Genomic DNA, 92,263 nt, shown 5'->3' on the forward strand with positions numbered 1-92,263 from the left:
AACCACCACGAGTCGTTCACGAAGAGGTCGTCGCCCCGCGGTGTACACCAACTCGGCCTACGTCGCGTGCTGCTCCAGCCCGGTCCGGCGCAGCACCAGAAGGAGTGATCCGCGGGGCGCGGACATGGCGCCGGTTCTCAGCGGGCCCCGGCCGCCTCGGTGGCGGCCGGGGTGTCGCGCAGGCCGAGACGCAGGTGCTCGACGTGGTGGAGGGCCTGTTCCAGCAACTCGGCGACGTGGTTGTCGTAGAGGGCGTAGATGACCGAGCGGCCCCGGCGCTCCCCGGTGACCAGGCCGAGGTTGCGCAGCAGACGCAACTGGTGGGAGCAGGCGGACTGTTCCATACCGACAGCGTCCGCGAGTTCGGTCGCCGCGCACGGGCCCTCCCGGAGGCGGGCCAGGATGCGCAGGCGGGAGGGGGTGGCCAGGGCCTGGAGTGTGGCGGCCACATCGGTGGCGCCCACGGACTCCAGGCGTTCGCGCGCGGTGGCGGTGGTCTTGGCGTCAGCTCCGTGGCCCATGGCACTCATCTTACGGAGCACCTTCCATGAATAAATGAATGCCTCTTCATGTGGTCCTGTACGGTGGTGGGAGTGGTGCCGGACGCCCGGCTGACCGCTGTTTCGTCTTGCCTCCGTCCGTGAAGGACCCGCGCTCCGATGACCTCCACCCTCACCCAGCCGTCGACCGACAGGCCCGTACCACCGCGCGACGGCGGTGCGCCCCGCCGCCGCACCCGTGTCCTCGCCCTGCCCGAGGTGCGCTGGGCGATCGCGGCCACCGTCTTCTTCCTGCTCGCTCTCCCGTTGCAGCTGACCGGCGCTCCGGTATGGACCTGGGCTCCGCTGTACACGCTGTCGTACGCGACCGGCGGCTGGGAACCCGGCTGGGAAGGGCTGAAGGCACTACGGGAGAAGTCCCTCGACGTCGATCTGCTGATGGTCGTCGCCGCGCTCGGTGCTGCGGCGATCGGGCAGGTCATGGACGGGGCGCTGCTCATCGTCATCTTCGCGACGTCCGGTGCGCTGGAGGCGCTGGCCACGGCACGCACGGCCGACTCCGTACGCGGACTGCTGGATCTCGCGCCGGCCACGGCGGCCCGTGTCGACGCCGACGGCGGAGAGCAGACCGTCGCAGTCGAGGAGCTGGCCGTCGGTGACGTGATCCTCGTACGCCCCGGCGAGCGCGTCGGCGCCGACGGCCGGGTGCTGGACGGTGCGAGCGATGTCGACCAGGCGACCATCACCGGTGAACCCCTGCCCGTCGCCAAGGAGAAGGGCGACGAGGTCTTCGCGGGCACCCTCAACGGCACCGGGGCGCTGCGCGTCCGTGTGGAACGGGACGCATCCGACACGGTGATCGCCCGGATCGTCCGCATGGTGGAGGAGGCGTCCGAGACCAAGGCACCGACCCAGCTGTTCATCGAGAAGGTCGAAAAGCGCTACTCCCTGGGCATGGTGGCGGCGACGCTGGCGGTGTTCCTGGTCCCGCTGGGCTTCGGCGCGCAGCTCACCGACTCGCTGCTGCGGGCGATGACCTTCATGATCGTGGCCTCGCCGTGCGCGGTGGTGCTGGCGACGATGCCGCCTCTGCTGTCGGCCATCGCGAACGCCGGACGGCACGGTGTGCTGGTCAAGTCGGCCGTGGTCATGGAACGGCTCGGGCAGGTCGACGCGGTGGCGCTCGACAAGACGGGCACACTGACCGAGGGCACGCCACGGGTCACCGACATCAGCCCGCTGCCCGGCCGGGACCCGGACGAGCTTCTGGTCCTCGCAGCGGCGGCGGAGCACCCGAGCGAGCATCCGCTGGCACGCGCCATCGTGGACGCGGCACGTCAGCGGGGGCTTCCGCTGCCCGTGGCGGAGGACTTCGACTCCACGCCCGGCGTCGGCGTGAGCGTCACCCTGGGCGGGCGAGTCGTCGCCGCCGGGGCGCCGGCCCGGTTGCTGAACGGCGCCACGGACGAGGACTCCGCCCGGGCAGCGGTCCTCGCGGCCGAGCTGGAGGACGGCGGGCGGACCGCCGTGCTGGTCAGTCTGGACGGTACGCCGGTGGGTGTGCTCGGCATCGCCGACCGGCTGCGCCCCGATGCCACCGCCACCGTCGCCGCGCTGACGTCCCTGACCGGGACCGCGCCCCTGCTGCTGACCGGCGACAACCCGCGCGCCGCCGCTCGCCTCGCCGCCGAGGTCGGCATCGAGGACGTACGTGCCGGGCTGCTGCCGCAGCACAAGGTCAGCGCCGTCCGGGAAGCGGAGAACGCGGGCCACAAGGTGATGGTGGTCGGCGACGGTGTCAACGACGCCCCGGCACTCGCCGCCGCCCACACCGGTGTCGCCATGGGACGCGCGGGCTCCGACCTCGCCCTGGAGACCGCCGACGCGGTGATCGTGCGCGACGAACTCGCCACCGTTCCCGCCGTCGTCTCCCTGTCCCGCCGCGCCCGCGCGCTGGTCGTGCAGAACCTGGTCATCGCCGGTGTCTTCATCGCGGGCCTGGTGGTGTGGGACCTGGCCGGAAACCTGCCGCTGCCGCTCGGGGTCGCGGGCCATGAGGGTTCCACCGTCCTCGTCGGCCTCAACGGGCTGCGGCTGCTGCGCGAGGCGGCCTGGCAGCGGGCCGCCCAGTGAGCCGGCGCAAAGAGCCCACGGCTCAGGCGGCGTCCCCGTGCACGGTGACCGTCTGCCGGGGCTGCTGCTGCGGCACCGACAAGGTTCCGGGCGTCGACCACCGCGCTCAGCTCGCCACGCTGAAGGCCGAGCTGGGGCCGGTCGCCCGGGTCCGCGCGGTGAACTGCCTCGACGCCTGCGAGCAGGCCAACGTCGTCGTCGTTCAGCCATCCTCCGCCGGGAGGGCCGCCGGCGGCCGCCCCGTCTGGCTCGGGCTTGTCAACGACCCGGACGCCACAGACGACATCGCGGCGTGGGTGCGCGCCGGCGGGCCGGGGCTGGCCGATCAGCCAGAGATCCTTGACCTGTACCAGTTCGCTCCGTCCCGGCGCGTACGGCGGGGCCTGGAGGGCTGACCCTTTCTCAGAGGTGTGCGTGGAGACCGTGGGGAAGGCTGTGGTTGTGCCGCCAGCCGTTCCCCGCCTTCACGGCATCCACAAGATGGGGGTGGCCGTCGTGGAGGTCGGTGTGCTCGTGCTCGACGGGTGCCCGCTCCTCCGACGGCCACAGGCGCACCGCGAGGAGCCCGGCGACCAGTGTGGTCACGCCCAGCGCGACCACGGCCGACTGAAGACCCGCCGCCGCGCCGAGCCAGCCGCCCAGCGGGTACGTCAACAGCCAGCAACTGTGGGACAGCGAGAACTGCGCGGCGAACGCGGAGGCGCGCTGCTCCGGCGGGGCCGAGCGGCGGATGAGCCGGCCGGTCGGGGTGAGCACCATGGAGCAGGCCGCGCCGAAGGAGGCCCAGGTGAGGAGCAGCCCGGGCCAGCGCCAGCCGCCGCTGCCGGCTGCGGTGAGGGCGCCGAGCGCGGCGAAGACGGCGGAGAGCGACAGCGCGCCGCGCAGCATCACCGCCCGGTCGGGGACGCGCTCCAGCACCCGGGGGAGCGACAGGGCGACGAGCATCGAGCCCCCGCCGTAAGCCCCCAGCGCCAGCGACACGTCCGCCGCACCGCGCCCCAGCTGATCGCGGACGTACACGACGCTGTTGACGGTGACCATCGCGCTCGCCGCGGCCACCGCCAGGTTGAGCAGGAGCAAGGCGCGAAGCTGCGGTGCGGCGAAGAAGAGGCGGGCGCCGGCGGTGGCCCTGGCGTACGCGTTGCCGGTGCGGGGCTCGGCCGGGGCGATCTGCTTCGGCAGGACCGCGGAGACCACCAGAGCCGCCGAGCCGAGGAAGCCGGTGACGGTGCCGAGGAACAGCCAGTTGTAGGTCGTCAGCGACAGCAGCGCGGCGGCGAGAGCCGGGCTGAACAGGCTCTCCAGGTCGTAGGCGAGGCGGGACAGCGACAGGGCCCGCGTGTAGTCGCGCTCGGCGGGCAGCACATCGGGGATGACCGCCTGGAAGGTCGGGGTGAACGCGGCCGACGCGGACTGGAGCAGGAAGACCAGGACGTAGACCTGCCAGACCTGGTCCACGAAGGGCAGCGTCAGCGCGACCCCGGCCCGGGTCAGGTCCGCGCCGACCATCAGTGCCCGGCGGGGCAGCCGGTCGGCGACCGCGCCGATCGCCGGGGCGATCACCACGTACGCCACCATCTTGATCGCGAGGGCCGTGCCGAGGACCGAACCGGCGCCGGCGCCCGCCATGTCGTACGCGAGCAGGCCCAGCGCGACCGTGGCCAGGCCGGTGCCGACCAGGGCGATGACCTGGGCGGTGAAGAGGTGCCGGTAGGTGCGGTTGCGCAGGACGGAGAGCATGCGGCAGTCCCTGGGCAGGCGGGAGACGGGCACGGCTGGTCCTCACTGTACCCATAGGTGCGCACCTGCGCACATGTCTGGGACGGCTCGGCCCACGGACGGCCGCTCTGACCCGATCCGGCCTCTACGCTGTCTGCATGACTGCTCGCGAGACCTTGCCAACTGCACCCGGTGCGCATCTGCGCCCCCCGGACAGCGCGCGTCTCGCAGAGGCGACCGAGGTGTTCGCGCTGCTGTCCGACGTGACCCGGCTGCACCTGCTGTGGCTGATCGCGCAGGGAGAATCGGACGTCGGCTCGCTGACCGAGCGATGCGAGGCGTCCAGGACGGCGGTGAGCCAGCACCTGGCCAAGCTGCGACTCGCGGGCCTGGTCGAGACGCGGCGCGAGGGGCGGCACATCTACTACAGCCTGCGGGACGGGCATCTGCGGCGGCTGGTTCTGGAGGCGCTCAGCCACGCCGACCACCGGGTCAGCGGTCAGGCCCCGCACGACTGACAGACACTCGGCGAACCGCCGCAAGGGCCCGGCCGGCCCATGAACAGGCGCTGATGGGCCGGCCGGTCGGGGCGATGACACAAGCTCACCACCGGATACGTCCGCCGCGTCCGCTGAACGCAGCGGTGTCCGGTTCTCGCTAGTCCGCGGTAAATGCCTGGACTGAGAAACTCTGTGGACGGGAGACTGCCGACTTCCGAACCTCCGGGAGTGTGATGGGGACCACAGATACGCGAGAGCCGACGCCGGGCAGGAGCGCGGTCGTTCTGGCGCTACGCAGCTACTGCCGGGAAGTGCTGCGACTACGACTGCTGGCCCTGCCCGCGCTGCTGTTGCCGGCCGTGGGCAATATCGGCATCCGCTACGTCGCCCCCTTGCTGATCGCCAAACTGGCAGGACATGCCGCCGACGACGGCGCTCTCACCCTCGGCTCGGCGCTGCCGTACGTGCTGGGCTTCGGCGTGACGCTGCTGCTCGCCGAGGCCGTGTGGCGGATCGGGCAGCACTGCCTGAACCGCGTGGGCGCCCTCGGCATGGAGCACCTGTACGTGAGCGGTATGGACGAACTCCTGGCCAAGGACGCGGCGTTCTTCCACGACAACTTCGCCGGCTCCCTGACCAAACGGGTGCTCAGCTTCGGCAAGCGCTTCGAGGACTTCGTCGACACGGTGACGTACCGGATCGTGGGCAGCCTCGTCCCGCTGGTGTTCGGCGCCGTGGTGCTGTGGAGCTACGAGCCGATGCTCGTCGCCGGTCTCCTGGTGATGATCGCGCTGACCGTGGTGGCCGCGACGCCTCTGATCCGTCGTCGGCAGAGGCTCGTCAACGACCGTGAGGCGGCGATCGCCCGGGTCTCCGGCCACGTCGCCGACAGCCTCATGAACATGGAGACCATCCGTGCGTTCGCGGCGGAGCGGCGGGAGGCCGACGAACACCGCAGCCGGGTCGCGGACTCCCGGCGCCTGACGCTGAGGTCGTGGGACTACGGCAATCTGCGTGTCGACACCCTGGTCGCCCCCATGTCCGTGCTGACCAATGTGCTGGGTCTGTTGGTCGCCGTCGCCCTCGGCGGATCGGGCCAGGGGGTCGAGGAGATCGTCGTGACTTTCACCTACTACTCCAACGCCACCCAGATCATGTTCGAGTTCAACCAGATCTACCGGCGTCTGGAAAGCTCGATGACCGAGGCCGCGCAGTTCACGGAGCTGCTGCTGGACCCGCCCACCGTGCTCGACCCGGCGGAACCCGAACCGCTCGCAGCGCGGGACACGGGCATCCGCTTCGAGGCGGTGACCTTCGCCCACGCCGGTGCGAAGCCGATTTTCCAGGGACTCGACCTGGACGTGCCCGCAGGCGCACGGATCGGTCTGGTCGGCAGGTCCGGCGGTGGCAAGACCACGCTCACCCGGCTCCTGCTGCGGATGTCGGACATTGACGACGGACGCATCCTGATCGGTGGTCAGGACATCAGCCGACTGCGCCAGACCGACCTGCGCTCACTGATCGCCTACGTCCCGCAGGAACCCGCCATGTTCCACCGCAGCCTGCGGGACAACATCGCCTTCGCCCGCCCGGGCGCCACCGACGAGGAGATCCACGCGGCGGCCGCGGCCGCGCACGTCACGGAGTTCGCCGACCAACTCCCCGACGGCTTCGCCACTCTGGTGGGGGAGCGGGGAGTCAAACTCTCGGGCGGCCAGCGCCAGCGCGTCGCCCTCGCCAGGGCCATCCTGCGCGACGCCCCGATCCTGCTGCTCGACGAGGCGACCAGCGCGCTGGACTCGGAGAGCGAACTCCTCGTCCAGGACGCACTGTGGCGGTTGATGGACGGACGTACGGCCCTCGTGGTCGCCCACCGCCTGAGCACCGTCGCCGGCATGGACCGTCTCGTCGTCCTCGACCGCGGAAGGGTCGTCGAGCAGGGCACCCACGAGGAACTGCTCGCGGCGGACGGTGCCTACGCCAAGCTGTGGCAGCACCAGTCGGGCGGCTTCCTCGGCGAGAGCACCGAGTCGGCCCTCGGCCGCCCGGTCCCAGAAGACGGCTTCAGCGGGCTGCCCGGACCGGCCGACCCGGCGCCGGACGGGGTCCGCATGACGTCGCCGCACGCCCGTACGAGCACCGGGCCCACGTGATCGAGTCGGTTTCCGGACATTCTCGACTACTGGCGGCGACGGCCCGGGGATGACACATCGTCACCCGGGCACCTGTCAAATGTCGGCCCCGACGGCGTTTGGCCGGGGACCCGAGGCGGATCAGTGCCCTTTGTGCCGTATCGCCTGCGCGCGGAGCGCGTGGATGAGCGTCGTGACGTGGGGCCGGTCACCGCGGCTGATCGCGGCGACGCCGATGTGCCGGATCGGCCCCGGCGGCTTGGTCGGGACGGTGCATAGGCCAGGGATCTTTGGGGCGAGCGCGATAGAGGGGATCAGGGAGACTCCCATACCCGCGGCGACCAGTGAGCGGGCGAAGAAGTAGTCGGTCGTGGTTCCGCGCACATCCGGATCGAAGCCGGCGCGCTCGGCGTAGCGGCGCAGGTATGCCTCGGTCTTCAGACAGCCGAGCACCCAGGGCTCGGCCGCCAGTTCGGCGAGGTCGAGCGCGTCGCGGTGGGCGAGCCGGTGCCCTTGCGGCAGGACGACGTGCAGGGGGTCTTCCAGGAGCGGCGTCCACTCCAGGCTGGAGCTGGGGCCCGGCCCAACGGGCAGCGGGCCGTCGAAGTGGTAGGCGAGGGCGAGGTCCACGGCGCCCTGACGGACGAGCGGCAGGGTGTCCTCGGGTTCGCCCTCCCTGATGTGGACCACGGTGCGGGGATGGTCCGCCGTGAGCCGGGCGAGAGCGGCGGGCAGCAGCAGCCTGCCGCCGCTGGTGAAGGTGGCGACGGTGAGTTGGGTGCGGCCCGTACTGAGCTGCGCGACCCGTTGCTGTGCGTGTGCCAGTTCTGCCGCGACGGATTCGGCGGCGCCGACCATGATGTGGCCGGCCTGCGTGAGGGTGACGCCGCGGGTGCTGCGGGCCACGACCCGGGTGCCGAGGCTGCGCTCCAGAGCGGCCACCTGCTGGGAGACGGCCGAGGGGGTGAGGCGGAGAGCCGTGGCCGCCTGGTTGAAACTGCCGTGCTCCGCCACCGCCCGCAGCACGCGGAGCCGCTGCACATCGATCAACAGTTTTCCTTAACACCTGGTCAGTAGATCGGTACTTCTGCTGATGACGATAGGTCTCCAGGATGGAGGCATGCAAAGGATCTGCGTCATCGGCGGAAGCCGGTACTTCGGAAAGCTCCTGGTGGAGCGCCTGCACGCCGCTGGCCACCAGGTCACTGTGCTCAATCGCGGGTCCGCCGCGCCCCCCGCCGGCGTCGAGCACCTCAGCGCCGACCGGAACGACGAGGCCGCCCTGACGGCCGCGCTCGGCTCTCGTACCTTCGACGTCGTCGTGGACCAGGTCTGCTACACCCCGGTGCAGGCCGCGATCGCCGTCCGTGCCTTTGCCGGCCGCGCCCGGCGCTACGTCATGACCTCCACGATCGAGGTCTACGACCCGGCGACCGCCGCCCTGCCGGCCGTACCCTCGGGCACCCCGGTACCGGAGGAGATCGTGGACCCGGCCACCTGGCTGGTGGCCATGGACCTTCCCTGGCACGACGACGCCTACCTGGAGGCGCACTACGCCGAGGGAAAGCGTCAGGCGGAGGCCGTCCTCGCCCGCGCCGGCGGCTTGGAGTTCGCCGGCGTACGCAGCGCCCATGTACTCGGCGGTGGCGCGCAGGAGTTCACCGGCAGGCTGGCGCACTACGCCGGACGCATCGCCCGGGGTGAAGAGATCACTGTGCACGCGAAGGCGCTGCCCACGGTCTTCATCCACTACGAGGAGCTGGCCGAGCTGCTGTCGTGGGCGACCACAGCCGACTTCACCGGCCCGGTCAACGCCTGCTCCGACGGCCCGCTCGATGTGCACGACCTCGCCGCGATCATCGCCACGCAGGCAGGCCGGGAGGCCGTTTACCGGACCGTCCCGGCGGGGGCGCAGGCGTCGGCGTTCTCCTTCGACCGTCACTACGCCATGAGCAACGCCCGCGCCAAGGATCTGGGCTTCTCCTTCTCCCACACCGCCGACTGGCTGCCCGGCGCCGTCGTCGAAGCCCTCGCCACCGAACCGTCACCCACCGCCTGAGGAACTCAAGTCACCATGCAGTACCGCACCATCGCCCACACCGCCGTCAGCGCCGTCGGCCTCGGCGCCATGCCGCTGTCCATCGAGCACCGTCCGGACGAGAAGCGGGCGATCGCCACCATCCACGCCGCCCTCGACGCCGGTGTCACGCTCATCGACACCGCCGACAGCTACCACTGGCACGCCGGCGAGGCGGGCCACAACGAACTGCTGATCGCCCGCGCCCTGGCCGGCTACGGCGGTGACACCTCCGGCGTCCTGGTGGCCACCAAAGGCGGCCGTGGCCGCCCCGGAGACGGCAGCTGGACCGTCACCGCCACCCCCGCACACCTCAAGCGAGCCGCCGAAGCCTCCGCCAAGCGCCTCGGCGTCGACGCCATCGGCCTGTACCAACTGCACAAGCCGGACCCGAACGTGCCCTGGGCGGAGTCCGTCGGCGCGCTGCGCGAGCTGCTCGACGCCGGCACGATCCGCGCCGCGGGAATCTCCAACGTCACCACGGCCCAGATCCGCCAGGCGCATCAGATCCTGGGCGACGGACTCGCCTCCGTGCAGAATCGGTACTCGCCCGCCGTCCGCGACAGCGAGCCCGAGCTGCGGCTGAGCACACAGCTGGGTCTGGCCTTCCTGCCCTGGAGCCCACTCGGCGGCATCTCGCGCAGCTCCCTCGACGGCCCCTCCGGCCCCTCCGGCACCGCCTCCACCGGCACCGCCTTCCACCGCATCGCCGCCGAGCGCGGCGTCAGCCCGCAGCAGATCGCCCTGGCCTGGCTGCTCGCCCGCTCCCCGGCAGTGATACCGGTACCAGGAGCCAGCCGTCCGGCCTCCATCACCGACTCGGCCGGGGCCGTGGAACTCACGCTGAGCCCGGAGGAGCTGGCGCAACTCGAGGACGTTCTGCCGGGCTGAGGCGGGTCACAGCTCGCTTGCCGACCTTGTCCGAGGACGGCTGGGAGCTGCCGCACGGGCTGATGCCCATGACGATGCCGGGACCGCCATGACCGCAGCCCTGCCGGCGGCGCCCGCAGTCCACGCCGCGCCTTCGACTGCCGGCCCGGATGTCGCCCGCGACCGCAAACCCTGCGACTACACCGTGACCACCACGGTTCGCCAGCGACCCACGGCGTCGGACCGGCTCTGCAGGTACCCCGAGGGACCCCACGGCCGGCGCGGCAGAAGCGACTCAACAGTCGAACACCGACCAGCAGATGTCGTTGCGCAACCTCTGATCATCAAGCACCAGCTCACGGATCGCCTCCGGGAGCTGGTCGCGCTGCCACTGGCACTCGAGTCGCCCCGCGGTCTCACCCTCGCCTGCCGGTGCCGCCGCACGCGCGGCCTTGATCGCGTAGGCGGCCGCGCCGAGCTCGTGCGCGGCGACGTGGGCGACCGCCCCGGCCTGGCCGGCGGCGTACGCGGCATGCCGTGCTGCCCCACGCAGGTCTCTGGCTGCCCCCATCGCATGACCGCCCGCCGCACGAGCCTGCATCATCTTGACCTCGCCACGCGCCCAGGCCCGGGCATGCTCGATAGCCTGGCGCGGTCGAGGGTCCCCAGGCTGGACCGACTCGAAGAGGCCGAGGACGTGCTCGGCACACGAGGCAGCCCAGAGAGCGAGGAGACGGTGATCCGTATCCGTGAGAGTTCCTCCACGGCGGATCGTCACGAACCGAGGGTCCCGCACCTTCGGAAGGATCATGACTTCTACTGCCTCCTGCGCGCATCGGCGCCGCTCGCTGCGGTGTGCCCGGTGGCTGGTCAGCGCCTGGCGGGGAATGATCGCCGCAGAGTGCTCGCCAGGACACCTGCCAAGTACAGCAGATTCCGACAACCAGTCCGCGTCGTCGGCGAAGGCGAAGGGGAAGGCGAGGGCGAGGGCGAAGGCGCCCTGACGGTGCCCGGACGCTCACCGTGCTGATGATCTCGGACGGCCTCGTTCCGTCTCGCCCTCGCCCAGGGCTCGAAAAAAATCGGACGGCGATGTCGAGAACCCGCGTCCGGCTCCGTCCCCGGGGTGAAGCGACCACAATGGGTCGCACCAGCGAGGAGAATCACGATGGCCAAGTACCTGCTGCTCAAGCACTACCGCGGAGCCCCGGCCGCGGTCAACGACGTGCCGATGGACCAGTGGACGCCGGAGGAGATCTCGGCGCACATGCAGTACATGCACGACTTCGCGGCCCGGCTGGAGAAGACGGGGGAGTTCGTCGACGGTCAGGCGCTGGCCCCCGAGGGGGCGTGGGTGCGGTACGACGGTGAGGGGCGCCCGCCGGTCACCGACGGGCCGTTCGCGGAGACCAAGGACCTCATCGCGGGCTGGATGGTGATCGACGTCGACAGTTACGAGCGGGCCGTCGAGTTGGCCGGCGAGCTGTCGGCCGCCCCTGGGGCGGGTGGGAAGCCGATCCACGAGTGGCTCGAAGTACGCCCGTTCCTGGCCGCGCCGCCCACCATCACGGAGTGACCCCTGCCATGGACGAGGCCCTGCTGAGGAGCCTCACACCGAGCGTGATCGCAGTCCTCGTCCGCCGCGGAGCCGACTTCGCGGCGGCCGAGGACGCCGTGCAGGACGCGCTGGTCGAGGCGGTGCGGGTCTGGCCGGCCGATCCACCGCGGGATGCGAAGGGCTGGCTGGTCACGGTGGCCTGGCGTAAGTTCCTCGACGCGACCCGGGCGGACGCGGCCCGCCGCCGGCGTGAGGACCGCGTCGAGGAGGAGCCGGCGCCCGGCGCCGCACCCGCCGTGGACGACACGCTCCAGCTCTACTTCCTGTGCGCCCACCCGTCGCTGACCCCGGCATCGGCGGTCGCGCTCACGCTGCGCGCGGTCGGCGGGCTGACCACCCGCCAGATCGCCGAGGCCTACCTGGTGCCCGAGGCGACGATGGCGCAGCGCATCAGCCGTGCCAAGCGCACCGTCTCCGGCGTGCGCTTCGACCGGCCCGGTGACGTCGCCACCGTACTGCGCGTCCTCTACCTCGTCTTCAACGAGGGCTACTCCGGCGACGTCGACCTCGCCGCCGAGGCCATCCGGCTCACCCGGCAGCTCGCGGCCCGGATCGACCACCCCGAGGTGGCGGGGCTGCTCGCCCTCATGCTGCTCCACCACGCCCGGCGCGCCGCACGGACCGCGCCTGACGGCAGCCTGGTGCCCCTCGCCGAGCAGGACCGCGGCCGGTGGGACAGGAAGTTGATCGCCGAGGGCATCGACATCCTGCAGGCGGCCCTGGCCCGCGACCGGTTGGGCGAGTTCCAGGCCCAGGCCGCCATCGCCGCACTGCACGCCGACGCGCCCACCGCCGAAGAGACCGACTGGGTCCAGATCGTCGAGTGGTACGACGAGCTCACGCGCCTGACCGACAGCCCCGTCGTCCGGCTCAACCGCGCAGTCGCCGTCGGCGAGGCCGACGGACCGCGCGCCGGCCTGGCCGCGCTCGCCGAGCTGGACGCCTCACTGCCCCGCCACACCGCGGTCGCCGCATACCTCCACGAGCGCGACGGCGACCTGAAAACGGCGGCACGGCTCTACGCCGAGGCGGCCCACAAGGCACCCAACCTCGCCGAACGCGACCACCTGACCTGCCAGGCCGCCCGGCTCAACTCCCTCCGGAGCCAGTGACAGACCAAGCCCGGACTCACGACTCACCGACGATGCGAACGGACTTGATGACCGGACCCCAAAACGACCGCATCTACCAAACCGACCGTGCCGAAGTTGCCTTGCGCGGCTTCGTTTTCTACGCCGCTGCAGCCGGGCGGCTCGGTCGGCGTCTTCCCCGACTCGCTGGGCGCCCCGGACACGGCTGCGGGGCGATGATGGCGGGCGAGGAGGCCGGTGAGCCCCGCTGCCGCGAACGTGTTCCCGACGTGCCCGCGGCACCGGCCTGGGCGGGCCGGGCGGGGGCGGGTGCGCAGCCTTCGGCTCGGGAGCGGCAGGCGATCGACGTGCGGAACAGCACCACCTGACGGGCCGTGGGCCCGGCCGTACGGCGATGAGCGCACGCAGGCGTCCACACCTGGAGCGGCGACAGCGCACCCGGCGGCACAGGACCCACTCCGCCCCCGACGCCCACGCCACCTGGGAACGGGGCTCGTCGCCGTACCCGAGCGGTGACAGTTCGGGTGAAGGCCTGGAACGTCCTGGGTGACGCCTCCAGCGTCATGGGCACCGGAGACGGATCGGGCCTCCGACTGCCCTCCGCCTCAACCGACGACGTCAGCGACGAGCGAGCGGCCATCAGCGCACCTGCCCCGCTCGCGTCCGCGCCGGCACCGAGGCCCATCGTGAGGGTCCGAGCGCCGGACCGAAACCGTTCGTGAGGCCACCGTCGTCCCCAGAGCCCGGCTCCGGGGACGTCGACCGGGACCAGCCGCGGAGGTTCGGAGCGATCCGTGCTGCTCTCAGGACGATGGTCCCGCTGTCCTGTGAGAACTGCAGGTCTGTGATGCTCATGTAAGGGCCGAGACACTCGTTTATGTCGGTGGTGGCCAGGGGCCGGGTACGGTGCCGGGGCAGTCTTCGATTTCGTGCGGACATGACAGGCAGGATGACAGAAGGTCACCGTCGTCTTTGGCAGGTTTGTTTCGGCGCCCCGCTCCAGCGAGGACGGTCCGGACAGTGGCAGTACAACAGGATCTCCGTCCTCGAGGATTTCAAGCCCTGCCCGTGACGCCGTCGGCGTGGCCACTGACCGAGTGACGGCGTCGGTGCCCGCAACGCACAAGGCTGTTGTGCCGTGGGTGGAGGTGTTTGAGCATTCAACTCGCCGGAGCCGAAGCCCCGTTGGTTTTCTGCCCTGCCGCATTCGACCTGCCTCACGCTCTGGTCGAGTGGGTCGCCGTGCTCCTCGTTACGCGTGAGGGGGAGCGCCGCTGCAAGCTCCCCCCCGCACCAGCGTGCCCTGGTCGGTGCTGGTGTACCTGTGCCGGCACGACACCCTCGCGCAGCTCGCGGTCGGCTTCGGCATCGCCGTCGGCACCGCCCACAACGCGAGGGCCGTCAATGAGGTGAACTGTCGCTGACCCAGCGCACCGTCAACCGCGCGCTGTCCATGCGCGGACACCCGTCGAGCGCGGCGTGGCCCGGCCGAAGTCCTGGCGCATCTTCCGTAAAGGCCGGTGCAGCCCGAACCCAATGTCGTCAATGACCGCGGCCGTCTTCCCCCTGGACCGGCAAGGGTGAGTGCGTGTTTCTGATCCTCGTCTGCCTGCTTGTGGCGGGCCCGTACGGCATCCGCCGGTCAGGGCTGATGTTCTGCGAGGTGCCGTTGGAGGTCAAGGTGGCGGAACTGGTACACCGCGCCAGCTTGCCGCAGTACGCCTCGCTGCTCATGCGCGTCAGTGAGGAAACCCATGAGTCGCCAGGGCACACGCCGACGCATCGCCAGGCTGATGCGCGCCACCAGATACACCGCCCATACGGCCTTTGAGAGCCCGCTCCAGCTCCCGATCGCCAGCCCCGCGAAGAATCCTCCGAAGAAGCCGACCCAGAAGGGGTAAGCAATCTCCATCAAGAACCCGAACGTGATCCCGAATACGATCCCCGCCCCTACTCCGCCCACCAGCGTGATGATCCAGAAAGTGTTGCGGTCCCGAGCCAGAACCGCGCGTGGTCCCACTGCCTTGGCCAGGTCCGGCTGTGCCGATGTGAGCCCGGTCAAGAGCCCGAACACAGGCCCGAGCGTGAGCCCGACGAAGAGCCCGAGGCGGATCGCCGCTTGGTGGCCGATCGTAAGACCGGCTGCGAACCAGGCTGCGAGCCCGAGCAGAAGTCCGGCCGCGAGCCAGGCGTATCCTCGTCGGCTCCAGCAGATCCCCGAGCGCGGGCTCTTGTGTTGTGCGGTTGAGGCCAGCCAGGTGGTCACCGATCCAAGTCCGACCGTGAACAGAAGTTGAGCCACAAGCCCGGTCGAAGGACTGATCGAGAGGTCGGCCAGGGAAAGGGACGGAAAGATCAGCGATACCGCGAGCTGAAACAAGCCCAGAAGCCAGTACAGCAGCATGCTCACAAGCCCGATCACAAGTGCTGGCACGCGTTTTGGGAGGGCTTTGTGTAGTTGCCACCAGGCAAGGTCGGGCGTGCCGTCGAGGTTGTGCTGGAGGTGGTAGGCGAGGAAAGCGAGGATGTGCTGGGCCTTTCCGGGGCTCCACGGCGAGGGATGGTTGGGGTGGGGGCGGTAGGCGGCGGGGATGAAGGCCGAGAACAGGTAGGCGTCGACGGCCTCGCGGGTGGGGAAGCGGGACGGGTCGAGGAGTTCGTCGGGGTCGGAGAGGTGGGTGGGGTCCTCGGCGGGGCGGGGGTTGTAGATGGTGCGAGCCAGGAATAGCCCGAGTGGGGTGCTCAGTGCCTGGGAGGCGGGAACGTGAGTGCCTAGCGATGCGGCGACCCGGTTCCAGCGGGCTGCAGCCTTGGTGCCGGGGCCGCCGGCGTCGCGCTCCAGGTAAGCCGCTGCTTTCGCCGGTTCCAGAGGGAGGAGGCGGATGCCTGCGGCTCCGTTCAGGAGCACGGTGGTCCCGGCTGGTGGGGTCAGGGCGCTTCGGTACTCGGCGGTGCGGCTGGAGAGTACCAGTGGCTGCCCAGCTGGTAGGACCTCGTTGATGGCATGCAGCGCCCGGGCGCGCAGGGCTTCGGGGAGTTCGTCCAGGCCGTCGAGGATGGGCAGGATCAGTCGTTGCTCAAGCAGAGCGCGTGCCTGCGTGCTGGGGCGGGGCTGTGGAAGATTGGCGGGGGCGTGTAGGGCGGGGTGGTCTCGGGCGAGTTGGTCGGCCATCCATGTGTACAGGTCCTGCCGCGCTGGGTCCCACGAGGCCAGGGCGAAGAGGACCGGGACGGGGCCGCCGGGCGGGCGGCGTTCGAGCAGGGCCAGGAGGAGGCGGATGAGAAGCATCGTCTTGCCGGTGCCGGGCTCACCCAGGACCACCAGGCGGCGGGTAGGGACACGCTCGAAGACCTGGGCGATGGCGCCTCCCTTGCCGGCCAGTCCCTTCGGGCTGTCAGTCCACGTGGAGTCGGCTGGGGAGTGGCCTGGCCAGTCTCCAGCCAACTCCCTCAAGTGCGGCCATGACTCGACCAGGTCCGTGTCGGCCGCATCCCATTCGACCGGCAGCGGGAAAGGGTCGTTGAGGCGGCGTACCTGCGCCTCGGCCTCCCACTGATGGCGCATACTCTGCGCGAGTTGGTCGGCCATGTCCTCCAGCCGGGCGGGCGCCGGTCCGGTCTTACCGGGGCGAAGTACGGCGATCACTGTGCCGGGTAGCACCAGTAGGCCGGTGATCGTGGTGACAAAGGTGTCCAGATGGCCGACTGGGTGGCCGCCTTTGATGTACCAGGCCAGGAATGTCATGACCACGGCTGCCCACAGCAGTCCAACCCACTTCGGTACATGTCTCACACGGTGATCATGCGGGAGCTTGGACGACACCCCAGGATCCGACATCGCTGACAGCGCCAGATCGGTGACGACAACCTGTGTATCGAGGGCGGCTTAACCTCGATCTTTCGTGACGGTCCATCGGTTTCTTCGGCGGGCCGTCTCGTCTGTCTGGCGTGATCGTGGACATGGTGGTGGCCCGGCTGTCGCGTCGGGTGGGCGCCGGGTTCCACGGCTCCGGTCGGGTGGTGCTGCTCGCAGGGGCGGGAACGTGCTGTCAGCCTGGGTTCGGGAGGGCTTCGAGCCGTGCCAGGGCGTCTGTGATCACGTCGGTCCAGGGCCAGTGGCGTGCGAACCTGAGGTGCCGGCGGCGGGCGGTGGTGACGATCTGCGCGGCGGCGGAAAAGAGGCGAAGCCGGAGACGGCGGGGCTCCCACCTACGGATGTCGCCGGTCAGAGCGAGCATGGGCATCCATGCGAGGAGGTCGAGCGCGATCTGGATGATCTCCAGCCAGATCCGGTTCTGCGCGGTGTCGTGCAGAGGCAGGTTGCGCAGGCCGGTGGCGCGGGTGGCCCGGATACGGTCCTCGGCCCTCGCCCGCTGACGGTGCCGCAGTTCGAGTGCCGCGATCGGGACGCCGGTGGTGTTGGTGGCGAAGGCTGTGAGCCGCAGGCCGTCGGCGTCGGTGAAGCGCAACTGGGCGCCCCGATGAGGTCGTTCCTTGCGGACGACCAGCCGCATCCCCTTCGGCCAGCCCTTCAGACAGTCGCCGGACAGTTCGGCGGCCCAGGCGCCGTCACGTATCTCGCCGCCCGGCTCCACGGCCACCGTCCACGCGGCGGGCGGGACCTTGAGCACGGCCTCGTGGATGGCGTCGGTGATGGTCATGCCGACCGAGTACGACAGCCACCTTCCCCACTGAGCGAGCCAGGCGACGAACTCATGAGTGCCGCCTCCGGAGTCGGTACGGATCAGCGTCCGGCGTCTGCGCCGGTGCGTCTTCGGCAGCTGCCAGGGCGAGTCGGGCTGCGGTGATGTGGTCGGCGGCGGTGTTGCTGCCCTCGTTGCCCGGCCTGAGCAGGCCGGCCACCGGCTCCCCACTGCCACCGCTTCCGTGGTCGACGAACCCCATCAGAGGATGGTGTCCGAAGGTCTTCTTCCAGGTCGCGGTGGCGTCCTGCTTCTCGGGGTGGGCCAGCACGAGCACCCCGTCCAGGTCCACGATCACCTGCCCTGAGGCGTCCGGGGCCGCCGTCTTGGCCACGTTCCAGACACGCTCACGCGATTCGGCCCGCGCGGCCCTGATCGCGGACAGGGCCTTCGGCCCGGCCGCGGCGAGGGTGTCGACGAGACGGGAGACCGTCGGGTCGGAGGCCACCGGCCCGAACACGGCCCGCTCGGCCCGCAGCATCCCGACATCCGCGAGGCCGTCCCCGCCCAGTGCGACCGCGAGCGCCACATCCAGCAGGATCTTGCCCGGATCGTGCACCGCCCGAGCCTTCCGCCACGGCGCCAGCGCCGCCGATATCGCCTGGTCCAGCCCGACCTTGCCGACGGTCTCGACCAGCAGCACGCCCCCGGCCTGGGACACCACCGCCCGGCCGCCTCCCTCGATGCGGACACGCGGGTACGACCCGATACGCTTCTTCACCTGGGAAGTACCTCCGACGGGGGCGGGAACAAGGACCTCGACAATCCTCATTCTCGCTGGTCAGAGGGGCTTTCGCTTGCCTGACCAGCCGTCGGACAGCACGTTTCACGATCGCGCGCGGTTAGGAGTTCCAAGGCTTCACGGGCTCGAGCCGCAGCCGCTGGGTCGGCCAGGGCGCCGGTTCGGCCGGGCCGAACCAGATCCGGACATCCTCCCCGGTCCGGACGGGCAGGCGGGGAAAATCGTTCTCGGCGTGCTCGGTGCGGTGCAGTGCATGCTTCGGGCCCAGGTGCCGGGCGGCGTACGCGTCGAAGCCGGCCGCGTCGGTGGGATGGCAGACGGTCGCGAGCACCTCACTCGTGCCCGGCTCCGGTGTGAAGCCCGGGCCGCGCAGCAGCAGGACATCGTCGCTGTCGATCATGGTGGCGTTCGCGGTGTTGCGGTGCTCCAGCCAGACCGGGCCGGTGTAGAACGCCTCCAGCGCGCGCCGGCGGTGCGCCATGTCGGGGAACGCGCGCAGCCAGACGAAGCGGTCCGGGTCGTCCAGATCGCGGAACCGGCCGCCGAGGGTGATACCGACCGCCTGCTGACCGGTCACGAACTCGCGCTCGAACAGCTCGATCAGCGTCTCTCTGGTGCCGGGGTACAGGGTGTACTGCCGGAGTTCGACGATGCTCATGTGGTGACCTGCCCGGTGGGCGTGAGGTCCATGGTCCAGTTGTCGTCCATGCGGGGCAGGTTAGGGCCGGTCTGCTGACATCTACCGTCAGTGGATACTGGGCGGCATGCGTGCGAGCCGGCTGGTCACCCTGCTTCTGCTGCTCCAGGACCGGGGCCGGATGACGGCCCGGCAGCTGGCCGACGAACTGGAGGTCTCCGTCCGGACGGTCTACCGGGACGTCGAGGCGCTCGGAGCCGCCGGTATCCCGCTGTACGGCGCCGCCGGCCACGCCGGCGGCTACCGGCTGGTCGACGGCTACCGGACCCGGCTCACCGGACTGACCGTGGACGAGGCGCGGGCCGCGTTCCTCGTCGCACTCCCCGGCGCCGCCGCCGAACTCGGCCTCGGCGAGGCGCTCGCCACCGCCCGGCTCAAGCTGCAAGCCGCCCTTCCGGCGGAGCTGCGCGAGCACGCCGAACGGATCCAGGAACACTTCCTGCTCGACGCCCCCGGCTGGTACGGCGACGTCGACCACGTGCCTCACCTGGCCGCGGTCGCCGCCGCGGTGTGGGCACGCCGGGCGGTGGTACTGCGGTACCGGCGCTGGCGGGCGCCGGAGGAGATCGAGCGACGGGTGGAGCCGTACGGGCTCGTCCTCAAGGCCGGCCGCTGGTACCTGGTCGCCGGTGGGCCGTCTGGGATCCGCACCTACCGAGTCGACCAGATCCTCGGAATCCGGTCGCTGGAAGATGACTTCGTCATCCCGGACGGGTTCGACCTGGCCGGATACTGGAACGTCTATCTGGCCGACTTCCGAGCGCGACTGCACACCGCGGACGCCTTGGTGCGGCTCACCCCGGAGGGCGCCCGCCGCCTCGGCGTGACACCCACGGGTGACGGATGGACGGAGATCCGCGTACCCATCGAGTCGATCGACCAGGCCCACCGGGACTTCCTGCGGCTGGGCGCCGATGTCGAGGTCCTGGCACCGGCCGAACTACGCAGCCGCATCGCCGAGACGGCACGAACCCTAGCCGCCCGCTACGAAGGGTGACCCCTGGGCAGAAGGTTCTCCGGACCCGGGCACCGGCCACCCGCACACGCGTGGAGGACCCGACATGCCTCTTCATCTGAGGAGTGCAGCGTTCCTGACCGCGCCAGGACTCTGAACAAGTCCCATCGCGCAGGTCAGCGGCACTCCTCACTTCGTTGATCACGCGTCAGTCAGCCACGCTCGTGAAAGCGCGAGGAAGTACTTGCTGGAGCATCTGCCCGACGAGGATGCGGTGCTGGTGGTTGACGAGACCGGGGACGTGCAGAAGTGCACGCACACCGTCGGTGGTCACCGCCAGTACACCGGCACTGCCGGTAGCACCGAAAACGCGCAGGTCGCGGTCTACCTCGTCTACGCGGGCGGCTGCGGGCACACAGCGGTAAACCGCGAACTGGAGATCGCGCGCTCGTGGACGTGCGACCGGACCGCTGCCTACTGCGGGCCTGGGCGAGGACACCATCTTCGCGCCCAAGCCGGAGTTGGCCGCCAAGTCGCTCGCTGGGAGCCCACGCGGCCGACACCGCGCTGGCAGGGATCGGCGGCGGGCAGCCCGCGGCGATGGGGTTACCTCGGCCAGTGCATCACCCTGGGCCGGCGCGCCGCCAAGGACGACACCGCGAACAAGTACTCCATCGGCGGGCGTCTCGCGGCGGGATCAAGGAGCGCGCGTGCCTGGGTGTCGTTGAGGAAATGGCGGAAGACGCGCGCACGTCCGGTTCGTTCCGCTGGCACATCAAGGACGATGCGCATCCAGCTGCTGCGCGCTGAGTACCGTGCGACTCCGGCGGCTCGCTGAACACCGAGGGGCGAGGACCTTCGCCGTCGGACCCGTACAGAAGCCCAGCTTGTGCTCACTGCTGCCGTCGTCCGTTTTCGCGAAGGGGAAACAATACTCTCCGAAAAGGGGCGCCCCGAAAGGCGCCCCATGCCGTGCTTAGACCTCAGTAAATCCTGATCGATATGATCTCGTGGATGTGGCCCGGGTTCCAGGAGCTCCACTTCTGGAGGGTGACGGTTTCGAGCCTCGGATCGCTCAGGTTCCGCTGGAACTGGAGGGTCACGACATTGTTTCCGGATTCGACCCAGTTCACGCCGTAGATGGCGACGGGCATGGTTCCGGCATTGGCGAAACAGAGGGTGTCGCGACCGTCGTTGTTGTGGATTTCGAGGTAGCTGTTCTCGTTGCAGTCCGTACGGTTGATGGTCGGCCCGATGGCGGAAGCCGTGTTGGGCGAGGCCGCCGCAGCCGTTGCGGGCACGATCGTGGCGGTCAGTGCGGCCGCGGAGACTGCTGCGACGCCGAGGAAACGGCGCACGGAAAGCTTCATTCTCTTCCTCTCACACGGGGAACTGGAGCCTTCACCGTCTCACATGCACCCGCCCTCCAGAAAGCACTTACTGGCCATGTGCACATACTCTTGGCGCCCATGTAGAACAGGGTGAGCGACACCACGTTTAACTTGACTGGAGCCGGTATTGCCAGTCCGGCAGGGCATTGGGATAACCGAGTCTCACAGGGAAGGGAGCCGCGCGATGGAAGGGCAGCCCAGGAGCGCCGTGAGTGTCACGCAGATGATCAGCGGCGAAACAGGGATGGAACGTTGCCGGAAGTAGCCGAAAATCGCGGAAGAAGAGGTCTTCTTGTGTGCTCGCAGGAACCTGTGCAAGGTGATCGCGCCGCAAGGGGCCCCTTCTCAGGTGCCGGGTCCGGTGAGCGAGGAGCATGCTCGTCGCGCCAAACGACCGCGACAGGGCCGTGCGTCGTCGCCCGCCTGCCTACAGCCTCGACCGCGGGGAAAACTCCCTGCACTGTCGGCGGTTTGCCGCAGGCACCGCGGATGCGTGCGAGAACGGTAACGGGGGAGTGGTCAGGGAGGGCGGGGGGCGGAGAGCAGGTCTTGATCACCTGTGGGTAGCCTCGGGCCATGACCGGTGACTGGCGGATGGACCGGATCGGGGCTGCTCTGCGGGGCGAGAACCCGACCGTGCTGCGGCGGCTCGACTCGGGCTTCGCGGTGATCGGCGACGTTCAGTTCCTGCCCGGATACTCGGTTCTCCTCTCGGACGAGCCGGGTGTTCAACGGCTGTCTGACCTGCCGAGGGCCAAACGGCTGTCCTTCCTGTCCGACATGGACCAGCTCGGAGAAGCGGTTGAGCGGGCCTGCCGGCGGCTGGACCCCGATTTCCGCCGGGTCAACCTGGAGATCCTCGGCAACACGGACCCCTTCTTGCATGCCCACGTGTGGCCGCGGTTCGCGTGGGAGCCGGCCGAACTGGTGGGCAAGCCGGTGTGGCTGTATCCGCGTGACCGGTGGAGTGATGAGCGGTTCAGGCTCGGTCCGCAGCACGACGTGTTGCGGGATGCGATCGGCAGCGAACTGGACCGGCTGCGTTCGATGGCCCGGCGGGCCCGAAGCGCGACTGTGGTGTGACCGGATCCTGGCAGTGCGGACAGTTCCTGGTCGCGGTCGGCTCCAACGGGCCCTGTTGTGGAGCCTGTGGCGTGACGATGCTCGGCTGATCCGCGGCAGGTTGTCGAACGGTAGATCCGGCGGACAGTCGTGAGGGCGTCGAAGGGCTCTCGCAGAGGGGACAGGTGGCGTTTGTCCCGGGCGTCCTCGCTGGTGCGGGAGGTGATCCGGCACTCGTCCGAGCAGTAGATCCGGCGTTGACCGACCGAGGTGGTGAATGCGGTCTGGCAGGCCGGGCAGGCCGGGCAGGTCCGCTGGACGGGCTGCTCCCTGCCGGCACGGACCGCACCGAGCTGCACCGCCAGGTCGGCCGGCTGTCCGGGCTGGGGCAACCTCGTCTTCCTCCTGGACGATCCGATCGGCGCGCGCACCCACCTCGGCGCCGCCGTGTCGTACGCGATCGCGTCGCAGCCTGACCGGATGCCCCGCCGCAGCAGGCCGAAGGCGCGGGCAACGTCGGCTCCGAAGCAGCGCCAGCTGCCGGTGCGGTCGGCCTGCTCCGCCTGGAAGCCAGAGGGACGGGAGCCGAGGTACGCCGCCCGCCGCCACATGGCGCTGGACACAACGTGGCGTAGCCCGTCCGGTGGAGGTGTGCGGTCGGTGGGGCGCTGCGGGGGAAGCCTGCCGACAGAGGCAGCGGGTGGCCGGTGGGAGGCGAACGAATATGCGGCGGGTGCGACGGAATGCCCGGGCCGCCGCGGTCGGGGAGTATCTGCGCGGTGCCCTGTGGGTGCTGCCAGGGGCGGCCGCGGTGCTGGCTCTTGTCGCGGGCAGCCTGTTGTCGCAAGCACGGATCCCGCCCGGCTCGGTGTGGCACCCGATCGCGTTCGGCGGCACCGCGGACGACGCCCGCCAGGCGCTGATCACGATCGCCTCGACCATGGTGACCGTGATCGCGCTCGTCCTCGGCCTGACGATCGTCACGCTCCAGCTGGCCTCGACCCAGTTCTCCCCCCGGCTGCTGCGCAACTTCCTGCGCGACCGCCCCAACCAGGTGGTGCTCGCCACCTTCGTCGCCACGTTCGCCTACAGCACCGCCGGGCTCTACACCGTCCGCGCCACCGGCGGCGCCGACTTTCCCCGGCTCGCCGTCTCCGGGGCGATCGCGCTGGTCTTCCTCAGCCTCGGGATGCTGGTGTTCTTCGTGCACCACATCGTGCACTCGATCAAGATCGACACGATCATGAACTCGGTCGCGCAGGCCGCCGCCCACACCGCACGGACCTGGACCCCGAAGGCGCCCGGCGTCGACCGCACCGGTCCCGTCCCGCCGCCGGAAGCGCTCAGCCTGGTTGCCGCGCGTTCCGGCTATGTGCAGACCGTCCATCCCGGCCCGCTGCTGGAGGCCGCGGCAGTCCAGGACGCTGTGGTGGTGATCGTGCCCAAGGCGGGGGACCACGTCGTGGCGGGGACGGCGACGCTGGCCCTGGCCTGGTCGCGGACGGGCGGGCCGCCGAGGAACGCGCCCGCGCTGATCCGCGCACTGCACTGCGCCGTGCAGATCGGCCCGGAGCGCACCCTGCAGCAGGACGTGCTGTTCGGCATGCGGCAACTCGTCGACATCGGGCTGAAGGCCCTGTCTCCCGCGATCAACGACCCGTACACCGGTGTCCAGGTACTCGACCGGCTCTCCGCGGTCATCGCCCTGCTGGGCGGGCGGGCCCTGGGCGACGACATCAGAACGGACCGGGTCGGCGTGGTCAGGGTGGCGGTCACCGGTCCGTCTTTCGCCGACTGCCTCGACCTCGCCTGCGGCCAGATCCGTCGCTACGGCGCCGGGGAACCCGCCGTGTGCCTGGCGCTGTTGCGGCTGCTGGACACGGCCGCAGCCTCGGTCACGGACGCGCGTCGACTGGCCGCGATCACCGACCAGGCCCGACTCGTCCTGGCCGACGCGGAGTCCCGAATCGCCCAGCCCGCCGACCGTACGGCAGTGCGCGAACTCGGCGCCCGGCTCGTCCGGCCGTAGCCCCCGAAAGGGCCCGTGCATGCCGCTCGGGCCAGGCTCGTGCGCCCGGGGTGAGGCCCCGGACCATCGCCGTATCCCTCTCCGGTCCCGGGTCGAGCGGGACGGCGCTGCCCGTGGCGGCGCCGGCGTCCTGGGCAACGGCTTTGACAGGGTGCCTGTGGATCCTTCAGGCGCGGGTGCTCCTGGCACAGGAACTGCTGGAGACCGAGGCCGACCCTGGCTGTGCCAGTCGTTCACGGTCCTCCGGTTCCGCCCTGGGCCGGCGCGGCCACCGTCTGGGCGGCGTCCCGCACGTTCCGTCGGCACGGCGTACACGTGCAGGTGGTGACCGACCCGGCCGGACAGCTGCTGTGGGTCTCACCGACGATGCCCGCCGCGCACGCGGTCCCACTGCGGCCCGCGCCACCGGATCCTCCGGATCTGCGAACGCCGGGGTGTACCCGTCCTCGCCGACCGCGCCCATCTGGGAGCCGGCCCGTGGGTGACGACACCCCTCAGGCTCCCGCCCGGCCGCGACCGTACGCCGCCCCGGCGAACCGTCAACCGAGCGCTGTCCACAGCACGGGCGCCGGTCGAGCGCGGCGTCGCACGACTGAAGTCGTGGCGGATCTTCCGCAGGTCCCGCCGCAGCCCGTCTGATGTCGTGCGTCTCCGTTGCCGTCCTCACTCTGGCGTCGGCGCTGGCGCCGCCGTGCCGTCGCCGGGTCGAGCGGTCAATTCGATGTGCCTGGGCGATCAGCGTCCGTGGGTTCCTGCATGACGGATGGGAGTGAGCGGGCCGTGCAACCGGCCGTCGACGGGGATGCTCGGCTTCTTGATCCAGGGGCGTGTTGCGGAAGTGGTGCCGCCGCGAAATCGATTGACGCTCGCCGGTGTCCGGCGGTCGGATGACGTGTCATGAACACAGGACAGATGCATCCGGGAACACATCCCATCGACGTCGACCTCGTGCGGCGGCTGATCGCTGGGCAGTTCCCGCAGTGGGCGGGGCTGGCGGTCGAGCGGGTTCCGTCCGGCGGGACTGTCAACGCCATGTTCCGGCTGGGCGATGACATGGTCGTACGGTTGCCGCTCGTGCAGGGCGGGGCCAACGACGTGATGACGGAGCGGATGTGGCTGCCCAGGCTCGCGCCCCACCTGCCTACGACCCTCCCCGAGTCGCTCGGGGAGGGGGAGCCTGCGGAGGGTTACCCGTGGCCGTGGTCGGTGTACCGGTGGCTGGCGGGGGAGAATCCCGAGGCGGGAGCCCTGAGCGAGCCGGTGCTTCTGGCTGAGGATCTGGCCGAGTTCGTGGTGGCGATGCGGAGCATCACCCTGCCGGGTGCGCCGCAGGCCCATCGCGGGGGCCCGGTCGCCTCGCTCGACGCGCAGACCCGGGCGGCGATCGAGGAGTTGCGGGGGATCCCGCAGGAGGGCGTCGACTGCGATGCCGCCACAGCCGTATGGGAGGAGACGCTGCGGACCCCCGGCTGGGAGGGGCCGCCGATGTGGCTGCACGCCGATCTCATGCCGGGCAACCTGCTCGTGGACGGTGGCAGGCTGACCTCGGTAATCGACTTCGGGTGCCTGGGGGCGGGCGATCCGGCCTGCGATCTGTTCCCGGCGTGGAATCTGCTGCCGGCCAAGGCGAGGGAAGTCTTCCGTGAGGCGCTGCGCGTGGACGACGCGACCTGGATCCGAGGCCGGGGACGGACACTCTCGCAGGCACTGATCGCGCTGCCGTACTACCGGAAGACGAACCCGGCGATGGCGCACAATGCCCGGCACGTGATCCGGGCAGTGCTGCAAGAGGGCCGAGGCTAGCGTATGGGGACTGTGCTGGTGTACGGGGACTGTGCTGGCGTATGGGGACTGTGCTGGTCACAGCCACTCGTCGAGCGCTGCGACCAGCGCAGCGGCCCTGGAAGCGGACCGCGAGTTCGTCGTGTCGCGTGGCCACCGCCCAGCGGCGCTCCAGTCAGTCTGTTGATCCCGCACTCGACAGCGTGGTGCTTTTTGTGGTCCTCCTCGTGAACAGGGACCCGGTGCGCGGGCGTTGACAGGGCGTCACACCGCTCTCATGATGGGAGCGCTCCCATAAGCGGCGTCCGGCCGCCGCCCCGCGCGGGCACGATCGCACCGCACCCACGCTTCGCTCTCCGTGTCACCGGCGGAACGGTCTGCCGTCGCGTCGGCACTTCGCTTGTGCGGCGGCACGATCGGGCACCCGCCGGCCCGCCCGTGCCGCCGGACTTTGAGGGAGGACCCCCATGCCACCACTGCACAGACCCGGCCGGTCGGCCGGTGCCGGCCCTCGCCCCCTCGCACGCGGCGCCACCGTCCTGGCCGCCGCGCTGGCCCTGCTGTCCCCGCTGGCCGGTGTCGCACCCGCCGCACCGCAGGTGGCTGCCGCCGCGGACGTCGGTGTCCGGGTCAACGCCCAGGCGTCGTCGGGCCGGCTGTCCGGCACCGCCCGTGGCGTCAACGCCGCCGTCTGGGACTCGCATATGAACGATCCCGAGGTGGCCGGCCTGATGAAGGCAGCCGACGTCGGTGCGATGCGCTACCCCGGCGGTTCGTACGCGGACATCTACCACTGGGAGACGCACACGGCGCCCGGAGGCTATGTCGCCCCAGGCACCGGCTTCGACTCCTTCATGGGCACCGTCCGAGCCACCGGGGCGCAGCCGATCCTGATCGCCAACTACGGCTCGGGCACGCCCGAGGAGGCGGCCGGCTGGGTCAGGTATGCGAACGTCACCAAGGACTACGACGCGAAATACTGGGAGATCGGCAACGAGATCTACGGCAACGGTCATTACGGCAGTGGCTGGGAGCACGACGAGCACCAGGACAAGAGCCCCCGGGAGTACGCCCGCCAGGTCCGCGCCTACGCCTCGGCCATGAAGGCCGTCGACCCCACGATCAAGATCGGCGCGGTCCTCACCGCTCCCGGCGAGTGGCCGGACGGCGTGGTCGGCGAGGGCGATGCCGGCGACTGGAACAACACCGTGCTCTCCGAAGTGACCGGCGTCATCGACTTCGTGAGCGTCCACTGGTACGCGGGCGGATCCGACACCACCGCCCAGGACGCCATGGCCAGGCTGGCCAGGCTGCCCGGCGAACTGCGGGAAGTACGCAGCCAGATCGACCGGTACGCGGGCGCGGACTCCCCGCGCATCGGCATCGCCCTCACCGAGATCAACACCAACACCGGTGGCGCTCGGCTCACCGCCCGCCCCAACGGCCTGTTCGCCGCCGACGCGTTGATGACGGCTCTGGAGAACGGCGTGTTCTCCGTCGACTGGTGGAACACCCACAACGGCGCGGACCGGATCACCACCGTCGACGGCGAGACGGACTACGGCGACATGGGGATGCTCTCCAGCGGCGCCTGCACCGGTGACGTCTGCGAGCCGGCGCCGAACACGCCGTTCCACCCCTACTTCGGCATGAAGATGACCAGCGAACTCGGCACCGCGGGCGACATCATGGTCGCCGCCGAGTCTTCCACGCAGGACGTCTCGGCACACGCCGTACTCGGTCGCGACGGGCGCCTGCGCGTCCTGCTCATCAACAAGGACCCGGACGCCGCACGGACCGTGGATCTCGAGTACGCCGGCTTCACTCCGTCCGCCGCCGCACCCGAGGTCAGCCGCTACGCACGCGGCGACAGTGACATCACCAAGGTCACGGACGGGGAGGTGTCCGCCTCCCAGGTCACCGTGCCGCCCTATGCGCTGCTCACCGTCACGCTCGAACCGCGGGCCGGGACCGGACCCGGGGCCTCGGCCGCCGGAACCCCGGGCACCCCGAGGCTCGAGACGGTGACCGACACCACCGCGCGCCTGTCCTGGGAGAGCGCTGCGGGCGCCACCCGCTACCTGGTTCAGGAGCGCGACGGCGCGCACACCCGCCTGGTCGGCGAAACCACCACCGGCACGTCCGTGACCCTGCGGAACCTGCCACCGGGCAGCACGCACACGGTCAACGTGCTGGCGGCCGATGCCTCGGGACGGCTCTCCGCCCCCTCCTCTCCGCTGACCTTCACCACCGGCGCACCCTCGGACGCCACTTGCGCGGTGACCTACCACCGCGACACGAGCTGGGGCAACGGCTTCGTGTCCACGGTCACCGTACGCAACCTCTCCGACACCCCGATCACCGGCTGGACCGTGGACTGGGACTGGCCGACCGACGGTCAATCGGTGTCCTCCGGCTGGAACGCCACGTTCCACCAGACCGGCCCGCACGTGCGGGTCACGGCCCTCGAGGGCGCGGGGCCACTGGCCCCGAACGGTGGATCGACGGCCTCCTTCGGATTCGTCGGCGCCAACGACGGGCCCAACCCGCAGCCGACGGCCTTCCGCCTCAACGGCACCGTCTGCTCGGCCGGCTGACGACCGGCCCGCCCGGGACCAGGGCGCAGGGCGACCTGATCCCGGGCGATGCTCAGTGCCGAGGACGGCCGCTGCCAGGTGCACCCGCTGCCGCTGACGTGGGTCCGTTACCTCGTCCGGGTGACTGCGGACCGTTGTGCTCCAGCCTTACCGTGGTGCCCAAGTCCGGTACCTGTCGGACATCCCTTCTGTCTGGGCGAGGTCGTGGGGGCGTGGGTTGGCACGGGCCGTAGTGCGCCATCTGTGCGCGTACCCGGCGCTGATGAGCGAGGAGAGGCCGGCCGAGTGCGAGACCGAGGTGCGGACGGAGTTCGTCCTCACGCGAGCCTCGGCCGGTCCGATCGGCGGCACCAGCCGCAGCGGCGCCATCCACCCGGAGCTGATCCGGGACTGGTTCAGCCGTCCGCTGTGGCGGATGGAGCCGTCCGACGCCGACGCGTACGTCGACAAGTTGCTTCGCATAGCCGTAGCCGTAGCCGTAGCCGTAGCCGTAGCCGTAGCCGTAGCCGTAGCCGTAGCCGTAGCCCGGCCCGGCACATCACGCGCCGGGCCGGGCCACTGTTCAGAAGTCCCAGCTCTGGCTCGCCGCTCCGTTGCAGCTCCAGCTCACCAGGAGCTGGCCGTTCTCAGGCCGGCCACCCAGGATGTCGAGGCACTTTCCGTTCATCCGGCTGCGGATCTCGCTGCCGTTCCGGAACCACCTCTGGTTGCTGCCGCCGGTGCAGTCCCACATGCTCACCGAGCCCAGGTCGTTCTGATTGAACGCGTAGATCTCCAGGCACTTTCCGTTCAGGCCCGAACGGATTTGCTCGCCGTCCCAGAACCACTGCTGGTTGGTGTTGCCGTGGCAGTCCCACGTCACGGTGGAGGCGCCGTTCTCCTGGTGGAACCCGAAGACGTCGGCGCACCTTCCGTTCAGGTGGGACTTGAGCAGCGGTGCCGCAGCGTGTGCCGGCGGCGCCGTCAAGGCACTGCCGACGGCGAGCCCGATGGCCGCCAGCAGCGGGATCAGTCGTTTCGCGGTTTTCATGCTTGCCCTCCGAATGGCCGGTGCGCGGTTGCGCTGGTCCATGCCTAGCCGCCGGGGGTTGTCCGGCGCCGGGACGTGGACCGCCGGACATCAACAGCCGGACAACGCCCACGCACCCCGGCTGCGGAAAGGTTCCAGAGAGGAAGGCCATGCCACGCGCCGAACGCCCGCTCGACCTGGACAGCGGTCCGCTGACACAGTTCGCGGCCGACCTGCGGAAGCTGCGCGAGGCGGCGGGACGGCCGCCTTATCGCCTACTGGCCCAAAGGGCACACTATGCGTCCACGACGCTGTCGGACGCCGCGGGCGGGCGCACGTTTCCGAGTCTGAGTGTCACGCTCGCGTATGTGGAGGCGTGCCAGGGCGACCGCCGCGCATGGGAATCCCGGTGGCACGCGGTCGCCGCCGAGCTCGCCGCGAGCGCACATGGCGATGAGCCCGGGGAAACCAGCCCACAGGGCACACCGTACGCAGGGCTGTCGGCGTTCCAGCCGCAAGACGCCGACCGCTTCTTCGGGCGCGAGCGGCTGACCGCCGAGGTGCTCGCGAAAGTGCGCGACCGCCGGTTCCTCGCGGTCTTCGGGCCGTCGGGATCGGGGAAATCCTCACTGCTGCGGGCCGGGCTCGTCGCCGGCGTGCAGGCATCGGGGTGGCCGGTGATGCTCTTCACACCGGGGCCCCACCCCGTGGAGGAGTGCGCGATCCGTCTGGCCGCGGCGACGGGAGAGGCCCCTGGCACGCTGATGACCGAGCTGCGCGATGATCCCGCGACGCTGCATCTGCGGATCCGGCAGGCGACGGTCGACCGCACACCGGACATCGAGACGCTGATCGTGGCCGACCAGTTCGAAGAGGTCTTCACCCTCTGCCGAGACCGGAACGAGCGAGACGCGTTCATCGCCATGCTGATCGCCGCCACCACCGCGACGGCCAGCCGGACCCGGGTGGTACTCGGCGTGCGCGCCGATTTCTACGGCCACTGCGTCCAGGATCCCCTGCTGGCCGAGGCGATGCGTGACGCGCAGTTCGCGGTCGGTCCGATGAGCAGCCAGGAACTGCGCGAGGCCATCACCCGGCCGGCCCAGCTCGTCGGCTGCACGGTGACCGGCCCGCTGCTGGCGGCCGTGGTCGCGGACGCGACCGGTCAGCCAGGTGCATTGCCCCTGGTCTCGCACGCGATGGTCGAGACCTGGCGCCGCCGCAGCGGCAACCGCCTGACCTTGGACGGGTACTTGGCGGCCGGCGGAATCCAGCACGCTCTCGCGCAGACCGCCGAGGCCGCCTACCGGGCGTTGTCACCGGTGCAGCAGGACCTCGCCAGATCGCTGTTCCTCCGGCTGACCGCGCTGGGTGACGCCACCGAGGACACCAGGCGCCGGATCACCAGGGACGAGCTGGACCCGGGCCCCGACACCGCCTTCGTACTCGAATCCCTTGCCCGCCAACGGCTGGTGACGCTGGACGAGGAGTGCGTCGAGATCACCCACGAGGCGATCATCCGATGCTGGCCGAGGCTGCGCGGCTGGCTGGGCGAAGACCGGGAACGGCTGCTCCTGCACCGGCAGCTCACCGACGCGACCGCCGGCTGGGAGGCGCAGGACCGCGACCCACACGCTCTGTACCGGGGTGCCCGGCTCGCCGCGGCACTGGACCTGGCCGCTTCGGACGGCAGCCGGCTGACGTCCAGGGAACGGAGCTTCCTCGACGCGAGCAGGGAAGCCCAGGCCGGCGAGACGGCGGCGGTCAGACGGCGGACGGTCCGCCTGCGGCAGCTGGTCACCCTTCTCACCGTGCTGGTGGTCATCGCGGCCGCTGCGGGTGTGCTGGCCGCCGGCTCGCGCAATTCGGCTGTACGGCAGCGCAACACGGCCGTTGCCCGGAAGGCCGCCGCGGACGCGGCCGAGGTGCGCAAGCAGAACCCCGCGCTCGCCGCGCAGCTGAACCTGGCCGCATACCGGCTGGCGGCCACCGACGACGTCGGCGACCAGTTGATGAGCGCGTTCGCGACGCCGTACACGAGCCTGCTCACCGGCCACACCTCCGACGTGGTCTCGATCTCCTTCGCCCCGGAGAGCACGGTCCTCGCCACCGCGAGCTGGGACCGCACGGTCCGGCTGTGGGACGTCGAAGACGCCCACCACCCCGTCCAGCTGGCGAAGCTGGACCAGCCCTGGCGGCTGCTGGCGGTCGCGTTCGGGCAGGGGGGCCGGGTGCTGGCGGCGGCGAGCGAACGATCCGTGCGGCTGTGGAACGTGACGAACCGGCGAGCGCCCGTCGAGCTGAGCACCCTGCCGGATCAGCGGGCCACGCCCACGTGGGTGGCGTTCCGGCCCGACGGCGGCGTCATCGCCACCGGCCATACCGGCGGAGCGACGCGGCTGTGGAACGTGAGGGATCCCCGGCATCCGCGGCTGCTGTCCACCCTCTCCGGCCACGCCAACGTGGTCGCCGCCGTGGCGTTCAGCCCGGACGGCCACACGCTGGCGACCACCGGTGACACCACCGTCAGGCTGTGGGACGTCAAAGACCCCGTGCATCCGCGCCACCTCGACGTGCTGCGCGGACACACCGACACGGTGACCTCGGTGGCGTTCAGCCCTGATGGCCGGACCCTGGCGACGGGTAGCTGGGACCACACCGCACGGATCTGGCACATCGGCGGCGGTACGCGGACGCGGTCACCGGCCGTCCTGACCGGCCACACCACGATCGTCTGGTCGGTGGCATTCCACCCCGACGGCCGGACCCTCGTCTCGGTCGGCGGGTCCGAACTGTTCTGGGACGTCACCGACCCGGCCCACCCGAAGCGCTTCAGCGCGATCCCCGGTGGGGCCTACCAAGCCGCGTTCAGCCCGGACAGCCGCATGCTGGCCAACTCCGACCGGCTGCTGGACCTACGGGACCTGTCGCTGGGAACCCACGACGACGTTGTGACATCCCTCGCGTTCGCCCCCGGCGGCCACCTGCTCGCCAGCGCCGGCTGGGACGGCACCGCACGGCTGTGGCAGGTCACCGGCGGCCGGTCCCTGTGGCAGCTGGCGGTCCTGCGCGGGCACATCAAGTTCGTCCGGTCCGTGGCGTTCAGCCCGGACGGCCGCACCCTCGTCACCGCCAGCGAGGACACCACCGTCCGCGTCTGGGACGTGACCGACCCTCGAAGACCGCGGCTCACGTCGATCCTCACCCCGAACGCCGGCGAAGTCGGCGGGGCCGGCTTCGGCCGGGGCGGTCACCTGCTGGCCGTCTGGGCGCAACACGCGGCTGGACTGTGGGACCTGACCGACCCCGGTCATCCCCGCCCGCTGAGCCGGATCACCGAGGGCGGGCCGAACGTCACGACGGCGTCGTTCCGGCCGGACGGCCGTACGCTGGTGACCAGCACGGGCGAGTCCGGCTCGCTGCGGTTCTGGGACATCAGCCGGCCGCGCAGCCCCCGTGAACTCCCGTCCCCCTTCCGCTCCGACCCGCTGACCGGCGGTGTGTTCAGCCCCGACAACCGGAGCCTGGCCGCCGTCCATCGGACGGACAAGACGGTCTGGCTGATCGACATGAGCGCCGTCGGTCACCCGGTGAAGGTGAGACAGCTGCGGGCGTCCGGTTCCTGGCTCTACGCGCCGGCCTACTCCGCGGACGGCCGCCGACTGGCCGCCGGCGCCGCGGACGGCAAGATCCTTCTGTGGGACCTGAACGGCGCGGCTTCTCCCACCGTCCTCACCGGCCACTCGAATGCGGTACCGGCCGTGGCGTTCGGCCCGCGCGGCAACACCCTGGCCACCGGCGGCAACGACTTCACGATCCGGCTGTGGGACACCCGCCTGGACAGGGTCGCCGCCCGCGTCTGCGACAGCGCGTACCCGCGGATCACCAGAGCTGAATGGACACGGTACTTCGCAGCGGCCGACTTCAACCCGCCCTGCCCCTCCCCATGACATGCGGCACCACCCGTCCCGCGCACAACTCCCGGCCGCAGCCGTTTCCGGTCCTGTTCGGTGAGCGGGTGCCCGCACACATACCGGCACCCGCCAGCGGAGTCGGTACGGCCTGTGCGGGCCGCCGTCGTGAGCACCGCACCCGGCAACAGCCGGACCTCTCCACGACCGGCCCACAACGGCACACAGTCAACGGCGTGCGGCGGGACAGGCCAAGAGCCCCCCCGCCGGGACACGCGTCGGTCAGCCGAGTCGGCGGGGCCCCACGGCCAACGGGACGCCCGTCCGCCTGCTCTGGGCCACGGACGCCGGGGAGTCGCTGCTCTTGGCCGCCTCCAGGGGGATCACGGGGGCACTGGCGACGGTGGGACGTCCGGGCGGGGGCGTGTAGCCGGGCAGGCGGAGAGCGCCCCACACGTACGGATCGGCCTGGGCGCTGCCGAACGTCGCCCAGGCCAGGCGGGACTTGCCGGTGCGGTCCTGGGTGTCGGAGTCGTAGACCATGATGTTGCCGGTCATCGCGGCGGGATGTGCCGCCGCGGGGAGGACGGCGAGCGGAATCTTCACCTCCACGGTGTATCCGGTGTAGGGCGCGCGCACGGTGGCGGCCCAGCGCATGCCGGGAGCGGTCTCCGCTGCCGGGCCCTGGTGATGGTCGGCGTCGCGGGCGGCGCAAGGGCCGCCGTCCGCTGTGAACGGGAGCACCGCGACCTTGAACGTGGTCGAGGTGTCGTCGGCCGTGCCGCGCGGATCGAGAGCGATCTCGACAGCGTCGGTGCGCCAGTGGCGCTTGCAGTCGTCCTCCGACAGGGCCGTGCCCTTGACGTTGTCGGTGACGTCGACCAGGACGTACAGGTCGTCGCCATAGCGGGACAGGCGGGCTGTGGCGGAGCAGTCGCCGGCCGACGCGCACTTCTCGCCCTGCCAGTGGGGCAGAGCCAGCGTCCGGCCCGGGTACTCGCCCGCTTCCGCCCTGCCGTCCAGAGACGGCCGACGGGTCACGGCAGGGACCGCGGTGGCCGGGGCGGCGGGGTAGTCGGGCTGGGCCCGGTTGGCCAGCCAGGGCATGCCTGCCTTGTCGGCCCAGGCGGCGAACTCCGCGTACAGCGGCCGCAGTCCGTCCTGCCGCATCACCGGTGCTGTCAGTCGCTTGCCGTGATCGGCGAGCACGGAGAACCACTCACAGCCCAGCTGGGAACGCGGGGTGGTGACGGTCGGGGGCAGGGAGGCGAATCCCTGGGTGCGGTAAAGGCGAGCGGCATTGCGCTCCTGCTGCGCCCACGTGGTGTCGTACCGCGGGGACCAGGTGCCCTGCCAGGCTCCCAGCTGCGGCAGCCCGGTGGCCGGGTCGCGAAGGTCGGCCTTGGCGCAGCCGGCTCCGGCCGGCCCCTTGAACAGCCAGTTCTGGGTGAGCAAACGGGAGGGGTGCCAGGGCCGGTAGCCCTCCCTGGTGATCTGCTCGGGGAAAGCCTCGGGAGCGCCGGCGAGTTGGAAGGCCTCGATGGCCGAACGGGCCGACAGCTGGTGTGCGCCGTGCTGGTCGAAGGGTCGTGGGTCCATGGTGACCACGGTCTGCGGGGTCGTGGCGCGGATCAGCCGGACCAGCCGCTCCAGGGTGTCCGGTTGCCGGGGCGGCCCGTCCCAGACCCTGCCGGTCAGCGGCGCGGAGAGTGTGTACCAGAAATCCGGCTTGTCGAGGTAGTAGACGTTGTGGATTCCGGCCCGTGCGACAGCCTGTCGTTCCTCTCCCTCCCGGATCAGTCCCAGCGCGGCGCCTTCCTCCGGACCGACCGCGTTGCCACCGCCTTCGCCGCGCGTGACCGTCGCCACCGCGATACTCATCCGCCGCTGCTCGTTCCACTGCCCGAACGTCGCCAGCGACTGGTACTCGTCGTCGGGGTGCGCACCGATGAACAGCACGTCAGTGTGAGCCGCGTCCTGGGCGCGGGGCTCGGCCCCAGCGGCCGGGGCACCTCCCAGCAACGGTCCGGTGGCCATCCCCAGCAGCACGGCCCCGGCCGTCAGGGCGGTACGCATTCCGTGCCCGGCCCCAAGGCGCTTGGTGTGGCCTCTCGGCCGTGATCTGAACGGATCGCGGATCACCGGCATGCGGCAGACTCCTCGGCGAAGGGATCATGGCGGTCCGCAATCTGCCCACCGGCATCAGACACCGCACGTCTGCCACGACCAAGCGACCCTGAAGAGTCGGAAGCAATCACCCGATCGACCCCATGGCCGCGGCGGTCGAGCCGGGCGCAGCTGAGTGCCAGGTTGATTTCCGGGGCGGCGGCACCCCGCTGCCATCGTTTCAGGGCTCCGATTCACCTCTTTGGTGCAATCGGAGGTGCCGGGGTATCGGTGCTTCTCCATCCTGAAGGCGACCTTGATGCCGGCCACGACTGGTCCGGCCCGTGCCCGCAGCGCTGGACGGTCGGCGCGCTTCAGTGAAGGGATCCTCCATGGCGAACGGCACCTTGACCATCAACGGCACCACCTACACGAACCCCAGCGGCTGCTACAACGTGGACGGCGACGTCGCGCAGATCACCTACGACACCGATGCCGCCATCACGGTGTACTCCGAACGCGACGGCAAGGGGGACTCCGTCACCCGCATCAGTGGCGGGCAGGGCACCATCAACACTTCGCCCGCGGGCAGTGTCGTCGTCGCCTGAAGGGGCAACGGACACCGGCGCCACGACGGGGGGGCTTGTGTCCCCCCTGCCGTCATGGCCGGCGCTTCAGCTGATGCGAGCTCCCGTGCCGCTGACCCGGACGCGCGGGTCACCCGAGCGCAGGGTCACCGTGAGTTCGCCAGGGCGGCCCAGGTCCTCGCCCTGATGCAGGGTGAGGACGGCGTCGTCGGGGACCAGGCCGAGTGCACGGGCGTACGCACCGAACGCGGCGGCCGCAGCGCCGGTTGCCGGGTCCTCGACGACGCCGCCGACGGGGAACGGGTTACGGACATGGAAGACGGTGGCCGACTCCCGCCACACCAACTGGACCGTGGTCAGGTCCAGGCGGTGCATCAGGGCTTCGAGGCGCGCGAAGTCGTACGCGAGATCTGCGAGGCGCGTGCGTGTCGCGGCCGCGAGAACGAGATGACGGGCGCCGGCGAACGCGACATGGGGCGGGAAGGCCGGGTCGAGATCGGCGGCTGGCCAGCCGAGCGCGGCGAGTGCCTCGGTGAGGTCGGTGTCGGCGATCTTCTCGATGTGCGGCTCGACACTGGTGAGTGTGGCCCTGACCGTCCCGCCCTCCTCGGCCACATTCACCGGCACGGTGCCGGCACGCGTCGCGAACACCAGCTCCCCGGGGCCTATCCGCTCGGCGAGTGCGATGGCGGTCGCGATGGTGGCGTGCCCGCAGAACGGCACCTCGGCCTTGGGGCTGAAGTAACGGATGCTGTACGTCCGTCCCTCCTGGCCGGCGAGGCCCTCTGGGGGCGCGGTCAGGAACGCGGACTCCGAGTAACCGAGGTCGGCGGCGATAGCCAGCATGTCACTGTCGTCCAGGGCGGTGGCATCCAGAACGACGCCGGCGGGGTTTCCGCCGTCGGGAGTGCTGGAGAAGGCGGTGTATCTGAGTACCTCGGGCCGGGGCGCATTCGTCGTCATGCTTCCGGCAACGCGAGGCGAGCCCGCGGCTATTCCGGGGTGGGACGGCTGGAAACCGGAGATCCCGCAGGAGGGACGATGAGGGCAGAGCCGGTGGCGTACGGCTGGTCGGCTGGTCACCCAGCGGCCGGTAAGCCCTCGGCTTCTTTGCAGCGGCACCCCCTTCGGCTGGGGTAGGACACCCGGCGCCTCACCGAATCGGGCTGTGTCGAGCCCGTGCAGATCTGCGGGGGCCTGCCTGCCGAGTCCGGCCGGGCGCCTATGCTGCACCGAGCGTCTCAAGATCATCTGAACGAAACTCACGGGGACATGAACAAGTACACAGTGACGGCCATCGGCCTCGTCCTTACCCTCGGCTTGGCCGCGGGCTGCGCTTCCTCCGACAGCGACGGCGACGGCCGCGGCTCCGCCACCGGGCAGAAGGGCGGCAGTTCGGCCGGCCAGGGCGGTGCGACGGCAGAGGGCCCCGCCTACAGCGGACCCGCGATACCCGGCCTTGCCGCCCGCCCCGCGTGGAGTCTGCCGCCCGCTGACGCCATCGACCTCGGTGGCACCCTTCTGTTCGTCAAGGATGCCCAGGGCACGTACGCCGCCGGTCGCGGGTACACGTGGGAGCCGACCGACGGATCGGTCGGAACCCTCCACTTCACCGACGACCCGGAACCGGCCACCTTGGAGTTCCGGGATGTGAAGACCGGGCAGGTGCGCAAGACCCTGAAGGTGAAGACCGATCGCGTGGCCGCCACGACCTGGCACGACGGCGTCCCGGCGGTCGCGGTGTTCGCCGGTGCCACGACGGAGTCGGACGGTCTGAGCGAGGAGAGGACCACCACCACGGTCACCGTCTACGGCGGTGACGGCACCGAACTGGGCAAGGCCACGATCGAGGGCGACGAGTTCGACGTCCACGAGGGGTACATCATCGAGCAGGAGGGCGACGAGAGTCTGAAACTCACGCCCGTTGACGGCGGCGCCGCCCGCAAGGTCACCTGCACCGGACAGCTGGCGAGGTGCACCTTCGACCCGCGCAACAACGAGATCGACGGTGGGCAGGCCCACGCGCCCTTGATCACCGGCAAGTACGCCTTCCACGTGGAGAACGCCTCCACCTACGAGGACGAGCCCGAACAACTCGTCATGACGGACCTCGCCACCGGCAAGAAGGCTTGGAGCACCGCGGACGTCACCCCGCCGGCGGGCGTGGAACTGGACGAGGACGGCAAGCGCACCAGCGGTGCCCTCCGGGTCCTCGACGTCCGCGACGGCCGTGTCCTCACCGCCTGGGGCGCGGGCGCGTTCTCTCCCGACACCTGGGTGACGGCGACGTACGACCTCACGAGCGGCAAACAGGTCGGCGGCTCCTCGAAGTACTCGTACGAGGACAGCCCCACCGACACCGTCAACACCGAGGGCTCCTCCGTCTTCACCCCCGACCACACCCTGGCCGCCGCTCACACGGAACAGGGCACCGCCGTGTGGCAGCCCGCCGACGGCAAGGAGATCTGGGCGCAGAAGGAGGGCGAGAAGGCGATGAACCCGCTGCGCTTCTCCCCGAACGGCATCCTCTACGGCTCCACGAAGGAGGACGGCTTCAGCCCGAGCGTGTTCCTCGCAGTCGACGGCCGTACCAAGAAGGTCCTCGCCAAGAGCCTGCCGGAGGAGAACATCCCACTCTTCTCGCAGCCGTCGGGGTACGGCCACATCAGCACGGAGAAGGGCTTCTTCGTCTTCCCGGCCCAGGACTAGCTTCGATTCCCAACCCATTGCCACGGCAGCCTCGTTGGTTCCCTGTACTGCCACCCTGAATGTGCTCACCGGCTCCGCCCGAGGCCGCGCGGTCGGCCTCGGACTCCAACCGGAGCCGGAGCGTGATCCGGGGCGCGGGGTCCGGGCGTCGGGGGAGATCATGGGCCATGCCCTTCGACGACTGGTACCTGACGGACGACCTCACGGAATACCTGGCCCGCGCCGGCGGCTTCCTGCGTTCCCGGCCGGACCGGCACACCGTGCACCTCACCGTGACGGAGAACCTCCGCCTCCGCGGCGGACGGCACTACGGCGACGCCCCGCCCGAGTTCGGGGTGCTGGAGGCGGACGGCGCCGTGCGGGCGGCCTTCTTCCGCACCCCGCCGCACCCGCTCGTGGTCACCTCACTGACCGAGGAGGAGGCCGACGGCCTCGCCCGCCGGCTGGCCGCGGCCGGGCGCATGCCCGGCGGCGTCAACGCCGACCGCGAGACCGCCGCCGCTCTCGCCGCGGCATGGGAACGGCACACCGGCGCTCGGTCCGCTCTGTACAAGCGCCAGCGCCTCTACAGGCTGGGGGAGTTGACCGTGCCGCAGCCGGTGCCGCCGGGCCGGGCCAGGGCGGCCGGAGCCGCGGACCGCGCGCTGATGGCGCGCTGGTACGCGGAGTTCTGCGCCGAGGTCGGCGAGCAGGCCGGCCGCGAGCCCGGACACTGGGCCGACGACCGGGTGGCGCGCGGTGACCTGCTGTTCTGGGAGACTCCCGACGGCACTCCTGTCTCCATGGCCGGCACGTCTCCCCGGGTCGCCGGGCAGATCCGGGTGGTCGCCGTGTACACCCCGCCGCAGTCGCGCGGCCGCGGCTACGCGGGTGCCGTCACCACCGAGGCCAGCCGTGCCGCACGGTCCTCCGGGGCGGACGAGGTGCTCCTGTTCACCGACCTCGCCAATCCGACCAGCAACGCCCTGTACCAGCGCATCGGATACCGGCCGGTGTCCGACTTCGCGATCCACCTCTTCGGCGACCGGAACCGCCCCGTTCCGGGCTGAGCCGGACCTGCGGCGGCTGCTGTGTACAACCAACTGGGTTCTTCGGTAGTCATGATCACTGGCATGGCCGTCCGCCGTTACCCGACTCGACCAGAGGACCGAATGAACCCATCCAGACGCGCGGTCGCCACGGCCGCCGTGCTTTCCAGTGCCGGCACGCTGCTGAGCACGGCAGTCATGCCCGCCGCTGCCGCGACCTCCTGTGCTCCACCGGTGTACAAGCGGCAGTTCTATGCGAACGCCACGTTCTCCGGCACTCCGAAGAAGACAGACTGCGACAGCGCAATCGACCAGGACTGGGGCACGGGTGCTCCGGCCTCAGGTCTACCGAAGGACAACTTCGGCGTCCGCTGGAGCGTGACGCGGGACTTCGGTTCCGGCGGACCCTTCTCGTTCGCCGCCGCCGCGCAGGACGGTATCCGCGTCTACCTCGACGGCAAACTGAAGATCGACCTGTGGAAGAGCGTTTCGAAGACGCAGAAGAAGAGGGTCGACCTGACGCTGTCGAAGGGCACGCACACCCTCCGCGTCGACTATGTCAACCGCGACGGCTCGGCGGACGTCGCCTTCACCTACACTCCCCGCACCTCCGCCGATGTCGACAAGGTCAAACCCCTTGCCCCGACGGGGGCTTCCGCGACGTACGCCAAGACAACCGGCAAGGCCAAGCTCACCTGGGCAAAAAGCAAGGAGATGGACCTCGCCGGCTACCGCGTCTACCGGCGACTGAAGGGCGCGCCGTTCGACGGCAAGCCGCTGGCGACGACCACCGCCACCTCCTACACCGACGTGCCCCCGCAGAGCGGCGAGACCTTCTTCTACGAGGTCCGTGCCTACGACAAGGCCGGAAACGAGTCCACCGGCAGCGCCGACCAGGCGGTGACGCCCCCGGACACGACCCCGCCGGCACAGGTCACGGGAGTGACGGCGGAAGGTACGACCGCGGGCAACGCGGTGCGCTGGCAGGCCTCCGCCGACGCCGAGTACTACGAGGTGTTGGCCGCACCCGACGGCGAAGCTGATCCCGACGGGCCGACCACGATCTTCGGCACCTCCTACAACGACGCATCCGCGATCGCCGGGAACACCGTCACGTACCGTATCCAGGCCGTCGACGCGTACGGGAATGTCTCTGCCGTGTCCGAGTCGGTCGCCGCAACCCGCCCCGGCCCGGGCGACTCGGCGGCCCCCACCGGTGTGAGAGGCATCCCGCGAGACGGCTCGACCGACCTCACCTGGGACTACTCGACGGACGGCGCCCAGTACGGTTACCGCGTCTACCGACGCACCGCCGCGTCCGCCGCCTGGTCGCGACTCGGCGACGCGGCGACGACGGCCACCCGCTTCCCCGAGACGGAGGCGCCGGCTGGGACCGTGGACTACTACGTGGTCACTCTCGACGCCCAAGGCCACGAGTCCGCACCCTCCGCCGTCGTCACCGTGGACAGGGAGACTCCGGCCACGCCGACCGCGCCCGCGCCGCCAACTGTCGTGCTGTCCGCTCCGTACACCGAATGCACGACCAACGATTGTGCCGCCCACGGCGGCACCGGCGTTCCGCTCACCATCACTTTGAAGCACGACAGGTTGGTCAGCGGCTACACCTACCTCTTCAGGGAGGATGGCAACGGCTACCGGACCACCGACCAGCCGACGATCACCTGGACGCCGCCCAGGTCCGGCTTCTACGTCTTCGAGGTGCGAACGCTGGACTATTACGGTCGTCCGGGCCCGTTCACCAGTATCAGTTTCAAGGTCGGGTGACTGGTGGCAGTGACGGTCTGAACCGCCGCACGACCGTGCTGGACCAGAGGTGTTCCTCTCCGGCCGTACCGCCGACCGTCGACTCCGGTCCCTTGAGGATCATCGCCGGACATCCACCAGCCCGGCGGCAAGGCCGGCACCTCCCCGTTCATCGGCGGGGCGGTCGGCCACGGCATCGGATCGGCCGAGGGCGCTCACACGACGGCGGCGCCGACGACGTCGACGTCGAGGTCGGGCAGGTCGAGCGAGCAGATGCGCGCGGCTTCGTCGGCGGGTAGCCCGAAGTGCCGGAGCAGCCCGCGGACGACCAGGTCGGCGGAGGTGGCGTCGTCGCGGTCGGGCTGCGCGTGCAGCAGTGAGCCCAGGGCCAACTGCGCGCCGACCGTCATCGCCAGGGCCAGGTCCAGGTCTTCCACCTCGAACCGTCCGGCGGCCGCGGCGGTGCGGATGTCGCGCAGTGCGCGCGGGGCCAGGCCGCGGTCGGAGTGGGCCACTTCGAGGCCGTGGTGGAGCAGGACGCGGCTGAGCTGGGGGTAGCGTCGGTGCAGGCGGCCGGTCATCCGGAAGCTCTGTGCGTAGGCGACCGCCGGGTCGTCGAGGTCCGCGGTGAGCTGGTCCATGAGCCCGCCGAACCACTCCAGGGCCTCCTCCACCGCGACGCGGAAGAGGTCCTCCTTGCTGTCGAAGTGGTTGTAGAAGGACCCGACACCGACGTCCGCGAGTTCGGTGATCTCCAGCACCGCGACATCGGTCCGCCCCTCGGCCAGCAGCCGCTGTGCCGCGCACACCAGCGCGGTCCGCGTCCGTGCCCTCCGCTGGTCGGCGCGCCGGCGCGCGGTCTTGTCGGCCATCGAAGTCCTCCATCCCCTACTTGGTTCACCCGCACTTTAGCCGTCTCCTCTGAAGGTTTCGTCAGATCTATTGACTGACATCAGTGTCGGAAGTGACGATTTCTTCAGTACTCCTCGGTAACTCCTCAGCCGGGTGACCGTCACCGTGCGCACGAGAAATGGGCCGCGAGATGAGCAAGCCGGCACCCCGGGACGCCGGGACCGCCGAGACGGCGTGGCCGAAGTCCGCTTCGCCAGCGCGGCCGCCCTGCTCGCCATGCCGCTGCACATGAGGGAGGTCTACCTCGACGAGCAGAACCTCTTCGAACGCGTCCTCGGCCAGCTCACCGTCCCCGGCGGCGGCCGCTGGTGGACCGACGGCCACGACGACGCCGTGGGTCACCGCACCGTCCTTCTGCTGCGCCGGCGCCGCGGGGTGCGGGGCCGGGTGTTCCGGCGGTACGTCCACGACCGCATCGGTCCCGCGCTGCACCAGGCCGGCGCGCGCGACCTGCGGACGTACACCTTCGTCCCCTGGTCGCCGTACATGCATCCCACGCCCGGTGTCTGCCACGACAACCCGGTCTTCCGCCGCTACCACGCCAGCGTCGTGATCGGAGCCGACAGTCGAGGCGCGATGGACGAGCTGCTGCAGTCCGAGCGGGTCGCCGGGATCGTCCACGACCAGCACACGGCCCTGACGGCCGTTCACGCCTACACCGTCGAGGGGAGCGTGCCGGTCGTCGGGATCGCCGCCGCGGCCGCCATGCGGGGACCGAAGTCCTCCGGGGTGTCCCCTCGCTCCTCGGCGCTCCTCGGCGAGAACGCGGGCGCCGTCCCCGATGGCCTACGGCCCTGAGCTGTGCCAGTGCTCCCAGGACGACGGCAAGCCGCGTGGTCCTCAGCCCCTGGCACGCCCTGGAGGCTCACCGGGCTCCATCTCGCGCTCCCGCCGTGCCGCCTGCTCCGCCTCCAGCCACTTCCGCCACAGTTCCCACGGCATCGAGCCGCAGGAGCCGCCCGACATCGCGCTCAGGCCGCCGCCACGGCGTATGCCACCGCAGCCAGGGCCGGCACGGTGGCGGGCAGGGCCCGTACCAGCGGGTCGCCGTGGCGCAGGTGTACCACGGCTGCCGCAGCCGTCAGCAACGCCAGACCCGCCGCGGCGGCCACGCCGAGCGGGACGTACACCAGTCCCAGCAGCAGCCCGGCGGCCCCGGCGGTCTCCAGTGCCCCGACGACGCGGTAGAAGCCGGGTGTCATGCCGAGGTGGGACGCCGCCTGGCGCATGACCGGCACGGCGGCGATCTTCGCCGCTCCCAGCGGCAAGAAGACGAGAGCCAGGACGACGGCGAGAGTGATCTGTGCCGTTCTCATGCCTCGTCGGTCCTTTGGCTGCGGCGCGCGGCGCCCAGCCGAGCGAAGTAGTCGATGAGATCCGGGTTGTCGACCGCCGCGGGGTTGACGACCTGTTCGGCCGGGGCGCCCTGGAGGAGCCGTTTGACGGGGACTTCGAGTTTCTTGCCGGTGCGGGTGTGCGGGATGCCCGGGACTTCGAGGATCTCGTCGGGGACGTGACGGGGGGAGGCCCCGGTGCGGACCGCCTCCTTGATCTTGTCGCGGAGTGCGTCGTCCAGGGTCACTTCCGCGGCGGGGACCACGAACAGCGGCATCCAGTAGCCGCCGTCGGGTTCCTCCGCGCCGATGACCAGGGCCTCGGTGATCTCGGGGAGGCGTTCGACGGCGTCGTGGATGTCGGCGCTGCCCAGGCGGACACCGTTGCGGTTCAGCGTGCTGTCGGAGCGGCCGTGGACGATCACCGAGCCGTGACCGGTGACCGTGATCCAGTCACCGTGCCGCCAGACGCCTGGGTAGGAGGAGAAGTAGGCGTCGCGGTAGCGGGTGCCGTCCGGGTCGTTCCAGAAGTACAGGGGCATCGATGGCATGGGGCGGGTGACGACCAGCTCACCGACCTGGTCCACGGTCGGCCGGCCCTCGCCGTCGTACGCGGCCAGCGCCACGCCCAGGTGCGGTGCCGACAACTCACCTGCCCAGACCGGTGTGTTGGGTGCGCTGCCCGCGAAGCCGGACACCACGTCCGTGCCGCCGCTGATGGACGCGAGCAGGGCATGGTCGCCGACGTGATCGCGGACCCAGGGGTAGGCGGAGGCCGGCAGGGCAGAGCCTGTGCAGCCGACCACACGGATCGACGACAGGTCGTGCCGGGAGGGATCGATGCCGAACTTGGCCATGCCCAGCAGGTACTGGGGGCTGGTGCCGAAAACCGTCACCCGGTGGCGCGCGGCCAGTTCCCACAGGACGTCCGGCTTGGCGAAGGGGGCCGGGCTGCCGTCGTACGTGCAGGTCGTGGCACCGGTCAGGAGGGTGGAGGCGACCAGGTTCCACATCATCCAGTGCGTGGTGGTGTACCACAGCAGGCGGTCGCCGGGGCCGAGGTCGGAGTGCAGGCCCAGGGTCTTCAGGTGCTCCAGCAGGACGCCGCCGTGGCCGTGGACGATGCCCTTGGGCAGGCCGGTGGTGCCGGAGGAGAACACGACCCACAGAGGGTGGTCGAACGGCACCGGCGTGCAGGTGAGTTCCTCGGCGCGGGTGGAGGCGTCCTCCCACGGGACGACCAGCGACGGGTAGGTCTCCGACGGCCACGGCAGGCCCACATGGTCGACCAGCAGCGCCGCCTTCAACGAGGGCAGGGATCGGGCCAGTTCGAGGGCGGCGTCGCGGCGGTCGTGGCTGGTGCCGTTGAAGAGGTAGCCGTCGGCGGCGATCAGGACGGTGGGTTCGAGCTGGGCGAACCGGTCGGCGGCGGCCTTGGGGGCGTAGTCCTGTCCGCACACCGACCACACGGCGCCGAGGCTCGCGGCGGCCAGGAAGGCGACGATCGCGTGCGGGGTGTTGGGCAGGTAGCCCACGACCCGGTCGCCCTGTCCGACCCCCAGGTCTTGCAGGGTCGCGGCCACCGAGGCGACCTGGGACCGCAGGCGGCCCCCGGTCACCTCGTACCCGGAGCCGGTCTCGTCGAGGGCGAGGATCGCCACGTCGTCGTCGGCGAGGTCGCGCAGCGCGTGGTGGGCGTAGTTGAGGGTGGCACCGGTGAACCAGCGGGCACCCGGCATGGTCTCCTCGGCCAGCACCTGCTCGTACGGGGTGTCCGCGTCGACGCCGAAGTACTCCCATACCGCTCCCCAGAAACCCTCGAGATCGGTGACCGACCAGTGGTGCAGTGCGGCGTAGTCGGTGCCGTCCACTCCGGCGTGGCGGGCGAAGTCCATGATGCGGCTGGAGGCGACTGTCTCCGGATCGGGTGTGAAGAAGGGGTCCGGCGTTGTCATCGTGCTGTGCTCCTCAACAGGCTCTCGGCAGCGTGCCGTGGGGAATGTCGTGCGGTGTGCAGGAGGGGGGCCCAGGTGGCGGTGGCCGTGAAGGCGTGGCCGCCGGACGGGACGACGTCCATCACGACCCGGTCCGGCCGCAGCAGTACGGCGTCCGCCCGCCCTTCGCGCAGCCACGCAGCGAGCCGGCCGTCGTCGCCGAGACCGGTCACGAGGACGGTCCGGGCACCGAGGCCGTCGGCGACCGCCTGCAGCGCGGGGGACAGCGGTACGGCCGTCACCACGGCGAAGGAGTCGCCGAGCAGGTCGTCCAGGCGGGTGCGGCGGCCGTGGGCGCTCACCCACGGCTGCGGGCAGAAGCGACCGCCGAGGCCACGGCCGACCCCGCGGACCCGGCGGCGTACGAGTGGCCCGGAGACCAGGGCGGGACTGAGGTCACGGGCGGCCGCCGTGCTCAGCCCGGGGACGCGGAACGCGGCACCCAGCACGCCCCGCCGGATGGCGGCAGCGCCGTCCTGGCCGCCGGTCATGGCCCACCCCATGGCCACCGCGAGTCGAATCACGTGGCGGGCGTGCGGCTTGCGCTCGCTTTCGTACGTGTCCAACAGGCCTTCGTCTGCTCCCTGCTGAAGGACACGAGCGAGCTTCCAGGTCAGGTTGCAGGCGTCGCGCAGGCCCGCGCACAGCCCCTGCCCGATGAACGGTGGGGTGAGGTGGGCGGCGTCGCCGAGGAGGAAGACGCGGCCCCGGCGCCAGCGATCGGCGATCCGCGCCCGGAAGGTGTACTGGGCCTGGCGCAGCACCTCGAAGTCGGCGCCGGGCGCGAGATCCACCCACGGAGCGACCAGTTGCCGTAGCCGCTCGTCGGCCGGCTCAAAGTCGTCCTCGAGCCGGAACTCCCAGCGGTAGCGGTCATCGCTGATCCGCATGAACGTCGCCGGCCGTCGCGGATCACAGATTTGTTCGACGCCTTCCCAGCAGCGGACCGGGAGGCTTGTACGCACGTCGATGACCGTCCAGCGTTCCTCGAAGCGCAGGTCCTCCCACACGGCGCCGATGGCCTCACGGGTGAGGCTGTTGGCGCCGTCGCAGCCGAGGACGGCGACCGCACGCACCACATGTGCGCCCTCGTCGTCGCGGTAGGTCACGCGGACCGGACCGCCGCCGTTCTGCTCGATGCCGACGACCTCGACCCCGCCGCGCAGCTCGCACTCCGGGGCGCGGGCCAGGGCGTCGCGCAGCACCCGCTCCAGCTCGGGCTGGTCGAACATGCTGGTCTGCGGGAAGCCGTGGGCCCCTTGCGCGGCGCGCGGGAACTCGGCCATCACCCGGTGCCGGGCGTCCAGCAGCCGCAGCCCCCGCGCGGGGCGGGCGATCACGGCGAACTCCTCGTGGACTCCTGCGGCCTGGAGGATACGGCGCACCTCGTCGTCGGTGGCGACGGCGCGCGGCAGGGGATAGACGTCGTGGTGGCGTTCGAGGACGACGGTCCTCACCCCGCGCCGGGCCAGGAGGAGGGCGGCGGTCACACCCACGGGCCCGGCGCCGACGATCACCACGGGTACTTCTGCCGAGTTGTGCTCGACGGTCATGTGCGGCTCGCTTCGGGTCTCAGTGCGCGTCGGCCACGGGCGTGCGCTGCTCGCCCAGGTCGATCCGGCCGTCCGGGGTGGCGATGGTCGCGGTCACCACATCGCCGTGCCGCAGGTAGTGGGGGTTCTTCGCCTGACTCTTGAAGAACGCGTTCCACTTCACCGCGGGCGGCAGCAGTGCGCCGATCTTCTCGACCGGCTTGGGCGGTGCCTTGAGGGCCGTGCCGCCGGGCGTACCGGTCAGCAGCAGGTCCCCGGGGTCGAGGGTCTGGAAGCGGGCCAGCAGGGTCAGCGCCTGCGCCGGACGGACGATCATGTCGGCGAGGGTGCGGTCCTGCCGCAGCTCCCCGTTCACCGACAACCGCAGCCGCAGATCGAGGAGATGGGTGAAGTCCTCCGGCTCCAGCAGGGTCAGGTACGGGCCGGTCGGCGTGAACGTGGGGTACGACTTGCTCTCGTAGAACTGCGTCTTGGTCAGCTGTACGTCACGGGCGCTGACGTCGTTGGTGATCACCAGCCCCGCGACGTACGACGGCAGGTCCCGCTCCTCGACGACGGTGCCGACGCTGAGCGGTGCACCCATGACCAGACCGAGTTCGATCTCGTAGTCCAGGAACCTCACATGCGACGGCCGGACGATGCTCTCGTGCGGTCCGCTCACGGACCCGGACGCCTTGCGGAAGAACGCGGGCGGGATGTCGCCCGTGAAGCCCGAGTCGCGGGCGTGGCTACGGTAGTTGACCATCTGGGCGACCACCCGGCAGGGCGTGGTCACCGGGGAGAGCGCCACCACGTCGGCGACGGGTGTGCCCGTCGCGCCCGAGGCCGCGGCCTCCTCGACGGCGGTCCGGTCGGCCAGCAGCTCGGCGGTGGTGACGGCCTTGGTGTCGACGGGAACGGCGCGGTCGCCGTTGACGACCCACCAGCCGTCGGCGGTGCGCAGGACGTTGGTGCTCATGTCGGTTGCCTTCGGTAGGGGAGAGGAGGGGATCGGGGGTCAGGAGTTGGCGGCCTTCAGCAGGCCCACCAGGCGCGCCGCGTCCATCTCGTTGTCGCCGCGCAGGGCCTGGACGACATCGCGAACGCGTTGCGGGGAAGGGCTGGCGCCGAGGAAGTCACGGGTGGCCGGCGGGCCCCACTGGGCCAGACCGCTCGTCGACATGGGCGCCCACCCGGGCTCCACGTCGCAGGAGAACAGGTCGCCGTCGGCGAAGTGCTCCAGCATGAAGTGGTCGGGGTCGCGCCAGTAGTCGAAGAGCTGGCTGCCCTGGATGTGCCGGCCGATTCCCCAACTGCGCTTGTAGCCGCGCTCGGCCAGGTACTCACCGCCGGCGGCGATCGAGTCCAGATCGGTCACCTGGTAGGCGGAGTGGACATAGCCGGTGCCCGGCCCCAGGTGCATCGCCAGCGTGTGGTGGTCCACGGCCACGGTGCCCTGGTCGCAGCGGATGAAGGCCATCGTCGGGCCCCGGTCGCGCTGCCCGTCGAGGAACAGGAAGTCGGACACGATCATGCCGAGCGTGTCCAGGTACCAGTCCAGGGCCCGGGCGAACACGCGGGTCTCCAGCACCACGTGCCCCAGGCGCTGGATGCGGGAGGGTTCGCGCGGCGGGCGCTGCGTGGCGTTGATACGGCGGTGATCCTTGCCGAAGTTGAGCGGCAGCGGCTGCTGCTCGGGCAAAGCGGGCAGTTCCTCGCCGCAGTGCACCACGCGCACCGGGAAGCCCGAGGGGTCGAGCAGGTTGACCGCCTTGCCGCCGCCCGGCACGTCCGCGTCCCGTACGGCCATGCCCGTCGCCCGGGCCAGCCGGTCCAGGTCGGCCCGTTCGGCCGCGCGGAACGCCGGGCCGATGAAGCGGGATGCCCGACCGCGTCGGATCACCATGCAGGGCGAGCCCGCGAAGGTGCCGCGCAGCCAGAGCTCCCGCTCCGTGCGGGCGGCGATCCCGAACCCGAAGTCGCGGGCGAAGACCTCCGCACGGTCCAGATCGGGCTTCTCGAACTCCAGCCAGGCCAGGTCGGCGACCTTGACGACGGGGTTCCGCGACCGCCCGGGGTGTTCGCCGCGCAGGGCGCCCTGCTGACTGTGGAGGTCCTGGTGGGCCGTCCTGACCGGGCGGCCGGCTGCGTCGACGTGGGTTTCGGACATGGTGTCCTCCAAGCAACATCGCTGTAATGAGGAAATCATCAGCTTTGACTCTTCGATCGTCAATAGCTGATCGCGGTGAAGTTGACGAATTCATCAGTGATGCCCCGACCGAATACACTGATCGAATCATCAGAACTGTGGCATGATGGGGTCCATTGGTAGACTCGCGCGTATGCCCACGTCAGCCCCGCCCCGCAACCGCTTCGAACGGCGCCGCGCCGAGACCCGTAAGGCGCTCGTCCGCGCGGCCCGGCAGATACTCGCCGAGACCGGTGACACCAGCGCGAGCATCCAGGCGATCGCCGAGCGCGCGGACGTCGGCTTCGGCTCCTTCTACAACCACTTCGAGTCCAAGACGGAGCTGTTCGACGCGGCGGTGCGGGACGCACTCGAAGAACTCGGCCAGACCTTCGACGAGCACCTTCAGGACGTCGACGACCCCGCGGAACTCGTCGCGGCCGGCATCCGCCTCAGCGCTCGCCTGGCCGACTCCCGGCCCGAGCTGATGCAGGTGCTGCGCCACCGCGGCCTCGGCTACATCCACGCGGACTCGGGCCTGGCCCCGCGCGCCCTGCGTGACATGGAGGTCGGCGTCGCCTCCGGCCGGTTCACCGTCACCGATCCGACCGTCGCGGTGACCGCCCTGGGCGGTTCCCTGCTGGCACTGGTCGAACTGCGGTTCGCCCGGCCCGAACTCGACGGCGACGAGGCCGCGTCCAACCTGGCCGAGATGCTGCTGTGCATGCTGGGCGTCCCGCCGGAGGACGCCCGCGATGTCGCCCGGCGCCCCCTGCCCGACCTCGACTGACAAGGGGCCGGCCGTCATGCCCAAGCCTGCCGTCCGCACTGCCGCGCGTGAACCACTGCGCCGTAACTCGCGCTCCAACCGGGCCCGCATCCTCGCCACCGCCCGGCAGGAGCTGGGCCGTAACCCGGACGTGACCCTGGAGGAGATCGCGCGGGCCGCCGGAGTGGTCCGCCGTACGCTCTTCGGGCACTTCCCGGGGCGCGCGGCCCTGCTGGAGGCTCTCGCCGAGGAGGCGTCCGAGGCCCTGCGCGGCATCGTGACAGGGGCGCCGGACGCCGAGGAGACACCCGAGCGCGCCCTGGCCCGGTTCGTTCTGTCGGTCTGGCCCGTGGGTGACCGCTACCGGCTGCTCCTCGCGCTCGCCCGCCAGGACCTGGGCACCGAGCGGGTCACCGAGATCCTCGCGCCCGCCCGCGAGGAGGCCACCGCCATCCTCGATCGAGGCCAGCGCGCGGGCGTGTTCCACGACCACCTGCCCGCGTCGGTGCTGAGCGCCGCCCTGGAAGCCCTCACCCTCTCCCTGCTGGAGAGCGTCAACTCCGGGGCGTGGGAGGACGACGGCACGCGTACGGCCGTGGCCACGCTGATCGCGGCGGGCGTGTCCGACGAGGCGGCGACTGTGGTCGTCAAGGGCATGGCGCCGGAGAAGCCGGCCGGCGCATCCGAAGCCTGATCCTGACACGCCACCCCGAGGCTTCACGCGGCGGCCGTCGAGTCGGGACGGAAAGTGACCGCCGTACCGGTGAAACGGGCGTCGATCCCGCTCTCTGACGTGGTGATCGACCGCAGGCGCAGCCCCTTTGGGATGTTCCGGAGCGGGACGGGCTCTGCGAGGGCCTTGTCCAGCAGCGCCTTCACGGGAGGGATCAGCTCGCCCTGGGGGACGCGCAGGTCGGTGAAGGCGACGCGGCTGCCGGAGGCCGCCGAGACGGCCGCGCCCACGGTCACGTCGCCGGCGAGCGGCAGGCCGGCCGTCACCTTGACGCGGCCCGTCCCGTCACCCGGTGAAACGTCCACGCCGAGGGCGGCGGACAGGTCCTCGTACGACAGGAAGGCGGTCGCCTCGACGCTGTGCGCATGGGCTTCGTCGGAGCTCCCGGAGGTCTTCAGTCCGTCGAGGCCGACGGTCAGCTTCGTCACCGGCAGAAGCCGTGTCGTGCCGCTCGCGGGTATGTCGTGGGCGGTGATCTCGACGTGCCGGAGGCTGCCGTCGGCCAGCTGGGTCAGTATGGGAAAGCCGCTGACGTGCACCGACGGCCGCTCCGGCGTCCCCATGCCCTCCTGGAACGCCTCCGCCGTGCGGCTCTCCGTGCGTGCGGTGGCAACGCGGTCGACGACCACGGCGCCGACCAGCAACGCCGCCAGGGACAGGGCGGCGATGACCTTGCGCCGCCTGTTCGGTGCCGGGGGGCTCGTGTATACGGCGGCGTCACCGTACTGCTCCTCGTGCAGGGGCTCCTCGTCGTGATGGGACTGGTACACGGGGTTCCTTCCGGCTTTTTCGTTCGGCTTGTCCAGTGGTGCGCTCAGGCGCCGACGGGCTCGGGACGGCTGAGCCCACGGACATGTGCGGTGGCGAGGGCGTCGTCCGCGCCCACCGCGATCAGGGCGACGGCCGCGCTGTGCGTGCCGTCGTCGCTCCAGGTACCGGCGTTCACGCACTCCAGCAGGGCCAGCAGCAGCCCTTCGAGCGCGCGGCTGAGCGGCTCGGGCGGGACGCTGGTCCGGAAGACACCCTGCCGCTGCCCGCGCTCGATGATCGCCGCCGCCATGGTGCGGGCCGGAGCCAGGATCGCGTCGACGCGCTCCGCTCCCAGGTCCTGGGGCGCGAGTCTGAGCAGCGTGCGGTAGCGGTCGCCGACGGGCCACAGGGCCTGGACGAAGCGCGCCAGGGCGGTGACGGCGTCGCAATCGGGGACCGCCACGTCTCTCAGGGCCTGGCGGATCGCCTCCGCGGCGTCCGCGGCGAGCCCCTCGACCAGTGCGGACCGGCCGGCGAAGTGGTCGTACACGGTACGGCGCACCACGCCGGCGGCTTCGGCGATGTCGGTGAGGCTGCTGTCGGGATCGCGGCCGAGTTCCTGCCTCGCCGCTTCGAGGATGCGGGCCCGGGTGAGCTGTGTCTGGCGGCGGCCGCCGCCTGTGACGTGTGGGTCGGTCATGTCGGGACCTCCGGTCGACGGGGGAGGACGGCCCGATACTTGCACATCGATGGGCAAGAAACTAGTCTGCACATCGTTGGGCAAATAACTGCTCCGCAGCGCCGTGGCCGGTGCCCGCGCTGCTCCCGCGGGCCCGTGCGGCCCCGCACCTCATCCCTCCGCTTCGCCCTGAGGAAGTCCCGATGCCGCTCCTTGTCACCACACCCGCCGAGAAGATGACGGGCCCCTACTCACGACGCTGGTGGGCCCTGCTGGTGCTCTGCCTGAGCCTGCTGATCGTCGTCATGGCGAACACGTCGCTCATCGTGGCGGCGCCCGACATGACCAAGGACCTGGGCCTGTCCAGCAGCGACCTGCAGTGGGTCATCGACGGCTACACCGTTCCGTACGCCGCGCTGATGCTGGTCCTCGGCGCGATCGGCGACAAGTACAGCCGCCGTGGGGCGCTCATCCTCGGACTTCTGATCTTCGCGGGCGGTTCGGTGATGGGCGGCCTGGTCGATGAGACCGGCCTGGTCATCACCGCCCGCGCGATCATGGGCGTCGGCGCGGCGGTCGTCATGCCGGCCACGCTGTCCCTGCTCGTCGCGATGTTCCCGAAGCGTGAGCGGGCGCGTGCCATCACCGCCTGGAGTGCCACCTCCGGCCTCGCCATCGCCGCCGGCCCGCTCGCCGCCGGCTGGCTGCTCCAGGACCACGCCTGGGGCTCCACCTTCCTGATGAACGTCCCCATCGCGGTGCTCGGCGTCGCCGGCGCCCTGCTGCTGGTTCCGCCGTCGAAGGCGGAGGAGATGGGCGCGATCGACTACGTCGGCGGCCTGCTCTCCATCGTCTCCATCGGTTCCCTGGTCTACGCGACCATCGAGGGCCCGCACTTCGGCTGGGGCACGGGCCCGATCACCGCGGCCGTGGTCGCCGGCACCGGCCTCGTGGCCTTCGTCGCCTGGGAACTGCGCCACCCAACCCCATGCTGGACGTACGCAAGTTCAAGGAGCGCCCCTTCAACGGCTCCATGCTCGCGGTGCTGTTCTTCTTCTTCGGCACCTTCGGCTCGATCTACTACTCCACCCAGTTCCTGCAGTTCGTCATCGGCTACGACGCGCTGGAGACCGGCGTACGACTGCTGCCGCTGGCCGGAGCCGTCTTCCTCGGCGCCGCGGTGACCGGCCGGCTGGCTCCGAAGCTGGGCGTGAAGCAGGTGGTGGGCACCGGCATGGTGATCGGCACGGCGGGCGTCGTCCTGCTCACACAGATCGAGTCGGGCTCGACGTACACCGACTTCCTGGCGCCGCTGCTGCTGCTCGGCTTCGCGATCGGCCTGAGCCTGTCCCCGGCCACCGACACCATCATGGACTCCTTCCCCGAATCGGAGCTGGGCGTCGGAGGCGGCGCCAACGACACCGCGCTGGAACTCGGCGCCTCCCTGGGTATCGCCATCCTCGGCTCCATCCTCGCCACGTCCTACAAGGACAAGCTGACCGACCTGGTCGGCAGCCACCTCCCGGCCATCGCTATGGACACGGCCAAGGACTCGGTGGGCGGCGGCCTCGCGGTCGCCGAGCAGGTCGCGAAGAACCCGAACGGCGGCGCCCGGCAGGCCCAGACCCTCGTGGAGGCGGTCCACGAGTCCTTCGCCCACGCCATCGCCCACACCAGCCTCGTCGGCGCGATCATCATGGCCGCCGGAACCCTGATCGTCATTGCGGTTCTGCCCGGCCGCAAGGCCACCGGCAAGCACCGCTCGGTCGAGCAGGTCGCCGCGGAAGCCGACCGGGACCAGGAGTACGCGGACTCCTCTCAGTAACCCGCGCCGCACCTCCAGGGAACGCTGCCCGGCCTCGTCCGCAGAGGCCGGGCAGCAGTGCTCGGCCGACCTGGCCTACCGGCTCGTACGGCGTAACGCCGTTCTCGCGGACGCCACCACGGACAGCCTCGTGTCCCGTGCCGCGCACGAGCTGAGCGCCAGCGCGGACAGGCTGATCGCCGACGTGGCCGAGGGCCTGCGCGGCGAGGTCCCCGAACTGTGTCCGCCACAACGTGACGGGCGTACGCCTCCGTGCCGGCGACGGTACAGAAGACGAACTGCTCACCGACCTGGTCATCGACGCCTCCGGACGGTCCACCCACACACCCCAGTGGCTCGTCAGGCTGGGCATCACCGGCCTTGCACAGGACGAGATCGACTCCGGCCTGGCCTACGCCAGCCGCATGCATCGCGCTCCCGTCCCCACCCGCAACTGGCCCATGGTGGGCGTGCGAGCCGACCCGCGTCTGCCCCAGCCCGGCAACGCAGGCGTCATCCTTCCGATCGAGGGTGACCGCTGGCACGTCAGCCTCATGGGCGCCCCCGGCGGGCAACCGACCCGTGATGCGGACGCCTTCGAACCCTTCGCACGCACCCTGCGCCACCCCCTTCTGGCCGGCCTCCTCGCTCCGATGCCGAGCAGACCGCCGATGGGATATCGCGCGCTCCAGAGCGGATGCCAGGGAGGTGGCGGAGGGTCTCGGATACGGAGAGGAATCGCTCACGCAACCGTTCCTGGTACTGCGAGATCAAGGGTGCTCAACTTGAGGGTGCCCCCGGGTGGGATGGCCCGAACCGGCAGTGATGGGGACGCAGGGTGGGCATGATGGCCTTGTGCATGAAGAACTGGTACTGCGGTTACGCGGGGTGTGGGAACAGACCGAACGACCCGATACGGCGCTGATCGGTGCCGCGCTCGCACCGTTCGGCGCCGAGCTGGTCGCCGTGACCGGCCTGGAGCCGGGTGACGTCCGGCTGTTGATCGCGGTTCCTGACACGGCCGACCTGATCGCCGTCGGGACCGCGGTGGCGGACGCGCTGGCCCTTCCGTCACCCAGGATCACCTTCGAGCGGGAGACACCGGCTGAACGGGGAGTCGCCGGGCGCGGTTACTACTGTTCCTGCGGCGGAGTGGACGGCGATCACACGGAAGAATGCCCGAGGGCGCGAACGTGAGCTGGCGGCCGCCCGTGCCGATGGGCTACCTGGAGAGCATTCAGTCGGTCGGTGGGGTAGCCGCCCCGTTGCTCGCCGGAGGCAGCTTCACACTGGCGGTGCTGGCGCTGCAGTCGTCGGTCCCAGGCCCCGTAGCCGTCAGCCGGTGGCCGGACGCGTCGCTGGCCTTGTTCGTCGCGGCCGGCCTGCTGCAGATCGCGACCGTCCAGGCGACGGCATGGACCCGACGCTACATGTGCACGCCGGGGGACCTTCTGCAGTGGTTCCCCGGCGAACAGACGGACGGCGTTCCGAGCCGGTTCCTGCTCGGTATGCAGCAGAGTCACCTGGTGCAGGCCCACCGGTGGGCGACCGCGGCGCGCGGCTTCTACCACGCCGGGATCATCGCTCTGCTCACCGGACTATCCGTCGCCTGCGTGCCGCGAGGCCATCTCACCGGCGCCCGCTGGGTGGTCCTCGCCGTCTGTGCGACAGGCGTCGCCGGCGAGTTCGCCTGGCTGTTCAGGGCCGTCTTCCTCGATCGCGGCAATCGGCGCGAGGCCGGGCTCCATCTGGCCGTGCTGCTCGCCACCACAACGGCGGCAACCGCGCCCGTCATCTGGCACGGATGGCCTGTACTCGGGGCATGCGCAGTGTGTCTGCTCATCTGCCTGCTCTCCCTCGTCCGGCGCCGTTGGGTCACCTCGGCCCCGCTCACCCCGACCTCGCTCACCTCGGCCGTGAGCCTCGGTCTGGGGGCGATCACCTTGTTCCTTCCGATACCTCAGCCGATCGTCATCACCGTCCTGACACCCGCGTTCTTCCTCGGGGGCCAGGCATTCGTCGCCGTCGTCCGCCGCCAGCGAGCGCTGGGCGCGGTATAGACGCCAGGGGGGCCAACCTGATGGATTCTCGTGCGCTGCAGGAACTCGCAGCCTGTATCGAACGGGTCCACGCGACCGACGACTTGGGCCACACGCTCGCGGACGGCATGTCGGGCCATCTCTCCGACGCCTGGCGGGAGTGGGACGGCGAAAGCCCCGAACCGTCCTTTGTGCTCGGGGTCTTCTCCTTCTACCGCTACCTGGCGGCACACGAGCCGACCGACATGCGCCTGGCAGTCATGGCGCTCACTCCCTGCCTGCTGTACAGCGAAATGGCGTTGCCACCGGACATGCTCCCCTTTCTCGCCGACTACGGCGTCTGTGAGGCGGAACTTCTGCGTCGAGACGCCCGCGACTCACCCGATCCCGAGCCGGCCGAGCGTGCTGTGTTCGCCTGGCGGCGCATCCTCATGGCCACCCAGGACGGCCACCCGAGGAGGGGCGAGCGTGAGACCACCCTGCTGAGGGCGGTCCGCCTGCTCGCCGCCCGGCGCGGAGACACCGCCGAACTCGACCGAGCCGTCGCCGTGGCGCGAAAACGCCTCGCCCCGCCAGGCCGCCGGAAGCGGTTCGCCACCCTGCTCGAGCTCCTCCTGGCGTTCGAGGAACGGTACGAGGCGACCGGCAACGTGGCGGACAGCGAGGCCGCACTCCAGTGCGCCGAGGAATTGGCCTCGTTCGCCTCGGCGGGGGATCCGACTGGTCGCCACCTCTTGTTCTCGTTCGGCGAGAAGCTGTATCAGCGGTTCCTCCGTGATCCCCACAGCGCGGATTTGGGGCGCGCCCTCACCTTCCTGCAGGAGTCCGTCTCGCTCCCCGACCCTGAGCAGCCGACCCGGCTGCTGACCCTCTCACGCGCCCTCTCCATGTGGTTCGTCACCGCCAAAGACCCCGACGTCCTGAACGCGGCGATAGCCGCAGCCGAACAGGCCGAGGCGCTGGTCGAACGAGACCACAAGGACTACCCGCTCCTCGAATGGCATCTCGCCACGCTGTACTTACAGCGCCACAGGCAAGCACACTCTGCCGACGATCTCGACAAAGCCACCGCAGCGGTGTCCGAGGCCGCCATGTGTCTTCCCCGCGAGATTCGGCTCACCGCTCTCAGCTCCGACATCGAATTCGCGCACTTTCGACGCTCGGTAGACACCGAGCGCCTCCACAGGGCCCTCGTACTGAGGGAACGCGTGGTACGGAAAACTCCCGACGAAGACGAAGCCGCGCGAGCCGACGCCCTGTATCAGCTCAGCCAGATCCAGATGCACTGGTACCGGCGGACGGGATCGCTCGGACACCTGGACGACGCCACCACCAACGGCCGAGCGGCCGTCGACCTACTGGCGGCGAACGACAGACGTCGCTCCCGATTCCTGTGCGGTCTCGGCAACGTCTGCTTCACACGCTTTTCGTCTCACCGCGAGCGGGACGCCATGCCCGAGGCGATACACCTGTTCCGAAGCGCCGCCGCAAGCGCACCCGACGACTACCTCCCGCACGCGTTGCTCGCCACGGCCCTATGGCAATGGTACGAGGTGACGGGTGACAGCGCCGACCTCGACGAGTCCGTCACCTGGGGCGAACGCGCTTTGGAGCTCGCCCCCGCCGGCCGACGGGCGGACGTCCTCCTGGACCTCACCGCCGCCCGCCGACTGCAATTCCGCCGCATCCCCGACGCGGCCGCTCTGCACCGGGCGAAAGCGACGCTCACCGAGGCCCTCAGCCTTCCCGGTCTGTCGCCGAGAACACGGATGCAGATCACCCTGGAACAGGCCGAGCTGGCTTCGCTTCCCCCGGTGAATCCGACCGAACGACTGCGGGCCCTCGAGGCAGCCGTCGAACTGCTTCCCCACATCGCCATGCGCAGCAGGTACTACGAGGACCGTGAGTTCCTGCTGGGCGTCCACTCCGGCCTGGGCGCGAAAGCGGCCGACGCCGCGGTCGCGGCCCACCGTCCCGACCGTGCCCTGGAACTCCTCGAGAAGGCGCGAGGCATCCTCGCCGACGCCTTGCGCGACACTCCGGAAATCACGGCCCGTGACCTCTGCCGCAACACCGTACGCGGACCCATAGTGACGGTCAGCGCAGTCGAGACCGGGGGACTTGCCCTTCTGGTCACTCCCTCGGGGGTCCACCCCGTCTCCCTACCAGGGCTCACCTTCGACGAGGCCAGGGCACGGCACAAAGCTCTCCAGGAGGCCCTCACCTCCCAGGCATGTGACGAGGTCCTCGACATCCTCACCTGGCTCTGGCACACGGTCGCCCGCCCCGTGATCGAAGCCCTGACCGCCATGGGCTGGAACGGCCCCCGCCTGTGGTGGTGCCCCGTAGGCATCCTGTCGCTCTTTCCCCTGCACGCTGCGGGCGACGGCCATGATTCCGTCATGGCCAGAACCGTGTCCTCCTACCTGCCCACTGTCCGCGCCATGCCCGCCGCCCACCCCACCCCGGCTCCACCGGGAAAGGCCCTTGTCGTCGCCATGAGCAGAACGCCCGGCCAAGCCTCCCTGCCGGGCGCTGCTTCCGAGGTGAACAGCCTTGTCCGATTGCTCGATGCCTCGGTCCTGCACAACGAGCAGGCCAGCCGCGGCGCCGTACTGTCTGCCCTGCCCCACACCCGGATCGTCCACTTCGCCTGCCACGCGCAAGCCGACACACGCGAGCCCACTCTCAGCCGCCTGTTGCTCCACGACCAGCCACTGACCCCGAGAGACCTGCCGGTTCGTCTTGACGCCGATCTCGCCTACCTGTCGGCCTGCGCCACGAGCGACGTCCTGTTCATCAGGGCCGATGAAGCGATGCACATGACCGCTGCCTTCCAGGTGGCAGGTTTCCGCCATGTCGTCGGCACCCTCTGGCCCGTGAACGATCAGGCCGCATCCGACGTCGCCGACCGCTTCTACACTCTCATCGCCGCTCACGGTCCCGACTACGCCGCCCAGGCCCTTCACACAGCCGTCTCAGAAATCCGCCGTTCCCACCCCGACAGGCCCGACCTGTGGGCGTCCCACCTCCACACGGGCCCCTGACCCGGCTCCGCGGTAGTGGGCCGTCCGACCGGATGGGGGGTTTGTTGGCAGTGGGCCAGCTCGCCCGCTGCTTGCCAAATGCGGCGCGTCCTGGCGTGGACAGCGCGCCGGTCGTTCAATGGAACCGTGATCACGCCAGGGCGAGGGCGGACTCCGCACTGCCGGCCACCGCCATTTCATATCGTGCCGTCGCGTGGAGAGGGGAAGTGTGCAGGATCTGCCCAAGTCGGCGACGGAGCCCGACGGCTCCGTGGTGGTGCGCGTGCTCAGTTACAACATCCGCTCCATGCGCGACGACGTCGCCGCCCTCGCCCGGGTGATCCGGGCCTGTCAGCCCGACATCGTCTGCGTTCAGGAGGCGCGGCGGTTCTTCCGCTGGCGCCAGGCCGCCGCCGGCCTCGCCGGTTCCGCCGGACTCGTGTACGTCTCGGGCGGCGCCACCGCCTCCGGCCCCATGATCCTCTCCTCGCTCCGCGCCCACGTGGAGCGCACGCAGGACATCCTGCTGCCCCGTACCCCCGGTCTGCACCAGCGTGGCTTCGCGACTGCCGTGCTGCGGTTCGGCCGGGCCCGGCTCGGGGTGCTCAGCTGTCACCTGAGCATCGATGATCAGGAGCGCTATGAGCAAGGCCACATGCTCCTCGACCGGTTGTCCGCCCTGGAGGCGCCGTACGCCGTCGCCGCGGGCGACCTCAACGACCGGCCCGACGGCCGCACCTTCGGCCTGCTCGCGGATGCCCTGCAGGACGGCTGGGCGACAAAGCCGTGGGGGCGTGAGCACACCACCCGGCTGGGCGATCCACTGCAGCGGATCGACGCGATTTTCGTGACGGAGGGCGTTCAGGTCCTCGGGTGCGGGGTGCCGATGGGGCTCTGCGGGGTCGAGGAAGGAGACCTCCGGGCAGCCACGGATCACCTACCGGTGCTGGCCGCTGTGCGGGTGCCCGCCGCGTAGCCATGGGCCCCGGGGGCTCCGGGCCCCCGATCCTTGAACGCTTGCGGCCTTGGCGCCTGTTGTGTGATCGGGGGACTCGACGTCTGCGCAGGGCATGGCCGCTGCGGGAGACGTTCTCCGGCCAGGGTGGCCGCCTCCCGCATGAGCCGGGGGAGTACGGCGGGGACGCGGACGCCTGCGGGCTGTGCCGGGTCGGTCACTGAGCCTCCGCCAACTTGTAGTCGCGGGTCGAAGGGATGGTCACGCGCTTACTGCACTGAGCGTTCCAGTGCACCCCGGTGATCGGAAACCCACTGATAAGCCGTCCGAACTCGCCTCACCGCCCCAGCCTCACGAAGCCGGGCCATGGCGGTGTCACCCGCATCAGCCTGGGACTCGATGCCTCGCCAGCACCGGTCCTGCCACCACAAGATCGTGGACACGAGACGTCGCCGGTCCGACAACTCGTAGCTGTCGACGATCAGCCTCATGCGCCGGCCCACCTCCTCGACGTCGGTGACCGAAGGGCCCAGATCGAGGTACTGCCAGCAGACATGAGCGAGGTCATGGATCCGCGCGCCCGGCGCAGCAAGGTCCCAGTCGATGAATGCCACTGGACGAAGCTCGCCCCCGCACAGCTGATAGACCGTGTTCTTGGGCGACAGGTCGTTGTGACACACGACCTCTTGGTCACCGGCCAGTGGAGTGCCGGCCGTCAGGTCGTGGAACTCACGCACGAGCCGGGCGACCGCCGCCAGACTCTCGTCGGATGAGACAGCAGCAGGTTGTCGCCGCTCCCATGCCACATGCCCCTCGAGGTAACTGAGGACTTCACGGCCCTCGTCGTCCACACCGAGATATCGCGGAGCACCACTCCAGCCACGGGCTTCAAGCAACCTCAGTACATCACCCACGAACCTCGTGCGTGCCGAGGCTGGACGGCGCACCGTGTCCCCGACACGAACGACCGCATTGACGAAACCTCCAGGCAAGGGCGACTCAGGCATCCGTCCACCCTGCCCGATCGTCAGCTCGAACTGCCATTGACTTATCCTGCCGCTTGATCCGCCCCCCGAGGCGACTCCGCCGGATGACACCAGCAGACCTACGGCCTCAAGTTCGCGGAGGCCCACTCACCCGAGGCCGGCGCGCGCTCCCACAGGCCCCCGCTCAGGGACCGAGTAGCGTAGGGGAGCTGTGTCGGCAGGCGACCGGTGAGGACGTCGTGGCCGGTCCGTGATGAGCCGTGAGAGCTTGGCGCAGCACCACATACCGCGGCTCAGCCGGGGCAGTCGACTGCCGGGAAACTCGGGTGCGCAAGGGGCCCGGTCCCCGTTACGGTCCTTGCTGTGCAGGTGCGCAGGCTGCGGCTACTTCGCCTCTCAAGCGGGTAACGCGGGTTCGAATCCCGCCGCCGGTGCCACACCGGTGTCGTCCAGCGGCCCAGGACGCCTACAGTGCGCCGCCGCCGACCTTGAACTCTGCACACCGAAGGCAGGCCGCCCGCCGCGGGGGAGTGGGTGGGCGGTTTCGTCATGTGATCGAACGGCTGTGCCGGCAGACCGCCGGCAGCGGCACCGTACAGCCTGGCAGTGTCACTCTCCATGGATGTCATGGCCTGAACGGGCAGCGGGTCGTCGAGATGATGCAGGGCACTGCCCGACACGGTGAGCGGCTTCGAGAAGGCTGCCGTAGATCACCGTGGTGTCGCCACGCCCTGACTGTCGGGTTCCAAGGAGTTGGCGCACTGGCGGGGCGAGGGTGGGTGCGCCATGCGGTGTGGAGAGGGGTTTGGGGTCGGTTCGCTCTGTCACGGACTCGCTCGGTCATGCCCCGGTGAGCCCCCTGGGGGTTCTTCGTCTGTGGCCAGCCGTGAGTGACGTTCGACGTCGTAGCGGACACCGTCGTACTCCAGTTCCCGGCGCTCGATCCCTTCCGCCGCGAAGCCCGCAGCCTGGGCCACCTTGCAGGAGGCCGGGTTGTTGACCCGGTGGCCCGACTCCAGCCGGAACAGTCCGACTTCGTCGAAGGACCAGCGGGCCGGCGACCGGCAAGCCCGCGATGCGACGCCACGGCGCCGGGCAGCGGCCGTGGTCCGATACGACACCCACCCGGTCCGATGGTGCTGGTTCACCGCACTGACCGCAACGTTGCCCAGCACGTTGTCCATGCCATCGACGACAGCGAAGGCAAAGGCCGAGCCTGAGTCCCACTCATCGGCTCGAACGATCTGAAAGTGTCGCGCAGGCACGGCTTCCCCGCCATCGCTTACAACCGCGGGGGAAATTGTGGTCTGGACGTGCGGGCCTGACGGTTCGGCTGGTGTGATCAGCTGGCTCTGTCGCGGACGAGGACGAGTTCGGTGCTGGTCCGGCGGGGGGTGGGGCGCCGCGCGGAGCGGTCGGAGACCAGGCTGGCGATCGCCAGATGGGTCTCGGCGTAGGTGTCACGGGATCCGGTGAAGCGTCGCAGGGGCGCCCATTGCCGCAGCTCGGCGTTGGTGTGCTCGATGCAGATCCGCGCGGAGGACTGTCGCCGCCGTGCCTCTTGCCAGGCCCGCTTGTCGCCGTCGCACCCGTCGTCCTTCGGCTTCCTCGGCGGGGCGGTGACCTGGTCGGGGAACTCTTTGGCCGGCCCGGCATACCCGGCGTCGGCCTGGGACTTCACCGATGGGTGGAGCCGGAACTGCTCGGCGATGCCCTCAGTGCGCACGGCGGTCTGGTCGTGCATCCGGCCGGGCCGTACGACCCCGGACAGCAGCATCCGGCCCTGTCCGTCGCTGAACGTGGTGGTCTTGATCGTGTTCTGCTTCCGCTTGCCAGAGACGAAGGCACGGCGTCCGGGGCGGCCCGTCTGTGGGCGCCTGACCTGCGTCTCAGCTCCGTCGAGCCGCAGTTCGACGGCCTCGGCCTCGGCGTAGGCGAAGACGTCGGCCAGCGTCCGCAGTCGTACCCCGGGCCGGTCGGGCACCGCGAAGCCGCGTGCCGCGAGCAGCGGGCGGACCTGCGGGATCGCCGCCGAGGCGGTTGAGCGGTCGATATCGAAGAGTTCGGCCAGGACCGCGTGCGGTAGTTGATGGCGCAGGTGTACCAGCGTGAGAAGCAGCCTGTCGTAAAGAACCAGCTTCGGCTTGCGTCCTGCCCCACCGCCCGCTTGCGTACACCACCCCGCGCCACGCGCAGCGTGGACTGTCGGGCCGCCTCCCACGGTCGGCGGGTTCGGCGAACAATTCGCCCAAGTGTGCGCGGGAGACACCGGACAGAGCAGGATGGGAGCAGGCCGTGCGGGCCCAGGTCAGCTTCACAACTCATCTAACCCGCACGGCCGTTCTCACGTCACTGCTGACCGGCCCCGCCAGCACTTCCCCCAGGTCGCAAGCCAATGGGGTAGTCGTAGCGTATGAACCCCTTGAAGCTCGCCACCTTGTCGTACAGTGCGCGGGCGGCGATGTTGTCCTCCTGAGTGGTCCAGTAGAAGCGGGATGCCCCCTGCTCCCGCGATGCATCGGCCACCTTCTCGATCAGCATCCGCGCCACGCCTCGGCCGCGTGCAGCCTCGTCGACGAAGAGATCCTGGAGGTAGCAGCTGTCTTCCATCCAGAACGTCGGGTGGAACAGGTAGTGCGCGATGCCGACCAGCTTCCCTTGCGACCAAGCGCCGATGCCGTGGAACTCGGTGCCGCCCCATAGCCGCTGCCAAGTCTGCTCGTAGCCCTCGTCCGGCACCATGGTGCGGTAGAACGCCTTGTAACCGCGCGCCAGCGCTTCCCAGGCGGCGCGGTCCTCCTCGCGCAACGAACCAATGGTGATCACGACTGCCTGTCCTCACTCGCGAGCCTCACCTGATCTGCCGATCTGCGGGACACTGTCCCGGAGCCGCCCTGGCGGGCCGTGCCGTCGCCCGTACGCCTGCGTAGCGCCACCAGTAGGCTGAGCACGTCGTACGGACGCGCCGCGACCGGGTGAGCCCCGGCACGGACACCGGCCCGTGCACCCCACCTGGCGTGCACTCCCAGCGTTCCCGCGGCGTTGGCACAGTCGAGGTCCACTTCAGCGTCACCCACATAGGCAGTTGCCTCGGCCGGAACCCCGAGCTGCCGCAGTGCCAGCAACAACCCGTCCGGCGCCGGCTTGGGCCTGCCGACTTCGTCGCCTGCGATGACCACGCCAAATCGCGCGTTGATTCCGGCGGCAGCGAGCATGCTCGAAGCCACTCGCCGGGTGGCCGCCGTGAATACGCCCAGCCGCATGCCCGCAGCGGCGACTTCGTCGAGCAGGGCCGGTATGCCGGGGAACGGCCGCAGCTCGGCGACGGCCGGATCCAGGTAAGCGTGGAACCGCTCGACCTCGGCGGGGCCACAGGTGCGGCCGAGGAAGTGTGCGAGAACCAGCTCTGTGTGGCCGACATGCCAGCCGGCGACCACTTCATCCGGCGAGACCGGCGGGCCGCCGAGCGAGCGAATCGCTTCGGCGTACGCGCGGGACACCGTGGGGACGCTATCCAAAAGCGTCCCATCCATATCGAACACAACTGCACGCATGACTCACGATCCTGCCTATGTCATCGCGTTCGACGCCAGGGCCACTTCCTGAACACTGGCTACATGTAGCGAGGCCTATATCGCGGCAGGCCAGCACGTCCGGACCTCAATTAACCCCGGGGTCGTTAGTCATCCGGTCACCGACCGGCTACGACCACTGGCCCTGGAATCAACCGTCCAGGCGCCCCCGGCCCGGGGCGATCAGGCCCGTCTCGTAGGCGAAGACGACGGCCTGGACGCGGTCGCGCAGGTCCAGCTTGGACAGGATCCGGCCGACGTGGCTCTTGACCGTGGTCGGGCTGAGGAACAGCCGGGAGGCGAGTTCGGCGTTGCTGAGGCCCCTCGCGAGGAGGCTGAGCACCTCGAGTTCGCGCGGGGTCAGGCTGGACAGATCGCGGTGGGGGGCGATGGTCTGTGGTTCGTCGTGACGGGCGAAGCGTTCGATGAGCCGACGAGTGATCGTGGGCGCGAGGAGAGCGTCGCCGGTCTGCACCAGGCGTAGGGCGGATACCAGGTGTTCGGGGGTGACGTCCTTGAGCAGGAAGCCGCTGGCGCCGGCCGTGAGCGCGGCGTAGACGTAGTGGTCGAGGTCGTATGTGGTGAGGATGATGACCCGCGTGTGGGTCGGGTCGGGGTCGCCGATGATGCGCCTGGTGGCTTCGATGCCGTCCATCTGCGGCATCCGGATGTCCATGAGGACGACGTCGGGCCGTGTACGGCGAACCGCTGCGACGGCCTCGGCCCCGTCGGCGGCCTCGGCCGTCACTTCGATGCCGTCCGCGGCCAGGATCATCTTGAAGCCGGTGCGTACCAGGGCTTGATCGTCGGCGATGACGGCGCGCAGTGGCGGCCGGTCCGTGGTCATATGGTGCTCCGTGGGATACGGGCCGTCACCCGGTAGCCGCCGGTCGGTGTCGGTCCGGCCGTCAGCTCGCCCTTGTAGACGGCCAACCGCTCGCGCAGCCCCATGTGGCCACGGCCGTTGCTCCGCCCCGGCGGGGAGTCCGTGGCGCCGCCGGTGTCGGTGATCTCGATCTCCAGGCAGGTGTCGGTGTAGCCAATGGTGACGGACGCCTGCGCGCCGCGCGCATGCTTGATCGTGTTGGTCAGCGCCTCCTGTACGACGCGATACGCCGCGAGGTCCACCCCCGGTGGCAGCGGATCCGGCGGCAGCGACACCCGGACGCTCACGGGCGTACCGGCGGCGCGTACGCGTGCGACGAGCGCGTCGAGCTGTGCGAGCCCCGGCTGGGGCTCCAGGCCGTCGGGCCTGTCGTGGTCCGGGGCGGCCAGCAGGCCCATCACGTGGCGGAGTTCGGCCATGGCGGCCCGCCCACCCGCCTCGACGGCCAGCAGTGCCTCCTTCGACTGCTCGGGCGCCATGTCCATCACTGTGCGGGCCGCGCCGGCCTGGATCACCATCACGCTCACATTGTGGGTCACGACGTCGTGCAGTTCGGCGGCAATGCGGGCACGTTCCTCCTCGACGGCGCGGCGCGTGGCCTCCTCCTGAGCGGCCCGCAGTTGTGTCACCCGATCTCGGCTGGCCGCCAGCCGAAGGTGCAGGAAGCGGACGAGGCTGGCCAGCATCCCTGCCACCAGGAGCACGAATCCCGGGCTGGACCATCCGGGGAGCATGGGTTCCGCGTTGCGGAAAGCGAGACCGGACAACGCGGCGGCGATCACCAGGACGGCGATCGCCATTATCCGGTAACGGCTGTACACGACGGCGGTGTAGGCGCCGATGACACAGGCCAGGACCGTGATCCACGAGGCGGAGCTGCCGATGGCCAGCGCTGCGCCCAGCACCACCACGAACAGGGTCAACGGATACCGGCGCCGGACCGCCAGCGGCAGCGTCGACAGGACGACCAGGGCCCAGGGCACGGAGGAGGGTTCTTCCTCCACGGGCACGTGAGCAGGGTCGGGCGGCGGGGGAGGGGCCGGGATCCCGGTCCCGGTGTCCACCGTAGGGGGGTTGAGGTTCACCGGCCCGTCACCGGGATAGCGCACCGCCACGAACAGGGCGATGACGGTCAGTACCAACGCCAGCACCACATCGGCGCGCACCGCTCGCCGGGACAGCGGAGCGGCCTTCGCCTCCGGGCGCAGCGCGTCGACGAGTTGCTGATACCGGCTACGCCGGTCTTCCCTCTCCATCCGTGCATTGTGCTGCGCTCTCCGCCCGGCCCGCGTCCACCTGTCCGGCCAGGGCGTTCCCCCAGAGGCCTACTCCTCAGGTAGGACTCCGCGGCCGAACCCTCCGCAGGAAGGACCTGATGTCGGTTCCGCGGCCGACGCGCCCGATACGCGGCGCCTCTAGGTTCGCAGGACCGGTAACGGCATGTGCCTCTCGCGACCGCAAGGACGGACAACTCATATGCATCAAGTGATCGAACTGGAGGGTGTGGTGAAGCGCTACGACAGCGCCGGCGCACCGGTGCTCGGACCGCTCACGCTCAGCGTCGCCAAGGGTGAGGCCGTCGCCGTGACGGGCCCTTCCGGCAGCGGCAAGTCCACGCTGTTGAACCTCGTCGCCGGACTGGACAGGCCGACCGATGGCGCTGTCACCGTGGCCGGGCGACGGCTCGACCGGTTGAGCGAGCACGCCCTCGCCACCTTCCGGCGCGAGCACATCGGCATGGTCTTCCAGTTCTTCAATCTTCTCGACGACCTCACCGTCACCGACAACATCCAGCTCCCGGCCCAGCTGACCGGGACCAGTCGGCGCGAGGGCGCGGCCCGCGCGGGTGAGCTCATGGAGATGCTGGGCATCCAGAAGCATGCCCGCGCCTACCCGGGCCGACTGTCCGGAGGTGAACGCCAACGGGTCGCGGTCGCTCGGGCCCTGGTCAACCGGCCCGCGCTGCTGCTCGCCGACGAGCCCACCGGTGCGCTCGACACCGCCTCGGGCCACGACGTCCGCGATCTGCTGATGGATCTGCACCGCGCCGGACAGACCATCGTGCTGGTGACGCACGACCTGACGCTGGCACAGGCATGCGCGAGCCGCGCTCTTCACCTGGTCGACGGTCACGTAGCCCTCGACTCGTACGCGCAAGCTGTCCGATGAGCCTGTTCGGTACCGGCGCGATGGCCCGGGTCGTACGCTCCGGGGTGGGCCGGCGGCGGGTGCAGACAGTGGTGATCGCCGTGGCCACGATGATGGCCGTGGCCTCGGCGGTCGTCGCCGGGTCGCTGATGGCCGTCGCGGCCGCGCCCTTCGACCACGCCTTCGACAAGCAGCAAGGTGCGCACATCACCGCCCAGTTCGATCCGGCCGAGGCGAGTGCGGCGCAGCTGGCGGAGACGGAGAAGTCGGCCGGCGTCACCGCGAGTGCGGGGCCGTACCCGTCCACGGTGTTCCGCCCGGTGGATCAGACGGGCTTCCGATTGCCGACGCTGACCCTGGTCGGGCGGTCCGGTCCGGGTGGCGACGTGGACCGGGTGGATCTGAAGTCCGGCCGATGGGCGCGGAAGCCGGGCGAAATCGTGCTCGCCGCGTCGTTCGAGGGGCCCGCCATCGGGATCGGCGCCACTCTGAAGGCCTCGGACACCACGAGCGCGCCCACCCTGTCGATCGTCGGCTTCGCTGTGTCGGCCGGGAAGAGCGCCGACTCCTGGGCGACTCCCGCGCAGGTCGACGCGCTGGCGTCGCAGGGCAACCCGGTCACGCGTCAGATGCTCTACCGCTTCGACCGCGCGAGCACGAAGGAGCAGATCCTCGCCGACCGGAAGAAGCTCGCCGCCTGCGTGGGCCCCGGGGCGCTGCTGGGTACCCAGTCCTGGCTGGACACCAAACGCACCGCTGATCAGGGTGCGGCGGCGACCGTCCCGTTCGTGACGGCTTTCGGCGTGCTCGGCATCGTGATGTCGGTGATCATCGTCAGCAGTGTGATCAGTGGTGCGGTCGGCACCAGCCTGCGCAGAATCGGCATTCTCAAGGCCATCGGCTTCACCCCACGCGAGGTCGTACGCGCCTACGTCGCCCAGGCGCTGATTCCGGCCGGTGCCGGCACCGCCCTGGGGGTCGTCCTGGGAAACCTCCTGGCCGTACCTCTGCTGGCGGACACCGAGGCGGTATACGGAACCGTCTCGCTTTCGGTGGCCTGGTGGGTGGACGTCACGGTGCCGGCCGCCACCCTGGTCATCGTGGGGCTCGCGGCGCTGATTCCCGCACTGCGGGCCGGGAGACTGCGTACGGTCGAAGCCATCGCGGTCGGCCGGTCGCCGCGCACGGGGCGTGGCCGGTGGGCGCACCGGGCGATGGGGCTGCTGCCGCTGCCGCGACCAGTGACCTACGGTCTCGCCACCCCCTTCACGCATCCGGTCCGTACCCTCGCCATGCTGCTCGCGGTGGCGTTCGGTACGGTCGCAGCAACCTTCGCCGTAGGGCTGACCTCCTCCCTTACCGTGGTCGGCACCTCGCAGGACCCCGAGAGCCGTTCCGCGGTCACGGTCACGACCACCAAGCTGAACAACGTCGCTCCCCCTCCGCCTCCTCCCGCGATGGGCAGGGTGGCAAGCCCGCCCCCCCGCAGGTGGCAGCGTGGCAAGCCCCTCCGAACCCAAGGTTGCCGACCCGGCGAAGGTACGGTCTGCCATCAAGGCACAGGCGGGCACGGCGTCGTACTACGGCAAGACCCGGACCGAGGTCGCCGTGGCCGGAATCGCAGGTTCGGTTCAGGCCAGCCTCTACGAGGGCGATTCGCGCTCCGGCAGCTACGCGATCACGTCCGGGCATTGGATCACCGGTACGGGGCAGGTCGTGGTGCCCACGCGCTTCCTGGAAAGGACCAGCACCACGATCGGTGACACGGTGCGGGTGACCTACGAGGAGGAGACCGCGAACCTGCGGATTGTGGGCGAGTCCTTCGACACCTCGGGCAGCGGGCTGGAGATCCACGCGGACATGGCCAACTTCAGGTCGGCCGTACCCAGTGTCTTCCTCGTCGAGGTGAAGTCCGGCCTCTCCGCCGACGAGTACGCCCAGAACCTCGCCGCGGTCATACGGCCGCTGGCCGGCGACGCCACGACCAACGCCCCCTCGGGGCAGGAGGGCGTCATCCTCATCATGTCCGCGATGGCGGTGCTGCTCACCTTGATGCTGGTCCTGGTGGCCGGCCTCGGCGTACTCAACTCCGTGGTCCTGGACACCCGGGAACGCATCCACGACCTGGGCGTCTGCAAGGCGATCGGCATGTCGCCGCGGCAGACCATGAGCCTCGTGCTCGCCTCGGTGACCGCGATCGGCGTGATCGGCGGGCTGATCGGCGTGCCGGCGGGCTACGCACTGCACGGCCTCGTCATGCCGGTGATGGGGCGAGCCGTAGGCACGCGTCTGCCCTTGCCGGTCCTCGATGTGTACGAGCCTGTCCAACTGCTCCTGCTGGGGCTGGGCGGGGTCGTGATGGCGGTACTGGGCGCGCTGGTCCCGGCCGGCTGGGCAGCCAGGGCGCGTACGGCCACGGCGCTGCGCACCGAGTAGCGTCCGGCCGGGCGCGAGCTGCCGGGGCGGACCCGCCAGGTCGGCGCCGGTCGGGTCGCCCGTACAGGCCCAGGTGCCCGGGCCCTGTCCAGGCAGGTCCTCTTCTGAGGGACGCGGAAGGCTGGGATGGCGGCCGGCAGTGGGAGGCGGTGCGGGGTATCGTCGGCGGTTCGGCTCGGCGAGCGGCCCCATCCCGTCCGGCCCGATCCCGCCTCCTGGACATTGGGGTGAGCGGTCAGTTCATCTCGCTGTGGGCGGACAATTGATCTCTTTGTCCGGTATGGCTACGCGTCCATCGGATGGGGGTTGGGCACCTGCTGGTCGGCATGGGCCTCGCTGCGGCCCTCTGCTGTTACAACGGCTCGTACACCTCACCCCGCAGGGCGCGTCTCAGGAACCCTCGCTGCCGCCCCCACCTGCTGGAAGAAGCTCGCTCACACCATCATTCGGGACACGGTCCTGTCGACTCACCGCGGTGACGAGGGTGGAGGAGATGTGGGCCAGGTCGGGGTCGGCAGCGATGAAGAACGTTTCGACTCCGGCCAGCTCATGGTTCATGCGAGCCATCGGCATTTCGTAGTCCAGGTCGCGAACGCCGCGGACTCCGCGGATGACGACGTCGATTCCGACTTGGCGGCAGTAGTCAACCAGCAGGCCACCGGTGTGGGAGTCGACCGTGACGTTGCTCAAGCCGGTTGCTGCCGCGCGGAGCCGGTCCAGCCGTTCTGTGATGGGCAAGCGGCCGGTCTTGTTCGGATTGAACATCACGCACACGACGACCTCGTCGAACAGGAGGGCAGCGCGCCGGAGTACGTCCTGGTGCCCTTGAGTGACCGGGTCGAAGGATCCTGGGAAGAGGGCTCGCATGATCGAAAAGAGTAACAAGCGGTCGCCCCCGGCGGTGAAGTGTCAGGGCAGCCAAACCACCAAGATCAAGCGTGACATGGAGAACGTCCAGCGGGGCGGGACAACCGCAACGTGACACGCAGATCCCGGCCGCGTGGGACACGCGCTGAGTGTCGGAACGGTCAGTGCTCCGTCTGGTCCAGCACACTGCGGCAGTGCGCCCAGGCCGGCTCGGACAGCAGCGGCCTCCATCGAGTGAACAGGTCGAGTAAGTCCGCGCCGTAGCGTATGCGGGCCTCTGGGCTGATGGCGGCGATGTCCAGCTCGTTGGCGGCGGTGAGTTCGGCGAAGTCCCGGCGCGCTTCGAGGCTTGGACGCAGCTGTGTGCCGGTGAACCGGTCGACGAACGTGCCTGAGGTATCGGCCAGTCCGCGATAGGAGGACTTGCGGTCGCAGGAAGCGTAGAAGTAGACGAGTGCTTCGGCCTCGACGCCGATCACCTCGACCAGCTCCGCTCGACGCCCTAGGTCCAGCAGCGCGACCGGGAACCCGTCGGTCCCGTAGAACGCGTGACACAGCCCAGCCGACACCAACGCAGAGCGAGCACCCCACGAGGCGAGAAGGGCGCTGACTCGCTGCAAGTGTTCCAGCAGTGTTCCGCCGGGGTGATCGATCCGTTCGGCTCCTGCCGCTTGCAAGATCGCCAGTGCTTCTGCGGTCATCTCAGCATCACCTGTCCGAACGATCGCCGTCTGATCTGAACCGCCCCTGATAGTAGGGCGGAAAACTGCCGATCAGGCTGCGATCGCCTCGCCGTGTTCGACCAACAGGCCGCGTTCGAAGCGTGCTCCGGCTCGGACGAGCGGGACAAGGGCGGGCGCCATTGAGGTCCCGCCAGCGGGCCTGGGCAGACTTGATCAGCTTATGTACCCAGCACCTCTGCTCCCGGGCGGCGGTGAACACCTCGGCCAGGGCCTTCCAGAAGCCGAGCGCGCCGTCGCCGACGGCCAGTGCCGGGGCGCGCATGCCCCGGCGGGCGCAGCCCCGCAGCGAACCGGGCCGACGCCTCCGCCGACCCCCGGTAGCCGTCGGCCCAGACATACACGTAGTCCGTGGCGGAACTGTTCAGCGAGCAGCGCGGGCCCCTGCCGAGTGGGCAGGGGCCCGCGGCACACACGGCAGAGGAGCGCCGGGACCTGCCCTCGATGAGTAGCATCCTGGCCAAAGCGGCTTACCGTCTGCTGGCGGCCTGACGGCCCGGCCTCACTTCAGGTGCCGGATGAAGAACTGGGCCGCGGCGTCCCCCGCGAACTGCGGGACGCCCGTGTGCCCGCCCAGATTGGCGTGCAGCGTCTTCTCCTTGGAGCCGAAAGCGTCGAACAGGTCCAGGGCCGCCTGCCGGTCGTTCCCTTCGTCGTCCCACTGCAGCAGGACGTGCAGCGGAATGGTGACCTGCCGGGCCTCCTCGAACATGGCGCGAGGCACGAAACTCCCGGCGAACAGAACGGCGGCCGAGATGCGCGGCTCGACTACCGCCAGCCGGATCCCGATGGAGATCACTCCCCCCGAGTAGCCGACCGGGCCGCCGATCTCGGGCAGCGACAGGAGGGCGTCCAGGGCGGCCTGCCATTCCGGGACCGCCTTTTCGACCAGCGGGAGGACGAGCCGGTCCACGATCCCCTCGTCGACCGGCTCACCGGCCTCCAGCGCCCGGCGCAGGTCGGCGCGGGCCTGCTCGGCGGCGGCGGACCGGGGCCGGTCACCGCTTCCGGGGAGCTCGATGGTTGCCGTGGCGAAGCCCTCCGCCGCGGAGTGCCGGGCCCGGGCCACCAGTCGGGGGTACATCTTGTTCAGTCCGCCGGGGTGTCCGAGCAGGATCAGCGGCGCCGGTGCGGATACGGACTCGGGCGTCCAGAGGATGCCGGGGATATCGCCAAGGGTGAATTCGCGTTCGAGGACACCGTCGTCGAGGCGCTGCTCAGAAGTGAATTGCATAGTCGTGCCTTTCGGGAGGGCTCTTGAACGGCGCTCCCGGACGACCTATCGCCCGACCGTGACCCCGGAGGAGAGCACCCATGTCGATACTGCGTTCACGGGTACCACCTCCTCGTTCTCTCGCACGGCTTCCGGAAAGGTAGCAGTGGTCGCCGTGGTCCGCCAACGGGTTATCGCCCGGGCTCCGTGACCGGATGCCACGGCGCGGAAGCATTACCCAGAGCTACTTGGGCCTCATAACGGCTTCCCCAGGCGAGACCCTGCGACAGCGGGGGCCCGCTGGGGCGCTGGGGGCGCTGTCGCTTCTCAGGTTCTGGCTCGCTTTCCGTGAAGCGCGCAGGCTGAGTGACGGCTGACGTTCGGATCGACCTTCGGGAACTCTTCCGCGCTAAGCGTCCTTCGACAGATCCGGTCACTGCACCGCCGCCTTCACCTCGCACGGTCGTCGGCTGGATCCTCCGCCACCTCGACATCCTCACCGAGGCGGAACAGCTCCGCCTCAAGGCCGTCCTCATCCACTGCCCCGAACTGGATGCACTCACCGGACACGTCCGGTCCTTCGCCGAGGCCTTCACCGAGCGGCAAGGCCAGCGGCTGCCCGAGTGGCTCGACGCCGCCCGCAACGACAACCTGCGCGGGCTCCACACCTCGCCGCCGGTATCGATCGCGACCGCGACGCTGTCATCGCCGTTCTCACCCTGCCCTGGAACTCGGGCGTCGTAGAGGGGCACGTCAACCGGATCATTCTGTGGAATCAGCGATGTCAAACCGTGTGCTTGTGCATCACGTCGAGGTAGTGCCGATCGTGGTGCGGAACGTGGTGGTTCCGGCCAGGCAGGCTAAACACAGCGCAGACCTCGGCCGGCTGGGTGATGATGCTCGACTGCTTGCCGAAGGTCAGGACAGGGTTGACCTCGTGGTGGCAGCCTGCTGTGTCGAGGGCAGTGATCAGTTCCTCGCGGAGCACGGTGGCCTCGAATGACTCGGAATCGGGCAGGACGAGCGGTGGGAGTTTGGCGGTCGAACCAGGCCAGAGGTTGATCCAGATGCCGCTGACGGCCCGCTGCGTGACCACCAGTCGCAGCCCGTCCCAGGAGTAGGGGTAGCCGTCGATATCGAGCCCCTTCATGATGTGGGCGGGGTGCGGGCGCCCCGGGCCGAGCAGGTCTTCAGCCTCGGTCAGGGGCATCCCGCAGTGAAGAGGGCCGATCCGGCCGGTTCGGGCGAAGTCGACGAGCACGTTCATCAAGGTCACGGCAGTGACTGTGTCACTCTCTTGGGCCTGTGCGCACTCCGATATCAGCGCGGTGCGGTGCCTGCCCCGCCCTGTCGGACGTCTACGAGCGGCAGAAGACGGGCTGTCGCCGGCAGGTCCAGTTCGCGTGGTGTCGGACCGACCGGGGTGGGTGTGTCGGCGAGGCGGTCGAGTAGGCGGTCCAGGGCCGCCTGGCCGTCGTCGACGGTTGCTTGCTCATCGTCGGTCAGCGGGATGGACACGGCCATCCTCTGCAAGTTGCCTTTGGCTTCGAGGAGTTGGGATGGAGTGGACTCCTTGGGGCTGTAGAAGTCGCAGCGTGCGCAGGCCATGCGGTGCTGGCATTGCTCGAAGAAGGTGTAGCTGCAGTAGCCGTGGCCGAGGTCGTAGTGCTGCCAAGGCTCACCGGTCGCGGCGGCGCCGGAGGCGACGGCGTCGCGGTCGACCAGGACCTCGATGGTGCGCACGTTGCGCTCGAAGTAGCCAGCTTCGGAGTAGGCCTTGGAGAGGGTGTTGGGTGTGATCTTCGCGTAGTACTGGGTGGATTGCGGCGATCGGTGTCCGAGCCAGGCCTGCAGTTCGCACAGCGTCATCGGTTCCTTGGCGTTGTAGAGCTGGCTGGCGATGGTGGACCGGGCCCGGTGGCTGGTGATGTTCCCGCGCACGTCGGCGTCCGGGACTCCGGCCTTGCGGCAGTGCATCGGGATGATCGTGTTGTTGATGTAGTGCGTGGAGACGCGGCGGGCCCGGATGGCGAACAACAGGTCGACGCGCTCGCCGGTGCGGCGGTCGGTGAACTCCGGCTGATCCGGGCGGACGGCCTGCCAGGCGTCGACGGCCTGGCCGAGGATCGGGTCGACCGGCTTGGTGAAGGCGGTGCCGGTCTTGTGGGGCGGGACGTCGAGGAGGCAGACAGTGTCGCGGGCCAGGACCTGCTGGGAGTCACCGGCAATGGGGGTGCCGTCGTGCCGCCAAACGGATGCAGCCCACTCTCAATCGGGCGATTTCGTTGCTGCGCTGTCCGGAGAACAACCAGGTCAGTGTGACCGCGCGGACCAGTTCGAAGGGGTAGAACTGCCCGGCCTGGGACTGTGGGCGATCCGCAGCTTCCAGGTTCAAACCCGCCCACAGAAGTTTCGCCCAGACCTCATCGGCGATCACCCGCGGGTTGGGGCCGAGGAGGGCTGTGATGCTGCGAGGGATCGCCAGCGCGCGCAGTGGGTCGAAGCTGCGGGGCAGCCACTCCCATTCCTGGCAGTCCCTGAAAAACGTCCGGGATTCCGACAGGAACAGCGGCCCACTGGCTCGGCTGATCGTGGCCCGGTGGGCGAGGTAGGCCGACATCAGTACGCCGGTCGACGCCGAGTACGGCACCACCCGCTCCAGCCGGTTCTTCGTCGTCTCTGCCCGCACCCTCAGCGTCCGGTGGGCCGGATCGAGGTCATCTGTCCGCAGCGAGCACAGTTCCTCTCGCCGCAGCGCGGCATCGTAGGCCAGGGCCAGCATCACACGGTTGCGGACCGACTCTTCTCGCGCGACCTGCAGGATCCCCAGCCACTGCTGTTCGCTGGGGATCCATGGCAGCTTCGTGAGCCGCGGAACCAGTCCGCGCTGCTGCCCGCCCTGCTGGCGCCCAGGGGAGTAGCGGCCGCGGCCGACCGGGTTCGACTCGCGCAGACCCTCCTCCATGAGGAAGTCGTAGAACAGGCGGACCGGCACCAGGCGCTGCTGGATGGTGGCGTTGGCCAGTCCCGACCCCGAGTCGATTGCCACCACGTTCACCCCTCGGCGGTGCGGCCGCGATGTCAACTCCCGCACATAAGCTGCAATGTGGGCGCGGTTAGCGGTGACCGGTTCGACGTTCTCCCGTTCGCACATCGCCAGGTACTCGGCCAGTCCGCGGGCGTAGGCATCGATCGTGCGGGGCGCACGTCCAAGATCCGTCCACATCATCAGCCAGGTCGCCGCCTGCTCGTGCCGCCCAAGTACCGGCCACTTCTCCGTCAGCACCGTTGTGCCGCTCAAGCCATCACCCAAGTCCGTGGTTGCACCGGGAAGACATGATCACCCCGGACAGATTCCACGTAACTTTTAAGATGCTCAAACGGCAGATGTTCGGCCGAGCCGGATTCCCGCTCCTCCGAAAGCGAGTACTGCTCTACAGCTGACCGACACGTCAGGACGGCTGTCCCGCTGGCTCGTACCCCTCATCAATACGGCGAGGTGCCACGCCGAGAACCAAGTTCTCCATCGCGTGAGGCATCGGTCCGAAGCTGGCAACCCAGGTCTCGACGAGATAGATCACACCCACTTCATCGATGCCCAGGAAGAACCGGCCGTGGTCCAGTTCGCCAAGCGGGTAGAGATGGCGCCCGATCGCTTCGCCCCACTCCATGAATCGGTCCTCCTCGCCCCAGGCCAGCTCGGGATCCAACTCGAACGGCGTGCGTGCACAGCTGACCCCTGGCCCGCTGACGTTCACAGTCAAACCGCCGAACTCTTGCAGGAAGGCTTCCGCAGCGCCGTGCATGGCGAGGCCGACTGCTTCGAACATGGATCGCCAGCGGGCCGTGTCTACCTTCCGTCCAGGCGTCCATCCCGACGCCTCCAACACCTGATCTACCTCTGGCGACCAGCTGTTCATATGGGGTCCCGACTCCTCAGCTATGGGTGAGTAGTGATCATCTCAGCGGCCGACGTCCCTGAACAGTGTGTGATCACTTCGCGGAAAGCGAGCCAGAACCGTTTCTGGTTCCGGCTCAACTTCTGTGGTCCGTGCACGGTGAGTGATGGCTGACGGCTGGGAGGGCTGCCGGCAGCTTGCCCGGAAGTGATTGTCGCAAGTTGCTCTTCCCTTCGATCGCCAACGTCGTGGTGCTGTCGGTCGGTCTTGGACAAAAGAGTTTTTCGGGTCGATGCGTAATCTGTGGCGGGAGGGGCTGAGTGCCCCGGATGTAGAGACCCGTCGAACCGGCTTCATGGTTCCTACCTGCGATTTCCCGCAGATGTGGCAAGTGGGGGCCGCCGTGTGGTGCTGCCCTACGCGTCCGCCGGTTCAGTTGTTGGTCTCGCGCTCGCCGGCCGGGCCGGTGCCCGCCTGTCCCGCGTCTTCGGGGTGCCGGTCAGCCGGAGCACGGTCCTGCGGCTGGTCGAGGCCCTTGCCGAGCCCGACTCGCCGTCCCCCAGGGTGGTGGGAATGGACGAGTACGCAACGCGCAAGGGGCGGAATCACGGCACGGTGCTGGTCGGCGTCGAGACGTGTCGTCCGGTGGACCTCCTGCCTGACCGTGAGGCTTCGACGCTGGCCGCGTGGCTCGCCGAGCGGCCGGGGATCGAGGTGGTGTGCCGTGACCGGGCCCCGTTCTTCGCGGAGGGTGCCGTTGCCGGGGCACCGCAGGCCGTGCAGGTCGCCGACCGGTGGCATCTGTGGCACAACCTGAAGCGAGGCCGCCGAGCGCGCCGTCGCCCAGCACCGCCGCTGCCTGCGCGTCCTCGTCCCTGAGGCGTCGCAACCAGTGGCCGACGCTGTCCCAGCCGATGAGCCGTCCGGCTCACCGTGGCCAACCGGGCACCGTTTCGCCGGCCGCACCCGGTCCCGGCACGCTGCCGTCCACGAACTGCTGGAAGCTGGCCACAGCGGAACAGCTATACCGGCTCCTCGTACAGATCGATCTCGGAGGGCCTGCGACCGAGTAGCAGCGCGAGACGCCCCTCCATGGCGGCGAACCACTCATCGAGGTCCGCATCGGCATCGTGGAAGAACCAGGAGGCGAAGTTTCCCAAGGCATCCAGGTCTGGTTCGGGCTCGTAGCGGAGTTCGCAGTGAACTTGCACGTGGTGGTCGTGCTCGTCGTCATCGTCGGTGACGTCGAACTGCCGGGTGAGGTCCACAGTGAACATCGGTCGCCCGCTGAAGGCGTACGTGCCGTATTGACAGAGCAAGCCGTCGGAGTCGGGCGTGGGCGCTGTGTCAAAGCGCCTCCGCCCGAAACGCACGAAGGCGAGCCAAGCACTCCGAGTGGTCCACTCGGTCATCTCCGACTGTCCGGTCGCCAGCTCGGCCCGCAGAAAGTCGAGAGCTTCCTCCAGCCGTGGTCTGTTGGGCACGTCGGATCCCTTCGCTTAGTGAATCAGCACCCTAACCTGGTGGGGTCGGATCGAATCCTGCCTTGGCCGCCGAGGCGTTCACCCACCGGCTCGCAATGCTCGGTGACTGCTTCACAGAAGTTGTGCCAGAGCCGGTTGTCGTGAACAAAGCCAGCCGGGCGGAGCTCGACCTCTACCGCATCCACCAGATGGTGAACCGGGTCGACCGGGACACCGATGAGGTGCTCGATGATGTACGTCAGTATGTCGTCGCCAACCTAGGTGACCGGGACGCCGTTCTGATCGTGGACGACACCGGTTTCCTCAAGAAAGGGGTGCGGTCGGCGGGGGTACAACGGCAGTACCTACCCCGGGACCGCCGGGCGGACGGAGAACTGCCGGATCGGCGTCTTTCTCGCTGATGCGGCTCCTGACGGCCGGACGCTGATCGACCGGCTTCTGTATCTGCCCACCTCCTGGACACGCGACCGGGAACGGTGCCGCCGGGCCGGCTGCGACGACACGGTCGTCTTCGAGACGAAGGTGGCATGGCCAAGGCGATGGTCCGCCGCGCCATCGGGGACAAGATCCCGTTTCGGTGGGTGACCGCGGACGCCGCCTACGGCCCAACGGCTGACGGTCCGAGCTGGAGCAAGCCGACGTCTTCCACGTCATGGCCACCACCCGCCACGACCGTCGTCACCCGCTGGGCCATCGACCACCCCGTGCACGACCTCTTTCCCGGTCTGCCGAGGCAGAAGGGGAAGCGCCGTTCCTGCGGCGACGGCACCCACGGCCGGTGCATCTACGACTGGACACGCGTTGAGGTCAGGCCCTGGCACCGCGAGGACCGCCGGCACAGTCCGCCGCTACCCCGGATGGCACCGGCACAGCAGAAACGGATCCTCCCCAGCTCATCCACCTCAGCCTCGCCGAGGTACGACGGCTGATCACCCGCCTCACCGACCGCCGACCCACACCTGCCGAGCACGCCCTGCACTGGTCGACCGCGCGCCGACGACGACTGCACCAGGCCCGCACCAGCCACTACAAACAACGCGTACGTACCGGGTGCTTGGGCCGCCCTCGGCCCCCACCTTCAGGAATGGATCACGACCTACCGTGGCTGTTGAGTGTGGGTCACGTCGGGTGGCGATCACGACACTCGGCTTCACTGACGAACTTTGAGGGAGTGTCATCGACATGTCCGTTACGCAGCCCGCCGTCGAACGTGTGCGTGTTTCCGCGGAGCCCGACTGGTACGAGTCGGCTGGCATCTCGCTTGGCATCCGGGTCGGGAACCTGGTCTTCACATCGGGACAGGCCCCGATCGACGCCGAGGGGACCACGGTCGGTGTGGGGGACTTCGAGGCCCAGGCCCGTCAGGCGCTCGCGAATCTGTCCACGGTACTGACGAACGCGGGCTCCAGCCTCGCCGACACTGTCAAGGCGACGGTGTTCGTCACCGACATCACGCAACAGGACGTGTTCGCCAGACTGCGCGCGGAATACTTTCCGGACAAGCCGCACCTCGCGGAGTCGTTCGTCGAGGTCTCCTCACTCGCCGATCCCGAGTGGATGATCGAGATAGAGGCGATCGGTCTCATTCGCTGAGGCACGACCTCCCCTGGACGAGTAGTTCCGGTGGTCATGCGGGGGGGGGGGGGGTGAGTGAAGCCAGCGCGGTGGGCTGTACCGCGCTGGCGGCGGCGGAGCCGAGCAGCAAGTCGGCCAGGTCGAGGGGTCGCGCCCGTTCATCGGTCGGGGCCGCTGCGGTGATGCGGTCCAGTCGGAAGCCTCGACCGGCTTGCCGTGTGCGGCACCAAGCGATGAGGTACCACTTGCCGTCGGCGGTGAGCAGTCCTGGGCGGAGGCGTCGGCGACGGCGAGCGTGGCGACCAGCGCCGCGGCCTCTTCGGCGGTGAAGCGGATCGGCGGGAGGGTCATCGCCGGGTCGATCGACCAGCCGCCGCCCCGCCCGGTGGTGAAACGCACTGGGGCACCCGCCTCCAGCAGCGCTTGGAGATCGCGCTGCACCGTGAGCGTGCTCACCAGGCGTTTCCGCTGCGGATGCACGGGAACGTAGCGGTCGGTGTGCATCTCGCCGACCGGGGCGCGGAGCTAGACGATCAAGTCGGATGTGTTCGATCGCCTGCGACGGTTAACTGAAGAGCGGGCGTACTGGGTTCGAACCAAAGTACGGGAACTTCCGGCACAGGCGCCGCGTTTCTCTCGCATGCTGGCTATGTGGGGCGCCGCACTTCCGGCGCTGGCCCTTCTTCTGTTCGTCTGCGGCGCGGCCGAGTTGATGATGCGGCGATTCAAGCGGCGCAGCGTCCTTCACCGTGGCCGCGGTCCTGAGCAACGCCCCTTGACGGGGTCCGCGTTCAACGAATTCGACCTGGTATTCAACGGCAACAAATCGATCGAGACAGAGCAGCAGCAACATGAGGCGAACCGCCGTGACGACCAGGACGATGGCGCCCCGCCGCACACCCGTATCGACCTGGCCGGCGGCACGGCCCGCATCGTCCTCCCGCCCGACCGCGAGGGCGTTCACCGGCCGCGCGGCGGTGCGCAGCGACCCTGAGGAGCCCCATGGCAAGCTCATCTGCCCGGCAGCTGTGAGTCCGAGGCGGCATCCCTCCGAAGGATCCGCATCCTTTCTCACGCCGGCGTGCGACAGCAGTGGCATGCTCCTCGCTATGCATGAAGATCGGCAGAACAGGACAACGGCGGGGGTGTGGGGGCGTATCGCGTGCGCCTGGGCGGTCGCTTTCGCCGCGCTTCATTTCTACTGGGCGCTGGGCGGCAACCGGGGTCTGAGTGTCTCGGCGGGGCCCCTGGCCGAGGAACGCCCGGCGTGGTTCGTGGCGGTGGGCCTGTGGGGTGTGGGGGTGCTGTGCCTTGTCGGCGGGGTGCTGGGACGGCTTCTCGCCCGGCCGCGGCCCCATCGCCTGGCGGGACGGCTGATCAAGGCTCTGGGCTGGTCTGTTTGCGCTGTACTGCTGGTGCGCGGCGTCGCTGTCGAGATGCTGTTGCTGATCGACACCGCGGGTCAGGAGGCAGACGTAAGCCCGGAACAGCGGCTGTGGACGCTGGTGTTGTGGAATCCCTGGTTCCTGGTCGGCGGTCTTGTCTTCGGCCTGTCCGCTCGCGAGTTCGGAAGAGCGCAGGGTTCGAGTAGCGGAACCGCCTGAATGACGTCGGGATCACGAGCAGTCTGTCCAAGACCCTTGTGTGACGCACGACCTGAACACCCTGCTGGCTGCACTGTACGTGAAGATCAATGACGAGCTGGAGACAGGCCGAGGGGTGGTCAGGTCCCAGAAGAACGTCTGCACCTCGGTCGGCATGCTGATCCTGTGGGTGCTGGCCGGCCCCAAGATGGACGAGCGCGAGGTTCTGCAGGCGATGCTCGACGACGCCGACCTGGTCGCTGGCCGCTCGCGTCTGCTGATCATCAAGGACAAGGGCTTCGCCTCCAAGGAGTTCGAGAGCGATCTCGCGATGCGCGGGATCAGCCTGCTGCGGCCCTGGTTCACGCGCGAGAAGAAGCGGCCGGGGGAGAGCCTGCAGAGGTCGGTGCAGCAGCTGATGGTGTCCGTGCGACGCGTTGAAGGGCCAGTTGGTCCTCGAACAGCACGGCGGCGGCCGCACTTTCGAGGACGTCGCCGTCCGCTCCGCCCAGCGCGTTCTCGCCATGGCCGCCGCGATCTGGCGCAACCACAGGACCAACGCCCCGGTCACACCAGGGGAACAGGGGCGCTTCCAGTTTGAACAGGGTTGAACAGGGCCGTGGTCAAGGCCTTGTCGTCGCAATTGGGGATGCGGCGGGCCGCCTCCACTCGTAGACTCATGGCGTGGCATTCATGAGCACCCCGCACTGCTGCTTCCTGTGATCGGAAGGCGTTGAGGCGATGCCGAACGGCGTCGCCCTCCTTGGTGTGCCTGCTGCGTGAACCACGTTACCGACGCTGCGTGTTCCTCCCTGAGGCAGTGACGCTCTGAACGCGCGTGCAGGCACGGTCTCTTCCCCTCACCCCTTGTGCCAGGAGTGCCTTGTGCCTGTGTCGCTTCCCCCTGCCCTCCAACTGTTCCTCGATCTGCTGCGCTGCCCGACGTGCCGTACGCGCCGCCTGCACCCCGGCCGCGGCGCACTGCGGTGCCCGGCGGGTCACACCTTCGACATCGCCCGCCACGGCTACGCCGGCCTGCTGACGGGCACCCGCGCCACCAGCGGCGACGACGCAGCCATGGCCCAGGCCCGGGGCCGGTTCCTGTCCACCGGCGCCTACGCGCCCATCCGCCACGCCGGGGCCCGCCTGGCGGCCGACGCCGTGTCCGAGCAGGCCACGGTCGTGGACGTGGGATGCGGCACGGGCTACTACCTGGCCGGCGTACTCGATCAGCTGCCCGGCTCCCGTGGTCTGGGTCTGGACACATCGGTGCGCGCGCTGCGCTCGGCGGCCCGTGCCCACGACCGAGCCGCCGCGGTGGCCTGGGACGTCTTCCGCCCCTTTCCGCTGGCCGACGGGGTGGCCGATGTCGTGCTGGACGTGTTCGCCCCGCGCAACCCGGCCGAGTTCCACCGCGTGCTGCGCCCGTCCGGCCGGCTGATCGTGATCCGTCCCACCGACCGGCACCTGGCCGAGTTGCGCGGTCGAGTGCCTGCGATGGTCACGATCGACCCGGCCAAAGAACAGCGCCTGCACCGGGCGCTGAACCCCTTCTTCGAGGCCGTCGTCACCCAACAGGTCGAGTACCCCGCGAGCCTGGCCAAGTCGGATGCCTGGGACCTGGTGGCAATGACGCCGAGCGCACGCCACATGAGCCGCGCAGACCTCAGCGATGACGGCCTTCTGCCCGCTCAGGTCACCGTCTCCGTGCTGGCCACCGCCTATCAGCCTCGGTGACCACGAGCGGGCGCGCATGCGCCTGCTGGCCGGCGAGCTGTGGGCACGCCTGGCGCCCTGCCTTCTCCTCAACGCGGGAAAGGGCAGGGCGGCCGTTCGCCGACCACCGTCGCATCATGGACGGGATCATCTACTGGTACCGCACCGCCCCTGGCAGAGGTGTGGAAACGCTGAGCGTCCTGGTTGTGTTCTCGCCTGACGTGTCAGGTGAGTTGTGGTGCGATCTCGGCTGCGATCCATTCCATGGCTTCGTTGAGGTGTTCGGCTGCGATGGGCAGCCACAGGGTGCAGGTGGTGAGTCCTGCTTCGGCGAGCTGGTGGAGGTCGTCGATGATGCTTGCGGTGGTGGGTGTGTGGCCGCCGAGTGGCCGTCCGGGTGGGGGAGCGACCGAGGGGATTCCGGGTGAGGTGACGAATGCGGCCGAGGCGAGTGTCAGCCGGTCAGTGTCCTGGGTGCCGGCGAGGTCGCGTAGGCGGCGACGGATGTCGGTGACTTCCTCTGGGTGGGTGCCGGTGCCGTACCAGCCGTCGCCGAAGCGCAGGATGCGGCGCAGGGCGGCGTCGCTGTGGCCGCCGATCCACACGGGCGGGCCGCCGGCGGTGACCGGGGGTACTCCCAGGTGTGCGTCGTGGAGTGTGGTGAACGGCCCGTCGAAGTCGGCGGGGCGCTGGGTCCACAGGGTTTTGGCGGCGGCGAGGTGGTCGTCGGTGCGGGCCCCGCGTTCGCGGGCGGGTACGCCGACGGCGGCGAACTCCTCGGGGTTCCAGCCGGTGCCGACGCCGAGGATCAGGCGGCCGCCGGAGACGACGTCCAGGGTGGCCGCCTGGTTGGCGAGGACCAGGGCCGGGTAGTACGGCGCGACGAGGACTGAGGTCAGCAGCCGCAGGCGTGTTGTGGCTCCTGCGACGGCTGCCAGGAGGATGAGCGGGTCGGTGTCGAGGCCGAAACCGCTGTCCAGGAGGCGGTTGCCGACCGCGACGTGGTCGAAGCCCAGGTCTTCGGCGTGGCGGGCGGCTGTGAGCACGGCGGCTCCGCCGTCGTCGCGCGGCCATCGTGGTTGCAGGGAGACGCCGAGGCGCAGCGACATCTGTTTGCCTTTCGGTGGCGGTCCAGGGACGGGTACGGGCGATCACTGATCGCCCTGTCCCCACACCCAACTCCCGCACCACCCCGCTTTCATCCCCGGTCTTTGCCAGCAGCTCTGGCGTGTGGGCGGGCTCGGCTGGTGACGCAGGCCGACGCCGCCGGGCGATTCGATGCCGCCGCGTCATGTGTTCGTGGGTGGCGTGTCTGTGATGGGCAGCGGCGTCGGAGGCGGCGAGTTCGCTTCCGTGTCCGGCCTGGCGGCAGCGGTTGGGCGCGCGTGCGCTTTCTCCTTTCCGGCTGGTGCCGAAACCAGCCGAAGTGACGGGATGGCACAGGCGGCAGTCGACCGCCCAGTGACCGCCGGGCATCGCGAAGCCGCTCCGACCACGCCGTGGCGTCATCACCACTTCACAGCTGCGGGCTCCCCTGAACGTGCCCGCGGCAGGACACCGGAAGGAAACCCCTCATGGCGGACATCACCAAGATCGTTGCCAAGATCTGGACCGCGGACGTCCCCTCGGCCGTCGCGGTCGGCGGCAGGGCCTACCTCGGCGTCGCCGGCCGCGAGTTCGCCCGGACACCCGGGCGACGACCTGCAGACCGGCCAGGTCCAGGAGTTCGTCTTCGGCGAGACGCCAACGTCAGCAACGCTACGTACAACGACCCGCGCAGGCCCCAGCTGACCACGGCCGACCTCGACCGCTATCCCGCCTACATCCGCTACCTCGGCGCCGACGGCTGGTGCCTGGAGCGGGCCATCGTCACCGTCAACCCCGGCCAGGACGAGCACATCTTCGACAACCTCGACCTCGAGCACGTTGCGGAGAACAAGCGGATCTGGCTGCGCGACGACTACGGCCAGGGCCCCCACCTGACCCGCACCGGCGGCATCCCCGATCCCGGGTCCGGCACGGGCTCCGGCGCAGGCACGCGCATCATCTGGGGCAACGTCGGCGCGGACGGCGCCTTCCACAACGGCAGCGGCGACTTCTGGGCGAGAAGGAGGCAACCGGCCGCTACGTCATCACCTTCCAGCGGCCCTTCCGCACACCGCCCAGCGCCACGGCCAACATCTCCGACGCCGACCACGACTGGTCCACCCTCGACAACGCCCACGTCGCCGTCGACTCCAACCGCGCCGTCATCACCACGGGCCACTCCCACGGCCTGCACAGCGACCGCCCCTTCAGCTTCCAGATCATCGGCAGCTGACCAACCACCGCTTCCACGGCGCCGCTAGCGGGGCCGGTCCCCACAGGCCGGCCCCGTCGCCTGCCCGCCGGGCCCTGGCCGGTCGGCCGCCATCGTCTCGAATGGCTTACCGGAGTTCCGGAGTTCCGGAGGGAGTTCCAGAGGGCAGGCGATCCATGGCGACAAGCAGCCGGGCATCGCCACCAGAGCGGCGATCCGCTTCTGGAAAATGCCAGGGCACCGATGGGGCCGGCGTCGACGGCCTGCTGGAGAAGGGCCTCGGCGCCCGCCCGTTCCCCGGCCGCCTCCCACGATCGCGATGGGTCGCTCGAGCGCGCTCTGCCGGAGCCCGCCCGGTGACCTGAGTCGCGGCTACGTCACGCGGATGCCGACGACGCAGGTGTCGTCGTCCGTGTCCGACCTGCTGTAGGTCAGCAGACGGTCGAGCCGTTGGTCCAGGGTCTTCGGCGCGGTACGGACCGTGGTCAGCAGGTGCGTCAGGGACTCCTCCACGGAGCGGTCCCGGCGCTCGATGAGCCCGTCGGTGTACATCAGCAGCATGTCTTCCGGCGCGAATTCCAGCTCAGCCTCCTCGTAGACGGCTTCGGGGAGTGCGCCCAGCAGCAGGCCCTTGACCAACGGCAGCGGGGCCGCCTCCCGTCCGCGGACCAGTACGGGCGGGAGGTGGCCTGCCCGTGCCCAGCGCAGGCTGCGATGATCCGGGTCGTACAGGGCGCACACCGCGGTGGCGGTGACCCCTCCGGTCAAGTGGTGCGCCACGATGTTCAGCCAGGACAGCAGCTGGCCCGGCCCGGCACCCGTCACGGCGAGGCCACGCAACGCGTTGCGCAGAACGACCATGCTGGTGGCGGCCTCGATGCCGTGGCCTGCGACGTCACCCACGCACAGCAGCACCAGCCCGGACGGCAGCACCACGGCGTCGTACCAGTCGCCGCCCACCAGATGCTCGGTCTCCGCCGGCCGGTAGCGCACCACGACCTCCAGACCGGGCACCGTCAGGGGGGCTTGCGCGGGAGGCATGATGGCGTGCTGCAACTGCAGGGTCAGACGGTTGCGCTCAGTCGCCTGCTGCTCGGTGTGGGCGAGCTGGTCCCGGGTGGCGGCGAGCGCCACCTCCGTCCAGTGCTGGGCGGAAATATCCTGGTAGGCGCCCCGCACAACGAAGAGCCGGCCGTCGGCGTCGAGGGCCGGTTCGGCGACCACCCGGATGTGCCGGGTCACGCCGTCGGGGCGTTGCAGCCGGAAGGCCGCGGAGGCCGGCCGACGGCGGTGCAGCAGCGTCCGCAAGAACCGGCCGAGGGCCACCGCGTCGTCCGGGTGCGCGTGCGCGGGCAGCTCCTCCAGCGGTACGGGCGTGCTCGCCGGGGACCGGCCGTAGAGGTGGAACAGCTGGTCGTTCCAGGTGATCTCACCGGTGAGCAGGTTCTCCTCGAAGCCGCCGATACGGCCCAGACGTTGGGCGTGCTGGAGCAGGCTCGCCAGCCGCGCCGTCTCGTCCTCGATACGCCAGATCAGCAGCACGCTGTTGCCGTGCCGGCTGATGCTGATGTCCGCGACCGCCGACAGCGGCACCTGGTCGACGAGCGCGGTCAGACGCATCCGGCGGCCCCGGAACGGCTCGCCGGTGGCGTAGACCCGCTCGACCCGCTGGAACAGCTCGCTCTTCCCGGCGGCCATGGGGTACGCCTCGAGGAGCAGCGCCCCGCTGACCACCGCGCGGGGCCGGCCGGCGGGGTCCAGGAAACGGTTGTTGACGTACTGGATGCGGAAGTCCACCAGCTGGCCGGAGCCGTCGATGTGCGGCACCAGCACCAGGGCGGGGTCGTGCAGTCCATCGGCCAGGTCCATCAGCTCGGCGGCGTCCGGCAGGATCCGTGGGTCCTGGCCGAGGCCCTGGTGGAGCGTGTACGTCTCCAGGGTGTGCGCGCACAGCTCGGCCAGGGCTTCCACCTGCCGGACGATCTGCGGCGGCTGTGGCTCCAGCGGCCCGGGCCAGGCGATCTCCAGGACGCCGTGGATGCGGCCCCCCGTGCCGGCGGGTACCGCAACCCGGCCGCCGGCCGGATGCATGTGCCGGCCGATGGTGGGCAGCCCGGTGTCGGCGAGCGACTCGAACCACTGACCGGTGCGCTCGGTCAGTCCCCGGCGCGCTACGGTCGCCACCTCCGGGGGGACGTAGCGCCACCGGACGGCCTCCGCGGGGGAGAAGCCGGCGCTTCCGCTGAGGGTGAGTGAGCCGTCCGGGCCTGCGCTCCACACGGCCACGGCGACCGCGCCGAGCGGGCGCAGGGCATGCTCCAGCAGAGCGTTGGCGACGTCCTGGGTGTCGTTCGCGGCCAGCGCGCCGCTCTCCGCCGCCCGCAGTCGCAGGGCGGTGGCCTGGCGCGCGGGCGTCTCGGCGGCGGTGTTCAGGAAGGCGTCCGCGATCTCCGACACCCGGTCGCGGGCGGCCTGGTTGATGACTTCCACCGCGAACTCCAGTGGCGTCACCTTGGCCTGCTCGGTCAGCTCCGAGAGTTGCCGGGCGGCTTGCGCCGGACCGCAGCCCAGCCGCTCGACCAGGATGCCCTTGGCCAGCTCGATCAGCGCCCGGCCCTCCGCCTCCGCATGCGCGGTACGGACCTCGCGGCGCAGCCGTTCCACCGTGGCGGCCAGCCTGCCGACGGGGGAGGTGGGGGAGACGCCCGCGAGATCCAGCGGCGCGGTGCCCAGCTCGGCGCCGCCCGGTTCGGGTGGCTGCTCGGGCGTCTTCACGATGTATACGCTCCTCGGTTGAACGACGCTTGGGCGCGGGTCGTGCCGCGCCGGGCTGTACCCGCCCAGTCGGCGGGTGGCACCGGCGCGCTCACGCGGACAGCCAGCGTCGGACGCAGGCGATGAGGTCGCGGGTGTCGACGGGCTTGGTGACGTAGTCGCTGGCGCCGGAGGACAGGGACTTCTCCCGGTCGCCGGGCATCGCCTTGGCGGTGACGGCGATGATCGGCAGCTCGGCGTACTGCGGCAGCTTGCGGATCTCGGCGGTGGCTGTGTAGCCATCCATCTCCGGCATCATCACGTCCATCAGCACCAGTGCGATGTCGGGGTTGGCGAGCAGCGCGTCGATGCCCTTGCGCCCGTTCTCCGCGTGCAGCACACGGAAGCCGTACATCTCCAGGATCCCGCTGAGTGCGAACAGGTTGCGTGCGTCGTCGTCGACGACCAGGACCGTACGGCCCCGGAAGCTGTCGTCCACCGGCGGTGCGAGGTCCTGCGGGTCCTCGACCCGGACGAGGGAGAGCACGTCCCCGGGTGCTTCGGCGGCCAGGTGCAGGGCGATGCGTTCGCGCAGCTCGTCCAGGCTGGACAGGAACTCCAGGGAGCCGTCGTCGCGGTGCGAGCGCAGCGCTTCGGCCCGCGCCACCTCTGGCCGGTGGCTGCTGTGGATGAGCACCGGTACGCTCGCCAGCCCCGAGTCGCCTTCGAGCGCCTGCAGGAACCGGCCCGCCTCCCCGTCGGGCATGTCCAGATCCAGTACGACGCAGTGGCAGGACTCGGTGGCCAGCGCGCCCGCTGCCTCCTGCGCTCCGACGGCGGTGATGACGTCCACCGCCGGCAGCGGGGAGCCGTCGTCCGGGCTGTGCCGGGCCACGTCCGTGACCACGCTCTCGGCGACCAGGGTCAGCAGCCCGCGCGGGCGTTCCTCCACCACCAGAAGCCGGCGCGTCCGCTGCTCGGGAATGGCCGGCTGCGGCGAAGCGGTGGTCTGGCCGGCGGTGGCGGCCGATGCGAGCTCGGCCACACCCTTGGGGCCGTTCGGGGTGGGCCGACCGGCGTCGAGCAGCTCTTCGAAGTCCGGCCGGGCCACCGGCAGGTACAGCGTGAAGGTGCTGCCCCGGCCGGCCGCGCTGTTCACCGCCACGGCACCGCCGAGCAGATGCGCGATCTCCCGGGTGATGGACAGTCCGAGGCCGGTTCCGCCGTACTTGCGGCTCGTGGTGCCGTCCGCCTGCTGGAACGCCCCGAAGATCGACTCCAGGTGCTGCTCCGGAATGCCGATGCCGGTGTCCCGCACCCGGAACGCCACGACGGCACCGCCGCGCACGACGTCCTGCGGCACCTCTTCGTCCGTGGCGGGCTCGATGGCCAACTCGACGCTGCCCTGCTCGGTGAACTTCACCGCGTTGGACAGCAGGTTGCGCAGCACCTGCCGCAGCCGGGAGTCATCGGTGAGCAGGTCGGCGGGCGCCCCCGCGGCGGTGGTGACCGCGAACTCCAGCCCCTTCTGGGTCGTCATGGGCCGGAAGGTGGCCTCGACGTACTCGATGAGCTGGCGCAGCGGCACCCGCTCGGGGGTGACGTCCATTTTGCCCGCCTCGACCTTCGACAGGTCCAGGATGTCATTGATCAGCTGCAGCAGGTCGCTGCCCGCGGAGTGGATGATTCCGGCGTACTCGACCTGCTTCGGGGTGAGGTTGCGCGAGGGGTTCTGGGCGAGCAGCTGGGCGAGGATGAGCAGGCTGTTGAGCGGGGTGCGCAGCTCGTGGCTCATGTTGGCCAGGAACTCCGACTTGTACTTCGAGGCCAGCGACAACTGCTGGGCACGAGCCTCAAGTTCCTGCCGGGCCTGCTCGATCTGCAGGTTCTTCGCCTCGATGTCGCTGTTCTGTGCCGCCAGCAGCGACGCCTTCTCCTCCAGTTCGGCGTTGGAACGCTGCAGCTCGTCCTGCTGGGCCTGCAACTCGGCCGAACGCGCCTGCAACTCGGCGGTCAGCCGCTGCGATTCCTCCAGCAGCTCGTCGGTGCGGGCGTTCGCCACGATCGTATTGACGTTGACGCCGAGCGTCTCGCGGAGTTGTTCCAGGAAGTCCCGGTGGATGTGCGTGAAGGCGGTGACCGACGCCAGCTCGATGACGCCGAGGACCTGGTCCTCGAAGAGGATCGGCAGCAGGATCAGCGCGGTCGGCACTGCCTGGCCGAGCCCGGAGGAGATGGTCACGTAGCCTGGCGGCAGCTCGTCGACGGTGATGGTACGGCGGCTGCGCGCGGCCTGGCCGACCAGCGAGCGGCCGAAGGAGAAACGGGTGGGCCGCCCGTCGTCGTCGGGCCTGCCGTAGGAGCCGACGAGCCGCAGCTCCGGGCCGTGCTCGCCGTCCTCGGCGAGGTAGAAGGCGCCGTACTGGGCCGATACCAGCGGCGTCAGCTCCTCCATGATGAGTTCGGCCACCACCGGCAGGTCCCGGTGGCCCTGCATCAGGCCGGCGATGCGCGCCAGGTTGGTCTTGAGCCAGTCCTGCTCCTGGTTGGCCCGGGTGGTCTCGCGCAGCGACTCCACCATCGAGTTGATGTTGTCCTTGAGTTCGGCGACCTCGCCGGAGGCCTCCACCGTGATCGAGCGGGTCAGATCGCCCTCGGCCACGGCGCTGGCGACGGCGCCGATGGCCCGTACCTGACGGGTCAGGTTGCCGGCCAGCTCGTTGACGTTCTCCGTGAGCCGCTTCCAGGTGCCCGAGACGCCCTCCACCTCGGCCTGGCCGCCCAGACGTCCTTCGGTGCCGACCTCGCGGGCGACGCGGGTGACCTCGTCGGCGAAGGCGGAGAGCTGGTCCACCATCGTGTTGATGGTCGTCTTCAGCTCCAGGATCTCGCCGCGGGCGTCCACGTCGATCTTCTTCGACAGGTCGCCCCTGGCCACGGCGGTCGTCACCAGAGCGATGTTGCGCACCTGACCGGTCAGGTTGTTCGCCATGGAGTTGACGTTGTCGGTGAGGTCCTTCCACGTGCCGGCCACGTTCGGCACGTGGGCCTGGCCGCCGAGGCGTCCTTCGGTGCCGACCTCGCGGGCGACGCGGGTGACTTCGTCGGCGAACGCGGACAGGGTGTCGACCATCGTGTTGATCACATCGGCCAGTGCGGCGACCTCGCCCTCGGCCTGGACCGTGATCTTGCGGGACAGATCGCCCCGTGCGACGGCGGTGGCGACCTGCGCGATGGAGCGCACCTGGCCGGTCAGGTTCGACGCCATCACGTTCACGTTGTCGGTGAGGGCCTTCCAGGTACCCGAGACACCCTTGACGTCGGCCTGGCCGCCGAGGCGTCCTTCGGTGCCGACTTCGCGGGCGACGCGGGTGACTTCGTCGGCGAAGGCGGAGAGTTGGTCGACCATCGTGTTGATGGTGTTCTTGAGTTCGAGGATCTCGCCGCGGGCGTCGACGGTGATCTTCTGGGACAGGTCGCCCTTGGCCACCGCTGTCGCCACCTGGGCGACGTTGCGGACCTGGGCGGTGAGATTGCCCGCCATGAAGTTGACCGAGTCGGTCAGATCCCGCCAGGTGCCCTTGACACCCTTGACGTCGGCCTGGCCGCCGAGGCGTCCTTCGGTGCCGACTTCGCGGGCGACGCGGGTGACTTCGTCGGCGAAGGCGGAGAGTTGGT

The 92,263-nt window shown here is 69.9% G+C and carries 74 protein-coding genes and 8 pseudogenes (1 of these 82 cut by a window edge); 42 read left to right on the forward strand and 40 right to left on the reverse strand.

The annotated features are described in order from the left end of the window. Position 1: a 1-nt sliver of a cellulase family glycosylhydrolase gene (locus ACZ4U1_RS14575; RefSeq protein WP_467903243.1), read on the forward strand. The gene continues 1,751 nt to the left of window position 1, outside the view; a 1-nt sliver of its 1,752-nt coding sequence is all that appears in the window; its start codon lies off the left edge, out of view; the stop codon is cut by the window's left edge — 1 of its three bases falls inside, at position 1. 136 nt (positions 2–137) lie between these two features. Here the strand turns inward: ACZ4U1_RS14575 and ACZ4U1_RS14580 are convergent, their stop codons facing one another. Beyond that, positions 138–521, reverse strand: a complete 384-nt coding sequence (locus ACZ4U1_RS14580) for an ArsR/SmtB family transcription factor (RefSeq protein ID WP_467903245.1) — start codon at positions 519–521, stop codon at positions 138–140. A 138-nt stretch (positions 522–659) separates the two neighbouring features. On the opposite strand from ACZ4U1_RS14580, the gene ACZ4U1_RS14585 reads away from it, so the two are divergent. Together ACZ4U1_RS14585 and ACZ4U1_RS14590 are read left to right on the forward strand one after the other, a co-directional pair. Continuing rightward, positions 660–2,633: a heavy metal translocating P-type ATPase gene (locus tag ACZ4U1_RS14585; protein ID WP_467903246.1), complete on the forward strand. Its 1,974-nt coding sequence runs from the start codon at positions 660–662 to the stop codon at positions 2,631–2,633. Continuing rightward, complete coding sequence (locus ACZ4U1_RS14590) at positions 2,630–3,028, forward strand: (2Fe-2S) ferredoxin domain-containing protein (RefSeq protein ID WP_467903248.1); 399 nt, start codon at positions 2,630–2,632, stop codon at positions 3,026–3,028. The genes ACZ4U1_RS14585 and ACZ4U1_RS14590 overlap by 4 nt, the downstream gene beginning before the upstream one ends. Positions 3,029–3,035: 7 nt before the next feature. Here ACZ4U1_RS14590 and ACZ4U1_RS14595 read toward each other — a convergent pair whose 3' ends face one another. Then, positions 3,036–4,373, reverse strand: a complete 1,338-nt coding sequence (locus ACZ4U1_RS14595) for an MFS transporter (RefSeq protein WP_467903528.1) — start codon at positions 4,371–4,373, stop codon at positions 3,036–3,038. A 137-nt stretch (positions 4,374–4,510) separates the two neighbouring features. Here ACZ4U1_RS14595 and ACZ4U1_RS14600 point away from each other — a divergent pair, with 137 nt between their 5' ends. Both ACZ4U1_RS14600 and ACZ4U1_RS14605 read left to right on the forward strand, forming a co-directional pair. After that, positions 4,511–4,870, forward strand: coding sequence for an ArsR/SmtB family transcription factor (locus ACZ4U1_RS14600; RefSeq protein WP_467903250.1), 360 nt, complete (start codon positions 4,511–4,513; stop codon positions 4,868–4,870). 215 nt (positions 4,871–5,085) lie between these two features. Further along, entirely contained in the window at positions 5,086–7,005 is a 1,920-nt protein-coding gene (locus ACZ4U1_RS14605; protein WP_467903251.1) for an ABC transporter ATP-binding protein, read from the forward strand. Positions 7,006–7,125: 120 nt separating this feature from the next. On the opposite strand, the gene ACZ4U1_RS14610 is transcribed toward ACZ4U1_RS14605, so the two are convergent. Beyond that, positions 7,126–8,034, reverse strand: coding sequence for a LysR family transcriptional regulator (locus ACZ4U1_RS14610; protein WP_467903253.1), 909 nt, complete (start codon positions 8,032–8,034; stop codon positions 7,126–7,128). A 70-nt stretch (positions 8,035–8,104) separates the two neighbouring features. Here ACZ4U1_RS14610 and ACZ4U1_RS14615 point away from each other — a divergent pair, with 70 nt between their 5' ends. Both ACZ4U1_RS14615 and ACZ4U1_RS14620 read left to right on the forward strand, forming a co-directional pair. Continuing rightward, a complete protein-coding gene (locus ACZ4U1_RS14615; protein WP_467903255.1) occupies positions 8,105–9,043 on the forward strand; it encodes an NAD-dependent epimerase/dehydratase family protein in 939 nt (312 codons plus the stop codon). 15 nt (positions 9,044–9,058) lie between these two features. Then, positions 9,059–9,952, forward strand: coding sequence for an aldo/keto reductase (locus ACZ4U1_RS14620; protein ID WP_467903257.1), 894 nt, complete (start codon positions 9,059–9,061; stop codon positions 9,950–9,952). A 274-nt stretch (positions 9,953–10,226) separates the two neighbouring features. On the opposite strand, the gene ACZ4U1_RS14625 is transcribed toward ACZ4U1_RS14620, so the two are convergent. Then, positions 10,227–10,742, reverse strand: coding sequence for a putative immunity protein (locus ACZ4U1_RS14625; protein WP_467903259.1), 516 nt, complete (start codon positions 10,740–10,742; stop codon positions 10,227–10,229). A gap of 357 nt (positions 10,743–11,099) precedes the next feature. Between ACZ4U1_RS14625 and ACZ4U1_RS14630 the strand changes: the two genes are divergently transcribed. The 3 genes and pseudogenes from ACZ4U1_RS14630 to ACZ4U1_RS14640 all read left to right on the forward strand — a co-directional run. Continuing rightward, positions 11,100–11,507, forward strand: a complete 408-nt coding sequence (locus ACZ4U1_RS14630; protein WP_467903261.1) for a YciI family protein — start codon at positions 11,100–11,102, stop codon at positions 11,505–11,507. An 8-nt stretch (positions 11,508–11,515) separates the two neighbouring features. Next, positions 11,516–12,661, forward strand: a complete 1,146-nt coding sequence (locus tag ACZ4U1_RS14635; protein WP_467903530.1) for an RNA polymerase sigma factor — start codon at positions 11,516–11,518, stop codon at positions 12,659–12,661. Between the two features lie 1,164 nt (positions 12,662–13,825). After that, positions 13,826–14,028 (forward strand): annotated as a pseudogene (locus ACZ4U1_RS14640) (helix-turn-helix domain-containing protein); the annotation flags it as partial. A 254-nt stretch (positions 14,029–14,282) separates the two neighbouring features. On the opposite strand, the gene ACZ4U1_RS14645 reads toward ACZ4U1_RS14640, so the two are convergent. From ACZ4U1_RS14645 to ACZ4U1_RS14655, 3 genes and pseudogenes are all read right to left on the reverse strand, one after another. Beyond that, positions 14,283–16,385, reverse strand: coding sequence for an NACHT domain-containing protein (locus ACZ4U1_RS14645; RefSeq protein WP_467903262.1), 2,103 nt, complete (start codon positions 16,383–16,385; stop codon positions 14,283–14,285). Between the two features lie 304 nt (positions 16,386–16,689). Next, positions 16,690–18,064: pseudogene (locus tag ACZ4U1_RS14650) on the reverse strand (IS1380 family transposase). A gap of 121 nt (positions 18,065–18,185) precedes the next feature. Next, the gene (locus ACZ4U1_RS14655; RefSeq protein ID WP_467903264.1) at positions 18,186–18,743 is read right to left on the reverse strand and encodes an NIPSNAP family protein; all 558 of its coding nucleotides are present in this window, start codon (positions 18,741–18,743) and stop codon (positions 18,186–18,188) included. Between the two features lie 106 nt (positions 18,744–18,849). Here ACZ4U1_RS14655 and ACZ4U1_RS14660 point away from each other — a divergent pair, with 106 nt between their 5' ends. Both ACZ4U1_RS14660 and ACZ4U1_RS14665 read left to right on the forward strand, forming a co-directional pair. Beyond that, on the forward strand, positions 18,850–19,779 hold the full coding sequence (locus tag ACZ4U1_RS14660; protein ID WP_467903265.1) for a helix-turn-helix transcriptional regulator: 930 nt from the start codon (positions 18,850–18,852) through the stop codon (positions 19,777–19,779). Positions 19,780–19,903: 124 nt separating this feature from the next. After that, positions 19,904–20,575 carry a transposase gene (locus tag ACZ4U1_RS14665; protein WP_467903531.1) on the forward strand — a complete coding sequence of 224 codons (672 nt, stop codon included), beginning with the start codon at positions 19,904–19,906 and terminating at the stop codon, positions 20,573–20,575. Between the two features lie 145 nt (positions 20,576–20,720). On the opposite strand, the gene ACZ4U1_RS14670 is transcribed toward ACZ4U1_RS14665, so the two are convergent. Continuing rightward, positions 20,721–21,107 carry a beta/gamma crystallin domain-containing protein gene (locus tag ACZ4U1_RS14670; protein WP_467903266.1) on the reverse strand — a complete coding sequence of 129 codons (387 nt, stop codon included), beginning with the start codon at positions 21,105–21,107 and terminating at the stop codon, positions 20,721–20,723. A gap of 597 nt (positions 21,108–21,704) precedes the next feature. Between ACZ4U1_RS14670 and ACZ4U1_RS14675 the strand changes: the two genes are divergently transcribed. The 5 genes and pseudogenes from ACZ4U1_RS14675 (at position 21,705) to ACZ4U1_RS14695 (ending at position 28,598) form a co-directional block, all read left to right on the forward strand. Continuing rightward, positions 21,705–22,211 (forward strand): HIT family protein, encoded by a 507-nt coding sequence (locus ACZ4U1_RS14675; protein WP_467903267.1) that lies wholly within the window; start codon positions 21,705–21,707, stop codon positions 22,209–22,211. Between the two features lie 712 nt (positions 22,212–22,923). Next, the gene (locus ACZ4U1_RS14680) at positions 22,924–24,219 is read left to right on the forward strand and encodes a DUF2254 domain-containing protein (protein WP_467903269.1); all 1,296 of its coding nucleotides are present in this window, start codon (positions 22,924–22,926) and stop codon (positions 24,217–24,219) included. Between the two features lie 285 nt (positions 24,220–24,504). After that, a pseudogene (locus ACZ4U1_RS14685) lies at positions 24,505–24,856 on the forward strand (transposase family protein); the annotation flags it as partial. A gap of 260 nt (positions 24,857–25,116) precedes the next feature. Continuing rightward, positions 25,117–26,022 carry an aminoglycoside phosphotransferase family protein gene (locus ACZ4U1_RS14690; RefSeq protein ID WP_467903271.1) on the forward strand — a complete coding sequence of 302 codons (906 nt, stop codon included), beginning with the start codon at positions 25,117–25,119 and terminating at the stop codon, positions 26,020–26,022. A 446-nt stretch (positions 26,023–26,468) separates the two neighbouring features. Next, positions 26,469–28,598 (forward strand): cellulose binding domain-containing protein, encoded by a 2,130-nt coding sequence (locus ACZ4U1_RS14695; protein ID WP_467903273.1) that lies wholly within the window; start codon positions 26,469–26,471, stop codon positions 28,596–28,598. Between the two features lie 562 nt (positions 28,599–29,160). Here ACZ4U1_RS14695 and ACZ4U1_RS14700 read toward each other — a convergent pair. Further along, positions 29,161–29,670 (reverse strand): RICIN domain-containing protein, encoded by a 510-nt coding sequence (locus ACZ4U1_RS14700; protein WP_467903275.1) that lies wholly within the window; start codon positions 29,668–29,670, stop codon positions 29,161–29,163. A 107-nt stretch (positions 29,671–29,777) separates the two neighbouring features. On the opposite strand from ACZ4U1_RS14700, the gene ACZ4U1_RS14705 reads away from it, so the two are divergent. Beyond that, complete coding sequence (locus ACZ4U1_RS14705) at positions 29,778–33,557, forward strand: nSTAND1 domain-containing NTPase (RefSeq protein WP_467903277.1); 3,780 nt, start codon at positions 29,778–29,780, stop codon at positions 33,555–33,557. Between the two features lie 243 nt (positions 33,558–33,800). Here the strand turns inward: ACZ4U1_RS14705 and ACZ4U1_RS14710 are convergent, their stop codons facing one another. Further along, on the reverse strand, positions 33,801–35,594 hold the full coding sequence (locus ACZ4U1_RS14710; protein ID WP_467903278.1) for a sugar-binding protein: 1,794 nt from the start codon (positions 35,592–35,594) through the stop codon (positions 33,801–33,803). 422 nt (positions 35,595–36,016) lie between these two features. Here ACZ4U1_RS14710 and ACZ4U1_RS14715 point away from each other — a divergent pair, with 422 nt between their 5' ends. Then, positions 36,017–36,232 carry a hypothetical protein gene (locus tag ACZ4U1_RS14715; RefSeq protein WP_467903279.1) on the forward strand — a complete coding sequence of 72 codons (216 nt, stop codon included), beginning with the start codon at positions 36,017–36,019 and terminating at the stop codon, positions 36,230–36,232. A gap of 66 nt (positions 36,233–36,298) precedes the next feature. Here ACZ4U1_RS14715 and ACZ4U1_RS14720 read toward each other — a convergent pair whose 3' ends face one another. Further along, on the reverse strand, positions 36,299–37,174 hold the full coding sequence (locus ACZ4U1_RS14720; RefSeq protein ID WP_467903281.1) for a PhzF family phenazine biosynthesis protein: 876 nt from the start codon (positions 37,172–37,174) through the stop codon (positions 36,299–36,301). 309 nt (positions 37,175–37,483) lie between these two features. On the opposite strand from ACZ4U1_RS14720, the gene ACZ4U1_RS14725 reads away from it, so the two are divergent. From ACZ4U1_RS14725 to ACZ4U1_RS14735, 3 genes are all read left to right on the forward strand, one after another. After that, positions 37,484–38,920, forward strand: a complete 1,437-nt coding sequence (locus tag ACZ4U1_RS14725; protein WP_467903282.1) for a hypothetical protein — start codon at positions 37,484–37,486, stop codon at positions 38,918–38,920. 167 nt (positions 38,921–39,087) lie between these two features. Continuing rightward, positions 39,088–39,969, forward strand: a complete 882-nt coding sequence (locus tag ACZ4U1_RS14730) for a GNAT family N-acetyltransferase (protein ID WP_467903283.1) — start codon at positions 39,088–39,090, stop codon at positions 39,967–39,969. Positions 39,970–40,032: 63 nt separating this feature from the next. Continuing rightward, positions 40,033–41,733, forward strand: coding sequence for a fibronectin type III domain-containing protein (locus ACZ4U1_RS14735; RefSeq protein WP_467903284.1), 1,701 nt, complete (start codon positions 40,033–40,035; stop codon positions 41,731–41,733). A gap of 194 nt (positions 41,734–41,927) precedes the next feature. Here ACZ4U1_RS14735 and ACZ4U1_RS14740 read toward each other — a convergent pair whose 3' ends face one another. Beyond that, positions 41,928–42,584, reverse strand: coding sequence for a TetR/AcrR family transcriptional regulator (locus ACZ4U1_RS14740; RefSeq protein WP_467903285.1), 657 nt, complete (start codon positions 42,582–42,584; stop codon positions 41,928–41,930). Positions 42,585–42,798: 214 nt separating this feature from the next. On the opposite strand from ACZ4U1_RS14740, the gene ACZ4U1_RS14745 reads away from it, so the two are divergent. After that, positions 42,799–43,422 carry a hypothetical protein gene (locus ACZ4U1_RS14745; RefSeq protein ID WP_467903287.1) on the forward strand — a complete coding sequence of 208 codons (624 nt, stop codon included), beginning with the start codon at positions 42,799–42,801 and terminating at the stop codon, positions 43,420–43,422. Positions 43,423–43,595: 173 nt separating this feature from the next. On the opposite strand, the gene ACZ4U1_RS14750 is transcribed toward ACZ4U1_RS14745, so the two are convergent. The 5 genes from ACZ4U1_RS14750 to ACZ4U1_RS14770 are packed head-to-tail and all read right to left on the reverse strand — an operon-like array spanning position 43,596 to position 49,654. Next, complete coding sequence (locus tag ACZ4U1_RS14750) at positions 43,596–43,940, reverse strand: DoxX family protein (protein ID WP_467903288.1); 345 nt, start codon at positions 43,938–43,940, stop codon at positions 43,596–43,598. Further along, positions 43,937–45,913, reverse strand: a complete 1,977-nt coding sequence (locus ACZ4U1_RS14755; RefSeq protein ID WP_467903290.1) for an acetoacetate--CoA ligase — start codon at positions 45,911–45,913, stop codon at positions 43,937–43,939. Before ACZ4U1_RS14755 ends, ACZ4U1_RS14750 begins: the two co-directional genes overlap by 4 nt. Beyond that, on the reverse strand, positions 45,910–47,505 hold the full coding sequence (gene mhpA / locus ACZ4U1_RS14760) for a bifunctional 3-(3-hydroxy-phenyl)propionate/3-hydroxycinnamic acid hydroxylase MhpA (protein WP_467903292.1): 1,596 nt from the start codon (positions 47,503–47,505) through the stop codon (positions 45,910–45,912). The genes ACZ4U1_RS14755 and mhpA overlap by 4 nt, the downstream gene beginning before the upstream one ends. 19 nt (positions 47,506–47,524) lie before the next feature. Then, positions 47,525–48,463, reverse strand: coding sequence for a fumarylacetoacetate hydrolase family protein (locus ACZ4U1_RS14765; RefSeq protein WP_467903294.1), 939 nt, complete (start codon positions 48,461–48,463; stop codon positions 47,525–47,527). A gap of 39 nt (positions 48,464–48,502) precedes the next feature. Next, positions 48,503–49,654 (reverse strand): VOC family protein, encoded by a 1,152-nt coding sequence (locus ACZ4U1_RS14770; RefSeq protein WP_467903296.1) that lies wholly within the window; start codon positions 49,652–49,654, stop codon positions 48,503–48,505. Between the two features lie 172 nt (positions 49,655–49,826). On the opposite strand from ACZ4U1_RS14770, the gene ACZ4U1_RS14775 reads away from it, so the two are divergent. Next, positions 49,827–50,462, forward strand: a complete 636-nt coding sequence (locus ACZ4U1_RS14775; protein WP_467903297.1) for a TetR/AcrR family transcriptional regulator — start codon at positions 49,827–49,829, stop codon at positions 50,460–50,462. Positions 50,463–50,478: 16 nt separating this feature from the next. Then, on the forward strand, positions 50,479–51,135 hold the full coding sequence (locus ACZ4U1_RS14780; protein ID WP_467903299.1) for a TetR/AcrR family transcriptional regulator: 657 nt from the start codon (positions 50,479–50,481) through the stop codon (positions 51,133–51,135). 23 nt (positions 51,136–51,158) lie between these two features. On the opposite strand, the gene ACZ4U1_RS14785 is transcribed toward ACZ4U1_RS14780, so the two are convergent. Both ACZ4U1_RS14785 and ACZ4U1_RS14790 read right to left on the reverse strand, forming a co-directional pair. Beyond that, the gene (locus ACZ4U1_RS14785) at positions 51,159–51,944 is read right to left on the reverse strand and encodes an LmeA family phospholipid-binding protein (RefSeq protein ID WP_467903300.1); all 786 of its coding nucleotides are present in this window, start codon (positions 51,942–51,944) and stop codon (positions 51,159–51,161) included. 44 nt (positions 51,945–51,988) lie between these two features. Next, complete coding sequence (locus ACZ4U1_RS14790) at positions 51,989–52,624, reverse strand: TetR/AcrR family transcriptional regulator (RefSeq protein WP_467903301.1); 636 nt, start codon at positions 52,622–52,624, stop codon at positions 51,989–51,991. A 182-nt stretch (positions 52,625–52,806) separates the two neighbouring features. On the opposite strand from ACZ4U1_RS14790, the pseudogene ACZ4U1_RS14795 reads away from it, so the two are divergent. The 5 genes and pseudogenes from ACZ4U1_RS14795 to ACZ4U1_RS14815 all read left to right on the forward strand — a co-directional run bounded on the left by ACZ4U1_RS14795 (position 52,807) and on the right by ACZ4U1_RS14815 (position 60,448). After that, positions 52,807–54,428: pseudogene (locus ACZ4U1_RS14795) on the forward strand (MFS transporter). Positions 54,429–55,208: 780 nt separating this feature from the next. Continuing rightward, complete coding sequence (locus tag ACZ4U1_RS14800; RefSeq protein ID WP_467903303.1) at positions 55,209–55,604, forward strand: hypothetical protein; 396 nt, start codon at positions 55,209–55,211, stop codon at positions 55,602–55,604. Next, complete coding sequence (locus ACZ4U1_RS14805) at positions 55,583–56,467, forward strand: hypothetical protein (RefSeq protein ID WP_467903305.1); 885 nt, start codon at positions 55,583–55,585, stop codon at positions 56,465–56,467. The genes ACZ4U1_RS14800 and ACZ4U1_RS14805 overlap by 22 nt, the downstream gene beginning before the upstream one ends. Before the next feature lie 20 nt (positions 56,468–56,487). Next, positions 56,488–59,493, forward strand: a complete 3,006-nt coding sequence (locus ACZ4U1_RS14810) for a CHAT domain-containing protein (RefSeq protein WP_467903307.1) — start codon at positions 56,488–56,490, stop codon at positions 59,491–59,493. 193 nt (positions 59,494–59,686) lie between these two features. Next, complete coding sequence (locus ACZ4U1_RS14815) at positions 59,687–60,448, forward strand: endonuclease/exonuclease/phosphatase family protein (protein ID WP_467903309.1); 762 nt, start codon at positions 59,687–59,689, stop codon at positions 60,446–60,448. Positions 60,449–60,696: 248 nt separating this feature from the next. On the opposite strand, the gene ACZ4U1_RS14820 is transcribed toward ACZ4U1_RS14815, so the two are convergent. The 8 genes and pseudogenes from ACZ4U1_RS14820 to ACZ4U1_RS14855 all read right to left on the reverse strand — a co-directional run bounded on the left by ACZ4U1_RS14820 (position 60,697) and on the right by ACZ4U1_RS14855 (position 67,127). Then, positions 60,697–61,434: a phosphotransferase gene (locus tag ACZ4U1_RS14820; RefSeq protein ID WP_467903310.1), complete on the reverse strand. Its 738-nt coding sequence runs from the start codon at positions 61,432–61,434 to the stop codon at positions 60,697–60,699. A gap of 803 nt (positions 61,435–62,237) precedes the next feature. Further along, the gene (locus tag ACZ4U1_RS14825) at positions 62,238–62,678 is read right to left on the reverse strand and encodes a GNAT family N-acetyltransferase (protein WP_467903311.1); all 441 of its coding nucleotides are present in this window, start codon (positions 62,676–62,678) and stop codon (positions 62,238–62,240) included. A 77-nt stretch (positions 62,679–62,755) separates the two neighbouring features. After that, positions 62,756–63,397, reverse strand: coding sequence for a transposase family protein (locus ACZ4U1_RS14830; RefSeq protein ID WP_467903533.1), 642 nt, complete (start codon positions 63,395–63,397; stop codon positions 62,756–62,758). 66 nt (positions 63,398–63,463) lie between these two features. Continuing rightward, positions 63,464–63,682 (reverse strand): annotated as a pseudogene (locus ACZ4U1_RS14835) (transposase family protein); the annotation flags it as partial. A gap of 80 nt (positions 63,683–63,762) precedes the next feature. Then, positions 63,763–64,239 (reverse strand): GNAT family N-acetyltransferase, encoded by a 477-nt coding sequence (locus ACZ4U1_RS14840; protein ID WP_467903312.1) that lies wholly within the window; start codon positions 64,237–64,239, stop codon positions 63,763–63,765. Continuing rightward, the gene (locus tag ACZ4U1_RS14845) at positions 64,236–64,967 is read right to left on the reverse strand and encodes an HAD family hydrolase (protein ID WP_467903314.1); all 732 of its coding nucleotides are present in this window, start codon (positions 64,965–64,967) and stop codon (positions 64,236–64,238) included. The genes ACZ4U1_RS14840 and ACZ4U1_RS14845 overlap by 4 nt, the downstream gene beginning before the upstream one ends. A gap of 169 nt (positions 64,968–65,136) precedes the next feature. Beyond that, positions 65,137–65,832: a response regulator gene (locus ACZ4U1_RS14850; RefSeq protein ID WP_467903315.1), complete on the reverse strand. Its 696-nt coding sequence runs from the start codon at positions 65,830–65,832 to the stop codon at positions 65,137–65,139. Next, positions 65,829–67,127, reverse strand: a complete 1,299-nt coding sequence (locus tag ACZ4U1_RS14855; protein ID WP_467903316.1) for a sensor histidine kinase — start codon at positions 67,125–67,127, stop codon at positions 65,829–65,831. The genes ACZ4U1_RS14850 and ACZ4U1_RS14855 overlap by 4 nt, the downstream gene beginning before the upstream one ends. A 220-nt stretch (positions 67,128–67,347) precedes the next feature. On the opposite strand from ACZ4U1_RS14855, the gene ACZ4U1_RS14860 reads away from it, so the two are divergent. From ACZ4U1_RS14860 to ACZ4U1_RS14870, 3 genes are all read left to right on the forward strand, one after another. After that, the gene (locus ACZ4U1_RS14860; RefSeq protein ID WP_467903317.1) at positions 67,348–68,040 is read left to right on the forward strand and encodes an ABC transporter ATP-binding protein; all 693 of its coding nucleotides are present in this window, start codon (positions 67,348–67,350) and stop codon (positions 68,038–68,040) included. A 68-nt stretch (positions 68,041–68,108) separates the two neighbouring features. Continuing rightward, complete coding sequence (locus ACZ4U1_RS14865; protein WP_467903318.1) at positions 68,109–69,782, forward strand: ABC transporter permease; 1,674 nt, start codon at positions 68,109–68,111, stop codon at positions 69,780–69,782. After that, positions 69,736–70,455 carry an ABC transporter permease gene (locus ACZ4U1_RS14870; RefSeq protein WP_467903320.1) on the forward strand — a complete coding sequence of 240 codons (720 nt, stop codon included), beginning with the start codon at positions 69,736–69,738 and terminating at the stop codon, positions 70,453–70,455. The genes ACZ4U1_RS14865 and ACZ4U1_RS14870 overlap by 47 nt, the downstream gene beginning before the upstream one ends. A 390-nt stretch (positions 70,456–70,845) precedes the next feature. On the opposite strand, the gene coaD is transcribed toward ACZ4U1_RS14870, so the two are convergent. The 4 genes and pseudogenes from coaD to ACZ4U1_RS14890 all read right to left on the reverse strand — a co-directional run bounded on the left by coaD (position 70,846) and on the right by ACZ4U1_RS14890 (position 73,296). Further along, the gene (coaD, locus tag ACZ4U1_RS14875; protein ID WP_467903321.1) at positions 70,846–71,322 is read right to left on the reverse strand and encodes a pantetheine-phosphate adenylyltransferase; all 477 of its coding nucleotides are present in this window, start codon (positions 71,320–71,322) and stop codon (positions 70,846–70,848) included. Positions 71,323–71,483: 161 nt separating this feature from the next. Continuing rightward, a complete protein-coding gene (locus tag ACZ4U1_RS14880; RefSeq protein ID WP_467903323.1) occupies positions 71,484–72,023 on the reverse strand; it encodes a DUF6817 domain-containing protein in 540 nt (179 codons plus the stop codon). A gap of 199 nt (positions 72,024–72,222) precedes the next feature. Beyond that, a pseudogene (locus tag ACZ4U1_RS14885) lies at positions 72,223–72,394 on the reverse strand (transposase); the annotation flags it as partial. Between the two features lie 170 nt (positions 72,395–72,564). Next, positions 72,565–73,296, reverse strand: coding sequence for a dienelactone hydrolase family protein (locus ACZ4U1_RS14890; protein WP_467903325.1), 732 nt, complete (start codon positions 73,294–73,296; stop codon positions 72,565–72,567). A gap of 345 nt (positions 73,297–73,641) precedes the next feature. Between ACZ4U1_RS14890 and ACZ4U1_RS14895 the strand changes: the two genes are divergently transcribed. Beyond that, positions 73,642–74,019 (forward strand): hypothetical protein, encoded by a 378-nt coding sequence (locus ACZ4U1_RS14895; RefSeq protein ID WP_467903327.1) that lies wholly within the window; start codon positions 73,642–73,644, stop codon positions 74,017–74,019. Positions 74,020–74,059: 40 nt separating this feature from the next. Here the strand turns inward: ACZ4U1_RS14895 and ACZ4U1_RS14900 are convergent, their stop codons facing one another. The 4 genes from ACZ4U1_RS14900 to ACZ4U1_RS14915 all read right to left on the reverse strand — a co-directional run bounded on the left by ACZ4U1_RS14900 (position 74,060) and on the right by ACZ4U1_RS14915 (position 77,195). Continuing rightward, entirely contained in the window at positions 74,060–74,551 is a 492-nt protein-coding gene (locus ACZ4U1_RS14900) for a hypothetical protein (RefSeq protein ID WP_467903328.1), read from the reverse strand. A gap of 44 nt (positions 74,552–74,595) precedes the next feature. Continuing rightward, entirely contained in the window at positions 74,596–75,504 is a 909-nt protein-coding gene (locus ACZ4U1_RS14905) for a tyrosine-type recombinase/integrase (protein WP_467903534.1), read from the reverse strand. Then, positions 75,494–76,576 (reverse strand): tyrosine-type recombinase/integrase, encoded by a 1,083-nt coding sequence (locus ACZ4U1_RS14910; protein WP_467903329.1) that lies wholly within the window; start codon positions 76,574–76,576, stop codon positions 75,494–75,496. The genes ACZ4U1_RS14905 and ACZ4U1_RS14910 overlap by 11 nt, the downstream gene beginning before the upstream one ends. 151 nt (positions 76,577–76,727) lie before the next feature. After that, on the reverse strand, positions 76,728–77,195 hold the full coding sequence (locus tag ACZ4U1_RS14915; protein WP_467903330.1) for an SUKH-3 domain-containing protein: 468 nt from the start codon (positions 77,193–77,195) through the stop codon (positions 76,728–76,730). 384 nt (positions 77,196–77,579) lie between these two features. Between ACZ4U1_RS14915 and ACZ4U1_RS14920 the strand changes: the two genes are divergently transcribed. Further along, the gene (locus ACZ4U1_RS14920) at positions 77,580–78,053 is read left to right on the forward strand and encodes an ISL3 family transposase (RefSeq protein ID WP_467903331.1); all 474 of its coding nucleotides are present in this window, start codon (positions 77,580–77,582) and stop codon (positions 78,051–78,053) included. 143 nt (positions 78,054–78,196) lie between these two features. Here the strand turns inward: ACZ4U1_RS14920 and ACZ4U1_RS14925 are convergent, their stop codons facing one another. Then, a complete protein-coding gene (locus ACZ4U1_RS14925) occupies positions 78,197–78,658 on the reverse strand; it encodes a hypothetical protein (RefSeq protein ID WP_467903332.1) in 462 nt (153 codons plus the stop codon). A 176-nt stretch (positions 78,659–78,834) separates the two neighbouring features. On the opposite strand from ACZ4U1_RS14925, the pseudogene ACZ4U1_RS14930 reads away from it, so the two are divergent. Both ACZ4U1_RS14930 and ACZ4U1_RS14935 read left to right on the forward strand, forming a co-directional pair. Next, a pseudogene (locus ACZ4U1_RS14930) lies at positions 78,835–79,497 on the forward strand (IS701 family transposase); the annotation flags it as partial. A 343-nt stretch (positions 79,498–79,840) separates the two neighbouring features. Further along, on the forward strand, positions 79,841–80,251 hold the full coding sequence (locus tag ACZ4U1_RS14935; RefSeq protein ID WP_467903333.1) for a RidA family protein: 411 nt from the start codon (positions 79,841–79,843) through the stop codon (positions 80,249–80,251). 34 nt (positions 80,252–80,285) lie between these two features. On the opposite strand, the gene ACZ4U1_RS14940 is transcribed toward ACZ4U1_RS14935, so the two are convergent. Further along, complete coding sequence (locus ACZ4U1_RS14940; protein WP_467903536.1) at positions 80,286–80,786, reverse strand: WYL domain-containing protein; 501 nt, start codon at positions 80,784–80,786, stop codon at positions 80,286–80,288. Here ACZ4U1_RS14940 and ACZ4U1_RS14945 point away from each other — a divergent pair. The 4 genes and pseudogenes from ACZ4U1_RS14945 to ACZ4U1_RS14960 all read left to right on the forward strand — a co-directional run bounded on the left by ACZ4U1_RS14945 (position 80,778) and on the right by ACZ4U1_RS14960 (position 83,553). Next, entirely contained in the window at positions 80,778–81,227 is a 450-nt protein-coding gene (locus ACZ4U1_RS14945; RefSeq protein WP_467903335.1) for a DUF6191 domain-containing protein, read from the forward strand. The genes ACZ4U1_RS14940 and ACZ4U1_RS14945 overlap by 9 nt on opposite strands. Positions 81,228–81,342: 115 nt before the next feature. After that, positions 81,343–81,837 (forward strand): DUF3995 domain-containing protein, encoded by a 495-nt coding sequence (locus tag ACZ4U1_RS14950; protein WP_467903336.1) that lies wholly within the window; start codon positions 81,343–81,345, stop codon positions 81,835–81,837. A gap of 136 nt (positions 81,838–81,973) precedes the next feature. Then, positions 81,974–82,427, forward strand: a pseudogene (locus tag ACZ4U1_RS14955) (IS982 family transposase); the annotation flags it as partial. Between the two features lie 274 nt (positions 82,428–82,701). Further along, complete coding sequence (locus ACZ4U1_RS14960) at positions 82,702–83,553, forward strand: putative RNA methyltransferase (protein ID WP_467903337.1); 852 nt, start codon at positions 82,702–82,704, stop codon at positions 83,551–83,553. A 203-nt stretch (positions 83,554–83,756) separates the two neighbouring features. On the opposite strand, the gene ACZ4U1_RS14965 is transcribed toward ACZ4U1_RS14960, so the two are convergent. After that, positions 83,757–84,641, reverse strand: coding sequence for a TIGR03619 family F420-dependent LLM class oxidoreductase (locus ACZ4U1_RS14965; RefSeq protein WP_467903338.1), 885 nt, complete (start codon positions 84,639–84,641; stop codon positions 83,757–83,759). 465 nt (positions 84,642–85,106) lie between these two features. Between ACZ4U1_RS14965 and ACZ4U1_RS14970 the strand changes: the two genes are divergently transcribed. After that, positions 85,107–85,880 carry a hypothetical protein gene (locus ACZ4U1_RS14970; protein WP_467903340.1) on the forward strand — a complete coding sequence of 258 codons (774 nt, stop codon included), beginning with the start codon at positions 85,107–85,109 and terminating at the stop codon, positions 85,878–85,880. A 323-nt stretch (positions 85,881–86,203) separates the two neighbouring features. On the opposite strand, the gene ACZ4U1_RS14975 is transcribed toward ACZ4U1_RS14970, so the two are convergent. After that, positions 86,204–88,606, reverse strand: coding sequence for a SpoIIE family protein phosphatase (locus ACZ4U1_RS14975; RefSeq protein ID WP_467903341.1), 2,403 nt, complete (start codon positions 88,604–88,606; stop codon positions 86,204–86,206). 91 nt (positions 88,607–88,697) lie between these two features. Continuing rightward, on the reverse strand, positions 88,698–92,263 hold a 3,566-nt coding region (locus tag ACZ4U1_RS14980), incomplete at its 5' end, for a HAMP domain-containing protein (RefSeq protein WP_467903342.1).

Source organism: Streptomyces sp. NPDC028928 (assembly GCF_055564915.1).

What these genes read in the sequence shown, in the direction of transcription:
- ACZ4U1_RS14580 (WP_467903245.1), bottom strand. Translation starts at nt 521, where the DNA reads ATGGGCCACGGAGCTGACGCCAAGACCACCGCCACCGCGCGCGAACGC.
- ACZ4U1_RS14585 (WP_467903246.1), top strand. Translation starts at nt 660, where the DNA reads ATGACCTCCACCCTCACCCAGCCGTCGACCGACAGGCCCGTACCACCG.
- ACZ4U1_RS14595 (WP_467903528.1), bottom strand. Translation starts at nt 4,373, where the DNA reads ATGCTCTCCGTCCTGCGCAACCGCACCTACCGGCACCTCTTCACCGCC.
- ACZ4U1_RS14600 (WP_467903250.1), top strand. Translation starts at nt 4,511, where the DNA reads ATGACTGCTCGCGAGACCTTGCCAACTGCACCCGGTGCGCATCTGCGC.
- ACZ4U1_RS14605 (WP_467903251.1), top strand. Translation starts at nt 5,086, where the DNA reads ATGGGGACCACAGATACGCGAGAGCCGACGCCGGGCAGGAGCGCGGTC.
- ACZ4U1_RS14615 (WP_467903255.1), top strand. Translation starts at nt 8,105, where the DNA reads ATGCAAAGGATCTGCGTCATCGGCGGAAGCCGGTACTTCGGAAAGCTC.
- ACZ4U1_RS14620 (WP_467903257.1), top strand. Translation starts at nt 9,059, where the DNA reads ATGCAGTACCGCACCATCGCCCACACCGCCGTCAGCGCCGTCGGCCTC.
- ACZ4U1_RS14625 (WP_467903259.1), bottom strand. Translation starts at nt 10,742, where the DNA reads ATGATCCTTCCGAAGGTGCGGGACCCTCGGTTCGTGACGATCCGCCGT.
- ACZ4U1_RS14630 (WP_467903261.1), top strand. Translation starts at nt 11,100, where the DNA reads ATGGCCAAGTACCTGCTGCTCAAGCACTACCGCGGAGCCCCGGCCGCG.
- ACZ4U1_RS14635 (WP_467903530.1), top strand. Translation starts at nt 11,516, where the DNA reads ATGGACGAGGCCCTGCTGAGGAGCCTCACACCGAGCGTGATCGCAGTC.
- ACZ4U1_RS14645 (WP_467903262.1), bottom strand. Translation starts at nt 16,385, where the DNA reads ATGACATTCCTGGCCTGGTACATCAAAGGCGGCCACCCAGTCGGCCAT.
- ACZ4U1_RS14655 (WP_467903264.1), bottom strand. Translation starts at nt 18,743, where the DNA reads ATGAGCATCGTCGAACTCCGGCAGTACACCCTGTACCCCGGCACCAGA.
- ACZ4U1_RS14660 (WP_467903265.1), top strand. Translation starts at nt 18,850, where the DNA reads ATGCGTGCGAGCCGGCTGGTCACCCTGCTTCTGCTGCTCCAGGACCGG.
- ACZ4U1_RS14670 (WP_467903266.1), bottom strand. Translation starts at nt 21,107, where the DNA reads ATGAAGCTTTCCGTGCGCCGTTTCCTCGGCGTCGCAGCAGTCTCCGCG.
- ACZ4U1_RS14675 (WP_467903267.1), top strand. Translation starts at nt 21,705, where the DNA reads ATGACCGGTGACTGGCGGATGGACCGGATCGGGGCTGCTCTGCGGGGC.
- ACZ4U1_RS14690 (WP_467903271.1), top strand. Translation starts at nt 25,117, where the DNA reads ATGAACACAGGACAGATGCATCCGGGAACACATCCCATCGACGTCGAC.
- ACZ4U1_RS14695 (WP_467903273.1), top strand. Translation starts at nt 26,469, where the DNA reads ATGCCACCACTGCACAGACCCGGCCGGTCGGCCGGTGCCGGCCCTCGC.
- ACZ4U1_RS14700 (WP_467903275.1), bottom strand. Translation starts at nt 29,670, where the DNA reads ATGGACCAGCGCAACCGCGCACCGGCCATTCGGAGGGCAAGCATGAAA.
- ACZ4U1_RS14705 (WP_467903277.1), top strand. Translation starts at nt 29,778, where the DNA reads ATGCCACGCGCCGAACGCCCGCTCGACCTGGACAGCGGTCCGCTGACA.
- ACZ4U1_RS14710 (WP_467903278.1), bottom strand. Translation starts at nt 35,594, where the DNA reads ATGCGTACCGCCCTGACGGCCGGGGCCGTGCTGCTGGGGATGGCCACC.
- ACZ4U1_RS14715 (WP_467903279.1), top strand. Translation starts at nt 36,017, where the DNA reads ATGGCGAACGGCACCTTGACCATCAACGGCACCACCTACACGAACCCC.
- ACZ4U1_RS14720 (WP_467903281.1), bottom strand. Translation starts at nt 37,174, where the DNA reads ATGACGACGAATGCGCCCCGGCCCGAGGTACTCAGATACACCGCCTTC.
- ACZ4U1_RS14725 (WP_467903282.1), top strand. Translation starts at nt 37,484, where the DNA reads ATGAACAAGTACACAGTGACGGCCATCGGCCTCGTCCTTACCCTCGGC.
- ACZ4U1_RS14730 (WP_467903283.1), top strand. Translation starts at nt 39,088, where the DNA reads ATGCCCTTCGACGACTGGTACCTGACGGACGACCTCACGGAATACCTG.
- ACZ4U1_RS14735 (WP_467903284.1), top strand. Translation starts at nt 40,033, where the DNA reads ATGGCCGTCCGCCGTTACCCGACTCGACCAGAGGACCGAATGAACCCA.
- ACZ4U1_RS14740 (WP_467903285.1), bottom strand. Translation starts at nt 42,584, where the DNA reads ATGGCCGACAAGACCGCGCGCCGGCGCGCCGACCAGCGGAGGGCACGG.
- ACZ4U1_RS14750 (WP_467903288.1), bottom strand. Translation starts at nt 43,940, where the DNA reads ATGAGAACGGCACAGATCACTCTCGCCGTCGTCCTGGCTCTCGTCTTC.
- ACZ4U1_RS14755 (WP_467903290.1), bottom strand. Translation starts at nt 45,913, where the DNA reads ATGACAACGCCGGACCCCTTCTTCACACCCGATCCGGAGACAGTCGCC.
- mhpA (WP_467903292.1), bottom strand. Translation starts at nt 47,505, where the DNA reads ATGACCGTCGAGCACAACTCGGCAGAAGTACCCGTGGTGATCGTCGGC.
- ACZ4U1_RS14765 (WP_467903294.1), bottom strand. Translation starts at nt 48,463, where the DNA reads ATGAGCACCAACGTCCTGCGCACCGCCGACGGCTGGTGGGTCGTCAAC.
- ACZ4U1_RS14770 (WP_467903296.1), bottom strand. Translation starts at nt 49,654, where the DNA reads ATGTCCGAAACCCACGTCGACGCAGCCGGCCGCCCGGTCAGGACGGCC.
- ACZ4U1_RS14775 (WP_467903297.1), top strand. Translation starts at nt 49,827, where the DNA reads ATGCCCACGTCAGCCCCGCCCCGCAACCGCTTCGAACGGCGCCGCGCC.
- ACZ4U1_RS14780 (WP_467903299.1), top strand. Translation starts at nt 50,479, where the DNA reads ATGCCCAAGCCTGCCGTCCGCACTGCCGCGCGTGAACCACTGCGCCGT.
- ACZ4U1_RS14790 (WP_467903301.1), bottom strand. Translation starts at nt 52,624, where the DNA reads ATGACCGACCCACACGTCACAGGCGGCGGCCGCCGCCAGACACAGCTC.
- ACZ4U1_RS14805 (WP_467903305.1), top strand. Translation starts at nt 55,583, where the DNA reads ATGCCCGAGGGCGCGAACGTGAGCTGGCGGCCGCCCGTGCCGATGGGC.
- ACZ4U1_RS14810 (WP_467903307.1), top strand. Translation starts at nt 56,488, where the DNA reads ATGGATTCTCGTGCGCTGCAGGAACTCGCAGCCTGTATCGAACGGGTC.
- ACZ4U1_RS14820 (WP_467903310.1), bottom strand. Translation starts at nt 61,434, where the DNA reads ATGCCTGAGTCGCCCTTGCCTGGAGGTTTCGTCAATGCGGTCGTTCGT.
- ACZ4U1_RS14845 (WP_467903314.1), bottom strand. Translation starts at nt 64,967, where the DNA reads ATGCGTGCAGTTGTGTTCGATATGGATGGGACGCTTTTGGATAGCGTC.
- ACZ4U1_RS14850 (WP_467903315.1), bottom strand. Translation starts at nt 65,832, where the DNA reads ATGACCACGGACCGGCCGCCACTGCGCGCCGTCATCGCCGACGATCAA.
- ACZ4U1_RS14855 (WP_467903316.1), bottom strand. Translation starts at nt 67,127, where the DNA reads ATGGAGAGGGAAGACCGGCGTAGCCGGTATCAGCAACTCGTCGACGCG.
- ACZ4U1_RS14860 (WP_467903317.1), top strand. Translation starts at nt 67,348, where the DNA reads ATGCATCAAGTGATCGAACTGGAGGGTGTGGTGAAGCGCTACGACAGC.
- coaD (WP_467903321.1), bottom strand. Translation starts at nt 71,322, where the DNA reads ATGCGAGCCCTCTTCCCAGGATCCTTCGACCCGGTCACTCAAGGGCAC.
- ACZ4U1_RS14880 (WP_467903323.1), bottom strand. Translation starts at nt 72,023, where the DNA reads ATGACCGCAGAAGCACTGGCGATCTTGCAAGCGGCAGGAGCCGAACGG.
- ACZ4U1_RS14890 (WP_467903325.1), bottom strand. Translation starts at nt 73,296, where the DNA reads ATGCAATTCACTTCTGAGCAGCGCCTCGACGACGGTGTCCTCGAACGC.
- ACZ4U1_RS14915 (WP_467903330.1), bottom strand. Translation starts at nt 77,195, where the DNA reads ATGAACAGCTGGTCGCCAGAGGTAGATCAGGTGTTGGAGGCGTCGGGA.
- ACZ4U1_RS14935 (WP_467903333.1), top strand. Translation starts at nt 79,841, where the DNA reads ATGTCCGTTACGCAGCCCGCCGTCGAACGTGTGCGTGTTTCCGCGGAG.
- ACZ4U1_RS14950 (WP_467903336.1), top strand. Translation starts at nt 81,343, where the DNA reads ATGCATGAAGATCGGCAGAACAGGACAACGGCGGGGGTGTGGGGGCGT.
- ACZ4U1_RS14965 (WP_467903338.1), bottom strand. Translation starts at nt 84,641, where the DNA reads ATGTCGCTGCGCCTCGGCGTCTCCCTGCAACCACGATGGCCGCGCGAC.
- ACZ4U1_RS14970 (WP_467903340.1), top strand. Translation starts at nt 85,107, where the DNA reads ATGGCGGACATCACCAAGATCGTTGCCAAGATCTGGACCGCGGACGTC.